96 protein-coding genes, 3 rRNA genes, 1 other RNA gene and 4 pseudogenes (2 of these 104 cut by a window edge) are annotated in these 115,343 nt (G+C 71.5%); 46 read left to right on the top strand and 58 right to left on the bottom strand.

Annotation, left to right across the window (positions count from 1 at the left end; all coding sequences use genetic code 11):
* The 4 genes from SACE_RS08200 to SACE_RS08185 all read left to right on the top strand — a co-directional run.
* A protein-coding gene (locus SACE_RS08200; RefSeq protein WP_009943884.1) for an extracellular solute-binding protein crosses the window boundary here: on the top strand, nt 1-431 show its 3' end. 808 nt of this gene lie to the left of the window's left edge; the window shows 431 of its 1,239 coding nt (coding positions 809-1,239); the start codon falls outside the window, past its left edge; its stop codon occupies nt 429-431.
* 19 nt (nt 432-450) lie between these two features.
* Nucleotides 451-1,419: a carbohydrate ABC transporter permease gene (locus tag SACE_RS08195; RefSeq protein WP_009943885.1), complete on the top strand. Its 969-nt coding sequence runs from the start codon at nt 451-453 to the stop codon at nt 1,417-1,419.
* 2 nt (nt 1,420-1,421) lie between these two features.
* Nucleotides 1,422-2,321 carry a sugar ABC transporter permease gene (locus SACE_RS08190; RefSeq protein ID WP_009943886.1) on the top strand — a complete coding sequence of 300 codons (900 nt, stop codon included), beginning with the start codon at nt 1,422-1,424 and terminating at the stop codon, nt 2,319-2,321.
* A 242-nt stretch (nt 2,322-2,563) separates the two neighbouring features.
* Nucleotides 2,564-3,817: a sialidase family protein gene (locus SACE_RS08185; protein ID WP_009943887.1), complete on the top strand. Its 1,254-nt coding sequence runs from the start codon at nt 2,564-2,566 to the stop codon at nt 3,815-3,817.
* Here SACE_RS08185 and SACE_RS08180 read toward each other — a convergent pair.
* Complete coding sequence (locus SACE_RS08180) at nt 3,733-4,407, bottom strand: hypothetical protein (protein ID WP_193755448.1); 675 nt, start codon at nt 4,405-4,407, stop codon at nt 3,733-3,735. The two genes, SACE_RS08185 and SACE_RS08180, sit on opposite strands and share 85 nt — an antisense overlap.
* 122 nt (nt 4,408-4,529) lie before the next feature.
* On the opposite strand from SACE_RS08180, the gene SACE_RS08175 reads away from it, so the two are divergent.
* The 3 genes from SACE_RS08175 (at nt 4,530) to SACE_RS08165 (ending at nt 7,358) form a co-directional block, all read left to right on the top strand.
* On the top strand, nt 4,530-5,267 hold the full coding sequence (locus SACE_RS08175; RefSeq protein WP_009943889.1) for an SAM-dependent methyltransferase: 738 nt from the start codon (nt 4,530-4,532) through the stop codon (nt 5,265-5,267).
* Nucleotides 5,268-5,463: 196 nt separating this feature from the next.
* The gene (locus SACE_RS08170) at nt 5,464-6,120 is read left to right on the top strand and encodes a response regulator (RefSeq protein ID WP_009943891.1); all 657 of its coding nucleotides are present in this window, start codon (nt 5,464-5,466) and stop codon (nt 6,118-6,120) included.
* The gene (locus SACE_RS08165; RefSeq protein WP_021341407.1) at nt 6,117-7,358 is read left to right on the top strand and encodes a sensor histidine kinase; all 1,242 of its coding nucleotides are present in this window, start codon (nt 6,117-6,119) and stop codon (nt 7,356-7,358) included. Before SACE_RS08170 ends, SACE_RS08165 begins: the two co-directional genes overlap by 4 nt.
* 108 nt (nt 7,359-7,466) lie before the next feature.
* Here SACE_RS08165 and SACE_RS08160 read toward each other — a convergent pair whose 3' ends face one another.
* The 3 genes from SACE_RS08160 to SACE_RS08150 all read right to left on the bottom strand — a co-directional run bounded on the left by SACE_RS08160 (nt 7,467) and on the right by SACE_RS08150 (nt 11,500).
* Nucleotides 7,467-8,933: an alpha-amylase gene (locus tag SACE_RS08160; RefSeq protein WP_011873420.1), complete on the bottom strand. Its 1,467-nt coding sequence runs from the start codon at nt 8,931-8,933 to the stop codon at nt 7,467-7,469.
* 134 nt (nt 8,934-9,067) lie between these two features.
* Nucleotides 9,068-10,471 carry an FAD-binding oxidoreductase gene (locus SACE_RS08155; protein ID WP_009943895.1) on the bottom strand — a complete coding sequence of 468 codons (1,404 nt, stop codon included), beginning with the start codon at nt 10,469-10,471 and terminating at the stop codon, nt 9,068-9,070.
* Nucleotides 10,472-10,570: 99 nt separating this feature from the next.
* A complete protein-coding gene (locus SACE_RS08150; RefSeq protein WP_044547824.1) occupies nt 10,571-11,500 on the bottom strand; it encodes a carbohydrate kinase family protein in 930 nt (309 codons plus the stop codon).
* A 156-nt stretch (nt 11,501-11,656) separates the two neighbouring features.
* Between SACE_RS08150 and SACE_RS08145 the strand changes: the two genes are divergently transcribed.
* Nucleotides 11,657-11,872: an RNA-binding S4 domain-containing protein gene (locus SACE_RS08145; protein ID WP_009943898.1), complete on the top strand. Its 216-nt coding sequence runs from the start codon at nt 11,657-11,659 to the stop codon at nt 11,870-11,872.
* Nucleotides 11,873-12,010: 138 nt separating this feature from the next.
* Here SACE_RS08145 and SACE_RS08140 read toward each other — a convergent pair whose 3' ends face one another.
* Nucleotides 12,011-12,376 carry a HesB/IscA family protein gene (locus SACE_RS08140; RefSeq protein WP_009943899.1) on the bottom strand — a complete coding sequence of 122 codons (366 nt, stop codon included), beginning with the start codon at nt 12,374-12,376 and terminating at the stop codon, nt 12,011-12,013.
* Between the two features lie 208 nt (nt 12,377-12,584).
* On the opposite strand from SACE_RS08140, the gene SACE_RS08135 reads away from it, so the two are divergent.
* From SACE_RS08135 to cobS, 5 genes are all read left to right on the top strand, one after another.
* The gene (locus SACE_RS08135) at nt 12,585-13,220 is read left to right on the top strand and encodes a DUF3043 domain-containing protein (protein WP_009943900.1); all 636 of its coding nucleotides are present in this window, start codon (nt 12,585-12,587) and stop codon (nt 13,218-13,220) included.
* A 66-nt stretch (nt 13,221-13,286) separates the two neighbouring features.
* On the top strand, nt 13,287-14,273 hold the full coding sequence (locus tag SACE_RS08130) for an aldo/keto reductase family protein (RefSeq protein WP_009943902.1): 987 nt from the start codon (nt 13,287-13,289) through the stop codon (nt 14,271-14,273).
* An 81-nt stretch (nt 14,274-14,354) separates the two neighbouring features.
* The gene (gene cobU / locus SACE_RS08125; RefSeq protein WP_009943903.1) at nt 14,355-14,900 is read left to right on the top strand and encodes a bifunctional adenosylcobinamide kinase/adenosylcobinamide-phosphate guanylyltransferase; all 546 of its coding nucleotides are present in this window, start codon (nt 14,355-14,357) and stop codon (nt 14,898-14,900) included.
* Between the two features lie 13 nt (nt 14,901-14,913).
* A complete protein-coding gene (gene cobT, locus SACE_RS08120) occupies nt 14,914-16,050 on the top strand; it encodes a nicotinate-nucleotide--dimethylbenzimidazole phosphoribosyltransferase (RefSeq protein ID WP_197537728.1) in 1,137 nt (378 codons plus the stop codon).
* 110 nt (nt 16,051-16,160) lie between these two features.
* Nucleotides 16,161-16,895 carry an adenosylcobinamide-GDP ribazoletransferase gene (gene cobS / locus SACE_RS08115; protein ID WP_009943907.1) on the top strand — a complete coding sequence of 245 codons (735 nt, stop codon included), beginning with the start codon at nt 16,161-16,163 and terminating at the stop codon, nt 16,893-16,895.
* 22 nt (nt 16,896-16,917) lie between these two features.
* Here cobS and SACE_RS08110 read toward each other — a convergent pair whose 3' ends face one another.
* The 3 genes from SACE_RS08110 to SACE_RS08100 form a co-directional block, all read right to left on the bottom strand.
* Nucleotides 16,918-17,202: a ubiquitin-like small modifier protein 1 gene (locus SACE_RS08110; protein ID WP_009943908.1), complete on the bottom strand. Its 285-nt coding sequence runs from the start codon at nt 17,200-17,202 to the stop codon at nt 16,918-16,920.
* A 100-nt stretch (nt 17,203-17,302) separates the two neighbouring features.
* On the bottom strand, nt 17,303-18,388 hold the full coding sequence (locus tag SACE_RS08105; protein ID WP_009943909.1) for a WD40/YVTN/BNR-like repeat-containing protein: 1,086 nt from the start codon (nt 18,386-18,388) through the stop codon (nt 17,303-17,305).
* Nucleotides 18,389-18,509: 121 nt separating this feature from the next.
* Entirely contained in the window at nt 18,510-19,613 is a 1,104-nt protein-coding gene (locus tag SACE_RS08100; RefSeq protein ID WP_009943910.1) for a branched-chain amino acid aminotransferase, read from the bottom strand.
* 137 nt (nt 19,614-19,750) lie between these two features.
* Here SACE_RS08100 and SACE_RS08095 point away from each other — a divergent pair, with 137 nt between their 5' ends.
* Nucleotides 19,751-20,044 (top strand): hypothetical protein, encoded by a 294-nt coding sequence (locus SACE_RS08095; RefSeq protein WP_009943911.1) that lies wholly within the window; start codon nt 19,751-19,753, stop codon nt 20,042-20,044.
* A 34-nt stretch (nt 20,045-20,078) separates the two neighbouring features.
* Here the strand turns inward: SACE_RS08095 and SACE_RS08090 are convergent, their stop codons facing one another.
* Nucleotides 20,079-20,741 carry a ribonuclease FAU-1 family protein gene (locus SACE_RS08090; RefSeq protein ID WP_009943912.1) on the bottom strand — a complete coding sequence of 221 codons (663 nt, stop codon included), beginning with the start codon at nt 20,739-20,741 and terminating at the stop codon, nt 20,079-20,081.
* Nucleotides 20,742-20,747: 6 nt separating this feature from the next.
* Nucleotides 20,748-21,995, bottom strand: coding sequence for an APC family permease (locus SACE_RS08085; protein ID WP_009943913.1), 1,248 nt, complete (start codon nt 21,993-21,995; stop codon nt 20,748-20,750).
* A gap of 284 nt (nt 21,996-22,279) precedes the next feature.
* Here SACE_RS08085 and SACE_RS08080 point away from each other — a divergent pair, with 284 nt between their 5' ends.
* Entirely contained in the window at nt 22,280-23,770 is a 1,491-nt protein-coding gene (locus tag SACE_RS08080) for a leucyl aminopeptidase (RefSeq protein ID WP_009943914.1), read from the top strand.
* Nucleotides 23,771-23,853: 83 nt separating this feature from the next.
* Nucleotides 23,854-24,339 (top strand): OsmC family protein, encoded by a 486-nt coding sequence (locus tag SACE_RS08075; RefSeq protein ID WP_009943915.1) that lies wholly within the window; start codon nt 23,854-23,856, stop codon nt 24,337-24,339.
* A gap of 13 nt (nt 24,340-24,352) precedes the next feature.
* Here SACE_RS08075 and SACE_RS08070 read toward each other — a convergent pair whose 3' ends face one another.
* Nucleotides 24,353-24,697, bottom strand: a complete 345-nt coding sequence (locus tag SACE_RS08070) for a hypothetical protein (RefSeq protein WP_009943916.1) — start codon at nt 24,695-24,697, stop codon at nt 24,353-24,355.
* 276 nt (nt 24,698-24,973) lie between these two features.
* On the opposite strand from SACE_RS08070, the gene lpdA reads away from it, so the two are divergent.
* The 6 genes from lpdA to SACE_RS08040 all read left to right on the top strand — a co-directional run bounded on the left by lpdA (nt 24,974) and on the right by SACE_RS08040 (nt 31,712).
* Complete coding sequence (gene lpdA / locus SACE_RS08065; protein WP_009943917.1) at nt 24,974-26,344, top strand: dihydrolipoyl dehydrogenase; 1,371 nt, start codon at nt 24,974-24,976, stop codon at nt 26,342-26,344.
* 70 nt (nt 26,345-26,414) lie between these two features.
* Complete coding sequence (gene sucB, locus SACE_RS08060) at nt 26,415-28,244, top strand: 2-oxoglutarate dehydrogenase, E2 component, dihydrolipoamide succinyltransferase (RefSeq protein WP_011873419.1); 1,830 nt, start codon at nt 26,415-26,417, stop codon at nt 28,242-28,244.
* A gap of 114 nt (nt 28,245-28,358) precedes the next feature.
* Nucleotides 28,359-29,261 (top strand): TIGR01777 family oxidoreductase, encoded by a 903-nt coding sequence (locus SACE_RS08055; RefSeq protein ID WP_009943921.1) that lies wholly within the window; start codon nt 28,359-28,361, stop codon nt 29,259-29,261.
* 9 nt (nt 29,262-29,270) lie between these two features.
* Nucleotides 29,271-30,017, top strand: a complete 747-nt coding sequence (lipB, locus tag SACE_RS08050) for a lipoyl(octanoyl) transferase LipB (protein WP_029621442.1) — start codon at nt 29,271-29,273, stop codon at nt 30,015-30,017.
* 67 nt (nt 30,018-30,084) lie between these two features.
* Nucleotides 30,085-31,218: a serine hydrolase gene (locus tag SACE_RS08045; RefSeq protein ID WP_009943924.1), complete on the top strand. Its 1,134-nt coding sequence runs from the start codon at nt 30,085-30,087 to the stop codon at nt 31,216-31,218.
* A gap of 14 nt (nt 31,219-31,232) precedes the next feature.
* Nucleotides 31,233-31,712 (top strand): ArsR/SmtB family transcription factor, encoded by a 480-nt coding sequence (locus tag SACE_RS08040; protein WP_009943926.1) that lies wholly within the window; start codon nt 31,233-31,235, stop codon nt 31,710-31,712.
* Between the two features lie 76 nt (nt 31,713-31,788).
* On the opposite strand, the gene SACE_RS08035 is transcribed toward SACE_RS08040, so the two are convergent.
* Both SACE_RS08035 and SACE_RS08030 read right to left on the bottom strand, forming a co-directional pair.
* Nucleotides 31,789-32,733, bottom strand: a complete 945-nt coding sequence (locus SACE_RS08035; protein ID WP_009943927.1) for an LLM class F420-dependent oxidoreductase — start codon at nt 32,731-32,733, stop codon at nt 31,789-31,791.
* Nucleotides 32,734-32,744: 11 nt separating this feature from the next.
* Nucleotides 32,745-33,362, bottom strand: coding sequence for a TetR/AcrR family transcriptional regulator (locus tag SACE_RS08030; RefSeq protein ID WP_011873417.1), 618 nt, complete (start codon nt 33,360-33,362; stop codon nt 32,745-32,747).
* Nucleotides 33,363-33,475: 113 nt separating this feature from the next.
* Between SACE_RS08030 and SACE_RS08025 the strand changes: the two genes are divergently transcribed.
* Entirely contained in the window at nt 33,476-33,985 is a 510-nt protein-coding gene (locus SACE_RS08025) for a hypothetical protein (RefSeq protein WP_009943930.1), read from the top strand.
* Nucleotides 33,986-34,108: 123 nt separating this feature from the next.
* Here SACE_RS08025 and SACE_RS08020 read toward each other — a convergent pair whose 3' ends face one another.
* Nucleotides 34,109-34,990, bottom strand: coding sequence for a LysR family transcriptional regulator (locus tag SACE_RS08020; RefSeq protein ID WP_009943931.1), 882 nt, complete (start codon nt 34,988-34,990; stop codon nt 34,109-34,111).
* A 96-nt stretch (nt 34,991-35,086) separates the two neighbouring features.
* Here SACE_RS08020 and SACE_RS08015 point away from each other — a divergent pair, with 96 nt between their 5' ends.
* Entirely contained in the window at nt 35,087-35,971 is an 885-nt protein-coding gene (locus tag SACE_RS08015) for a 4-hydroxy-tetrahydrodipicolinate synthase family protein (RefSeq protein WP_009943932.1), read from the top strand.
* Here the strand turns inward: SACE_RS08015 and SACE_RS08010 are convergent.
* On the bottom strand, nt 35,922-36,758 hold the full coding sequence (locus tag SACE_RS08010) for a hypothetical protein (RefSeq protein WP_011873416.1): 837 nt from the start codon (nt 36,756-36,758) through the stop codon (nt 35,922-35,924). The two genes, SACE_RS08015 and SACE_RS08010, sit on opposite strands and share 50 nt — an antisense overlap.
* An 82-nt stretch (nt 36,759-36,840) precedes the next feature.
* On the opposite strand from SACE_RS08010, the gene SACE_RS08005 reads away from it, so the two are divergent.
* The 3 genes from SACE_RS08005 (at nt 36,841) to SACE_RS07995 (ending at nt 39,677) form a co-directional block, all read left to right on the top strand.
* Nucleotides 36,841-37,776: an oxidoreductase gene (locus tag SACE_RS08005; protein ID WP_009943934.1), complete on the top strand. Its 936-nt coding sequence runs from the start codon at nt 36,841-36,843 to the stop codon at nt 37,774-37,776.
* A 66-nt stretch (nt 37,777-37,842) separates the two neighbouring features.
* A complete protein-coding gene (lipA, locus tag SACE_RS08000; protein WP_009943936.1) occupies nt 37,843-38,844 on the top strand; it encodes a lipoyl synthase in 1,002 nt (333 codons plus the stop codon).
* A gap of 101 nt (nt 38,845-38,945) precedes the next feature.
* Nucleotides 38,946-39,677, top strand: coding sequence for a DUF4191 domain-containing protein (locus SACE_RS07995; protein ID WP_009943937.1), 732 nt, complete (start codon nt 38,946-38,948; stop codon nt 39,675-39,677).
* A 59-nt stretch (nt 39,678-39,736) separates the two neighbouring features.
* Here SACE_RS07995 and SACE_RS07990 read toward each other — a convergent pair whose 3' ends face one another.
* Nucleotides 39,737-40,195 (bottom strand): RDD family protein, encoded by a 459-nt coding sequence (locus SACE_RS07990; protein WP_029621443.1) that lies wholly within the window; start codon nt 40,193-40,195, stop codon nt 39,737-39,739.
* Nucleotides 40,196-40,393: 198 nt separating this feature from the next.
* Between SACE_RS07990 and glnA (SACE_RS07985) the strand changes: the two genes are divergently transcribed.
* The gene (glnA, locus tag SACE_RS07985) at nt 40,394-41,818 is read left to right on the top strand and encodes a type I glutamate--ammonia ligase (protein WP_009943939.1); all 1,425 of its coding nucleotides are present in this window, start codon (nt 40,394-40,396) and stop codon (nt 41,816-41,818) included.
* Nucleotides 41,819-42,014: 196 nt separating this feature from the next.
* Here glnA (SACE_RS07985) and SACE_RS07980 read toward each other — a convergent pair whose 3' ends face one another.
* The 4 genes from SACE_RS07980 to SACE_RS07965 form a co-directional block, all read right to left on the bottom strand.
* Complete coding sequence (locus tag SACE_RS07980; RefSeq protein ID WP_009943940.1) at nt 42,015-42,881, bottom strand: SMP-30/gluconolactonase/LRE family protein; 867 nt, start codon at nt 42,879-42,881, stop codon at nt 42,015-42,017.
* Nucleotides 42,882-43,591: 710 nt separating this feature from the next.
* On the bottom strand, nt 43,592-44,089 hold the full coding sequence (locus SACE_RS07975; protein WP_011873414.1) for a GNAT family N-acetyltransferase: 498 nt from the start codon (nt 44,087-44,089) through the stop codon (nt 43,592-43,594).
* Nucleotides 44,090-44,149: 60 nt separating this feature from the next.
* The gene (locus SACE_RS07970; protein ID WP_009943943.1) at nt 44,150-47,212 is read right to left on the bottom strand and encodes a bifunctional [glutamine synthetase] adenylyltransferase/[glutamine synthetase]-adenylyl-L-tyrosine phosphorylase; all 3,063 of its coding nucleotides are present in this window, start codon (nt 47,210-47,212) and stop codon (nt 44,150-44,152) included.
* A gap of 66 nt (nt 47,213-47,278) precedes the next feature.
* A complete protein-coding gene (locus tag SACE_RS07965; protein ID WP_011873413.1) occupies nt 47,279-48,031 on the bottom strand; it encodes a type 1 glutamine amidotransferase in 753 nt (250 codons plus the stop codon).
* Between the two features lie 314 nt (nt 48,032-48,345).
* Here SACE_RS07965 and SACE_RS07960 point away from each other — a divergent pair.
* Nucleotides 48,346-49,212: pseudogene (locus SACE_RS07960) on the top strand (transposase); the annotation flags it as partial.
* 40 nt (nt 49,213-49,252) lie between these two features.
* Here SACE_RS07960 and SACE_RS07955 read toward each other — a convergent pair.
* A complete protein-coding gene (locus SACE_RS07955) occupies nt 49,253-50,632 on the bottom strand; it encodes an IS256-like element ISSer2 family transposase (RefSeq protein ID WP_011873411.1) in 1,380 nt (459 codons plus the stop codon).
* 56 nt (nt 50,633-50,688) lie between these two features.
* On the opposite strand from SACE_RS07955, the pseudogene SACE_RS07950 reads away from it, so the two are divergent.
* Nucleotides 50,689-51,111 (top strand): annotated as a pseudogene (locus SACE_RS07950) (transposase); the annotation flags it as partial.
* A gap of 188 nt (nt 51,112-51,299) precedes the next feature.
* On the opposite strand, the gene rrf reads toward SACE_RS07950, so the two are convergent.
* The 7 genes from rrf to SACE_RS07915 all read right to left on the bottom strand — a co-directional run bounded on the left by rrf (nt 51,300) and on the right by SACE_RS07915 (nt 65,502).
* Nucleotides 51,300-51,416: ribosomal RNA gene (gene rrf, locus SACE_RS07945) — 5S ribosomal RNA — on the bottom strand.
* A gap of 127 nt (nt 51,417-51,543) precedes the next feature.
* Nucleotides 51,544-54,618, bottom strand: a 23S ribosomal RNA gene (locus SACE_RS07940).
* Between the two features lie 237 nt (nt 54,619-54,855).
* Nucleotides 54,856-56,378, bottom strand: a 16S ribosomal RNA gene (locus SACE_RS07935).
* The 16S, 23S and 5S rRNA genes sit together here, the layout of an rRNA operon.
* 634 nt (nt 56,379-57,012) lie before the next feature.
* Complete coding sequence (locus SACE_RS07930; protein WP_009950155.1) at nt 57,013-60,711, bottom strand: FkbM family methyltransferase; 3,699 nt, start codon at nt 60,709-60,711, stop codon at nt 57,013-57,015.
* 82 nt (nt 60,712-60,793) lie between these two features.
* Nucleotides 60,794-62,137 carry a type I glutamate--ammonia ligase gene (gene glnA, locus SACE_RS07925; protein ID WP_009950156.1) on the bottom strand — a complete coding sequence of 448 codons (1,344 nt, stop codon included), beginning with the start codon at nt 62,135-62,137 and terminating at the stop codon, nt 60,794-60,796.
* Between the two features lie 61 nt (nt 62,138-62,198).
* Nucleotides 62,199-63,809, bottom strand: coding sequence for an SLC13 family permease (locus SACE_RS07920; RefSeq protein WP_009950157.1), 1,611 nt, complete (start codon nt 63,807-63,809; stop codon nt 62,199-62,201).
* Between the two features lie 109 nt (nt 63,810-63,918).
* On the bottom strand, nt 63,919-65,502 hold the full coding sequence (locus SACE_RS07915) for an alpha/beta hydrolase (protein WP_009950158.1): 1,584 nt from the start codon (nt 65,500-65,502) through the stop codon (nt 63,919-63,921).
* A 105-nt stretch (nt 65,503-65,607) separates the two neighbouring features.
* Here SACE_RS07915 and SACE_RS07910 point away from each other — a divergent pair, with 105 nt between their 5' ends.
* The 3 genes from SACE_RS07910 to SACE_RS07900 are packed head-to-tail and all read left to right on the top strand — an operon-like array spanning nt 65,608 to nt 71,188.
* Nucleotides 65,608-67,389 (top strand): NAD+ synthase, encoded by a 1,782-nt coding sequence (locus tag SACE_RS07910; RefSeq protein WP_029622058.1) that lies wholly within the window; start codon nt 65,608-65,610, stop codon nt 67,387-67,389.
* Nucleotides 67,390-67,398: 9 nt separating this feature from the next.
* Nucleotides 67,399-70,383 (top strand): DEAD/DEAH box helicase, encoded by a 2,985-nt coding sequence (locus tag SACE_RS07905; RefSeq protein WP_009950160.1) that lies wholly within the window; start codon nt 67,399-67,401, stop codon nt 70,381-70,383.
* On the top strand, nt 70,376-71,188 hold the full coding sequence (locus tag SACE_RS07900) for an SWIM zinc finger family protein (protein ID WP_009950162.1): 813 nt from the start codon (nt 70,376-70,378) through the stop codon (nt 71,186-71,188). The genes SACE_RS07905 and SACE_RS07900 overlap by 8 nt, the downstream gene beginning before the upstream one ends.
* Nucleotides 71,189-71,239: 51 nt before the next feature.
* Here the strand turns inward: SACE_RS07900 and SACE_RS36185 are convergent.
* A pseudogene (locus tag SACE_RS36185) lies at nt 71,240-71,725 on the bottom strand (carboxymuconolactone decarboxylase family protein); the annotation flags it as partial.
* Nucleotides 71,726-71,854: 129 nt separating this feature from the next.
* On the opposite strand from SACE_RS36185, the gene SACE_RS07890 reads away from it, so the two are divergent.
* The 4 genes from SACE_RS07890 (at nt 71,855) to panB (ending at nt 75,410) form a co-directional block, all read left to right on the top strand.
* Nucleotides 71,855-72,331 carry a MarR family winged helix-turn-helix transcriptional regulator gene (locus SACE_RS07890; protein ID WP_009950165.1) on the top strand — a complete coding sequence of 159 codons (477 nt, stop codon included), beginning with the start codon at nt 71,855-71,857 and terminating at the stop codon, nt 72,329-72,331.
* A 228-nt stretch (nt 72,332-72,559) separates the two neighbouring features.
* Nucleotides 72,560-73,462, top strand: coding sequence for an SDR family NAD(P)-dependent oxidoreductase (locus SACE_RS07885; RefSeq protein ID WP_009950166.1), 903 nt, complete (start codon nt 72,560-72,562; stop codon nt 73,460-73,462).
* A 91-nt stretch (nt 73,463-73,553) separates the two neighbouring features.
* Entirely contained in the window at nt 73,554-74,369 is an 816-nt protein-coding gene (locus SACE_RS07880; RefSeq protein ID WP_009950169.1) for a transporter substrate-binding domain-containing protein, read from the top strand.
* 159 nt (nt 74,370-74,528) lie between these two features.
* The gene (gene panB, locus SACE_RS07875; RefSeq protein ID WP_009950170.1) at nt 74,529-75,410 is read left to right on the top strand and encodes a 3-methyl-2-oxobutanoate hydroxymethyltransferase; all 882 of its coding nucleotides are present in this window, start codon (nt 74,529-74,531) and stop codon (nt 75,408-75,410) included.
* A 45-nt stretch (nt 75,411-75,455) separates the two neighbouring features.
* Here the strand turns inward: panB and SACE_RS07870 are convergent, their stop codons facing one another.
* The 24 genes and pseudogenes from SACE_RS07870 to SACE_RS07760 form a co-directional block, all read right to left on the bottom strand.
* Nucleotides 75,456-76,424 (bottom strand): glutathione S-transferase family protein, encoded by a 969-nt coding sequence (locus SACE_RS07870; RefSeq protein WP_009950171.1) that lies wholly within the window; start codon nt 76,422-76,424, stop codon nt 75,456-75,458.
* A 145-nt stretch (nt 76,425-76,569) separates the two neighbouring features.
* On the bottom strand, nt 76,570-76,974 hold the full coding sequence (locus tag SACE_RS07865; protein WP_011873407.1) for a DUF4326 domain-containing protein: 405 nt from the start codon (nt 76,972-76,974) through the stop codon (nt 76,570-76,572).
* Nucleotides 76,975-77,030: 56 nt separating this feature from the next.
* Entirely contained in the window at nt 77,031-77,696 is a 666-nt protein-coding gene (gene npdG / locus SACE_RS07860; protein ID WP_009950173.1) for an NADPH-dependent F420 reductase, read from the bottom strand.
* Nucleotides 77,697-77,783: 87 nt separating this feature from the next.
* Nucleotides 77,784-79,256, bottom strand: a complete 1,473-nt coding sequence (locus tag SACE_RS07855; RefSeq protein WP_009950174.1) for an RNB domain-containing ribonuclease — start codon at nt 79,254-79,256, stop codon at nt 77,784-77,786.
* Nucleotides 79,257-79,262: 6 nt separating this feature from the next.
* Nucleotides 79,263-79,448, bottom strand: a complete 186-nt coding sequence (locus SACE_RS07850) for a hypothetical protein (RefSeq protein ID WP_031334487.1) — start codon at nt 79,446-79,448, stop codon at nt 79,263-79,265.
* 82 nt (nt 79,449-79,530) lie between these two features.
* Nucleotides 79,531-79,986, bottom strand: a complete 456-nt coding sequence (locus tag SACE_RS07845; RefSeq protein ID WP_009950177.1) for a hypothetical protein — start codon at nt 79,984-79,986, stop codon at nt 79,531-79,533.
* A 356-nt stretch (nt 79,987-80,342) separates the two neighbouring features.
* Nucleotides 80,343-81,302 (bottom strand): annotated as a pseudogene (locus SACE_RS07840) (C40 family peptidase); the annotation flags it as partial.
* A gap of 1 nt (nt 81,303) precedes the next feature.
* Nucleotides 81,304-81,885, bottom strand: coding sequence for a hypothetical protein (locus tag SACE_RS07835; RefSeq protein ID WP_009950180.1), 582 nt, complete (start codon nt 81,883-81,885; stop codon nt 81,304-81,306).
* Between the two features lie 34 nt (nt 81,886-81,919).
* Nucleotides 81,920-83,887 carry a hypothetical protein gene (locus SACE_RS07830; protein WP_044547196.1) on the bottom strand — a complete coding sequence of 656 codons (1,968 nt, stop codon included), beginning with the start codon at nt 83,885-83,887 and terminating at the stop codon, nt 81,920-81,922.
* Nucleotides 83,884-86,706 carry an ATP-binding protein gene (locus SACE_RS07825; protein ID WP_009948135.1) on the bottom strand — a complete coding sequence of 941 codons (2,823 nt, stop codon included), beginning with the start codon at nt 86,704-86,706 and terminating at the stop codon, nt 83,884-83,886. Before SACE_RS07825 ends, SACE_RS07830 begins: the two co-directional genes overlap by 4 nt.
* Nucleotides 86,707-86,755: 49 nt before the next feature.
* The gene (locus SACE_RS07820) at nt 86,756-87,262 is read right to left on the bottom strand and encodes a hypothetical protein (protein WP_009948136.1); all 507 of its coding nucleotides are present in this window, start codon (nt 87,260-87,262) and stop codon (nt 86,756-86,758) included.
* A gap of 6 nt (nt 87,263-87,268) precedes the next feature.
* Nucleotides 87,269-87,556, bottom strand: coding sequence for a hypothetical protein (locus SACE_RS07815; protein WP_011873405.1), 288 nt, complete (start codon nt 87,554-87,556; stop codon nt 87,269-87,271).
* 993 nt (nt 87,557-88,549) lie between these two features.
* Nucleotides 88,550-88,956, bottom strand: an RNA gene (gene rnpB / locus SACE_RS35905) — RNase P RNA component class A.
* Between the two features lie 30 nt (nt 88,957-88,986).
* The gene (locus SACE_RS07810; protein ID WP_029621800.1) at nt 88,987-89,958 is read right to left on the bottom strand and encodes an N-acetylglucosamine kinase; all 972 of its coding nucleotides are present in this window, start codon (nt 89,956-89,958) and stop codon (nt 88,987-88,989) included.
* A complete protein-coding gene (locus SACE_RS07805; RefSeq protein WP_009948139.1) occupies nt 89,955-91,205 on the bottom strand; it encodes a 6-phospho-beta-glucosidase in 1,251 nt (416 codons plus the stop codon). Before SACE_RS07805 ends, SACE_RS07810 begins: the two co-directional genes overlap by 4 nt.
* Nucleotides 91,206-91,212: 7 nt before the next feature.
* Nucleotides 91,213-92,043, bottom strand: coding sequence for a carbohydrate ABC transporter permease (locus tag SACE_RS07800; protein ID WP_009948140.1), 831 nt, complete (start codon nt 92,041-92,043; stop codon nt 91,213-91,215).
* A complete protein-coding gene (locus SACE_RS07795) occupies nt 92,040-92,981 on the bottom strand; it encodes a carbohydrate ABC transporter permease (RefSeq protein ID WP_231849945.1) in 942 nt (313 codons plus the stop codon). The genes SACE_RS07800 and SACE_RS07795 overlap by 4 nt, the downstream gene beginning before the upstream one ends.
* 1 nt (nt 92,982) lies before the next feature.
* Nucleotides 92,983-94,308, bottom strand: a complete 1,326-nt coding sequence (locus tag SACE_RS07790) for an extracellular solute-binding protein (protein ID WP_009948143.1) — start codon at nt 94,306-94,308, stop codon at nt 92,983-92,985.
* Between the two features lie 16 nt (nt 94,309-94,324).
* Complete coding sequence (locus SACE_RS07785) at nt 94,325-95,551, bottom strand: ROK family transcriptional regulator (RefSeq protein ID WP_009948144.1); 1,227 nt, start codon at nt 95,549-95,551, stop codon at nt 94,325-94,327.
* A gap of 188 nt (nt 95,552-95,739) precedes the next feature.
* Entirely contained in the window at nt 95,740-96,840 is a 1,101-nt protein-coding gene (locus tag SACE_RS07780) for a bifunctional RNase H/acid phosphatase (protein WP_009948145.1), read from the bottom strand.
* Nucleotides 96,837-97,571 (bottom strand): zinc ribbon domain-containing protein, encoded by a 735-nt coding sequence (locus SACE_RS07775; protein ID WP_009948147.1) that lies wholly within the window; start codon nt 97,569-97,571, stop codon nt 96,837-96,839. Before SACE_RS07775 ends, SACE_RS07780 begins: the two co-directional genes overlap by 4 nt.
* Nucleotides 97,568-98,428 carry a Nif3-like dinuclear metal center hexameric protein gene (locus SACE_RS07770; RefSeq protein WP_011873404.1) on the bottom strand — a complete coding sequence of 287 codons (861 nt, stop codon included), beginning with the start codon at nt 98,426-98,428 and terminating at the stop codon, nt 97,568-97,570. The genes SACE_RS07775 and SACE_RS07770 overlap by 4 nt, the downstream gene beginning before the upstream one ends.
* An 18-nt stretch (nt 98,429-98,446) precedes the next feature.
* A complete protein-coding gene (gene cobC / locus SACE_RS07765) occupies nt 98,447-99,499 on the bottom strand; it encodes an Rv2231c family histidinol phosphate aminotransferase CobC (RefSeq protein WP_009948150.1) in 1,053 nt (350 codons plus the stop codon).
* A gap of 10 nt (nt 99,500-99,509) precedes the next feature.
* On the bottom strand, nt 99,510-99,926 hold the full coding sequence (locus SACE_RS07760) for a DUF4190 domain-containing protein (RefSeq protein ID WP_009948151.1): 417 nt from the start codon (nt 99,924-99,926) through the stop codon (nt 99,510-99,512).
* 276 nt (nt 99,927-100,202) lie between these two features.
* Between SACE_RS07760 and SACE_RS07755 the strand changes: the two genes are divergently transcribed.
* From SACE_RS07755 to SACE_RS07745, 3 genes are read left to right on the top strand one after another with little or no spacing between them, the layout of a single operon-like run.
* Nucleotides 100,203-100,661 (top strand): low molecular weight protein-tyrosine-phosphatase, encoded by a 459-nt coding sequence (locus tag SACE_RS07755; RefSeq protein ID WP_011873403.1) that lies wholly within the window; start codon nt 100,203-100,205, stop codon nt 100,659-100,661.
* A gap of 29 nt (nt 100,662-100,690) precedes the next feature.
* Nucleotides 100,691-101,548, top strand: coding sequence for a fructosamine kinase family protein (locus SACE_RS07750; RefSeq protein WP_009948153.1), 858 nt, complete (start codon nt 100,691-100,693; stop codon nt 101,546-101,548).
* 52 nt (nt 101,549-101,600) lie between these two features.
* Nucleotides 101,601-102,500 (top strand): SURF1 family cytochrome oxidase biogenesis protein, encoded by a 900-nt coding sequence (locus tag SACE_RS07745; protein ID WP_009948154.1) that lies wholly within the window; start codon nt 101,601-101,603, stop codon nt 102,498-102,500.
* A gap of 16 nt (nt 102,501-102,516) precedes the next feature.
* On the opposite strand, the gene SACE_RS07740 is transcribed toward SACE_RS07745, so the two are convergent.
* Entirely contained in the window at nt 102,517-103,113 is a 597-nt protein-coding gene (locus SACE_RS07740; RefSeq protein WP_231849944.1) for a TetR/AcrR family transcriptional regulator, read from the bottom strand.
* A 31-nt stretch (nt 103,114-103,144) separates the two neighbouring features.
* Here SACE_RS07740 and SACE_RS07735 point away from each other — a divergent pair, with 31 nt between their 5' ends.
* Nucleotides 103,145-103,483, top strand: a complete 339-nt coding sequence (locus tag SACE_RS07735) for a hypothetical protein (RefSeq protein WP_143538091.1) — start codon at nt 103,145-103,147, stop codon at nt 103,481-103,483.
* A 91-nt stretch (nt 103,484-103,574) separates the two neighbouring features.
* Here SACE_RS07735 and SACE_RS07730 read toward each other — a convergent pair whose 3' ends face one another.
* On the bottom strand, nt 103,575-104,528 hold the full coding sequence (locus SACE_RS07730) for a cobalamin biosynthesis protein (RefSeq protein ID WP_011873401.1): 954 nt from the start codon (nt 104,526-104,528) through the stop codon (nt 103,575-103,577).
* 127 nt (nt 104,529-104,655) lie between these two features.
* Between SACE_RS07730 and SACE_RS07725 the strand changes: the two genes are divergently transcribed.
* The 4 genes from SACE_RS07725 to SACE_RS07710 are packed head-to-tail and all read left to right on the top strand — an operon-like array spanning nt 104,656 to nt 112,868.
* Nucleotides 104,656-106,326, top strand: a complete 1,671-nt coding sequence (locus SACE_RS07725; protein ID WP_009948158.1) for a TIGR02677 family protein — start codon at nt 104,656-104,658, stop codon at nt 106,324-106,326.
* Nucleotides 106,323-107,534: a TIGR02678 family protein gene (locus tag SACE_RS07720; RefSeq protein WP_009948159.1), complete on the top strand. Its 1,212-nt coding sequence runs from the start codon at nt 106,323-106,325 to the stop codon at nt 107,532-107,534. The genes SACE_RS07725 and SACE_RS07720 overlap by 4 nt, the downstream gene beginning before the upstream one ends.
* A complete protein-coding gene (locus SACE_RS07715) occupies nt 107,531-111,625 on the top strand; it encodes a TIGR02680 family protein (RefSeq protein ID WP_021341508.1) in 4,095 nt (1,364 codons plus the stop codon). Before SACE_RS07720 ends, SACE_RS07715 begins: the two co-directional genes overlap by 4 nt.
* Nucleotides 111,618-112,868, top strand: coding sequence for a TIGR02679 family protein (locus tag SACE_RS07710; protein ID WP_009948163.1), 1,251 nt, complete (start codon nt 111,618-111,620; stop codon nt 112,866-112,868). Before SACE_RS07715 ends, SACE_RS07710 begins: the two co-directional genes overlap by 8 nt.
* Nucleotides 112,869-113,040: 172 nt before the next feature.
* On the opposite strand, the gene SACE_RS07705 is transcribed toward SACE_RS07710, so the two are convergent.
* Nucleotides 113,041-113,529, bottom strand: a complete 489-nt coding sequence (locus SACE_RS07705; RefSeq protein ID WP_231849943.1) for a GNAT family N-acetyltransferase — start codon at nt 113,527-113,529, stop codon at nt 113,041-113,043.
* 117 nt (nt 113,530-113,646) lie between these two features.
* Nucleotides 113,647-113,808, bottom strand: coding sequence for a hypothetical protein (locus tag SACE_RS38260; protein WP_009948165.1), 162 nt, complete (start codon nt 113,806-113,808; stop codon nt 113,647-113,649).
* Nucleotides 113,809-114,217: 409 nt separating this feature from the next.
* Between SACE_RS38260 and SACE_RS07700 the strand changes: the two genes are divergently transcribed.
* Entirely contained in the window at nt 114,218-114,766 is a 549-nt protein-coding gene (locus SACE_RS07700) for a VOC family protein (RefSeq protein WP_009948166.1), read from the top strand.
* Here the strand turns inward: SACE_RS07700 and SACE_RS07695 are convergent.
* Nucleotides 114,747-115,343, bottom strand: the 3' portion of a protein-coding gene (locus SACE_RS07695) for a saccharopine dehydrogenase family protein (protein ID WP_009948169.1). 453 nt of this gene lie beyond the right edge of the window; 597 of the gene's 1,050 nt are visible here — the last part of the coding sequence; the start codon falls outside the window, past its right edge; it ends in the stop codon at nt 114,747-114,749. The genes SACE_RS07700 and SACE_RS07695 overlap by 20 nt on opposite strands.

The raw sequence follows: 115,343 nt of genomic DNA, 5'->3' as shown, positions 1-115,343 counted from the left end.
CGGAGTTCGCCGACCCGGCCAACCTCGGCATCGCCCAGGTCCCCGGCTCGGCCACGCCCTCCCCCGTCGGCGGCCACGACTACGTCATCCGGCAGGGCAGCGACGCGAGCGAGGCGGCGACGAAGTTCGTCGAGTGCATGAGCAGCACGCCGAACCAGATCGCCGTCGCCGAGAGGCTCGGGCTGCTGCCGACCCGGCGCTCGGCCTACGACTCCCCCGCGGTGACCGGCAACCGGATGGTGGCCGCGTTCAAGCCGATGGTCGACAGCGCCCACTCCCGGGCGTGGATCCCGGAGGGCGCCGAGCTGCTCGACCCGCTGCAGACCGCCTTCGCAGACATCCTGGCCGGCCGCGAGGACACCAGGACCACGCTGGACGGGACGGCGAAGCTCTACAAGGACACCGTTGTCCCCGACTACGCCAAGCGCTGAGCGCCGACGGGAGGCAGCGATGACCCTCACCGCCGAGAAACCCGTCGTGCGCGCCGGGAAACCCGGGCGCGTGCGGGCGTTCCTCGGGCGCTTCTGGTTCGTCTACGCGATGGTCCTGCCCGTCGTGGTCGTGCTCGGGGTGCTCGTGGTGTTCCCGCTGTTGCAGGGCCTGTACTTCAGCTTCACCGACATCAACGACAACAACATCGCCAACCCCGTGCTGGACCGACCGGCACGCTACGAGATCACCGGGCTGGAGAACTACTTCCACGTGCTCTCCGGCGACGCGTCCTACGGCGCGTTCTGGGCGACGCTGACGCGGACGCTGATCTGGACGTTCGCGTGCGTGTTCTTCCACTACACGATCGGGCTCGCGCTGGCGGTGCTGCTGAACCGGCCGATGCGCTTTCGCACCCTGTACCGGATTCTGCTCATCCTGCCGTGGGCGGTGCCGGTGTTCATCAGCGCGTTCGCCTGGAAGTACCTGTTCAACTCCGAGTACGGGCTGATCAACTGGGCGCTGGAGGCGGTGGGGCTGCCCGGCCAGGTGTGGCTTGGCCAGTCGGACCTGGCGCTGGTGTCGGTCGTCGTGGTCAACGTCTGGCTGGGCGTGCCGTTCATGATGGTGGCGCTGCTGGGCGGGCTGCAGGCCATCCCGGCCGACCTCTACGAGGCGGCCGAGGTGGACGGTGCGACGCCGTGGCAGCGGTTCGTGCACGTGACGCTGCCGGGACTGCGCGCGGTGTCGTCGAGCGTGGTGCTGCTCGGCGTGATCTGGACTTTCAACATGTTCCCGGTGATCTACCTGATGACCGGGAACAACCCGCACACCCGGATCCTGGTCACCTACGCCTTCGAGCGGTTCTTCTCCGGCGCGACCCGCGACTTCGCCATCGCCTCCACCTACGGCGTGCTGATCCTGTCCGTGCTGCTGGTGTTCGCCACCGTCTACCGCCGCGCGATGCGCGGGCAGGGGGAGGTGCTGTAGAGATGTCCATCGACGCGGCTTCGCTGCGGGCGGCGGCGCCGGCCGCACGCCGTCCTTCCCACCGCACCCGGCGATCGGCGGTCTCCAGCGTCGCGCTGCACTCGGCGCTGGTCTTCGCCTCGCTCGTCGCGGTGTTCCCGGTGTTCTGGGTGCTGGTGGTCTCGTTCAAGCCGAACGCCAAGGCGATCGAGTCGACGCCGACGCTGTTCAACGAGTCCAGTCTGGACAACTACGCCGACGTGCTGTCGGGCTCCAAAGGCGCTTTCCTGAGCTGGTTCGGCAACTCCGTGCTCATCGCCGCGCTGACGACCGTGCTCGGCGTGCTCATGGCGGCCACCACCGCCTACGCGGCCAGCCGGTTCCGGTTCCCCGGCAGGCACTGGCTGCTGCTGTCGTTCCTGGTGGTGCAGATGTTCCCGTTCGCGGTGCTGATCGTGCCGCTCTACAACATCCTGCTCCACCTGGGACTGCAGGGCAGCGTGCTCGGGCTGGTGCTGGTCTACTGCAGCACCGCGATCCCGTTCGCCACGTTCATGCTCAAGGGCTACTTCGACTCGATCCCCACCGACATCGACGAGGCGGGCCGGGTCGACGGGCTCTCACCGTTCGGGGTTTTCTGGCGGCTGGTGCTGCCGCTGGCCAGGCCCGGGCTCGCGGTGACCGCGTTCTACTCGTTCATCGTCGCGTGGGGCGAGGTCGCATTCGCCTCCGCGCTGCTGTCGGCCGACGACCGCTCCAAGACCCTCGCCGTGGGGTTGCAGGTCTTCGTGCAGCAGAACCGCACCGAGTGGGGCCACCTGGCCGCGGCGTCGGTGCTGGTGGCCGTGCCCGCGGTGCTGGTGTTCTACCTCGTGCAGCGCTTCCTGGTCAGCGGCCTGTCCGCGGGCAGCGTGAAGGGCTGAGGGGTGCGGTGTCCCCGCCCGGCGGGGACACCGCACCTTGACGCCATTGCACTTTCCAGCGGCACGCGTTGCTCTGCCCGCGCCAGTCCGTTCTGAATTTTCAAATCTGTTCATTCGGCGGTTCTTTTCCAACTCGCGTGGCAGGATGCTACTGATCTTGTCCATCACCGCGAGCTGCCGGCGCACCGGAGCGCACGGCCGAGAGGACAGACATGGACTTGCGACACAGGTGGAGGGAAGGCGTGCGGACCGCGGCGGCGGTGCTGGCGGCGGCGGCCCTGGGCTCCGCGTGCGCCGGCGCACCCGCGGCGGCACCGGAGGAGCCGAAGGGAGCCGGGAACGCCGCTTCCCCCGTCTTCGCCAAGGCGGAAGGCGGCGGTGCCGCGATCGCGGGCACGACGATCTTCCGCAAGGGCGAGGGCGGCTACAACTGCTTCCGCATCCCCGCGATCGTGCGCACCCAGGACCGCAGCACGCTGCTGGCCTTCGCCGAGGGCCGCAACAACAACTGCGACGACACCGGCGACATCGACGTCGTGCTCAAGCGCTCCACCGACGACGGCCGCACCTGGGGCGGGCTGGAGCCGGTCAGCGACGGCGCGGGCGACACCCGCGGCAACCCGGTCCCGGTCGTCGACCGCGGCACCGGCCGGATCTCGCTGCTGACCACGCACAACCCCGGCCCGGAGTGCAACCCGGGCACCAAGTGCACGCGCACCCCGTACCTGCAGCACAGCACCGATCCCAAGGGCACGGGGTGGACCGCGCCGAAGGCGCAGCCCCAGCTCAAGAAGGCCGACTGGAGCACCTGGTACGCCACCGGCCCCGGGCACGGCCTCCAGCTCACCCGGCCCGGCGACCACCAGAACCGGATGCTGGCGGGTATCAACTTCGGCGGTGGTGGCGGCCTGAAGGGCGCGGGCCTGGTCCACAGCGACGACGGCGGCACCACCTGGCAGCTCGGCGCGCTCGACGACCGCACCGGCGAGAAGATCACCCCGCAGGAGCTGAGCCTGCTGGAGACCGTCGACGGCCGCGTCTACACCGCCGCCCGCAACCAGGACAACAGCGGCACCGAGACGCCCACCGGCAACCGCGCCGACGCCGTCAGCACCGACGCCGGGGCGAGCTTCAGCCAGGACTTCGCGGTCGTGCCCGAGCTGAAGGGCCCCGTGGTGCAGGGCTCGGTCGTGCGCCTGCGCGCGAAGACCGCCGGTGACCCGAACAACCTCGTGCTGTTCTCCGGGCCGTACAACACCGACCCGGCCATGGACCACCGGCGGCACACGATGCGCATCCGGACCTCCTCCGACGAGGGCGCGACCTGGCAGGAGGGCGGCACCGTCATCGACGCGACGTGGGCGGCCTACTCCGACCTGGTCAACCTGGGCGGCGGCTGGGCCGGGCTGCTCTACGAGGCGGGCTCGCCCGCCTCCGAGGACGCGCACGAGACGATCCGGTACGCGCGGTTCAACGAGTCCGACCTCGCCCGCTGAGGCTCCGGCCCGCCGCACTCCGCGACGGCGGCCACGGTCCAGTAGACCGGCTCCGGAGCACATGCGGCGGGCAGCGAGTCCATCCACTCCAGCACCTCGCACGCCTGCCGGTGCGTGTCGAGCAGGCCGAACCGGTTCGGCCGCACGCCGAGCTCGTCGGCGGCCTCGGCCTCGTAGCCGTGGCAGAGCCAGGAGTGCAGGTGGCTGAGGTTCCACTCGACGCCGATCACCTCGAACCCGCGCAGCCGCGCGTCGGCGGGCATCGCGGCACCGCGGACGAGCAGCTCCAGGCAGTCCGGCGCCTGATGGCCGTAGCGCCGGCCTCGCGTCTGGACGAAGTCCGCGGTGATCTCCTCGACGAGTCCGGCGGCGTGTTCGGCCTCGAAACCCACCGCGAGCACGCCGGTGCCGCGCCGCTGGGCAGCGGACCGGTCGGTGTGCCAGGCCGCCTCCGGCCCGGGCTCGGCGCGCGCGATGCACCCGCTCGCCGTGACCAGCCACCGCGGCAGCACCTCGGCGTTCTGCCACCGCGTGCGCACCGCGCGGGCGGCCGCGACGTAGCCCCCGAGCACGAGTCTCCCTTCGTTCATCCGGTGGAGTATTGGCCGTCGCGACGGCGCTGACCAGTGAATTCCGAGCCGGCGAAATCCGGTGGCACCCGCCGCCTCCGGCGCGGGAAGATGCCTTCTCCGCCCGGATCCCAGGAGGCGCGATGACAACGCCGCCCTTCGACACCGAGGACCTGTTCGACGAGGACTACCTGCACTTCGCGGCGCGGCCGCTGGAGGAGACGAGCGACGCCGCGGCCGGTCTCGTCGAGCGGCTGCTGGAACTGCGGCCCGGGGAGCGGGTGCTGGACCTGGCCTGCGGGCACGGCCGGATCGCCAACCGGCTCGCCGCGCGCGGGTTGGAGGTGTCGGGGCTGGACATCACGCCGGTGTTCCTGGACCGCGCCAGGCAGGACGCCCACGAACGCGGCGTCGAGGTCGACTACGTCCGGGGCGACATGCGCGAGCTGCCGTGGACCGGCCACTTCGACGCGATCGTCAACTGGTTCACCGCGTTCGGCTACTTCGACGACGCGGGCAACCGGCGGGTCCTCGACCAGGCCCGCCAAGCCCTGCGACCGGGTGGCCGGCTGCTGCTGGAGCTGAACAACCAGGCACACGTCCTGCGCGCCTTCCAGCAGGCCATCGTCCACGAGGCCGACGGTGACCTGCTCGTCGACCGGCACCGGCTCGACCCGCTCACCAGCCGCAACATCGTCGAGCGGACCATCGTCCGGGCTGGACGCGTGCGGCGGTTCCACTACTTCACCCGCATGTTCGCCTTTCCTGAGCTCCGGGACTGGCTGCTGGCCGCGGGCTTCGACGAGGTCGAAGGGTTCGGCGAGGACGGTGGGCCGCTGACCGCCGACAGCCGCCGGATGCTCGTCCTCGCGCGCCGTTGAGGCCGTGCGCACGGCTCGTCGTGTGTCCACTGTGGTCCAGGTGTGGACGCGTACGAGATCGACCGCGCCCGGCCCTCCGAACCGGTCAGCGTCGGTGCGCGAGCACCGGCTCGAGAACGCTCTACTACAACCGCATGACCAGCGACGACGAAAGTCGTGGTTCGAATCGGCGTGCTCGCGGAAGTAGTGTGTCGGCGTGACGCGGATACTCCTGGCCGAGGACGAGCAGATCGTGCGCGCGGGGCTGCGCAAGATCCTGGAGAGCGCAGGCGACCTCACCGTCATCGCCGAGGCAGGGGACGGCGCCGAGGCCGTGACCGGGGTCCGGCGGCACGCGCCGGACGTGGTGGTCATGGACATCCAGATGCCCAGGCTCGACGGGCTGGCCGCGACCCGGCAGATCACCTCCCTGCCCGCGCCCCCGAAGATCCTGATCCTCACCATGTTCGACTTCGACGCGAACGTGTACTCGGCGATCGAGGCGGGCGCGTCGGGTTTCCTGCTCAAGGACGCCCGGCCGGAGGAGCTGATCAACGCGATCCGGGTGATCGCCGACGGCGACGCGATGCTCTCGCCGTCGGTCACCCGGCGGCTGCTCTCGCACTTCGCAGACCGCAACTCCCCCCGCGGCCCGACGGCCGTGCGCGGGCTCGACGAGCTGACACCGCGCGAGCGCCAGATCCTCTCGCTGGTCGGCGGCGGGCTGTCCAACGCCTCGATCGCCAAGACGCTGGGCGCCACCGAGTCCACGGTGAAGGGCCACGTCAGCCGCCTGCTGATGAAGCTGGACTGCGAGAACCGCGTGCAGCTCGCGCTCATCGCCCACAACGCCGGCATCGCGAGCGAGCAGTGAGCCGCCCGCACCCTCCGCGGCGGGTCCTGTGGTGGCCGAGGAGGCGCAGCGTCGTCTTCGACGTGCTGGTCGTGCTCGGCGTGACCGCGCTGGTGCTGTGGGTGGCCACCGACATCATCGAGTACCGCAGCCCCGAGCTGCGGACTTTCGCGGTGAGCACGGTGCCGGTCGCCACGCTGACCCTGATCGTGCGCAGGCGCTGGCCGATCGTGCCGGTCGTCGCGGCGGTCGGCGTGATCCTGATCGGCTACGACATCTTCCTGATCACCGTCGCGCTGTACTCGCTGGCCCGCTACGGCAGGTCGGAGCGCAGGCTGATCGCGGTCTCGGTGGCGGTCGCCGCGCTGATCGTGGTCAGCGACTACTACAACCCGATCGACATCACCCAGGTCTACGACGGCGACGAGGACTCGCCCGCCGTCCCGTGGGTCATCGTCGTGCCGTTCTCACTGGTGGCGGTGCCGGTGCTGCTCGGCGTCTACCTCAAGGCCCGCAACCGGCTGCTGGAGGAGCTGCAGGAGCGGGCCGACCGGCTGGAGCGGGAGCAGCACCTGCTGGCCGCGCAGGCCCTGGCCGAGGAGCGCTCGCGGATCGCCAGGGAGATGCACGACGTGGTGGCCCACCAGGTCGGCCTGGCCGTGATCTACAGCGGGGCGCTGGAGGTCAGCACCGACACCGAGCCGGCGGAGACCGCGCGGCTGGCCAGGCAGGTCGGTGACGCCAACCGGCAGGCGCTGCGGGAGCTGCGCGAGGTGATCGGCGTGCTGCGGCTGGCGGGCGGCAAGCCGGAGGACCCGCTGGCACCGCAACCCACTCTCGGCGAACTCCCCGAGCTGGTGTCGGAGTCCCTGGCGGCGGGGCTGCCGGTGCGGCTGCGCGTCGAGGGACCGGAGGTCCGGCTGCCGGGCAACGTGCAGCGCACGATCTACCGGATAGTGCAGGAGTCGCTGTCCAATGTGCACAAGCACGCCGGGATGGTCGAGACCGAGGTTCTGCTCCGCTACGAGGCGGAGTTCGTCACCGTGCGGGTCCACAACGCTCCCCCGCTGCGCCCGGTGGAGGTGGAGGTGCCCAGCGGCGGCCACGGCCTGATCGGCATGCGCGAGCGGATCTCGCTGGTGCAGGGCGTTTTCGAGGCCGGACGGCGACCCGACGGCAGCTTCCAGGTCCACGCCCGCATCCCGGTCACCCCCACCGCGGCGACCGACGACGCCGGCACCGAACGCGCGCCTGGCTGACCGCGCACGAGGCGCGCGTCCGGCTTCGGTTCCCGGCATCGATCAGTCGGGATCACGCAACTTCCAGTGCACCGCCCACCCCGGGGGCAGGCGACCCGTCGCGCCGACTCAGCCGACCTTGGCGCCGGCGTGCAGTGCCAGGCCCGATCCGGCGGCGACGGTGGCTGTGAAATTGCCGTCCCCTCCGACCTCGACGGTCCCACCGGTGCACCGGCCGTCGGCGACCTCGCCTGTCATCACGTCGCAGTAGGTGCCCGCGGGAAGCGACGACTGGAAGGTCTGGGAGAGCTGCCCGCCCTCGGTGTTGAACACCGCGAACCCGGCGTCGCCGCGCCCGAAGGCGATCTGGCCGCCGCCGTTGTCCCACCAGTTCGTCAGTCCGGTACCGGTGACGGCCTTGTGGAACCCGGCCATGCCGCTGATGACGGGCCGCCGGTGCTCGCACACCCACCGCTGGTCCTCGCAGCTCGCCGGGCTGGTCACCCCGCCGTCCCCGGCGGGCGGGCCCTGGTCGGGGTTGTCGAAGGCGAAGCTCGAGATCAGCTGCGGAGTGCCGTAGGGGTAGGCGAGCTCGAAACCGACCGCCAGGTCGTAGCGCTGCCCGTCCTTGTAGGTCAGCGTCGGGGAGCTGCGCTGCGTGTCGTGGTTGTCGATGAACACCACGGCCTGCTCGCTCGGCAGCGACATCTGGTCGGGCAGGTTCGCCAGCTGCGCCAGCGATCCGTCCCGGAAGGCGTTGCTGACCTTGCCGTGGTAGGCGAACTCGGTGACGTCGCCGTTGCCGGTGTACTCCGACGCCGGGGTCGTCTGGTCGGCGATCACCTCCTGGAACACGTACGGATCACCGTCGAGGGCACCGAAGACGGCGCCGACGTCCTCCGGCGGCATGTGCTTGACGCCGTCGACGCGGAACCCGGACACGCCCATGCCGACCAACCCGTTGAGGAAGCCGATCTGGGCGTTGCGGACCTTCTCGCTCTCGGTCTTGAGGTCCGCCAGTCCCACGAGCTCGCAGTTGCGCACCTCCCACTTGTCGTTGTAGTTGGTGATGTCCCGCCTGCAGTCGTGGAAGTCCCCGTCCTCGAACAGACCGGGATAGCGGTACTTCTCGTAGACGGTCCCGCCGCTGCCCGGACCGCTGCCCGCCGAGCCGCTGCCGCTCATGTGGTTGACGACCGCGTCGACGTAGACCTCGACACCGGATTCCTTGCAGGTGCGCACCATCGCGGCGAACTGCTCGCCACCACCGCGCCTGCTCTGCAGCCCGTAGCTCACCGGCTGGTAGTCCTGGTACCACGGGTAGCCCTTGTCGGCGAGCTGCACGTGCTCCTGCGGCGGCGACACCTGCACCGCGCCGAATCCCTTGGGCCCCAGGTGGTTCCTGCACTCCTGGGCGACCGAGTCCCACGGCCACTGGAACATCTGGACGATCGGCCCCGCCACCGGGGCGGTGGCCGGCGCCGTCGCGGGCGATCCGGGAGCCGCATCGGCGGCCGGGCCGGGAACCGCGGCCGCGGCGGGCACCAGGGACGCGCCGGCGAACGCCGTCGCCAGCACGAGTACCGGCAATCGCATGACAACCTCCTTCATCGGGGTTGTCATGCATCACATTTTCTTGCGTCTGTTAAGTCAATCGGCCATATGAACCACAGGTGAACTGCGGAAACCTTTGCAAAACTTTTCAAAACTTCAGCAAGGTAGCAGGACTCTCAGCCGGAGAGCCCCACCGGTCGCGCGGGCCGGACGTTGTGCCAGCGGTGGAAGATGTTGTCCGGGTCGTACTGCGCCTTGACCCTGGTCAGCGCCTGGTAGTTCTCCTCGCCGAAGCCCGCTACCACACGTCGTTCGCCCTCGTCGCCGATGAAGTTCAGATACGTCGCACCGGTGGAGTAGGGCCGCATGCCCTCCCGCACCGCGTGCGCCCAGTGCCTCGCCCGTCCGTCGTCAGCGGAGTCCTCCCACAGGCCCAGCGGATGTACCACCCACGGCGCGGACCGGTTGGACATCGGCCACACGCCCTCACCCCGCGCGACCGCACCGCCCCACGGGAGAAGCACGTGCTGCGACGGCGACGGGATCACCATCTCGTGCGCGAGGTCGCAGAAGAGCTGGACCGCCTGGTCCGGCATCCCGTGCAGGTACTCCGCAGACCAGTAGTTGCGGTAGCCGGGCGGGTCGTCGAGCATGCACTGCAGCTCCGCGTACGGCAGCTCCATGATCAGCGAGCCCGCCGGGCGAAGTGCGAGCAGGTCGGCGATCTGCTCGCGCAGATCGGTTTCCGGTCCCATGCACGTGATCAGCACCGCGCACGCCAGCGAGCCGACCAGCCGCTCCGGCACGAAGTCCTCCTGCGGCGCGGTCAGGTAGATCACTCCACCGCCGAGCTCCTCGGGCCCCTCCGTCATCAGTTCCCGGAACGCGCGCACGACCTCCGGCCCGTCTTCGGGCGCCCACAGCAGAAGCGCGGCCGAGAACTCCGGAAGCGGGTGCAGGCGGAAGGTGAGCGAGGTCGCCACCCCGAAGTTGCCGCCACCGCCGTGCAACGCCCAGAACAGGTCCGGGTTGTTGTGCTCGCTGGCGGTCACCGGGCTGCCGTCGGCGATGATCAGGTCCACCGACAGCAGGTTGTCGCACGACAGCCCGAGTTTCCGCTCCAGCCAGCCGGAACCGCCACCCAGCGCGAGCCCCGCGACGCCGGTGGTCGACACTCGCCCGCCGGTCGTTGCCAGCCCGTGCGGTTGTGTCGCCCGGTCCACGTCGCGCCACAGCGCACCGCCGCCGACGGTGACCGTCCGCGCGTCCGGGTCGACGGCGACCTCGTCCATCGGCCGCATGTCCAGCACGATCCCGTCGGCGCTCAGACTGGCGCCCGCGACGCTGTGGCCACCGCTGCGCACCGCCAGCTCCAACGCGTTGCGCTGCGCGAAGGCGACCCCGATGGCCACCTCCTCCGGGGTCCTGCACTGCGCGATCAGCTTCGGCTCCACCTCGATCGCGGAGTTGAACAGCTCCCGCGCACCTTCGTACCCGGCGTCCTCCCTGCCGAAGACCGCGCCGCTCATCCTCCCCCGCAGTTCTCTGACCAGTGCCTGGTCCCAGGACGCATCGCTCATCGAGTTCTCCTCCCCGGGAACGCGACCTCCTGGCGCGCAGAAAGCCACAGCTCACCCTGGTCATCGGGGCGCCGCCGCGGACAGAGGATTTCGCCCTGATCAGCAGCCCAGCAGCGGGGCGACCTCGGCCGCGGCGGAGTCGGAGTAGGCGGCGGCGAAGCGATCCAGCGCGCGGCCGTGGTCGAGGCTCCACTCCTGGGTGCCGGTGACCTCCAGGACGTGCACGGCGACGAGCGAACCGAGCTGCGCCGACCGCTCCAGGGAGAGCCCCGCGGCGACACCGGTCAGGAAGCCGGCGCGGAACCCGTCGCCGACACCGGTCGGGTCGGCTTTCGCCCGCTCCGGCACCGCGGGCACGTGCAGCCTGCACTCCCGGTCGACGATCTCGACGCCGTCCGCGCCGAGCGTGGTGGCCCGCACACCCACCCGCTGCCGGACCTGCTCCTGCGACCAGCCGGTCTTGTGCAGTAGCAGACCCCACTCGTAGGAGTTGCAGAACAGGTAGTCCGCACCTTCCACCACCCGCCGGACGTCCTCCCCGCCGAGCCGCGCGAGCTGCTGCGAGGGATCGGCTGCGAAGCGGTAGCCGCGCTGCCTGCACTCCTCGGTGTGGCGCACCATCGCCAGCGGGTCGTTCGGGCCGATCAGCACCAGCTCCGCGCCGGTCGCGCGCACCACCGGCGCCAGCTCGATGTTGCGGGCCTCGCTCATCGCCCCGGCGTAGAAGGACGCGATCTGGTTGAGCTCCTCGTCGGTGGTGCACACGAACCGCGCGGTGTGCGCGAACTCCGAGACGTGCACGCCGGAGCAGTCCACGCCGTGGCGCTCCAGCCAGGAGCGGTAGTCGGCGAAGTCGTCACCCACCGCCCCGACCAGCACCGGGCGAGCGCCGAGCACGCCCATCGCGAAGGCGATGTTGGCCCCCGCCCCGCCCCGGCGCACCACCAGGTCGTCGACCAGGAAGCTCAGCGACACCTGGGCGAGGTTGCCGGCCACGAGCTGCTCGCCGAAACGGCCGGGGAAGTGCATCAGGTGGTCGGTGGCGATGCTGCCGGTCACCACCGTGGGTGCACTGAGCGTGACGGACACAGCGGAACTCCTGCCGTTCGCGTGCCGGGCCGGACACGCAGCGTACCGCCGACGGTGCGTGCGGACCCGCTGACGAACCGGGCACACAATGGGGGCATGCGCGAAGTGGAGATCCGGGACGGCTCGATCCGCCTCGGCCAGCTGTTGAAGCTAGCGGGCGTGGCCGAGCACGGCGCCGACGCCAAGGCCCTGCTGGAGGAGGGCGAGGTGCGGGTGAACGACGCCGTCGAGACCCGCAGGGGAAGGCAGGTCGGCCCCGGCGACCTGGTCTCGCTGGGCGAGGACGTGATCCAGGTGGTCGGGGAGGAGTGAGCCGGGACCACCCCGCGCCTCGAACGCGAGAGGCCGACCGGACCTGCTCCGGTCCGGTCGGCCTGGTTGTGTCGGTGGCCGGTGGCCCCTCGGCGCGACGGGGCGTGCGCCCGCGCGCTCAGCGACCTGCCGGTTGACTCAGTGGAAGGAGTCGCCGCAGGCGCAGGAGCCGCCCGCGTTCGGGTTGTCGATCGTGAAGCCCTGCTTCTCGATGGTGTCGACGAAGTCGATGGTCGCGCCCTCGACGTAGGGAGCGCTCATCCGGTCGACGACCACGCCGAGGCCCTCGAAGTCGCGCCGGGCGTCACCGTCGAGGGTGCGCTCGTCGAAGAAGAGCTGGTAGCGCAGGCCCGCGCAACCACCGGGCTGGACGGCGATGCGCAGGTGCATGTCGTCACGGCCCTCCTGCTCGAGCAGGGCCTTGGCCTTCTTGGCCGCCGAGTCGGTCAGGGTGACCCCGTGGGCGGGTGCCTCGGTGTCGATCGTGGTGTCCTGGGCGGTCATGACTCTCCCTAGAGGTCTCGCTCATCCGATTCCGGCGTGGCGTGCAACGCCCCTCCGGTACCGGGCTATTCCCACGGGCGGTCCCGAGGGTGAATCCGGGTCCCTCCCATGGTGTCACAGGTCGCCGCGGAGCTGCTGTGATGTGGGTTGTTCGCGGTCGGAGCCGGTCTGGTGCGAGCGCGGTGGAGCCGTCGAATACCCTGGACGTGTGAGGTTCCTTCGCCGCAACAGTGCCGAGCAGACCGCCACCACCGAGTCCGAGGACGCGTCTGCCCAGGTCACGGAGGAGCACGGCGCCCGCACTCCCGGCAAGGGGCGGCCCACTCCCAAGCGCCGCGAAGCCGAGGGCAAGCGGCGCGGCCCGGTCCCGCCGCCGCCGAAGACGCAGCGCGAGGCGATGAAGCGTGCCCGCGGCAGCAAGGAGGAGCGCCGCAAGGCCGCCGCCGAGCGCCGCAAGCGGATGATGGAGGGTGACGACCGTTACCTGATGCCGCGCGACCGCGGCCCGGTCCGCGCCTACGTCCGCGACATCGTCGACACCCGCAGGCACCTCATGGGGCTGTTCATGCCGCTGGTGCTGGTGGTGTTCGCGACGACGCTGGTGCAGAACCTGGTCGTCCAGCAGTACGCGACGCTGGCGTGCCTGGTGCTGCTGCTGACCATGGCCTTCGAGGGCACCGTGCTCGGCAGGCAGGTCAACCGGCGGGTGCGGGCGAAGTTCCCCGACGCCAAGGACCGCCCGTTCTCGCTCGGCTGGTACGCCTTCACCCGCGCGATGCAGATCCGCAAGCTGCGGATGCCGCGCCCGCGCTACACGCCGAAGGACGCGGCCAAGCTCGGCTGATCCGGACCACCACGGCCTCTCCGTCGCTGGTTTTCGATCAAGAGCACGACGGCTTAGGGTCGGGGCATGGAGTTCCGTCGCCTCGGCCACAGCGGCCTGACCATCAGCGAGATCGCCTACGGCAACTGGCTCACCCACGGCTCCCAGGTCGAGGAGGACCGGGCCAAGCAGTGCGTCCAGGCCGCCCTCGACGCGGGCATCACGACCTTCGACACCGCCGACGTCTACGCCCAGACCAGGGCGGAGTCGGTGCTCGGCCGGGCGCTGTCCGGGGTGCGCCGGGAGAGCCTGGAGATCTTCACCAAGGTCTTCTTCCCCACCGGTGAGGGCCAGAACGACCGCGGCCTGGGGCGCAAGCACATCATGGAGTCCTGCGAGGCGTCGCTGCGCAGGCTCCAGACCGACTACGTCGACCTCTACCAGGCGCACCGCTACGACCACACCGTGCCGCTGGAAGAGACCATGACCGCCTTCGCCGACCTCGTCCGGCAGGGCAAGGCGCTCTACATCGGCGTCTCGGAGTGGACCGCCGAGCAGATCACCCGCGGCGCCGCGCTGGCGCGCGAGCTGTCGGTGCCGCTGATCTCCAACCAGCCGCAGTACTCGATGCTGTGGCGGGTCATCGAACCGCAGGTCGTCCCGGCCTGCGAGCGCGAGGGCATGGGCCAGATCGTGTGGTCGCCGATCGCGCAGGGCGTGCTCACCGGCAAGTACCTGCCGGGCGAGCAGCCGCCGGAGGGCTCGCGGGCCACCGACGCGTCGGGCGGTGCCGACTTCATCTCGCGCTGGATGCGCGACGACGTCCTCAAGGCGGTGCAGGAGCTCAAGCCGGTGGCCGCCGACCTCGGGCTCTCGATGGCGCAGCTCGCGGTGGCGTGGGTGCTGCAGAACCCGAACGTCTCCGCCGCGATCATCGGCGCTTCCCGCCCCGAGCAGGTCACCGACAACGTCGGCGCCGCCGGGGTGAAGCTCGACGACGACGTGCTGGACCGCATCGACACCGTCCTCGGCGACCTGGTCACCTCCGACCCGAGCCTGACCGCCTCGCACTGACGCGGTGCGCGGCGCCGCCGCGCGTGCCCTCGGGTAGCGTCGGGCCGGCATCACCCGGAGGGATCACGGCGGAGGTCGGAGTTGGCACACCGGACGCTGGTGCTGGGCGGCGCCCGGTCGGGCAAGTCGGCGCACGCCGAGGGCCTGCTCGCCGAGACCGATCCCGTCACCTACGTCGCGACCTCGCGCCGCGATCCCTCCGACCGGGAGTGGACCGAGCGGATCGCCGAACACGTCGCCCGGCGCCCGGACACCTGGCGCACGGTCGAGGCCGGTGATCCCGGCGAGCTGCGCCGGGTGCTCGCCGAGCCCCCGGACGGCTCGCCGCTGCTGGTCGACGACCTTGCCACCTGGCTGACCGGTGTGCTCGACGACGCCGGGGCGTGGGATCGCGACCCGGACGCGCTGCGCCGGGTGTCGGCGGACGCCGACGCGCTGGTCGGCGCCGTCCGGACCTGCCGGGCGCGGCTGGTGCTGGTCTCGGCCGAGGTCGGGTTGGGCATCGTGCCCGCCACCAGGTCTGGAAGACTTTTCCGCGACGAGCTCGGCGCGCTCAACGCCCGGCTGGCCGAGGTGTGCGACGAGGTCGTCCTGCTCGTGGCCGGCCTCCCGCTGCGCCTGCGCTGAGCGCTCGAGCCGCATGAACCTTGAACACGGAGGTAACCGCTTGTCCACCGCGTCCGAGACGTCCTCGATCGAGTTCCCGGCGGTGCCCGAGCCCGACGAGCAGGTCAAGCGGCAGGCGATCGCCCGCCAGGAGCAGCTGACCAAGCCCGCGGGTGCCCTGGGCAGGCTGGAGGAGGTCGGGGTCTGGGTCGCCGCCAGGCAGGGCGTCTGCCCGCCGCGGCCGTTCGCCCGGCCCCGCGTGGTGGTCTTCGCGGGCGACCACGGGGTGGCCGCGCACGGCGTGTCGGCCTACCCCAGCGAGGTCACCGGCCAGATGGTGCGCAACTTCCTCGACGGCGGCGCGGCGGTCAACGTGCTCGCCACGACCGCCGGGGCGAGCGTGCGGGTCGTGGACATGGCCGTCGACGCCGAGACCCCGGCGGTCGTCAGCGCCCGCAAGGTGCGCCGCGGCTCCGGCTCGATCGACCGCGAGGACGCCCTCGCCCCCGAGCAGGTGCACGCGGCGGTCACCGCGGGCCGCGCGATCGCCGACGAGGAGGTCGACTCCGGGGCGGACCTGCTCATCGCGGGCGACATGGGCATCGGCAACACCACCCCGGCGGCGGTGCTCATCGCCGCGCTGACCGCCACCGAGCCGGTCGCCGTGGTCGGCCGCGGCACCGGCATCGACGACCAGGCGTGGATGCGCAAGACCGCGGCGATCCGCGATGCGCTGCGCCGCGCCCGCAAGGTCCTCGACGACCCGGTCGCGTTGCTGCGGACATCCGCAGGCGCCGACATCGCCGCGCTGAGCGGTTTCCTCGCCCAGGCCGCGATCCGCCGCACGCCGGTGCTGCTCGACGGCGTCGTGGTCGGTGCCGCCGCCATGGTGGCCGAGGAGCTCGCTCCCGGGGCGCGGCAGTGGTGGCTGGCCTCGCACCGCTCGGCCGAGCCCGGCGGCACCCTGGTGCTCGAGCACCTCGACCTCGCACCGCTGCTCGACCTGGGCATGCGGCTCGGTGAGGGCTCCGGTGCACTGACAGCGTTGCCGCTGGTCACCGCAGCGGTGCGGGTGCTCGGCGAGATGGCCACCTTCGCCGAGGCGGGCGTGGGCGGCCCGACCGAGGCCGAGGCCACCGGACCGGCCGGGGTCGGCGGACCACAGGCGTGAGTCGCGAGCGCCGCTGATCTCGCCGGCGGGATCCGCCGCCTCCCGCGCGTGCGGTGCTCGCCGGAACGCGAACCCCGCGAGCCCCTTCGAGCACTGGAGGCACAACCACCGTGGACGGACTTCGCCTGGCGATGTCGTGGCTCAGCGTCGCGCCCGTGCGGGCCGGCCGGGTGGACGCCCGCGCCTGCCGCCAGGCGATCGCCCTGGCGCCGCTGGTCGGGGCGCTTGTCGGCGGGGTCGCCGCCGCGGTGCTGTGGGTGCTGGGCGCGCTGGGCGCACCGCCCCTGCTGGCCGGGTTGCTGGCGGTCGCGGCCCTGGTGCTGGTGACCAGGGGCATGCACGTCGACGGGCTGGCCGACACCGTCGACGGTCTCGGCTGCTACGGCCCGCCCGAGCGCGCCCTCGCCGTCATGCGCGACGGCGGAGCCGGGCCGTTCGCGGTGGTCGCGCTCGTGCTGGTGCTCGGCGTGCAGGCGGTGTCGCTCGGTGAGCTCGCCGCGGCCGGCGACTGGGCGACCGTCGTGGTCGCCTGCGCCGCCGGCCGCGCGGGGTTCGCGCTGTGCTGCCGAACCGGGGTGCCCGCCGCGCGCCCGGAGGGCATGGGCGCCCTGGTCGCGGGCTCGCAACCGGTCTGGGCCGTCGCGGTGTGGTGGCTGCTGCTGCTCGTAGCGGCTGGTATCAGCCACTGGTGGACCGGTCCGGTCGCGGTCGCGGCGGCGCTGGCCGCTCTCCTGGTGTTCACCCACCACGTGCGGCGCAGGTTCGGCGGCATCACCGGCGACGTCCTCGGCGCGGCCTCCGAGATCGGCACCACCACCGTCCTGGCGATCTGCGCGATCGCCTGACCGCCACCCACCGCGCCCCCGGCTACCCGCCCGCCACGGACGGGATCACCCGGACCTCCGCGCCCTCGGCCAGCTCCGTCTCGGCACCGTCGAGGCCGCGGCACTCCTCCCCGTCCAGGTAGAAGTTGACGTAGCGCCGCAGCGTGCGGCTCTCGTCGCGCAGCCTGCGCTCCAGCGCCGGATGGCGCCGGCCCAGCACGTCGAGCACTCCGCCGAGCGTCGACCCGGCCGCGACGTCCAGCTCGACCTGCGGGGCCCCGCCCGCGCTCGGCCGCAGGACGGCGGGCAGCACCACCGTGACACGCATCAGGTCTCCTTGGGATCGGTCGGCAACGGATCCGGCCTTCGGCCGGATGGCGCTTCGCGCCACTTGAAGCCCCATCGGGGGCTTCAAGCCACCCTGAGCTTCAAATACGTGCAGCCCGGACCGACATGACGTCCGGGAGGTGCTGGGCGACCAGGTGCCAGGTGTCTCCCTCGTCGGGGCTGGCGTAGACCTCGCCGGAGCGGGAGCCGAAGTAGATGCCCGCAGGGTCGGCGTCGTCGGTCCACATCGCGTCGCGCATCACCGCCGACCAGAAGCGGTCCGGAAGCCCGTCCGACAGGGCCGTCCACGACTGCCCGGCGTCCTCGCTGCGGTACACCCGGCACTGCCCGTCCGGCGGGAAGCGGCGCATGTCCGCCGAGAGCGGGAAGCCGTAGACCACGTCCGGCCGGTGCGGGTGGGTGACGATCGGGAAGCCGAAGTCGCTGGGCAGGCCGTCGGCGATCGACTGCCACGTCGCGGCGCCGTCGTCGCTGCGGTAGACGCCGAAGTGGTTCTGCAGGAAGAAGCGATCGGGGTTGGCCGGGTGCTGGGCGATCTTGTGGACGCACTGGCCGAACTCCGGGTACGGGTCCGGCAGGAACTTCGCCGAGACGCCGGTGTTGCTCGGGTTCCAGCTCTTGCCGCCGTCCTCGGTCCGGTAGACGCCGCCGGTCGACATCGCCACCGCGATCCGCTGGTGGTCGACCGGGTGCGGGATCACCGTGTGCACCGCCTGCCCGCCGCCCCCGGGCCACCACTGCTCCCGGTGCGGGTGGTCCCAGAGGCCGCGGACCAGCTCGTAGGTCCGCCCGCCGTCCTCGGAGCGGAACAGCGCGGACGGCTCGGTGCCCGCGTAGACGACCTCCGGGCTGTCGGCGGGGCCGGGTGCGATCTGCCACACCCGCTCCAGCGCGCCGCCGGTGTCCTCCGGGAAGGCGATCGGCGCCTCCTCCGGCTCCTGCCAGCTCGCGCCGAGATCCTCGCTGACCACCACGCTGGGGCCGAAATGCGTGCTGGACGCCCCGACCAGGATGCGCGGCGCGCGCCGGGTGTCGACGGCGACGGCGAAGATCTCGGCCATCGGCAGGTGCGGTCCGGTGACCTCCCAGCCGGCGCGGCCGTCGCGGCTGGTCGCCAGCCACAGCCCCTTCCTGGTGCCGATCGCGAGAACGACCTGCTCGGCCATGGTTCCTCCCGTGGTGTGACGCGCGTCTCAACGGGAAGCTACCTCCGAACCCCGACAAGGGCACCGGAAACGACGACGGCGCCCCCGCCGGGAAGCGGGGGCGCCGTCGTGTCGCCGGTGGTCAGACCAGCTTGGTCATCCACCCGTGGGTGTCTTCGACCGTGCCGTGCTGGATGCCGGTCAGCTTCTCGCGCAGGGCCATCGTCACCGTGCCGGGCCGGCCGTCGGCGATGGTGAACTCGGCGTCCTCGGACTTGACGTGGCCGACGGGGGTGATCACCGCGGCCGTGCCGCAGGCGAAGACCTCGGTCAGCTCACCGGAGGCGGCCTTCTTCTCCCACTCGTCGGTGGTGATGCGCCGTTCCTCGACCTGCATCCCGAGCTCCTCGCCGAGCCGCAGCAGCGACGAGCGGGTGATGCCCGGCAGCAGGCTGCCGGTCAGCGCCGGGGTCACCAGCCTGGCGTCGGAACCCGAGCCGAACACGAAGAACAGGTTCATGCCGCCCATCTCCTCGACGGCCCTGCGCTCCACCGCGTCCAGCCAGACCACCTGGTCGCAGCCCTTGGCCACGGCCTGCGCCTGGGCGACGAAGGAAGCCGCGTAGTTGCCCGCGAACTTCGCCGCGCCGGTGCCGCCGGGAGCCGCCCGCACGTACTCGTGGCCCAGCCACACCGTGACCGGCTTGATCCCGCCTGCGAAGTAGGAACCGGCGGGCGAGGCGATCACCGAGTACAGGTAGGAGTTGGCCGGCCGGTTGACGCCCAGGCTGGCCTCGGTGGAGATCATGAACGGCCGCAGGTACAGCGAGCTCTCGTGCTCGGTGGGAACCCAGCCGCGGTCCGCTCCCACCAGCTCGCGCAGGGAGTCCACGAACAGCTCCTCCGGCAGCTCCGGCATGGCGATGCGCTGCGCCGAGCGCTGGAACCGCCGCGCGTTGGCGTCCGGCCGGAAGGCCGCGACCGAACCGTCGGGCTGCTCGTAGGCCTTGAGGCCCTCGAAGATCGCCTGCGCGTAGTGCAGGACGGTGGTGGCTGGGTCGAGCTCCAGCGAGTGGTACGGCTCGAGCCGGGCGTCGTGCCAGCCCTGCTCGGCGCTCCACCGGATTGTCACCATGTGGTCGGTGAAGTACTGGCCGAAACCCGGATTCGCCAACACCTCCGCCCGGCGTTGGTCCGAGGCCGGATTCGGGTTGGTGTTGCGGGTGAACGACAGCGCTTCAGTCATGCGCGTACCGTATCGCGACGCTTCGAGCAGTGGAAACCCGATCTACGGAAGTTGGGCTTCCGAGTTTTCGACGTCGTTGTTCCGTCGTTGTTCCGCGAGACGGCCACCATCCGGACGGCGCCTTCTATGATGTGGCCATGACCGACGCCCAGAACCTTCCCGCGGCCGGCCCGACGACCGTCTCGCAGGACATGCTGGCCGCGACGCTGGCCGCGCTGATGCCGCTGGGCGGAGGCTTCCTGATCCTCTGGGGCTATGCCTGGCTGGACATCTTCGGCGCGATCGTCGGCGCCGCCCTGGCCGGCGGCTGGGCGTTCTGGTGGCGCAACAAGCACCGGACGTTCTTCCCGAAGGACCTGCGGGGCGGTTCCGTCGGAGGCGTCGCGGTGCTCGTCGCGCTCTTCGGCCTGTTCTTCTTCCTCGCGCTCTAGGGCCGCGGCCACCACCCGCGAGCGCGAGTCCGGATCACGGGTCGACCAGCAGTGACTCCGGGAGCGATGGCAGGGTCCAGCCCGGGTCCGGCCGCGCGTCGCAGTAGGTGCCGTCGAACGGGAAGTCCCCTGCCTTGGCCAGCGCGATCATGCGCTCGCCCTCGGCCCTGATCCTGGTGATGAACGAGCGGTCGAATCGCCCGGCCGCCAACGCGGCGTCGACCTCGTGCTCGTCCTTCCACTGCCAGTGGCCGTCCGGGAACACCTCGACGTCGAGCACCCCGTCGACCCTGCTGACGCCGGTGGCGTCCCGGCCCAGCGGCATCTCCAGGTTCACGTACCAGTTGCGGAAGGTGCCGTCGGGCTCGAAGAACCACCACACCGACGACCACTCGTTCTCGAAGACCATCCGCAGCGTGGGCGTGCCCCGCCAGATCGAGCGGGCCGGGACGCGGACGCCGCCGAACCGCTCGGCCATCGGCAGGTCGCGCGGGTTGCGACCGTCCGGCGAGGTGGTGACCCGGATGGACGTGCCGGGCAGCACCCAGCACAGCAGGGTCTCGCCGTCGTCGGCGAGCACCCGCGCCGGGTGCACGGTGCCCATCGAGCCGTCGAGCCTTAAGAACCGGTAGAGGACTTCCTGGCCGTAGTTCCACGCGGGCAGGCTCCGCTGCCCCACTCCGCTCATGTCGAGCATGCCGCCTCAGCTCCATCGTCGGGAGAAGGCACCCGTCGTGACGGGCCCCACAATGACGACTGCAAGGGTCGCAAGCAAAGCGGGCACCGGCATACTCATGGCAAGCACGACTGCGAGACCCATACCAAGGCATGCCGCCCGCATGGGCCAAGCGCGTTCCTCCGCCAGGAGCAGTCGCGCTCCGGCGTTCGCGAACGCGTAGTGGACGAGGACGCTGCAGGCCGCGAACGCCATCGCCGGGATCGGGTCGACGAACTGCGCCACCGCGGCCGCGGCCGCTCCCACCAGCAGATCCAGCGGATATGGCGTCCCGGACCGCGCGCGGCGGCCGAGCGCGGCGGGCAGATCGCCGTCGCGGACGAGCGCCAGTCCGGTCGAGCGGGCGATCTCCAGCGCGGCGAGCAGGACCGGCAGCAGCGCCACCGCGACGCCGACCGCGACCACCGGCCGCAGGTCCGACGCGGCCGCCGCGCCCAGAACGTCGATCACCGGAACGGGCGACAACGCGAGCCGGGCCGGACCGAGCTGGTAGAGCAGTCCGGCCGACAGCAGCCCGAGCAGCGCGGTGGTTACGGCCAGCGAGACGGTCACGCCGCGGCGGACCACCCGCCAGTCGAACCGGTCGCGTTGCTCGGCGGGCGCGGTCAGCCGCTCGAAGCCGAGGAAAGCGAAGAACAGCACTCCCGCCGCACCGGTGATGCCGACCGCGCTGTCGGGCCCGGGAGGCGAGGACGGCTGCGCGGGCACGGGGGCGATGCCGAAGCAGACGGCGACGACGACGGCCACCACCGCGAAGGTCAGCAGCAGCCAGAGCCAGGCCGCGCGCCCCCTGATCCGCAGGCCGGCGGTCGCGGCGAGCACCGCGAGCAGGACCGCCACCGCGGCCGCCCCGCCGGATGAGGAGGGCACCAGCAGGTCACCGATCACCCCGGCGATCGCCGCCATCGCGGCGACCTGACCGGCGATGTGGGTCGTGGCGCCGATCCGCGCGGGCACCAGGCCCACCCGTGAGCGGGTGCAGGTGTAGGCCGCGCCCGGTCCCCGGTAGGCCGCCGACTGGTAGGCGGTGGAGACCGCGCAGCAGGTGGCCGCCAGGGCCGCGACCGGCAGTCCGAACAGCGACCACGGGCCCGCCGCGGCGAACGCGGGGGCCAGGCCGACGAACAGGCCGACGCCGAGCATGGCGCCCAGCGCCTGCGGGATCGCGCTGGTCCCGGCCTCGAGACGTCGGGGCAACTCCAGCTCTTGGGCCACGAGACCACCCTTACAGAGGATGCCGCCCTGGGCAGCCGCCTGTCGGCTGATGCGCCGGACGGCCCAACCAGGATAGAACCGACAGGATGCCATCCTGGCTAAGGCGCGGGGCCACCAGAGGCCCGCGGTGGCACCGCCGGCCCGCGCCGCCGGATCCGCGGCGCTGTCGTGTCTGCGCCAAGCGCCACGCCTGGACGGCTTGATCCACCCGGGCCGTTCTAGAGTGCGGACAGGACCGCGCTCCGGCGGCCCGCTTCAACCCCGTAGGCCCGGAGGATACGCACGTGACGACACCCAAACTCGCCCTCACCGACGGCGCGGTGGCCAAGCTGACGGTCGAAGCGCTGATCATCGGCACCGTGGCCGGACCGGACGGCGTCGAGCTCGCGCCCGGCTCCGAGCAGGTCGCGGCCGCCTTCGACGGCGACCTCGCGAAGGTGCTGGCTTCCCTGGGTGCGACCGGCAAGGCCGACGAGGTGGTCAAGCTCCCCGCGGGCGGCAAGCTGCGCGCGGAGGTCCTGGTCGCGGCCGGCCTCGGCAAGCCGGCCGACGACGGGCCCTCGGCCGAGTCCGTCCGGCGCGGCTCCGGCGCCGCCGCCCGTGCGCTGACCGGTGTCTCGCACGCCGCCACCACCCTGTCCGCCGTGGACCTGTCGGCGGCCGTGCAGGGCACGGTGCTGGGCGCCTACGCCTTCAGCCGCTACAAGTCGCAGCCCGGCGACGAGCCGGTGTCCAAGGTGGACCTCGTGGTGGCCGACGCCAAGGACGACGCGACCAGGGCGACGCTCAAGGGCGCCACCGCCATCGCCGAGGCCGTCAGCACCGCCCGCGACCTGATCAACACCCCGCCGAACGACCTGTACCCGGCCTCCTTCGCCGACCGGGCGAGCGAGCTCGGCCGCGGCGCGGGCCTGGAGGTCGAGGTGCTCGACGACAACGCGCTGCGCAAGCAGGGCTATGGCGGCATCCTCGGCGTCGGCAGCGGCTCGTCCCGGCCGCCGCGGCTGGTGCGGTTGCGCCACAAGGGACCGAAGGGCGCCAAGAAGGTCGCGCTGATCGGCAAGGGCATCACCTTCGACACCGGCGGCATCTCGCTCAAGCCCGGCGCCAACATGGACGAGATGACCTCGGACATGTCGGGCGCGGCCGCGGTGATCGCGACGATGGTGCTGGCGGCCAGGCTCAACTACCCGATCGACATCACCGCCACCGTGCCGATGGCCGAGAACATGCCGTCGGGCACCGCCTACCGCCCCGGCGACGTGCTGACCATGTACGGCGGCAAGACGGTCGAGGTCCTCAACACCGACGCCGAGGGCAGGCTCATCCTGGCCGACGCCATCGTGCGCGCCTGCGAGGACGAGCCGGACTACCTCGTCGAGACCTCCACACTGACCGGCGCGCAGGTCGTCGCGCTGGGCAAGCGGACCCCCGGCGTGATGGGCACCGACGAGTTCCGCGACCGGGTCGCCGAGCTCTCCCAGGCCGTCGGCGAGGGCGCCTGGGCGATGCCGATGCCCGAGGAGCTGCGCGGCGACCTCGACTCGCGGCTGGCCGACCTGGCCAACATCACCGGCCACCGCTGGGGCGGCATGCTCGCGGCCGGGCTGTTCCTGCGGGAGTTCGTCGCCGAGGGCGTGCCGTGGGCCCACATCGACATCGCGGGCCCGGCGTACAACTCCGGCTCGCCGTGGGGGTACACCGCCAAGGGCGGCACGGGCGTCCCGGTCCGCACCCTCGCCGCGGTGCTGGCCGACATCGCCGACCACGACTGATCCGGTGAACGGGCGGTGCCGCGGCGTGATCCATGCCTCAAACGGATCAACACGGCACCGCCCCCGGATGCCAGGATGGCGGGGTGACTGACACCGAGCCGGGCAAGCACGGCTACCAGGTCGACGTGGTGTGGACCGGCAACACCGGGCAGGGCACCACCTCCTACCGCAGCTACCGGCGCACCCACGAGGTGCGCGCGGACGGCAAGGGCGTCATCGACGCCTCGGCCGACCCGGTCTTCCGCGGCGACGCCGACCGCTACAACCCCGAGGAGCTGCTGGTCGCGTCGCTGGCGCAGTGCCACATGCTCTGGTACCTGCACCTGGCCGCCGACTGCGGCGTCGTGGTGATCGGCTACCACGACCGGGCGCGCGGGACGCTCGCGGAGAACGCCGACGGTTCCGGCCAGTTCGAGGAGGTCGTGCTCGCCCCGGAGGTCACCGTCGCCGACCGCGCCAGCGTCGACGTCGCCGAGGCCCTGCACGAGCGCGCGCACGAGCTCTGCTACATCGCCAAGTCCGTGACCTTCCCGGTGCACCACGAGCCCAGCACCCGCGTCGCGAACTGAGAACCCGGCGCGCTCAGTCCTCCAGCGCCCTGCGCCGCTCGCGGTCGCGCACGATCCGCTGCCTCGCCTGGTAGTCGCGCATGCGCTGCGGGTAGCCCACCTTGGACACCTCGTAGCACGGCATCGACAGCTTGCGGGCGAAGCGGTGCGCGGCGTCCGGGCCGGCGACCCGGCGGCGGGTCCACTCCCCGTCGTGGGCGACGAGCACCAGCGTCGTCTCGGTCACCGCGGTGCGCGGCTCGATGTAGGCCTCCACCCCGCGCCGCCGTGCAGCCCATTCCCGCAGGTGATCGGTGTCCTGGGAACTCGCCGAGCGCGCCGGGCGCCGTCTGCGGCGAAGCCGGTCGAACAGGCCCACGCCGACCCACCTTCCACTCGGGTCCCGCCCCGGCCGGCCGCACCACCGGCTCCCCGGGCGGGGAGGACCGCGACGAGATGTTCTCTGCATCGATGATGCCACCGGCTGTGTCCGGCAGGTGCGGTTTTAGTGCGTGTGATCTCGGTCGAAGGGCCCGGAATAGGGCGAGCCCACGTCGCGTCGGTACACAGTGTGGTGACAAGATGGCCCCGAAGCGCCTGACCTGTGCGTGCCGGGCGCCAACGCGAGTCAACGATGCCTGTCGAGGAGTGCGAAGTGACCGACACGTCCGCCGATCTGGTCATTCTCGGCGGCGGCTCGGGCGGCTACGCCTGCGCTTTCCGCGCGGCCGAGCTCGGCCTGTCCGTCGTCCTTATCGAAAAGGACAAGCTCGGTGGGACCTGCCTGCACCGCGGGTGCATCCCCACCAAGGCGCTGCTGCACGCAGCGGAGGTCGCCGACTCCGCCCGCGACGGCGACCAGTTCGGTGTGAAGACCTCGCTCGAGGGCATCGACATCGCAGGCGTCAACTCCTACAAGGACGGTGTCGTCAGCAAGCTCTACAAGGGCGTCCAGGGTCTGTTCAAGGCCCACAAGATCACCGTCGTCGAGGGTGCGGGCACCCTGGTCGACGCCAAGACCGTCGAGGTCGACGGCACCCGCTACACCGGCCGCAACGTCGTGCTCGCCACAGGCTCGTACTCCAAGTCGCTGCCGGGGCTGGAGCTGGGCGGCCGGGTCATCGCCAGCGAGCAGGCCCTGAACCTGGACTTCGTGCCGGAGAAGGTCGTGGTGCTCGGCGGTGGCGTGATCGGCGTGGAGTTCGCCAGCGTCTGGCGCTCCTTCGGCGCCGAGGTCACCATCGTCGAGGCCCTGCCGCACCTGGTGCCCAACGAGGACGAGTTCATCTCCAAGCGCCTGGAGCGCGAGTTCCGCAAGCGCGGCATCAAGTTCAAGACCGGCGTCAAGTTCACCGGTGCCCAGCAGAGCGCCGAGGGGGTCTCGGTCAGCCTGGAGAACGGCGACCAGTACGACGCCGACCTGCTGCTGGTGGCCGTCGGCCGCGGCCCCAACACCGCCGCCCTCGGCTTCGAGGAGGCCGGGGTGACCATGGAGCGCGGCTTCGTGCGCACCGACGACCGCCTGCGCACCAGCGTCGACGGCGTCTACGCGGTCGGCGACATCGTGCCCGGCCTGCAGCTCGCGCACCGCGGCTTCCAGCAGGGCATCTTCGTGGCCGAGGAGATCGCGGGGCTCAACCCGCAGGCGATCGACGAGTCGGGCATCCCGCGGGTCACCTACAGCCACCCCGAGGTCGCCTCGGTCGGCCTGACCGAGGCCGCGGCCAAGGAGCAGTACGGATCGGTCGAGACCTTCAACTACGACTTGGCCGGCAACGGCAAGAGCCAGATCCTCAAGACCTCCGGTGCGGTGAAGCTGGTCCGGGCCACCGACGGCCCGGTGGTGGGACTGCACATGGTCGGCGACCGCGTCGGTGAGCTCATCGGTGAGGCCCAGCTCATCTACAACTGGGAGGCCCTGCCCGAGGACGTCGCACCGCTGGTGCACGCACACCCGACTCAGACCGAAGCGCTCGGCGAGGCCCACCTCGCCCTGGCCGGCAAGCCGCTGCACGTGCACGGCTGACGTCTGAAATCCCGGCCGACCAGACGAGTCAGCCAAGCACCCCGCCACACAACGAGGAGACAGCGAACAGATGGCCTTCTCCGTCCAGATGCCGGCACTCGGCGAGAGCGTCACCGAGGGAACGATCACCAGGTGGCTCAAGCAGGAGGGCGACACCGTCGAGGTCGACGAACCCCTGCTGGAGGTCTCCACCGACAAGGTCGACACCGAGATCCCCTCCCCGGCCGCCGGTGTGCTCCAGCGCATCGTCGCCCAGGAGGACGACACCATCGAGATCGGCGGCGAGCTCGCCGTGATCGGTGAGTCGGGCGAGTCCGGCGGCGGCGAGTCCGCCCCCGCGGAGCAGCCCCAGCAGGCCGAGCCGCAGCAGCCCGAGCCCCAGCAGGCCGAGGCCGCGCAGCCGGAGCCCGAGCAGCAGCCCGCCCCGGCCCAGCAGGAGGCCCCGGCGCAGAGCTCCGGTGCCGCCCAGTCCGGTTCGGCGCAGGGCACCGAGGTGCCGATGCCCGCGCTGGGCGAGAGCGTCACCGAGGGAACGATCACCAGGTGGCTCAAGCAGGTCGGCGACACCGTCGAGGTCGACGAACCCCTGCTGGAGGTCTCCACCGACAAGGTCGACACCGAGATCCCCTCCCCGGTGGCCGGGACCCTGCTGGAGATCTCCGCCGGTGAGGACGACACCGTCGAGGTCGGCGCCAAGCTGGCCGTGGTCGGTGAGCAGGGCGCCGCGCCGTCGGCCCCGGCCGCGCCGCCGGAGGAGCAGACCGCCCCGCAGCAGGCCGCGCCACAGCAGGCCGCGCCACAGCAGTCGGCCCCGGCCGAGCAGCAGGCACCGGCTCAGCAGCAGGCTCCGGCCCAGCCCGCTCCGCAGCCCGTGCAGGAGCAGCCCCAGCAGGCCGCCCCGGCGCAGCCCGCCCAGCCGTCGGCTCCGGCCGAGGCCCCCTCGGGCGCCGCGCCGTACGTGACGCCGCTGGTGCGCAAGCTGGCCAACGAGCACGGCATCGACCTGTCCAAGATCAAGGGCAGCGGTGTCGGCGGCCGGATCCGCAAGCAGGACGTGCAGGCCGCCGTCGACGCCGCCAAGGCCGAGCAGGAGGCGCCCGCCGCGGCTCCGTCGGCTCCGTCCCGGCCCGGCCCGGCGGCCGCCCAGGCCGTGGAGCCCTCGGAAGAGGCCAAGGCGCTGCGCGGCACCACCCAGAAGATGACGCGGCTGCGCCAGCTTCTGGCCCGCCGCATGGTCGAGTCGCTGCAGACCGCCGCCCAGCTCACCACGGTGGTCGAGGTCGACGTCACCAGAATCGCCCGCCTGCGCGACCGCGCCAAGCAGAACTTCGAGGCGGCCGAAGGCGTCAAGCTCTCCTTCCTGCCCTTCTTCGCCAAGGCCGCGGCCGAGGCGCTGAAGCTGCACCCGAAGCTCAACGCTTCGGTGGACGAGGAGAACAAGGAGGTCACCTACCACGCCGCCGAGCACCTGGCGATCGCGGTCGACACCGAGCGCGGCCTGGTCTCGCCGGTGATCCACGACGCGGGTGACCTCAACCTCGGCGGGCTGGCCCGCAAGATCGCCGACCTGGCGGCGCGCACCCGCAACAACAAGATCAAGCCGGACGAGCTCAGCGGCGGCACGTTCACGCTGACCAACACCGGCAGCCGGGGCGCGCTGTTCGACACGCCGATCCTGAACCCGCCGCAGGTGGGCATGCTGGGCACCGGCACCGTGGTGAAGCGGCCGGTCGTGGTCACCGACGAGAACGGCGGCGACACGATCGCCATTCGCTCGATGGTGTACCTCGTGCTGTCCTACGACCACCGCCTGGTCGACGGCGCGGACGCGGCCCGGTTCCTGGCCACCCTCAAGCAGCGGCTCGAGGAAGGCGCCTTCGAGGCCGACCTGGGCCTCTGAGACGGCCGACGGCAGCGGGGCCGCCCACCGATCCGGTGGGCGGCCCCGTTTCCTTTGCGGTGGCAGGTGGGCTCCAGCGTCGCGCCGCGGAGGGCGGTGCGAGACGATCAGCGCATGCGCGTGGTTATCGCCGGCTCGTCCGGGTTGATCGGCACCAGCCTGGTCCCCGCACTCCGGCAGGCTAGGCACGAGGTGGTGCGGCTGGTGCGCCGCAGACCGGAGGCGCCCGACGAACGCGGCTGGGACCCGCCCGCGGGCCGGCTCGACGAGGACGCGCTGGAGGGCGCCGACGCGGTGGTCAACCTCTGCGGCGCGGGCATCGGGGACCGCCGGTGGACCCCGGAGCGCAAGCGCGTGCTGCTGGACTCCCGGCTGCGTCCGACCTCCGTGCTGGCCGAGGCGGTCGCGCAGCGCGGGGTCGCGACGCTGGTCAACGCCTCGGCGGTCGGCTTCTACGGCAACACCGGGCAGCGCCCGGTCACCGAGTCCGAGCCACCCGGTGACGGGTTCCTCGCCGACCTGGTGCGCCAGTGGGAGGCCGCGACCGCGCCCGCCTCCGACGCGGGCGCGCGCGTGGTGCTGGCCCGCAGCGGCCCGGTGCTCTCCCCCGCGGGCGGGCTGCTCGGCAGGCTCCGGCCGCTGTTCTCGTTCCTGCTCGGGGGGCGTTTCGGCGACGGCGAGCAGTACCTGCCGTGGATCTCGCTGGACGACGAGGTCGCGGCACTGCGCTTCGTCCTGGAACAGCCGCAGATCTCCGGTCCGGTGAACCTGACCGGGCCCACCCCGGTGCGCAACGCCGAGTTCGCGCGGGCGCTGGGCGAGGCGGTCGGGCGTCCGGCGCCGTGGGTGGTGCCGGGGTTCGTGCTGCGTGCGGCCGTCGGTGAGCTGGCCGACGACGTGCTGGGCGGGCAACGGGCGGTGCCCTCGGTGCTGGAGGGACACGGCTTCCGGTTCCAGCACCCCACGGTCCGGGCGGCCCTGGCGGCGGCTGTGCCCTCGGCTGCGGGCCGGGCGTAGCCTGGCCCGGTGACTCGTGCCGAGATTTCGTGTCGCGCCTCGTCAGACCCCGTCGAGGTGCGCGAGTTGGGAACCATCGACTACCTGTCCGCGTGGGACCTCCAGCGCGAGCTGGCCAACGGCCGCGCCGAGGGCGCGAACCCGGACACCCTGCTGATGCTGGAGCACCCGTCGGTGTACACGGCGGGCAAGCGCACCGCGCCGGAGGACCGGCCGCAGGACGGGACACCGGTCATCGACGTCGACCGCGGCGGCAAGATCACCTGGCACGGGCCGGGCCAGATCGTCGGCTACCCGATCCTGCAGCTGTGCGACCCGATCGACGTCGTCGACTACGTCCGTCGCCTCGAGGAGGCGATGATCGGAGTCTGCGAGCAGCTCGGCGTCCGCACCGGCCGGGTCGAGGGCCGCAGCGGCGTGTGGCTGCCCGCGGGCGACGGCCGCCCGGAGCGCAAGATCGCCGCGATCGGCATCCGGGTGCAGAAGGGCATCACGATGCACGGCCTGGAGCTGAACTGCAATCCCGACATGAAGCACTGGGATCGGATCATCCCCTGCGGCATCCGGGACGCCGGGACCACGTCGCTGTCGCTGGAGCTCGGCAGGGAGGTCACCGTCGCCGAGGTGCTGCCGCTGCTCACCAAGGCCGTGCTCGACGCCGTCGACGGCGTGCTGCCGGTGACCGACCGCAACATCGAGCGCGAGCAGCCCGCCGTGGCGGGCGCGACCCTGGCGCTGGACCCCTCGCTGCGCTGACCCGCCTGCACAACCGAACTCCACTCCTCTAGTATTCCGGAATTACGGACTACTAGAGGAGTGGAACATGCCCGCACCCCGGCGCACCCTGTCCCGCCGCAGCGTGCTCACCGCCGCCGCGGCCGCCGTCCCCGCGCTCGCGCTCGCACCGCACGCCCTCGGCCAGCCGGCGGCACCGCCCGACCTCTCCACCCCCGACGGGTGGCTGAGCTGGATCTCCACCCACCGCGACGGGTTCGCGATCGTCCTCGACGACGGTCTCGGCGCCCGGCTCTCGCACCGGCCGCGGCAGGCGCGGCCGCTGGCTTCGGCGGTCAAGGTCATCCACCTCGCCGCCTACGCCACCGCCGTCGCGGAGGGTCGGCTGGACCCGGACGAGCAGATCCGCGTCGGCGACTGGGAACGCTTCTACGTCCCGACCGACGGCGGCGGTCACATCGCGTCCCTGGGCGAGCTGGGCATCCCCACCGACCCCACCGGGCTCTACGCCGCCGACCCGAACCGGCTGGTCACGCTCGAGCAGATGATGACCTGCATGATCAAGTTCAGCGACAGCGCGGCACCGGACTTCCTGCGCGTGCGCCTCGGCGAGGGCGCGCTGCGCCGGGCGGCCCGCGACGGCGGCTGGCCCGACCCGGACCTGCGCTCGCTGTGCGCGGAGTACCTGTTCCTCCTGCTGCCGGAGCACGCTCCTCCGCAGGGCGCGCCCGTCCCGGCGCGGCGGCGCATCGGCTACCGGCTCGAACGCCGCTTCAGCTCCGACGCCGCCTTCCGGCAGATGGTCAAGGACCGGATCCTGCACAACCCGCTTCCCCCGGAGGACGTCCAGAACGCCTGGGCCGCGGCGACCGCGGGCGGCGCGGCGTCGTCGCTGTTCGGCATCCACCGCTCGATCGCGACCGGCGCGTTCCCGAACCGGCGCGCCGCCGGCATCGCGCAGCGGATCCTCGAACTGCCGCTGAAGGACCACCTGCCGCCGGGCCTGGCCGGCATCGGCATGAAGGGCGGCAGCCTCCCCGGCAGCCTGACCTGCGGCCTGTCGGTGCGGCGCGCCGACGGAACCGTAGGGGCCGGAGCGCTGCTCGCGCACGGCGACATCAGCCTGGAGCAGATCACCAAGGGCGACCCGGGCGTGGTGCTGCTGCTGGCGCTGACCGATCCGGCTTGGCGGGACCGCCTCGCACGGGCCCTGCGCGGCTGAGGCAAGCTCGGGGCGTGAGCACGCCATCGGACGACGACCTGCACACCCGCGTCCTCGACCTCGAACGCCGCGTCGCGGCGCTCGAGGGGGTCGAACGGGCGAACGCGGTGGAGCCCAGCGGGGGCTCGGTGGAGTACCGGGGCCGGCTCGCCGAGCCGGTCGAGCTGGAGTGGACGATCCACGTCGACCCGGCCCGGGTGATGCAGCTCGACGACGGCCCCCGCGCCGACGTCCTCGCCGCCCTCGGCCATCCGGCGCGGGCGGCGGTGGTGCGGCTGCTGGCCGGCGAGGGACCGCAGAACGCGGCGGCGCTGCAGGCCGCCGCCGGGCTGGGCTCCACCGGGCAGCTCTACCACCACCTCAAGAGCCTCACCTCGTGCGGACTGGTCGAGCAGGACAAGCGCGGTTCGTACCGCCTGCGCGCGCAGGCGACCATCCCCGCGCTCGTCCTGCTCACCGCGGCCTCCGACGTGGCGGGCCAGCTGCGGCCCTGAGGGCAGCGGCGGCGTCAGCCGCTCGCGGTGCGGGACCCGGCCCGCGCCGCTACGCGAACCGCTGCCGCAACATCGCCTAGAGCTGCGGGGCGACGGCCGAGGCGACCAGCTCCAGGTGGTCGAGGTCCGAGAGGTCGAGGACCTGGAGGTAGAGCCGGGTGATGCCGGTGCGCTCGCGCCAGGTCCCGATCTTGTCCACGATCTCGTCCGGCGTGCCGGCGAGCCCGTTGGCGCGCAGTTCGGGCACCTCGCGGCCGATGGCCTCGGCGCGCCGGGCGATCTCGGCCTCGTCCTTGCCCACGCACAGCACCAGCGCCGCGGACCGCACGATCTCGCCGGGGTCCCGGCCGATCGCGGAGCAGGCCGCCGAGACTCGCTCGTACTGCGTGACCGCGGTGTCGAGGTCGACGAAGGGCAGGTTGAACTCGTCGGCGAACCGCGCGGCCAGCTCCGGGGTCCGCTTCTTGCCGGTGCCGCCGATCAGCACCGGCGGACGCGGGCTCTGCACCGGCTTGGGCAGCGCGGGCGAGTCGGCGAGGGTGTAGTAGCTGCCCTCGAAACCGAAGGTCTCCCCAGGCGGGGTCGCCCACAGCCCGGTGATGATCTGCAGCTGCTCGGCGTAGCGGTCGAAGCGCTCCTTCAGCGAGGGGAACGGGATGCCGTAGGCGGTGTGCTCGTCGCCGTACCAGCCGCTGCCCAGACCCAGCTCGACGCGGCCGCCCGACATCTGGTCGACCTGGGCCACCGAGATGGCCAGCGGTCCGGGCAGCCGGAAGGTGCCCGCGGTCATCAGCGTGCCCAGCCGCAGCCGCGAGGTCTCGCGGGCCAGGCCCGCCAGCGTCACCCACGCGTCGGTCGGGCCGGGCTCGCCGGTCACCGACCCCATCTTGAGGTAGTGGTCGGAGCGGAAGAACGCGTCGTAGCCCGCCGCTTCGGCGGTCCGCGCCACCCGCAGCAGATCGTCGTAGGTCGCCCCCTGCTGGGGCTCGGTGAAGACTCTGAGCTTGAATTCCTCGGTCACGTCGCCCGAGGCTATCCCGCCGCCGCGGTGCCGGAGGTGCGCAGGCCCGCCATGACCCGCTCCATGCACCGGCCGACCTCCTCGCTGGTGGTCCTGGGTTCCGGCGAGCCGGCGATGGTGGTCGCGCCCGCCGACATCGCGCCGTAGACCACCCGCGTCAGCGCCTCCAGCGGCAGCGGCTCGATCTCGCCCTGCTCGATGAGCTGCCCGACGACGAGGCGGACCATGCCGTAGGTGCTGCGCTCCTCGGCCTCCCGCCAGCACTCCCACCCCATGACCGCCGGGCCCTGCTGCACGACGATCCGCTGGTAGGAGGGCTCCAGGCAGACCTCCAGGAACCCGCTCAGCCCGGCGAGCATCCGCGTCCAGGGGTCCCCGGCGTCGGCGATCATCGACGAGATGCGCTCGGTGACCCGGCGCTCCACCTCCTCGAAAGCGGCCTCGAACAGCGCCTGCTTGCCGCCGAAGTGGTGGTAGAGCGCTCCCTTGGTGACGCGCGCCGCCCTGGCGATCTCGTCCAGGGAGGTACCGGCGTAGCCGCGCTCGGTGAACAGCTCGACGGCCGAATCCACCAGTGCCCGGCGGGTGGTCTCGGAGTACTCCACCCGCCGCGATCGAGCTGTATCCATACTCACAACCATAAGACATACCGACGGTACGTCCGCGTGGTAGCTTCGAAGGCACATACTCCCGGTATGTCGCACACCAGAGGTACGCCACGAGGCCACCCGGAGGACGCACCATGAGTTGGCACGACTTCTACCGGCGGCAGAGCGCGATCCAGGCGGTTCTCGACCACGCCACCGCCCACCCCTCCGACGAGCTCGCCCTCGAGGCCGTGCCGCAGGCGAGCGAGGTGTTCGCCACCACCGGGGAACTGCTCCGCGCGCTGCACTACAAGTGGACGCAGTTGCTCACCGGCCGGATCGGGATCGCGCTGGCCGACGCCGACGCGGACCCGCGCGTGGACCGGGTCCAGGCTGTGACCACCGCCTGGCGCCGCACCGCGGCCGGGAACCCGGACCTGCGCGCGGTGCTGGACCGCCACGCCGGCGCCCCGGCGCTGCGCCCGGCCCTGGAGCGCGAACAGCGGATGCTGGCCCTGGCCTCCGGTCTCGCCGAGCACTCCGAGCCAGACGAGGAGATCTCCCGCGTCGGCGCCGCGTTCCTGAGCCTGATGCGCGGAACGCCGAAGCACACCGAGCGCAGCACCTGCGCGCTGCGGCTGCGCAAGCTCATCCCGAGCAGCTGAGACGCCGACAGGCGTCAACGCGGGAGCTGCGCGCCGCCACCCGCATCCATCCGGTCGAGGCGCTGGCACCGTTCCGGCCGTCCGCCACCGCCTCGCTGGTCGCCGACATCGCCCCGCACGAGGTCAGCGGACCACCGACCGCATGGCCCGTACGAACGCCGACACCGCGGGATGCCGGTCGGCTCCCCGCCGGTAGCTGATCCGCGTCCTGCGGTGCATCGGCAGCTCGGTGAGCGCGACTCCCGGCGGCGGGTCCACCACCGCGAGCTGCGGGACGATCGCCACGCCCTGCTCCATCGCCACGAAACCGAGCACGGCGGCGAAGTCGTCGATGTGGTGGCGGATCCGGGGTGCGAACCCGGCGGACTGGCAGGCCCGCACCGCCATCCGGTGGCAGAGCATGCCGGGCGGGGCGGTGATCCACGGCGCGTCGCGCCAGCGGGCGATCGGGTCGTCGCCGTCGACGCCGCGCCATCCGCTCGGCGCCGCCAGGTGCAGGCACTCCTCCAGCAGCGGCTCGCCGTCCAGGCCCGGGGCGGGCTCGGGCGGCACGAAGTCGTAGTCGTGCACCAGTGCCACGTCGAGCTCGGAGCCGCGCAGAGCGCCCGCGACCTCGGCTGGGTCGATCTGGTCGACCATCGGCTCCAGGCGCGGGTGGTCGCGCGCCAGGACGGCCAGCCCCGCGGCCAGCGTCCGGGCCGCGGAGGGGAAGGTGCCGATCCGCAGCGGCCCGGCCAGCCCGTCGCGGGCCCCGGCCAGGTCGGCCGCCGCCCGTTCCAGCACCTCCAGCACGGCCTCGGTGTGCACCACCAGGTCGCGTCCGCTCTGGGTGAGCACGACCCGGCGCCCGGAGCGTTCGAGCAGCGCGACGCCCGCCTCCCGCTCCAGGATGGTGAGCTGCTGGGACACCGCCGACGGGGAGAAGGACAGCGCGTCGGCGACCGCGGCGATGGTGCCGCGGTGGGCGAGTTCGCGCAGCAGGCGCAGGCGCCGCACGTCGAGCATCGGCTCAGCCTAGTGACCCGAGCATCGGCTCAGCTTAATGATCTGTGCACGAATGCGAACTGGACCCGCACAGCGGCCGTGCGCGAATGTCATGGCATGGAGCTGGCAGGCATCTACGTACCCCTGGTCACGCCTTTCACCACCGGCGGAGACGTCGCCTACGACGCACTCGAGGCGCTCGCGCACTCGGTGCTGGACGCGGGGGCGGCCGGTGTGGTGGCGCTGGGCACGACGGGCGAGCCCGCGACGCTCGACGAGTCCGAACGCGCGCGCGTCGTGGCGGTCTGCGCCCGCGCGTGCCGGGAACGGGACGTCGCGCTGATCGTCGGCGCGGGCACCAACGACACGCGCCGCACCGCCGAGGCGCTTCGCGCGCTCGACGCCCACGCCGCGCTGGTCACGGTCCCCTACTTCACCCGCCCGTCCGAGGCGGGCGTGGTCGCCCACTTCAGGCACGTCGCGCAGTCCGGCGGCGTCCCGCTGATCGTTTACAACATCCCTTACCGGACGGCGCAGCCGCTGAGCGCGGCGTGCCTGCGCGAGCTGGCCGCGCTGCCGGGCGTCGTGGGGGTCAAGCAGTCCGCCGGATGCGTCGACCAGTGCACGGTCGACCTGCTCGCCGACACCCCGCCCGGCCTGGCGGTGCTGGCCGGCGACGACGCGTTCGCCCCCGCGCTGCTCGCGCTCGGCGCCCACGGCGGCATCCTCGCCTCCGCCCACCTGCACACCGCGGCCTTCGTCGAGCTGGACGCGGCATGGCGCCGCGGCGACGCCCATCGCGCCCGCGCGCTGGGCGACTCCCTCGCGCCGCTGGCCAAGGCGCTGTTCGCCGAACCGAACCCGACCGTGCTCAAGGGCGTCCTGCACGCGCAGGGACGCATCCCGACGCCCGACGTCCGGCTCCCGCTGCTCCCGGCGAGCGCGGCGGCCGTCACCGCAGCGGTGCGAGCTGCCGAAGCTGTTCCGGACGCCGTCGGTTGAGCCGCAGCCCCTCCGCCAGCTGCCGCCGCGCACGCACCGACGGCAGGAAGCCGTGGACCTGCTGCCGCGTCTCGACCGTGCCGCGGTGAACCACCTCGATCGGCCAGGCCAGCGCACGCACCAACCGCAGCAGCACGACGACGGGCAGGATCGCGGCCTGGACCACCAGCTCCAGCACCGCGCCGCCCAGGCACAGCACGAACAGCAGCACGAACGGGATGGCGATGATCGCCGAGACCGGGTCGTCGCCGAGTCCGCCGGGCAGCACGTCGAGCGAGTCGGCGATCGAGAGCCGTCGCCGCCACAGGAACCAGCGCCGCCGCGCGTGGGGGCTCAGCCGCCGCAGGACCAGTTCCCAGTCCCGCGCGCTGATCTCGACCGAAGCGAACTCCGCGCCTTCGGCCGCGACCAGCCGGGCGGCGCCGTCATCGCCCGGCGCGCCGCCGCGCCGCAGATGCGCCGCGAGCGCCCTGCGCAGGCTCCGCGCCGAGCGCGCGCCCGCTACCCGGAAGGTGCCGGCCCGGCATCCGTGGTTGCGCAGGTCGACCCACCACGACCCCAGCCCCAGGGCACGCCCCACCAGCACGAACGGCAACAGCGCCCACAGCACCAGCAGTTCGAGGAGGCAGGCGAGCAGCAGGGGCGGCAACAGCACGAACCACAACGTCCGGGCGAGCACCGACAGCGGCCCCTCGACCATCCTCGGCCACCGGTCGCCTGCGATGCCCAGCCGCGCCAGCCGCCGCCACGGCAGCCACCGCACCCGGACCGACCACGAATCCGACACGGCGGTGCAGTATGCGCCCGGACACACCCGAGATTTCGGTTAACCCCTTTCACTGATCACCCGGACCGGGTAAGGATGGCCCATGGCCAAGTGGACCGCCGCCGACATCCCGGACCAGTCCGGACGCATCGCGCTCATCACCGGCGCCAACTCGGGCCTGGGCCTGCACAGCGCCCGCGCCCTGGCCGCCAGGGGAGCGAAGGTGCTGCTCGCCTGCCGCAGCCCCGAGCGCGGCCGCGCCGCGCTCGCCCAGGTCGCCGCCGTCGCCGAGACCGAACCGGAGCTGGTCGAGCTCGACCTCGCCGACCTCGCCTCGGTCCGCAAGGCCGCCGCCGACGTCCGCGACCGCACCGGCGACGCCCTGGACGTGCTGATGAACAACGCGGGCGTCATGGCCACGCCCAGGCGCTCGACCCGCGACGGCTTCGAGCTGCAGATCGGCACCAACCACCTCGGGCACGCCGCACTCACCTGGCTGCTGATGCCCGCGCTGCGCGAGCGCGCGGGCGCCCGCGTCGTGACCGTCTCCAGCCTCGCCCACAGCTTCGGCACCGTCGACGTCGACGACCTCGACCACACCCGCCGCCGCTACTCCCCCATCCGCGCCTACGGCCAGGCCAAGCTCGCCAACCTGATGTTCGCCCTCGAACTGGACCGGCGGCTGCGCCACCACGGCATGGACGTCCTCAGCGTCGCCGCGCACCCGGGCATGAGCCGGACCGAGCTGCCCCAGAACTCCGCGCGGCTGCGTTCGGCGCCGGCGGTGGTCACCAAGGCCGTCGCGCTCGGCAGCTCGCTGATCACCCAGCCGGTTTCGCAGGGAATCCTGCCGCAGCTGCACGCCGCCGCCGCGCCGGACGTGCGCGGCGGCCAGTACTTCGGGCCGGACGGCTTCCGCGAGGTCCGGGGCCATCCCGCACCGGCGAAGATGACCCGCGCGGCCCGCGACGAGCACACCGCCCGGCGGCTGTGGAACGCCACCTCCGAGCTGACCGGCGTGGAACCCGACCCGAGCTGATCCGGTACAGGCGGTGACCGTTCTCACGCTTTCGGCGCGCTCCGCGCGGAGGCGTAGCCTGTCAGCGTGACTGCGGCGCCTGAGGGGCGGAAGCTGTTGCGTCTTGAGGTGCGCAACAGCCAGACGCCTATCGAGAAGAAGCCATCGTGGATCAAGACCCGCGCTCGGATGGGACCCGAGTACCAGGAGCTCAAGGGCCTGGTGAAGCGGGAGGGACTGCACACCGTCTGCGAGGAGGCGGGCTGTCCGAACATCTTCGAGTGCTGGGAGGACCGCGAGGCCACCTTCCTCATCGGAGGTGACCAGTGCACCCGCCGCTGCGACTTCTGCCAGATCGACACCGGCAAGCCCGCCGAGCTCGACGTGGAGGAGCCGCGCCGGGTCGCCGAGTCGGTGCAGGCGATGGGCCTGCGCTACTCCACGGTCACCGGTGTCGCGCGCGACGACCTCGAGGACGGCGGCGCCTGGCTGTACGCCGAGACGGTCCGCCAGATCCACCAGCTCAACCCCGGCACCGGCGTCGAGCTGCTCATCCCGGACTTCAACGCCGACCCCGGCCAGCTCGCCGAGGTCTTCGGCTCCCGGCCCGAGGTGCTGGCCCACAACGTCGAGACCGTGCCGCGGATCTTCAAGCGCATCCGCCCCGCGTTCCGCTACGAGCGGTCGCTGGAGGTCATCACCCGGGCCCGCGAGGACGGCCTGGTGACCAAGTCCAACCTCATCCTGGGCATGGGCGAGACGCCCGAGGAGGTCACCGAGGCGCTGCGCGACCTGCGCGAGGCCGGCACCGACATCATCACCATCACCCAGTACCTGCGGCCCAGCCCGCGCCACCACCCCGTGGAGCGTTGGGTCAAGCCGGAGGAGTTCGTCGAGCACACCCGCACCGCCGAGGAGCTCGGCTTCCCCGGTGTGATGGCCGGGCCGCTCGTGCGCTCCAGCTACCGCGCCGGCCGCCTGTACGCCAAGGCCACCGAGCACCGCGGCATGCCGCTGCCGGACAACCTCGCGCACCTGGCCAAGGCCGGCACCGCCGCGCAGGAAGCCAGCAGCCTGCTGTCCCGCTGACCAGCGACGGGGCCGTGACCGCGACCGTCACGGCCTCGGTCCGGGACCGCTGCGGCGACCGTAGCTGCACCGCCCGCGGGCGCCGCCGTATCCTGAGAACCATGGCCAAGCAGGACAAGGCCGCCGGGAAAGAGGCGGCCAAGCAACGACGCAAGGCATCCCGGGGCCGCGTCAAGCAGATCTTCGAGGCGTTCAAGATGCAGCGCCGGGAGGACAAGCTCCTCCTGCCGCTGATGATCGGCGCGTTCCTCGGCGTATCCGTCGTGGTGTTCCTGCTCGGCCTGATCTGGGGCCTGCAGTGGGTGTTCCTGCCCGTGGGCCTGGCCCTGGGCCTGCTCGCCGCGACGATCGTCTTCGGCCGCCGGGTGCAGTCCAACGTCTACCGCAAGGCCGAGGGCCAGCCCGGTGCCGCCGGGTGGGCGCTGGAGAACCTGCGCGGCAAGTGGAACCTGTCGCAGGCCGTCGCCGGCACCACGCAGCTCGACGCCGTGCACCGCGTCATCGGCAAGCCCGGCATCGTGCTGGTCGGCGAGGGCGCGCCGAGCCGGCTCAAGCCGCTCATCCAGCAGGAGAAGAAGCGCATCGCCCGGCTGGTCGGCGACACCCCGATCTACGAGGTCCTGGTGGGCACCGAGGAGGGCCAGGTGCCGCTGCGCAAGCTCCAGACGCACATGATGAAGCTGCCGCGCAACATCAACGCCGGCCAGATCGACGCCCTGGAGAACCGGCTCGCGGCGCTGGCCAGCCGCGGCAACGCGATGCCCAAGGGCCCCATGCCGCAGGGCGCGAAGATGCGCAACGTCCAGCGGGCGATGCGCCGCTCGTCGAAGTAGCGACCCGACCGCCGAAGGCGCCCCGCCGGATCCGGCGGGGCGCCTTCGTGTTGCCGGGGTCAGCGGTTGAGGACGACGGTGCCGGTGAGGCGGTCGTGCCAGGCGCGGCCGTCGAAGTTCCAGATGGCCGCCGGGATGAGCAGGAACGTCAGCGCGGCCCGGACCACCGCGCGCCACGGGCCGACCATCGCGCCGCCGTCCAGGCGCGCGACCCAGATGCGCAGCAGGACCATGCCGGGGGTCGCGCCGAAGAGGGTCACCGGTAGGACCGTGATGACGAACCAGGCGAGCACGCTCCAGTTGCCCGGCGGCGCCGGGGCCGTGAAAGCCCAGGACACCAGCGACGCGAGCGCGATGTCGACCAGGAAGGCCGCGAGCCGCCTGCCGGGCCCGGCCACCGACCCGGATCCGCTCCGCGGAATTCCCAGCCGCTCACCGCGCCACCGGGGTCGGTCGTCGTTATCGTTGTTGCCGGAGGCCTGTGCGCCGTCCAACCACGAACCGGTCAATCTACCCACGTCATCCAGGGTACGGCCTGACGCGGTTGGCGCCGGTGGCCCCGACCCGGGTACCGGCTCCACCCGTTCGGGCGCTCGTTAACGCCCGCGAAACACAAGGGTGACGACCGGGCAACACCGCTGACATACCGTCGCAGTCGAGCCGGCGGGCAGCTCCTCGTCGGTGAGCTGTACGAGTGCGTGAAGGAGCCACCGAGGGTGTTCAAGAATCCAGACGAGGTCCTGCGCTTCATCTCCGAAGAGGACGTGAAGTTCGTCGATGTCCGGTTCTGCGACCTGCCGGGCGTCATGCAGCACTTCACGGTGCCCGCCGCGTCTTTCGACCAGGACGCCTTCACCGAGGGGCTCGCTTTCGACGGCTCGTCGGTCCGGGGGTTCCAGTCGATCCACGAGTCGGACATGCTGCTGCTGCCCGACCCCTACACCGCCAGGATCGACCCGTTCCGCGCCGAGAAGACGCTGATCCTCAACTTCTTCGTGCACGACCCGTTCACGTTGGAGCCCTACAGCCGGGACCCGCGCAACATCGCCCGCAAGGCCGAGCAGTACCTGGCCGAGTCCGGCATCGCCGACACCGCCTTCTTCGGCGCCGAGGCCGAGTTCTACATCTTCGACTCGGTCCGGTTCGGTGAGGCCGCCAACAAGTCCTTCGCCGAGGTCGACTCGATCGAGGGCTGGTGGAACACCGGCCGCGACGAGGAGGGCGGCAACCGGGGCTACAAGACCCGGATGAAGGGCGGCTACTTCCCGGTCTCGCCCTACGACCACTTCGCGGACCTGCGCGACCAGATGGTCCAGCAGCTGATCGCCTCCGGCTTCACCGTCGAGCGCGCCCACCACGAGGTCGGCACCGGCGGCCAGGCCGAGATCAACTACAAGTTCAACACGATGCTGCACGCGGCTGACGACCTCCAGCTGTTCAAGTACATCATCAAGAACACCGCGTGGCAGAACGGCAAGACCGCGACGTTCATGCCGAAGCCGCTGCTGGGCGACAACGGTTCGGGCATGCACGCCCACCAGTCGCTGTGGCAGGACGGCAACCCGCTGTTCCACGACGAGTCCGGCTACGCGGGCCTCTCGGACACCGCGCGCTACTACATCGGCGGCATCCTGCACCACGCCCCGAGCCTGCTGGCCTTCACCAACCCGACGGTGAACTCCTACCACCGCCTGGTGCCGGGCTTCGAGGCCCCGGTGAACCTGGTCTACTCGCAGCGCAACCGCTCCGCGTGCATGCGGATCCCGATCACCGGCTCGAACCCGAAGGCCAAGCGCGTCGAGTTCCGCTGCCCGGACCCGTCGGGCAACCCGTACCTGGCGTTCGCCGCGATGCTGATGGCCGGTCTGGACGGCATCAAGAACAAGATGGAGCCGGCCGAGCCGATCGACAAGGACCTCTACGAGCTGCCGCCCGAGGAGGCCAAGAACGTCCCGCAGGTGCCGGACAGCCTGGCCAAGGTCATCGACCGGCTGGAGACCGACCACGACTACCTGCTCGAGGGTGGCGTGTTCACCGAGGACCTGATCGAGACCTGGATCAACCTCAAGCGGGAGAACGAGATCGACCCGATCCGCCTGCGTCCGCACCCGCACGAGTTCGCGCTGTACTTCGACGTGTGATCGACTGACGCGCACGGCAGGGCCGGTGGCACCTCTGGTGCCACCGGCCCTCGTCTTTTCCCGCCCCGCAGGCGAATCCAGGGCGTCCACAATGGACTGATCGGGTCCCGACAGCGGGACACCCACCGGGCCCACTCCCCGCCAGGCAGAGGCTCCGGAGCGCGCTACAAGGCCTCTGCGAGCCTTCCAGACGGCACTACAAGCCGTTCCAGGGCGCCAGCGACAGCCCCGACGTCCCCGGCCGGAACCGGAACAGCGCGCCCGCGTAGGGGTCGGCGACCAGCGCGCGCTCGTCGTAGCCGAAACACGCGGAGGTCACGTACATCTCGTCCAGGCGCGGACCGCCGAAGGCGATGCTGGTGATCCTCCTGGTGGGTGCCCACAGCACCGTCTCGAGGTCCCCGCTGGGCGCGTATCGGTGGATGCGGCCCGACCAGTGCATCGCCACCCACACCCCGCCCTCGGCGTCCACGGCGATGCCGTCGGGCCTGCCCTCGCTGTCCGAGCAGACGACCCACCGCCGCCCGTTCCTGGCGCGCCCGCGTTCGGGGTCGTAGTCGTAGACCCAGATCGTCCTCGGCGCGGTGTCGACCAGGTACATCCGCGAGCCGTCCGGGCTCCACGCCACGCCGTTGGCCGCCGTCAGCCCGTCCACGATCGGCCGGGCCCGGCCGCCGTCGAGCAGGTACAGCGCACTGCGCTGCGGGTCGTGGGCGTGGGTGAACGTGCCGGCCACGAACCGGCCCGCGGGATCGCACGCCCCGTCGTTCATCCGGTCGCCGCTGTGCACGGCCGTGACCGGGTCCAGCGCCGCCCGCCCCGGATAGAGCCGGGCGAACCCGCGGTCGGCGGCCGCGATGAGCTGGCCGCTGCGGGTCGCGGCGAGCGCGGTCACCACCCCGGGCAGGACCCGCACCTCGTCGATGCCGGATTCCCGGTGGTAGGTGTGCAATTCCCGCCGCAGGATGTCCACCCAGTAAACACAATTGAGGGTCGGCATCCACAACGGACCTTCCCCGCAGAGCGCCTGGCGGTGGACGAGCAGTTCGAAGTTCTCCGACACCGTGCACTCCCGTTCGGATCGCGCATTGGTCAAGCACGGATGAGCCCTTCAGGGCAGGCTACCCGCGCAGCAGCCACGCCGTGAGCGGCCGAACGGGCCACGAATCACGGGGATCGGGTTTTCGTGCGATCCACCGAATCCGTTGGGAAGCGGTGGAATTCAGCTTTCAGCTGATCCCCTTGCCGTCGAATTCTCCTGCGACGCCCGCGATGTCGGACTCATCGACCGCCGGTCGTCCGCGACGCGGTCGGCCGTACGGCCCATCGCCGCCGCTGCCGCGCTGATCAAAGCTCCGGCATGTCCGGCTGCGCCGATCAGTCGAACGCCCGGCACACGTGGAAACCACTGCGCCGGTCAGCCCAGTACCGCGTTGCCAACCAGCGAATTCGCCCACCGCCTCGCACTGCTCCGAACGAGGCGGCAGCCCGAGCCATGGCGGGCGCTCCGGCGCGGCTTTCCGGCAATAGCGCCGGAATCGTCCTCCCGTGCCGGATGCGAAACCGCGGGCGGCGATGACACGCCGACCTCGATCGGACCAGCCGGTTCGCGATTCGATTCCGGAACGCACACGGATCGACTCTGCCATTCGCGTGATACCAACGCTCACGTCATATACCAATTGCGGTAATGCCGCCAGGAAAGAGACTTCCGCGCACTGGTCGACCAAGAACTTGCGCGATGCTTCCGCGCACGTGCAGCGAGTCGTACCGCTACGCCAGTTCCCGGACGAAGCACACCCGGTCCTGGCCGAGCCCGTCGTAATCGCCCTGCACCGGCAGCCCGTCGACCTCGTGGTCACCGGGAACGAGGGAAAACCCCATCCGGCGGTGGAAACCGACCGAGCCGGTGTTGACCGGCGAGGTGACGCACTTGACCGTCGTGCAACCGGCCTGCCGCGCGATGTCGAAGAAAGCCTCGTAGAGACGCCGCGCCACACCACCGCGACGCCGCGCGGGATCGACTCCGACGAAGTGGACGTAGGCCTGCTCCGGGTGGTCCTGGGACACGAAACCCACCAGGAATCCCAGGAATCCGCCGTCGCGCTCGATCACGAAGCTCGTGCCCGCGAAGTGCTGCAGGAACAGCCTGGGCACCAGCATGGACAGTTCACGCGCGGCCTGCGGACTGCGCGAGTCCGACCACCAGGTGCCGATGGCCTCGACGATCCGCGCGTGATCGTCCTCTTCAGCCCGTCGAATTCGGTCCACCACAAAGCCAGCCTACGTCGGACGCGGCACCGCTCGCCATCGTCCATCCACAGTGGACTATCAGTTCTCGTAGAAGACGTGCTCCACGACCGTGCGCGCGTGCCGGGTCACCCGCAGGTAGTCGTCGACGACCTCACCGGTGTCGACCCCCGCCGGATATCCCAGCGCGGCGGCCACCGCGACCAGCTCGCGGGTCTGCTTGGGAAGCTGGTCCCCGGACTTGCCCCGCACCAGCATCACCGCGTTGCGGGCGCGCATCGCCAGCGTCCACGCCTCGGTCAGCTCGTCGGCCTGCTCCTGCTCCAGGAGACCCAGCCGCGCCGCGGCGGCCAGTCCGTCGACGGTCGAGGTGGTCCGCAGTTCCTCGTGCTCGTGACCGAAGCGCAGTTGCAGCAACTGCAACGTCCACTCGACGTCGGCCAGGCCGCCGCGCCCGAGCTTGGTGTGCGTCGCCGGGTCCGCGCCCCTGGGCAGCCGCTCGGAGTCGACCCGCGCCTTGATCCGGCGGATCTCGCGGATCTTCACCTCGTCGAGGCCGCCTTCCGGGTAGCGCATCGGGTCGATGGCGCGGCAGAAGCGCTCGCCCAGGTCCAGGTCGCCCGCGACCGGACGCGCCCGCAGCAGCGCCTGTGCCTCCCACACCTCGGACCACCGCCGGTAGTAGTTCAGGTAGGAGTCCAGCGTCCGGACCACCGGCCCCCGCTTGCCTTCCGGACGCAGGTCGATGTCGACCTCCAGCGGCGGGTCCTGGCTCGGAGAGCCCAGCAGCCGCCGCACCTGCTCCACGACCGCGGTGGAGAACTTGACCGCGGTGGTGTCGTCGGCGTCGTCGACCGGCTCGCACACGAACAGCACGTCGGCGTCGGAGCCGTAACCCAGCTCCGCCCCGCCGAGCCTGCCCATGCCGATGACGGCGATGCGCGCCGGCACCGAATCCCACTCCTGCCGGGCACCCACCGAACGCACCGAGACGTCCAGCGCCGCCTCCAGCACGGCCACCCACACGCTCGACAGCGCCCGGAACACCGACGTCGGCTCCATCAGCCCCAGCAGGTCCGCGCACGCGATGCGCAGCAGCTCGTGACGCCGCAGCGAACGCGCGGCGGCCACCGCCCGCTCCGGCTCCGAGTACCGCCCGACCGCGCTGCGCAACGACTGCGCGACCTCGCCGGGATCCCGCTCCGCGAGAGCCGGTGTGTCCGACAGTAGCCGCAGCACCTCCGGCGCGCGCACCAGCAGTTCCGGCACCAGCTTGGACATCCCGAGCAGCAGCGCCAGCCGCTCCGCGACCACGCCCTCGTCCCGCAGCAGCCGCAGGTACCAGGGCGTTTCGGCCAGCGCCTCCGATACCTTCCGGTAGGCCAGCAGCCCGCCGTCGGGGTCCGGGGTGTTGGCCAGCAGGTCCAGCAGCATCGGCAGCAGCGCGCCCTGGATGCTCGCCCGACGCGACATCCCCGACGTCAGGGCCTCTATGTGCCGCAGCGCCCCCTCCGGCGAGGAGTAGCCGAGCGCCGCCAGCCGCTCCACCGCGGCACCGGTGGTCAGCCGCAGCGCCTCCGTCGGCACCTTGGCCACCGCCTCCAGCAGCGGCCGGTAGAACAGCTTCTCGTGCAGCCGCCGGACCCGGTTGCTGTGCCTGCGGAACTCCGCGACCAGCACCGAGCCCGCGCTGCTCCGGCCGCTGGAGCGCAGCCCGGCCGACCGCGCCAGGAAGTGCAGCTCCTCGGCCTCTTCGGTCGCGGGGAAAAGGTGGGTGCGACGCAGCCTGCGCAGCTGCAACCGGTGCTCCAGGCCCCGCAGGAAGCGGTAGGAGTCCATGAGGTCGGCGGCATCGGACCGCGCCACGTACCCGCCCTCGCCCAGGGCGCGCAGTGCGTCCACGGTGGTCGGGGTGCGCAGCGTGTCGTCGCCGCGTCCGTGCACCATCTGCAGCAGTTGCACGGCGAACTCAACGTCGCGCAGTCCGCCGCGCCCCAGCTTCAGCTCCCGGTCCGAGAGCTCAGCCGGCACGTGGTCCTCGACCCTGCGCCGCATCGACTGCACGTCGGAGACGAACCCCTCGCGCTCCGACGCCGTCCACACCAGCGGCTGGACGGCCTCCAGGTACCGCTGCCCCAGATCGACGTCGCCCGCCACCGGGCGGGCCTTGAGCAGCGCCTGGAACTCCCACGTGCGGGCCCAACGGCGGTAGTAGTTCAGGTGGCCGTCGAGCGTGCGCACCAGCGCGCCCGCCTTGCCCTCGGGCCGCAGCGCGGCGTCGACCTCGAAGAACGAGGCGCCTGCGATGCGCATCATCATGCTCGCCAGCCGCGTGGCCCCCGCGACGTCCTTCTCGTCGTCGGCGACGAAGACGACGTCGACGTCGCTGACGTAGTTCAGCTCGTGGCCGCCGCACTTGCCCATGGCGATCACCGCCAGCCGCGCCGGCTCCTCGGTCAGGTCGACACCGGTGTGCGCGAGCTCGGCCACCGCCACCGACAGCGCTGCCCGCAGCGCGGCAACCGCCACGTCCGACAGCAGCGCGGCGATGTCCTCGTAGGCCATCGCCGGCAGCTCCGGCTCCACCACGCTCGCCAGGTCGGCCGCGGCGACGTCGAGCAGCAGCGCTCGGTAGGCGGCGCGCAACGCGCTCACCGCGTCCTGGCCGCGCAGGCCCGCCACCGGACCGTCCGCCGTGCCCGGCGGACCGCTGCCGTCCCCGGCTTCGACCGCTTCCAGCAGCACAGCGGTGTACTCGTCGAGCGACTTGAGCGGCGAGCCGTCGTCCGAACGCAACCGCCGCCAGTGGTCGGGGCGGGCCACCAGGTGGTCCACCAACGCCCTCGAGGCCCCGAGGACTCCGACCAGCCGTCCGCGCAGCCCGAAGTCGGTGGTGAGGTCCTCGGAGAGCTCGTCCCACTCGTCGCCCACGGCTTCGCGCAGGCGGTCGACAGAGTGCAGCGCGAGTTCGGGGTCAGCCGCCCTCGACAGGGCAGCCAGTACCGGCTCGGCGGCGCTGGTCGGGCCCGAGTCCGTCCACCATCCGGCGGCGCGCAGTTGCCCTTCCGCACGTGCCGCGTCGCTGAACCCGTAGCGGGCAGGCGAGGGCACCGAGCCTGAACGAGCCGAACCGCTGTTGGCCATGGGTCGAACCGTAGTCCTACCCGACCCCGTCGCCGAAGCGACCCGACGACGTGATCACGGACGTGATCACACCAGCGGGAGGTGCCTGCTCACGGGACGGTCCGCGGGCGGGGTGGCGGCCAGCTCGACGAAGCGCTCGGCGACCGGCCGCCACGTCTCCGCCAGGTCTTCGTGGAAGGCGTCGAGGTAGTCGGGCTCCAGCTGCCCCGGCCGCACGACCTCGGCGATCTCGGGCATGCTGCGCTCCCACTCGAGCACGACCTCGGTGGTGGTCTCGATGTGGAACTGCAGCCCGTACGCGTAGTCGCCGACCCGGAAGATCTGGTTCTCGCACTTCGGCGACGAAGCCAGCAGCCGCGCCGAAGGCGGCAGCGGGCTCACCTCGTCACCGTGGAACTGGAACACGTCGGGCGTCAGCGGCAGCGGACCGACCAGCGGATCCTCCATCGCGACGTCCCGCTTCGCGACGAGCAGCGTGCCGGCCTCCGGCCCCTTGCGCGCCGCCCGCACCTGACCTCCGGTGGCCGCGGCCAGCAGATGGGCGCCGAGGCAGATGGCCAGCACCGGCAGCTTCTCCGCCACGGCCCGGCTGAGCAGCCGCCGAACATCGGCCAGCCACGGATGGTCGGCATCGTCGTAGGCGCTCATCTCCCCACCCAGAACGACGAGCGCATCGAAACCGGTCAGTTCGTCGGGCACCCCCTGCTCGGCAGGCACGACCACCTCGAGCTGCGCTCCCGCACCGGTGAGCCAGTCCCCCAACGTCCCCACCGGATCGAGCGCCGACGGCTGCACCACGAGAATCCGAACACCACCCATGGCCCGGAGCCTACGCGCTCCCCCACCACCCCCGACCAGGCCACATCACCAACCGCGAAGCACCACCAGCACACCGCACGCCCTCGTACGACCGGCCCGCCGGCTCCCGCCCACAACCACCCCTGCACACCAGCACCAACCAAAAACGCGGCTGCCACTCGGGCAACCCCCACCCCACACCGTGCAGCACACACAAAAAAGGCTCTCCGCACTGATGTGTGGGTGGGTTTGCCCAGGTAGTAGAGGGGCACGTCGTTGCTGGGTCTAGGTTTCTGAGCTGTTGAGGAACAGAAACTGGATAGACGGAGAACGACGTGCCCGGTGTCAGGGTATGGGGTCGGCTGCTGGGTGTGCACGCAGCGGTGGTCGAGACGGTGGGGTTCGATGAGGCCGAGCAGGTCGTGGTGGTCGGGGTGCGGGTTCGGCGGCGGGATCGTGACCGGTGCGGGGTGTGCTCGCGGCGGTGCCCGCGCTATGACGCTGGCCGGGGACGGCGGCGGTGGCGTGCCCTGGATCTGGGAACCGTGCGGGCGTTCGTGGAGGCCGATGCGCCGCGGGTGCGATGTCACGAGCATGGTGTCGTGGTGGCCGCGGTGCCCTGGGCCCGGCATGGCGCCGGGCACACCCGCGCCTTCGATGACACCGTGACGTGGCTGGCGACCACCACGTCGAGGACGACGGTCCGGCAGCTGATGCGGATCGCCTGGCCGACCGTCGGTTCGATCATCAGCCGGGTTCGGGCCGATATCGACGCCCAGGTAGATCGGCTGGCGGGGTTGCGTCGGATCGGGATCGACGAGATCAGCTACAAGAAGAACCATCGCTACCTCACCGTGGTGGTGGATCACGACACTGGCCGGCTGGTGTGGGCAGCGGCGGGTAACGACAAACCCACGCTGGCCACCTTCTTTGATGCGCTCGGACCCGATCGGTGTGCGCAGATCACCCATGTGTCCGCGGACGCGGCCGCATGGATCGCCCGCACCGTGCAGCAGTACTGCCCGGACGCGATCCGCTGCGCTGACCCGTTTCACGTCGTCAAGTGGGCCACCGACGCGCTGGATGCGGTGCGGCGTCAGGCTTGGAACACCGCGCGCCGTCAACCCGGTGGCAGCAGCAGGGACCGGCGCGGCCGGCGGGCGTCGGCCGGGGCCGCGCAAGGTATGAAACGGGCGCGGTGGGGAGCCTGTCAAGTGGTTTGTGTATAGGACTTTGGGTGGGTCAGTTGAGGTAGGGGTCGAGGCGGTCGGGGAAGTGCAGGGCGAGTGCGCCGAGGGCTTGTTTCCAGCCGTGGACGGTGGCGCCTTCGACCAGGCGTGCGGGGGCGTTGCGCTGGTGGGTGGGTAGTCCGCGTTGTTTGTCGCGTTGTCGGGCGCGTTTGTCTTCGATGTCGCGGATGGCCAGCCACAACAGCTTGATCACCGCGTCGTCGGAGGGGAAGTGCCCGCGGTTTTTGATGATCTTGCGGAGTTGGTAGTTCAGTGACTCGATCGAGTTCGTGGTGTAGATGATCTTGCGGACTTCGGGCGGGAACTCCAGGAACGGGATGAACCGTTCCCACGCGTTTTCCCAGGTCCGCACGGCGGCCGGATACTTGCGGCCGAGGTCGGACTCGGCGAACTCCAGCAGGGCGGTCTCGGCGGCCTGGGCGGTGGGCGCGGTGTAGATCGGTTTCAACGCCGCAGCGACCTTCTTGCGGTCCTGATACGAGACGAACCGCATCGCCGCCCGGATCAGATGCACCGTGCAGGTCTGCACCGTCGAGGACGGCCAGGTCGCCTCGATCGCCTCCGGCAACCCGGGCAGGCCGTCGCAGCAGACGATCAGGACGTCTTTGACGCCGCGGTTGCGCAGCTCGGCACACACCCCGGCCCAGAACTTCGCCCCTTCGGAGGCCTGGATCCAGATCCCGAGGACGTGTTTGACGCCGTCGAGATCGACACCGACGGCGATGTGGGCGGAGCGGTTGCGGACCTGGTGGCCGTCACGCACCTTCACCACCAGGGCATCCAGGTAGATGATCGGGTAGATCTCTTCCAGCGGCCTCGACTGCCAGGCCGTGACCTCCTCGAGCACCGTGTCGGTGATCTTGGAGATCGTCTCGTGGGAGAGCTCGGTGCCGTAGGTGCGCTGCAGGTGGTGCTGGATGTCGCGGACGGTCATCCCGCCCGCGTACAGCGAGATGATGATCTCGTCCAGGCCGCCGGCCCGCCGCGACCCCTTGGGCACCAGCCGCGGCTCGAACGAGCCCGCCCGGTCGCGGGGCACCTCCAGATCGACCTCGCCGACCTCGGTCGAGATCGTCTTACCGCTGGCACCGTTGCGGGAGTTCGGGCTGCCCCGCCCGGCCGGATCCCCCTTGTCATACCCGAGGTGATCGGCCATCTCGGTCTGCAAACCCCGCTCGAGCACGGCTTTGACCAGCTCGGGCAAAAACCCGCCCTGCCCGGTCAACGCCAGCCCGCCCCGGTCGACGGTGTCCATCACCCCATCGAGCAGGCCTGCCTCGATCATCTCATTGACCGCGTCCCGCGCTGACGAGGGCTGTGCGGCCGTCCCGAACGGATGTCCTTCCTGCTGCTGCGAATCACGCGTGCCCATCGGTGCGTACTCCATCAACTATCGGATCTTGTACACAACCCACCTGACACGCCCCGCGGTGGGCGTTGTGGAAGAACCCTGAAAACCTCACCGATCACCAGCGTCACAAGCTTGCCTGGATCGCCAAGACCGACCCCCGCCTCTACCGCGCCTACCTGCTCAAAGAAGGACTCCGACACGTCTTCGCGGTCGGCGGCCAGGCCGGCAAAGAAGCCTTGCAGCGGTGGCTGTCCTGGGCTACACGCTGCCGGATACCCGAGTTCGTCAAGCTCGCGCGCACCATCCGATTCGAGCTCGCCACCATCCACTCGAGTCTTGACCACGGCCTGTCCAACGCGCTGATCGAATCGACCAACACCAAGATCCGACTACTGACCCGATTGGCCTTCGGATTCAAACACCCACACGCCCTCATCTTCCTCGCACTCCTGGCTCTCGGCGGCTACCGCCCCGAACTACCAGACCGCATCCACACATAGATCAACAGAGCCAAAAAAAAGGGGGCTGCCCGTCCCGGGCAACCCCCACACACGCTCACACACACAACAAAGAGGGGGGAAGATCCACCCGTTCCAGGTGAATCCTCCCCCCCACCACACAGCCACAAGCCCCAAAACAGAATGGTGGGGCCACCCGAAGTCGGGTGACCCCACCATCATCAGTTGATTGTCGGCGGTGTCCTACTCTCCCACACCCTGTCGAGTGCAGTACCATCGGCGCTGGCAGGCTTAGCTTCCGGGTTCGGAAAGGGACCGGGCGTTTCCCCACCGCTATCGCCACCGACAAACCCCACCCCACCACCACCGTGGCAGGAAACCTCAAGGGTCCATCACAAACCATTCAATTATATGCCACAACAACCAACCTGGTTGTTGTTTCAGACACCGTATAGTGGATGCGCAGCAATCTTTGTGAACAAGTCCTCGGCCTATTAGTACCCGTCCACTCCATCCATTACTGGACTTCCATGTCGAGCCTATCAACCCAATCATCTCTTGGGGGCCTTAACCCACAAAGGGGAGGGAGACCTCATCTAGGAACAGGCTTCCCGCTTAGATGCTTTCAGCGGTTATCCCTTCCGAACATAGCCAACCAGCCATGCCCCTGGCGGGACAACTGGCACACCAGAGGTCCGTCCGTCCCGGTCCTCTCGTACTAGGGACAGCCTTCCGCAAGTCTCCTACGCGCGCGGCGGATAGGGACCGAACTGTCTCACGACGTTCTAAACCCAGCTCGCGTGCCGCTTTAATGGGCGAACAGCCCAACCCTTGGGACCAACTCCAGCCCCAGGATGCGACGAGCCGACATCGAGGTGCCAAACCATGCCGTCGATATGGACTCTTGGGCAAGATCAGCCTGTTATCCCCGGGGTACCTTTTATCCGTTGAGCGACACCGCTTCCACCAGCCAGTGCCGGATCACTAGTCCCTGCTTTCGCACCTGCTCGACCCGTCAGTCTCACAGTCAAGCTCCCTTATACACTTACACTCAACACCTGATTGCCAACCAGGCTGAGGGAACCTTTGGGCGCCTCCGTTACCCTTTAGGAGGCAACCGCCCCAGTTAAACTACCCACCAGGCACTGTCCCTGAACCCGATCAGGGCCCGAGGTTGAGATGCCCAGAACGACCAGAGTGGTATTTCAACAACGACTCCACACCCACTAGCGTGAGCGCTTCCCAGTCTCCCACCTATCCTACACAAGCCGAACCAAACACCAATACCAAGCTATAGTAAAGGTCCCGGGGTCTTTCCGTCCTGCCGCGCGAAACGAGCATCTTTACTCGTACTGCAATTTCACCGGGCCTGTGGTCGAGACAGCGGAGAAGTCGTTACGCCATTCGTGCAGGTCGGAACTTACCCGACAAGGAATTTCGCTACCTTAGGATGGTTATAGTTACCACCGCCGTTTACTGGCGCTTAAATTCTCCGCTTCACCCCACAAGGAGGCTAACGGGTCCTCTTAACGTTCCAGCACCGGGCAGGCGTCAGTCCGTATACATCGTCTTACGACTTCGCACGGACCTGTGTTTTTAATAAACAGTCGCTTCTCCCTGGCCTCTGCGGCCACCACCAGCTCCCACCGCACGGGCGTTCACCAGCAGTGGCCCCCCTTCTCCCGAAGTTACGGGGGCATTTTGCCGAATTCCTTAACCACAGTTCACCCGACCGCCTCGGTATACTCTACCTGACCACCTGTGTCGGTTTCGGGTACGGGCCATGCACACACTCGCTAGAGGCTTTTCTCGGCAGCATGGGATCACTCACTTCACCACCACGGCTACGCATCACCCCTCACCCCAATGGTGCGCGGATTTACCTACACACCGGGCTACAGGCTTACACCAGTACTACCACTCACTGGCAGAGCTACCCTCCTGCGTCACCCCATCACTTGACTACCGCGGAATCAGGTCCCATGCACCAACTACGCTCGTCCGAAGACTCACACAGCCAGCGGATGGTTAGTCTCAACCGTTTCACCATGGACGCATGCGCACGGGTACGGGAATATCAACCCGTTATCCATCGACTACGCCTGTCGGCCTCGCCTTAGGCCCCGACTCACCCTGGGCGGACGAACCTGCCCCAGGAACCCTTAGTCATCCGGCGGCAGAGATTCTCACTCTGCACTCGCTACTCATGCCTGCATTCTCACTCCCACACACTCCACACCAACCTTACGGCGGCACTTCACAGCATGCAGGACGCTCCCCTACCCAACACGACCTCAATCGCATTGACACGGCTTCGGCGGTGTACTTCAGCCCCGCTACATTGTCGGCGCAGGACCACTTGACCAGTGAGCTATTACGCACTCTTTCAAGGATGGCTGCTTCTAAGCCAACCTCCTGGTTGTCTCAGCGATCCCACATCCTTTCCCACTAAGCACACACTTAGGGGCCTTAGCCGGTGTTCTGGGCTGTTTCCCTCTCGACGACGAAGCTTCTCCCCCGCCGTCTCACTGCCACGCTTCACCCAAGGCGTATTCGGAGTTTGGCTGACGTCAGTAACCTGATAGGGCCCATCAGCCAACCAGTGCTCTACCCCACCCGGGAAACACGCAACGCTGCACCTAAATGCATTTCGGGGAGAACCAGCTATCACGGAGTTTGATTGGCCTTTCACCCCTACCCACAACTCATCCCCCAGGTTTTCAACCCTGGTGGGTTCGGGCCTCCACACGGTCTTACCCGCGCTTCACCCTGGCCATGGGTAGATCACCCCGCTTCGGGTCTGCACCACGCGACTCAAACGCCCTCTTCAGACTCGCTTTCGCTCCGACTACCCCACACACGGGTTAACCTCGCCACGCAGCAGCAACTCGCAGGCTCATTCTTCAAAAGGCACGCCATCACCCAAAGGCTCTGACGGATTGTAGGCACACGGTTTCAGGAACTCTTTCACTCCCCTCCCGGGGTACTTTTCACCATTCCCTCACGGTACTATCCGCTATCGGTCACCAGGAAGTATTTAGGCTTAGCGAGTGGTCCCGCCAGATTCACAGCGCCCTCCACGGAAACGCTGCTACTCGGGAACACCACCACACGCGGCATATCGGTTTTCGCCTACGGGACTCTCACCCACTCCGGCCAGGCATCCCAACCTGTTCAACTAACCAACACACACACGCTGAAGAGTCAGCAGCCTCCTCCAGCAGCGCCCCACAACACCGCACACGCAACCCCTGCCAGGTATCCCACATGCACGGTTTAGCCTCCTCCGCTTTCGCTCGCCACTACTCACGGAATCACCAGTGTTTTCTCTTCCTACGGGTACTAAGATGTTTCACTTCCCCGCGTTCCCCCCAACACCCTATACATTCAGATGCTGGTAACCCGACATCACTCGGGCTGGGTTTCCCCATTCGGACATCCTCGGATCACAGCTCGGTTGACAACTCCCCGAGGCATATCGCAGCCTCCCACGTCCTTCATCGGCTCCTGGTGCCAAGGCATCCACCATGTGCCCTTTCAAACTTGGCCACAAAGATGCTCGCATCCACTATACAGTTCTCAAACAACAACCAGACGAGCCCACACACAGTGTGTTCCCTCAGGACCCAACAACGTGCCAAACGATCTTCAAGCCTTGAACAACAAGACCAACGGTCAGCGTTTCCACTAATCCTCCGAGCACCCACAGCGCAAGAACACTCGCCTTGCCCACCATGGACACCCCACCAACAGACAACTGTCGATGGACGTGATGCTGCTCCTTAGAAAGGAGGTGATCCAGCCGCACCTTCCGGTACGGCTACCTTGTTACGACTTCGTCCCAATCGCCAGTCCCACCTTCGACCACTCCCCCCCAAAGGGTTGGGCCATGGGCTTCGGGTGTTACCGACTTTCATGACGTGACGGGCGGTGTGTACAAGGCCCGGGAACGTATTCACCGCAGCAATGCTGATCTGCGATTACTAGCGACTCCGACTTCACGGGGTCGAGTTGCAGACCCCGATCCGAACTGAGACCAGCTTTAAGGGATTCGCTCCACCTCACGGCATCGCAACCCTCTGTACCGGCCATTGTAGCATGTGTGAAGCCCTGGACATAAGGGGCATGATGACTTGACGTCATCCCCACCTTCCTCCGAGTTGACCCCGGCAGTCTCCCGCGAGTCCCCACCATTACGTGCTGGCAACACAGGACAAGGGTTGCGCTCGTTGCGGGACTTAACCCAACATCTCACGACACGAGCTGACGACAGCCATGCACCACCTGTACACCAACCACAAGGGAAACCCCATCTCTGAGGCAGTCTAGTGCATGTCAAACCCAGGTAAGGTTCTTCGCGTTGCATCGAATTAATCCACATGCTCCGCCGCTTGTGCGGGCCCCCGTCAATTCCTTTGAGTTTTAGCCTTGCGGCCGTACTCCCCAGGCGGGGCGCTTAATGCGTTAGCTACGGCACAGGAACCGTGGAAACAGTCCCCACACCTAGCGCCCAACGTTTACGGCGTGGACTACCAGGGTATCTAATCCTGTTCGCTCCCCACGCTTTCGCTCCTCAGCGTCAGTATCGGCCCAGAGACCCGCCTTCGCCACCGGTGTTCCTCCTGATATCTGCGCATTTCACCGCTACACCAGGAATTCCAGTCTCCCCTACCGAACTCAAGTCTGCCCGTATCGACCGCAAGCTGAAGGTTAAGCCTCCAGTTTTCACGAACGACGCGACAAACCGCCTACGAGCTCTTTACGCCCAATAAATCCGGACAACGCTCGCACCCTACGTATTACCGCGGCTGCTGGCACGTAGTTAGCCGGTGCTTCTTCTACACCTACCGTCACCCGAAGGCTTCGTCGATGTCGAAAGAGGTTTACAACCCGAAGGCCGTCATCCCCCACGCGGCGTTGCTGCGTCAGGCTTTCGCCCATTGCGCAAGATTCCCCACTGCTGCCTCCCGTAGGAGTCTGGGCCGTGTCTCAGTCCCAGTGTGGCCGGTCACCCTCTCAGGCCGGCTACCCGTCGTCGCCTTGGTAGGCCATCACCCCACCAACAAGCTGATAGGCCGCGGGCTCATCCTGCACCGCCGGAACTTTCCACACACAGACCATGCGGCCATGTGTCCTATCCGGTATTAGACCCAGTTTCCCGGGCTTATCCCAGAGTGCAGGGCAGATTACCCACGTGTTACTCACCCGTTCGCCACTCATCCACACCCGAAGATGCTTCAGCGTTCGACTTGCATGTGTTAAGCACGCCGCCAGCGTTCGTCCTGAGCCAGGATCAAACTCTCCAACAATGACTGTCGAAAACAATCCCAGCAGACACTCAAACAACCCCACAGGGTCGGAGCGCCATACTCAAAGAAACCACCAAACCCCACAAACAACCAGACAAAACGCCGGTCATCCACGAGATTCAGGGGCATAAAATCTACACTAACCTAAATCATCGGCACGCTGTTGAGTTCTCAAAGAACACACCCACACCATCACCCCGACCCCAATTTCAGGCCGCGAAGCTCCGGGGAGCATTTCCTCTCGCTTGTGTCCACCACTCTAGCAGACCCGATTTTCGCCGTTTTCAGGGGGGTCACTTCCGCGTTCCCCGCTCAAACCCGGCCTAAACCTTCGAGCTACTGCATTGAGTTGTGAACGCACCAGGCTGGTTGTCCCTATCCTGGTGACCGCAATACTTTACCTGGTTCGCTTCGCGGGGTCAAGCCCCGCGCGCCCCAAGGTGGTGTGCGCTCCGTTCAGCCTACCAGGCCTCTCGGGCGCTCCCACGGCCACCGTCCCCGCCAGGCTCCTGCGTCCTGTTCCGTCCGGCTGTCGTGCGGCGAAGAGAAAGTTACGCACACTCTCCGTGAATGTCAAATCGCCTGGTCAGCCCATTGACACCACTTCCGCCGGCGGACCACCGACCGACCGGGCTCAGCGGCCCTTGGGGCGCAGCCAGAGCTTCACGGTGCTCGTCGAGGCCGCCGCCTCGATGGCTTCCAGCAGCTCAGCGGCCGGAACCGGCTGCGTGCGGCCGACCGGGACCAGCTCGTAGCCCCAGGTCCCGAACTCCCGCAGCGCCGCCGCCGGGTCGTCACCCAGTCGTCCGATCGCCGCCGGTGTGAACGAGCACACGATCGACGGCCGGTCGCGGCGCAGCAGCCGCACGAGACCGCCGAGCGCGCGGTGCACGCTGCCGCCGACGTCGACGTGGACGACGGAAAGCCGCATGTCGCTCAGCTGCGCGTGGTTCTCCAGCTCCTTGTCGAGGCGGACGCCGCGGACCTTCTCGGCCGGCTGCTCGGCCTCGTCGACCGGCCGGATGGACATGCCGCCCGCCAGCGCCGGTTCGGACGCGAGCTCGCACGCTCCGTCCCAGGCCGCGCCGTCCACGACAACGAGCCGGTTGCCCCACGCCGACGGCACGTTGACCTCGATGTTGTGCCTGAGCAGCTCCTGGCTGCGCCGGCACGGCTCGACCGCGACGACCGCGCCGCTGTTGCCCAGCCTGCTGAGCACGCGCACGGACTGGTAGCCGACGTAGGCGCCGACGTCGACGAAGATCCCGTCCGGTTCGAGCAGCGAGTCGATCAGTGCCGAGGTGTCGGCGTCCCAGGTGGCGTGCGAGGACAGCCACGGCAGCATCAGGCTGTCGTCGGCGGGCAGCCGCAGCAGGCCGGCGTCGCACAGCACAGGTGCGGTGGTGCCGTCGCCTCCGCCGGTGTTGCGCTCGTGCTCGCGCAGCAGGATGCGCTCCAGCACGTCGGTGCGTTGCAGCGCGTGCGCGGCGTCGTGGGAGGCGGTCTTGACCGCCGCCGAGGCGGCCGAGTCGGCGTGCTTGCGCTCGAGGGCGTCGATGCGGTCGAGGGTCCGCTCGACGGCGCTGGTCAGGCTGTCGATGCGCTGGGCGAGGACGTCGCTGGACTCACCGCTGCCCTGGTTCTCCTCCAGCCCGCGCAGCCGCCGGTGCTGGTCGGCCAGGTCGGCCCGGGCGCGGACCATGCCGTCGTCGGTCCCCATGAGCTGGGCGTCGAGCTGGTCCTGGCGCTGGTTGATGCGGGTGAGCTCGGAGCGCAGCGAGTCGATGTCGAGGTCGCCGTCGGCGTCGTACTGGCGGCGCAAAAGCTCTGCCGCGGTCTGCTCGACGCCGTCGACGAGCGAGCGCATGACGTCGCGGATGTGCTCGTCGTAGTGGCTCAGCACCTTGAGCACCGCCTTGCGCAGGGCGGGCGCCATCGAGTTGCGGCTGCCGACCCCGACGTCCGGTGCGCGGTGCAGCGCGTGGCGCGCGACGAGCAGCGGGCGCAGCGGGTCGTCGAACTGGCCATGCCGGTCCTGCGCCCACTTGGTGCGCCAGTTGCGGTACGCGTGCTCCACGCGGTCGCGCAGGCGCTCCCCCGCGTGGGTGGCGTTGTGCCGTTCCAGCAGGTGCTCGCGGGCGCGCAGCCCGAATTCGGCGATCTCTTCCGGGGCTGCGGCCGCCTCGCGCAGCACCTCCGCTGCGGCGTCGACGTCGGGCTCCCCCGCGCCCTGGCACGGGACGAGCCTGGCGCCTTCCTGGCCGAGCAGTTCGGCGACCGCGCCATGGTCGCCCGCGATGACCGGTACGCCGTGCGCGGCGACCTCGAGCAGGCGCAGCGCGTGCCGGTCACCGCTCTCGGCGCGGTGCAGCGACGCCACGCAGTCGGAGGCGGCAAGGAGCGCGCCTCGGTCCAGGTCCTCCTCGACGAGCATCACCCGCGGGTCGCCGGCGGTGGCCAGGCGCAGGCGTTCGGCCGACTCCGGGTGCCTGCTCGCCGAGTCCACGCCGATCAGCAGGCGGACGTCCTCCTGCTCGGGGAACGCCGCGAGGAAGGCGCTGACCAGGCCGAGCACGTTGTCCTGGCGTTCCTCGGAGTGGTCGGCGAACGCACCGATGACGAACTCGTCGGAGAGCCCGTGGCGGGCGCGGGCGCCCTTGCGACCGGGCAGTCCGACCCGGCCGGGGTCGGGCAGCGGCAGCGCGATCACCCGGGCCGTGCGCCCGCCGTTGCGGCGCGCGTCGGCGCGGGCGGTCTCCGACGGCACCCAGACCTCGGCGACCTCGTCGGGCAGCTCCGAGGTCGCGTCGGGCCGGACGTCGATGACGTGGCGGCCCGACGGGACCGGGATGCCCGGCTCGCAGCGCAGCACGACCGGGTAGTACGGGGTGTCGGCGGAGGGCAGGCCCGAGGTGGCGACCGCGGCGCGCACCAGCTCGGCGAGCCTGCCGGAGCCCAGGACCGCGACGCCGAGCTGGTCGACCAGCGCGGCACGGCCACGGTCGGTCCGCCGGTGCACCGCCGCCGCGGGCACCCGGCCGCTGGCCACGCCGACGCCGACGCACCACTCGCGGAACGCTTCGGCGTCGGCGCCGAAGGGGTCGGGGTAGTCACGCCGCAACACCGGGTCGCTCTTCCAGACCGCCGTGGTCCAGCGGGAGGCCCCGGCCGCCTCCTGGTCGTCGTCGGCCGGGGCGTAGGCCCAGTCGAGGAAGGCGGTCGGCGGGTCCGCTTCACCGGGCTGGAACGGGCTGGGCGGCTCCTCGCCGCGCACCCACGCGGCCCGGTACTCCTCGCGCAGCGCCTGCGGCAGGACGATTCCGTCGGGCAGGGCGTCGAACGGGTGCGGTTGCTCCCGGGTGTAGCCGGCCGCGACCAGGGCGTTGCGGTATCCCGCGCACAGCCCGGCCAGCACCGGGTTCTCCGAGAGCAGCACGCGCGGGCGGTCGGCGTAGTCGGCCGAGAGCAGCCACGGCCGCTGCGGCTGGAAACCGTCGAAGTGCACGCTGCGCAGCTCGTGCCCGTCCACCTTGTGCAGGCCGTCGTCGGTGGCGGTCAGCTCGCGCTGGGCGGCGTTCCAGACCGACAGGCCGACGCCCGGATCGCGCACGACCTTGTGGTCCACCAGCGCGGGCGCGCTGTCGAGGAACGAGCCGGAGGCCGAGGGGTCGGCCTGCACCTGGTCGGCCCAGGTGGCCAGCAGGCCCTCCGCGCCGGGGCGGACGGCGAACACGCTCGGGTCGAACGTCCCGGAGCCGGCGAGGTCGGCGGGGCTCGGGCGCAGCCCGTCGAGGTGCAACGGGCGCAGCACCCTGGGCACCAGCGCGACCGGACGGTCCCGGGTCAGGGGCTCCAGCAGGTCGTCGAAGGCGCCGAAGACCTGCACGGTCGGCTCGAAGTACAGCACCGTCGAGCCGGACTCGAGCAGGTGCGCCAGCAGCCGGGGACGCAGCACGGCGCGCAGCTGCTCGGCGGTGCAGGCGACCGCCAGCCTGGCGAAGTCGGCGGCCCGGACACCGATGTCGGCCGGGGACACCACGTCCCGCTCGTCGGTACCGGGGTGGTCCACCAGCAGCAGCACGAACTCCGAGCCGGGGTGGCGCCGCAGGAAGGAGTCCCGCAGCACGCGGGCGGCCGGGAGCTGACCGTGGCAGGCGACCGTGCAGGCGACCAGCGTCCCGGACGCCAGGTCGTCCTCCTCGGGGACCTCCGAGGGCCATTCCGGCTCGGCGAAGGTCTCGGCCTGCTGCTCCAGCACGCCGGACTGAAGGGAGGACTCGGGGCTGCGGCCGCCGGAGGCGACGGGATCGGGGTGCGCCTGCGAATCAGTCACGCGCCGAACCTATCGCCCCGGCGGCCCTGCAGGTACCCGCAGGCCCCATGCGTCACATCCGCCCTGGCCAGTGCCCGGACGCCTACAGCATCGGCATGAGGGTGCGCAGCTCGTAGGGCGTGACGTGGCTGCGGTAGGCGTCCCACTCGTTTCGCTTGTTGCGCAGGAAGAAGTCGAAGACGTGCTCGCCGAGGGTCTCGGCGACCAGGTCCGACGACTCCATCTCGTCCAGCGCCTCGTTGAGGTTCTGCGGCAGGTTCGCGTACCCGGCGGCCTTGCGCTCGCTGTCGGTCAGCGACCACACGTCGTCCTCGGTGGCCGGGGCCAGCTCGTAGCCCTTCTGCACGCCCTGCAGGCCGGCGGCGAGGATCGTCGCGTAGGCGAGGTAGGGGTTGCAGGCCGAGTCGAGGCTGCGCACCTCCACCCGCCGCGACGACGACTTGCCCGGCGAGTACATCGGGACCCGCACCAGCGCGGAGCGGTTGGCGTGCCCCCAGCACACCGCCGTCGGGGCCTCACCGCCGACGACCAGCCGCTTGTAGGAGTTGACCCACTGGTTGGTGACGGCGCTGATCTCGCGGGCGTGCTTGAGGATCCCCGCCACGAACGCGCGCCCGATCTCGGACAGCTCGAAGGGGTCCTCGGGGTGGTAGAAGGCGTTGCGGTCGCCCTCGAAGAGGCTGAAGTGGGTGTGCATGCCCGAGCCGGGCTGCGCGCTGAAGGGCTTCGGCATGAACGACGCCCGCACGCCCTGGGTCAGCGCGACCTCCTTGACGACGTAGCGGAACGTCATCACGTTGTCGGCCATGGTCAGCGCGTCGGCGTAGCGCAGGTCGATCTCCTGCTGGCCGGGGGCGCCCTCGTGGTGGCTGAACTCCACCGAGATGCCCATCGCCTCCAGCGTCTCGATGGCGTTGCGCCGGAAGTGCGGGGCCGCGTCGTGGCTGGCCTGGTCGAAGTAGCCGCCGGAGTCGGCCGCGGTCGGCTCGGTGCCGTCCGTCGGCAGGTCCTTGAGCAGGAAGAACTCGATCTCCGGGTGCACGTAGCAGGTGAAGCCGGCCTCGGTGGCCTTCGACAGCGTGCGGCGCAGCACGTGCCGGGGGTCGGCCCAGCACGGGGAGCCGTCGGGCATCGCGATGTCGCAGAACATGCGGGCCGAGTAGTGCTCGCCGTCGGGCGTCTCCCACGGCAGCACCTGGAAGGTGGCCGGGTCGGGCTTGGCGACCATGTCCGATTCGTAGATCCGGGAGAAACCCTCGATCGCCGAGCCGTCGAACCCGATGCCCTCGGCGAAGGCGCCCTCGAGCTCGGCGGGCGAGATCGCCACCGACTTGAGGATGCCCAGGACGTCGGTGAACCACAGCCGCACGAAGCGGATGTCACGTTCCTCCAGGGTGCGGAGCACGAACTCCTGCTGGCGGTTCATGCCCGCAGCCTAAATGCTGCGGTCGGCGCGGACCGAACCACGCGGTCCGGGACGCCCGGCTTCAGAAGCCGACGGCGGCGACCATGAGCGGCAGCAACAGCGCTATGAGCACCGCGCCCGCGATGTCGAAGACGATGCCGGAGCGGATCATCCGCGTGATGGGGACCGCTCCGGAGCCGTAGACGATGGCGTTCTGCGGGGTCGACACCGGCAGCATGAAGCCGAACGACGCGGCGAAGGTCGCCGCGAGGGCGGGCACGAACGGGCTGATCCCGGCCGCGGCCGCGATCGGGATGATGATCGGCACGACGACCGAGGCCGACGCGGTGTTGGACGTGGTCTCCGAGACCAGCACGGCCAGCGCGATCGCGAACAACGTGATGCCCACCGCGCTGACGAGCCCGAGGGTCCCTGCGACACCGATGCCGATCGTCTGGGCGAGGCGGGTCTCGGCCAGCATGGAGCCGAAGATGATGCCGGTGCCGAACAGCAGCACCGTTCCCCAGTCGATCCGGCTGGCTTCGGTCCAGGTGAGGGTGAACCGGCGCTTGGGCCAGTCGGTCGGCAGCACGAACAGCAGCGCAGCACCGAGCACGGCGACGATGCCCTCGTCGAGGCGTTCGCTGACGGCGTCGTAGGCCGCGGAGTCGTTGCCCGCGACCAGAGCGACGATGCCGGGGGTCACCCACAGCGCGACCGTGATCGTGAAAGCGACCAGGGTGTTCTTCTCCGCCCGGGACAGCCTGCCGAGCTTGACCCGCTCCCCCGCCACGTACTCCTCGACCCCGGAGAGCTTCTTGATCTCCGGGCGGTTGAGCAGCAGGAGCAGCACGGCCAGCACGAGGAACATGGCCAGGCACACCGGGATGGCCATCACCATCCACTGCAGGAACGAGATCCGCTGCCCGGTGGTCTCCTCGATCAGGGCCCGGCCGATGAGGTTCGGCGGCGAGCCGATCGGGGTCAGCAGCCCGCCGACGCTGGCGCCGTAGGCGAGCATCAGCATCAGCGCGACGCCGACGCGCAACCGCAGCGGGTCGAACGGCGCGCCCTCGGGAGTCTCGCGCCGGACCAGCTCGGCGATCACGGCGAGGATGCCGACGGCGGTGGGCAGCAGCATCGCGACGGTCGCGGTGTTCGAGACCACCGACGACAGCAGGCACGTGATGACGCCGAACGCCACGATGACCCGCGCGGCGCTGCGTCCCACGCCGGGCAGCGACAGCAGCGCGAAGGCGAACCGCCGCGCCAGACCGTGCCGCAGCATCGCCTGGGCGAGGATGAACGCGCCGATGAAGGTGAAGACCGTCGACGAGCCGAAGGGCGCGAGCACGTCGTCGGGCGGCATCACGCCGAGCATCACGATCGCGGCCACGCCGATCAGCCCGCCCACCGGGATCGGCACCGGCTCGCACACCCACAGCACGACGACGCCGAGCAGCACGGCGGCGAGCCGGTGCTGCGGCACGTCCAGGCCGGTCGGCAGGAGCAGGAAGACGATCGTGACCAGCGGCGCCAGGACGAACCCGACCGTGCGGCGAGCGCGTTCGAAGCGTTCCTCCGCCGGGGACAGCACCTGCTCGCCGAGTCCGCGGTAAGTGCCGCCGGACAGGAGCACGGAGGTCACGCTCTGCTCGGCGCGGGGGCGGCCCGTCTCGTCGGAGTTGCCCATGCCAACCGAGAATAGTCGTTTGTGATTCACATCACTAGGTGCTTCGGGGTGCCGTTGCACCGACGCCGGACGGTCCCGTTCGGGAGCCGTCCGGCGTCGTCGTACGCGCTCACTTCGTGCAGCGGGTTCCTTCAGCGGGGAGCTGGAGGTCGACCAGGTAGCGGGTCGTCGCGTCGTCGACGCAGGAAACGCCCTGCAGGAACACCGTGTGCTGGGTGCCCTCGTAGGTCAGCAGGCCCGCGTGCAGCGCCGAGGCCAGCTCCACCCCGGCCTGGTACGGCGTGGCCGGGTCGCCGGTGGTGGAGATGACCAGCGTCCGCGGCAGGCCGTCGACCTGCGGCTGCGCCGACTCGCCGGTGACCGGCACCGGCCAGAACGAGCAGACGTCGCGGGCCCCGCTTGCCCCGCGGCCGTCGTCGAGGAACGGGGCCGCCTCGCGGTAGCGCCGGTCCGCTTCCGCAGTGGCGGCCTGGTCGGTGGTGCGCTCGTCGTCGACGCAGTGCACCGCGTCGAAGGCGTCCATGGTGCTGGCGTAGGTCCCGTCGGGGTTGCGGCCGTAGTAGTTGTCGGCCAGCGCCATGAGCACGTTGCCGCGTCCCTGCCGCAGCTCGACCAGAGCGGTGTTGAGCTGCTCCCACAGCGACGACGTGTAGAGGGCCTGGATCGTGGCCATCGTGGCGTCGGAGTAGGAGAGCTCGCGGCCGGGGCCGGCCGCGAGGGGATCGTCCACCAGCGGCCTGGTCAGGTCCTGGTAGGACTTGACCGCCTTCGCCGGGTCGGCCCCCACCGCGCAGTTCTGCTGCTGCGCGCACCACGCGGCGAAGTCGTTGAACGCCTTCTGGAAACCCGCGCCTTGGGCGACCAGCGACTCGGTGGCGTTCTGCGTCGGGTCGATGGCGCCGTCGAGCACCATCGCGCGGACGTTGCGCGGGAAATCCTCGGCGTACTCCGAGCCGATCCGGGTGCCGTAGGAGTAGCCGAGGTAGGTCAGCTTCTCGTCGCCGAGGGCCGAGCGCAGCACGTCCATGTCCTTGACGACGTCGCGTGTGCCGACGTTGGCCAGCATCTGGTTCCCGGTGCGCTCGCCGCACCGCGAGGCGTAGACCTGGGACTCCCGCTCGCTCTCGGCGGTGCCCGCCGCCGAGGTGTCGGCGTCGGAGTCAAGCCGCTCGGCGTCGCGCTCCTGGCCGGTCAGGCAGCGCACCACCGGCTCGGACGCGCCGATGCCGCGCGGGTCGAAGCCGACCAGGTCGAAGCGCTGCCCGAGCTCGGTGCCCGTGATCGACGACGCCAGCGACGCCGCGGTGCTCATGCCGGACGCGCCCGGCCCGCCCGGATTCATGACCAGCGAGCCGATGCGCTGCGACGGGTCGCTCGCGGGTTTGCGCAGCAGTCCGAGGGTGATCGTGGCGCCCTGCGGGGCGGCGTAGTCCATCGGCACTTCGAGCCGGGCGCACTCGATGGTGCTGTCCTGGTAGGTCGCACGGTCGCTGCTGGTCCGGGCGTAGTCGGCGCAGGGCCCCCACGAGAGGGTCTGGCCGTAGTAGCGCTCCAACCCGGGCGGGACCGGACCGACCGGCCCCTTGCGTTCGGTGTGCGGCTGCAACGGTGCCGAGTCGGGTTGCGTCGGACTGCACGCGACGACTCCGCCCAGCAAGACGAGTGCCCCGATCACGGTCAGTAGGCGTGTCACCAGTGGATCGTTACATGCCGGACGCCGCGGCATGAACACGGGCGGCGCTACGACATGCGCACGGGCGGCGGCACCGAGCCCGTCGACGTGCGCGAAGATGGGGTCATGCCGCAGTTGCGCATCGCTCTCGCACAGGTCAACGCCAGCGTCGGCGACATCGCCGGCAACAGCTCGATGGTCCTGGACTGGACCCGCGAAGCCGTCCAGCAGGGCGCCCACCTGGTGGCGTTCCCGGAGACGGTACTGGCGGGCTACCCGGTCGAGGACCTCGCGCTGCGCAAGTCCTTCGCCGCGGCCAACCGCGCCGAGGTGGAGTCGCTGGCGCAGCGCCTCCAGCAGGCCGGTTGCGGCGACGCCCTGGTCGTGGTCGGCCACCTCGACCGCGACGACGAGGGCGTCCGCAACTCCGCGTCGCTGCTCTACGACGGCCGGGTGGTGGCGACCTACGACAAGCACCACCTGCCCAACTACGGCGTCTTCGACGAGGCCCGCTACTTCGCGCCCGGTTTCGACCTGCCGATCGTGCGGCTGCACGGGCTCGACGTGGGCGTGGTCATCTGCGAGGACATCTGGCAGAACGGCGGGCCGGTCTCGGCGCTCGGCGAGGTCGGCGTGGACCTGGTTGTCTGCATCAACAGCTCGCCCTACGAGCGCGCCAAGGACGACCAGCGCACGCCGCTGGTGGCCGGGCGGGCCGCCGAGGCCGGGGCGCCGATGGCCTACGTCAACATGGTCGGCGGGCAGGACGAGCTGGTCTTCGACGGCGACTCGATGGTGGTCGGCACCGACGGGCAGGTGCTGGCGCGGGCGCCGCAGTTCACCGAGCACCTCCTGGTCCTGGACATGGACCTGACCGCGGGCGGCCACACCGCGACGACGGTCCCCGAGCCGGAGGTGCCCGCCGAGGGCGGGATGCAGTTCGTGCCCGCCTCCCGGTTCCTCCGGCCCGCCTTCGACATCACCCGCACGGTGCTGCAGGCCGACCCGCTGCCGGGCTACGAGCCGCTGCCCGCCCAGCCGCTGCCCGAGCCGCTGTCCGACGAGGCCGAGGTGTGGGCCGCGCTGGTCACCGGGCTGCGCGACTACGTGCAGAAGAACGGGTTCCGTTCGGTGACGTTCGGCTTCTCCGGCGGCATCGACTCGGCGGTGTGCGCGGCGCTGTGCGCCGACGCGATCGGCGCGGACTCGCTGTACGGGGTCTCGATGCCGTCGCACTACTCCTCCGAGCACTCCCGCTCCGACGCCGCCGACCTGGCCCGCAGGCTCGGCTGCCACTTCGACGTGCAGCCGATCGGCGACATGGTGGACGTGTTCGTGAGCCGGCTGGAGCTGAGCGGACTGGCCGAGGAGAACGTCCAGGCACGCTGCCGGGGCGTCACGCTGATGGCGCTGTCCAACCAGCACGGGCACCTGGTGCTGGCGCCCGGCAACAAGACCGAGCTGGCCGTCGGCTACTCGACGATCTACGGCGACGCGGTCGGCGGGTTCGCGCCGATCAAGGACGTGCCCAAGACGCTGGTGTGGAAGCTGGCCCAGTGGCGCAACGCCGAGGCCGAGAAGCGCGGCGAGGTGCCGCCGATCCCGGAGAACTCGATCAGCAAGCCCCCGTCGGCGGAGCTGCGCCCGGACCAGGTCGACACCGACTCGCTGCCGCCGTACGAGATCCTCGACGTGGTGCTCGACGGCTACGTCGAGGGCGACCGCGGCTACGCCGACCTGGTCGGCGAGGGCTTCGACGCCGCGCTGGTCGAGCGGATCATCCAGCTGGTGGACCGCGCCGAGTACAAGCGCAGGCAGTACCCGCCGGGCACCAAGATCACCCTCAAGGCCTTCGGCCGGGACCGGCGGCTGCCGGTGACCAACCGCTGGCGCGAAGTACGTCCGTAGCGGTCCGCCGTGCTGGTAGTCCACGGGGTGCCCACGGCGTCGGGCGGGCTGGCGCTGTGGGCCGAGGATTCGGAGCTGCCGCCCCGGCTGCCCGGTCGCCGCGGCAGGCGTCCGGTCGCGCACCCCTTCGCGTCACCGGGTGAAGCGCTGGCGGAGCGGTTCGGCACGCAGGGCGCCGAGGTCTCCCGGATGACCTTGCTCCTGCCGTCCTACGCCTCGGCGCCCGAGGCGTCCCCGGAGCTGGTCCGCGACCCGCTCGCGGCGGGTCCGGCGCCGCGCGGACGGTTGCGGCTGCTGCCGTGGACGGTTCCGGTGCTGGTCGTCGGCTCGACGCTGCCGGAGCTGGAGGGCTGCCGGACCGGGGCCTCGCTGCACTACCTCACCAGGCTGGCCGACCTCGCCGGCGAGCTGGTCGCGCACGGCCAGGTGCTGCCGTCGCTGGTCCAGGACCCGGACGGACCGGCCGCGCGGTGGCGTCCCGCCCGGTCGGGCACCTACTCGGCCCGCTTCGCCGCGCTGCGCGACGCGATGCCGCCGGTCTGCCGCAGCGAGCAGGTCGCACCGTCGGAGGGCCGGGCTCCGGCGGAGGTGCTGGCCACCACGCTGGACGCGCTGGTCGACGCCATCGCGCGCGAACGACTCGGCGGTGTCGAGCTCGATGGCGGTGGTGGCGCGGTGTCGGCGTGGTTGGGCGCTCTGACCGGCGAGGCCCGGTTCGAGGCCGACCACGCCGAGCTCGGGGAGCTGGCCGATCACCTGGCGGGCTGGCACGCGGGCGGCCCGCACGAGAGCCCGGTGCGCACGTGCTTCCGGCTGCGGTCGCCGGACCAGGGCACGCCCGCCGACGACGACTGGCGGCTCGAGTTCCTGCTCCAGGCCACCGAAGACCCGAGCGTTCTGGTCAGCGCCGAGGAGGTGTGGCGCGACCACGGAAGCGTGCTGCGGCGCTGGGTCTCCGAGCCCGAGGAGCTGCTGCTCGCCGACCTCGGCCGGGCCAGCAGGCTCTACCCCGGCCTCGACGAGGCGCTGCGCGAGGCGCATCCGGCCGGAATCCGCCTCGACGTGGACGGCGCCTACGACTTCCTCACCCACTCGGCGCTGCTGGACCAGGCCGGCTACGGCGTGCTGCTGCCGTCGTGGTGGGGACGCACGCACGAGCTGGGCCTCAAGCTCACCGCCGGCGGTCGCGGCACCAGCGGCGTCGTCGCGAAGGAGGACGGGTTCGGCCTGGACGCGCTGGTCGACTACCGCTGGGACCTCGCGCTCGGCGGCGAACGGCTCACCGAGGCCGAGCTCAGCGACCTCGCGGCGGCGAAGGTCCCGCTGGTGCGGGTCCGCGGGCAGTGGGTGCAGGTCGACCAGAAGCGGCTGGCGGCGGGGCTGGCTTTCCTCAAGCGCGCCGGTTCGGGGCAGATGACGGCCGGGGACGTGCTGGCCCAGGCCGCCCTGCACCCCGACGACACCGCGCACCCGATGCCGGTGACCGGGGTGAGCGCCGACGGCTGGCTCGGCGACCTGCTGTCCGGCCAGGTCGAACGCCACCTGGAGCCGATCGACCCGGGTCCTGCGTTCACCGCGACCCTGCGCCCCTACCAGCGGCGCGGCCTGGCCTGGCTGGCGTTCCTGGACCGGCTCGGCCTCGGCGCGTGCCTGGCCGACGACATGGGGCTGGGCAAGACGGTGCAGCTGCTGGCGCTGGAGTCGCTGGCGCGGCGCGGGCCGACGCTGCTGATCTGCCCGATGTCGCTGGTGGGCAACTGGCAGCGCGAGGCCGCCAGGTTCGCTCCCGGGCTGTCGGTGCACGTCCACCACGGCGCCGACCGGCTCACCGGGGCCGATCTCGTGGAGACCGCCGCCGAGCACGACCTCGTCATCACCACCTACGCCCTGGCCACCCGGGATGCCGAGACCCTCGGTGAGGTCGGCTGGGACCGGGTGGTGCTCGACGAGGCGCAGAACATCAAGAACAGCGCCTCGCGCCAGTCCCGGGTGATCCGCGCGCTGCCCGCCCGGCACCGGGTGGCGCTGACCGGTACGCCGGTGGAGAACCGGCTGGCCGAGCTGTGGTCGATCATGGACTTCGCCAACCCCGGCGTGCTCGGGTCGGTGCACACCTTCCGCGCCCGCTTCGCGGTGCCGGTCGAACGCGACGGCGACACCGACGCCGCCGAGCGGCTGCGCCGCGTCACCGGACCGTTCGTGCTGCGCAGGCTCAAGACCGACCCGGCGATCATCGGCGACCTGCCCGAGAAGTTCGAGATGCGCCAACTGTGCAACCTGACCGCCGAACAGGCGTCGCTCTACCAGGCGGTGGTCGACGACATGCTGCGCCGCATCGACGAGAGCGACGGCATGGAGCGCCGCGGACTGGTGCTGGCCACGATGTCCAAGCTCAAGCAGGTCTGCAACCACCCGGCGCAGTTCCTCGGCGACGGTTCGCCGCTGGCCGGGCGGTCCGGGAAGCTCGCGCGGCTGGAGGAGATCCTCGAGGAGGTGCTCGCCGACGGCGACAAGGCGCTGTGCTTCACCCAGTTCGCCGGGTTCGGCGGGATGCTGGTGCCGCACCTGTCGGCCCGCTTCGACACCGAGGTGCTCTACCTGCACGGCGGCACGCCCAAGAAGCAGCGCGACGCGATGGTGGAGCGCTTCCAGTCCGCCGACGGGCCCGCCGTCTTCATGCTGTCGCTCAAGGCGGGCGGCACCGGGCTGACGCTGACCGGCGCCAACCACGTCATCCACCTGGACCGGTGGTGGAACCCGGCGGTCGAGGACCAGGCGACCGACCGCGCGTTCCGGATCGGGCAGCGGCGCGACGTGCAGGTCCGCAAGCTGACCTGCATCGGCACCCTGGAGGAGAAGATCGACCGGATGCTGGAGGACAAGAAGGCCTTGGCCCAGCTCGTCGTCGGCGCCGGGGAGCACTGGCTGACCGAGCTGTCCACCGGGCGGCTGCGCGAGCTGCTGACCCTGTCCGGGGAGGCCGTCGGTGAGTGACTGGCGAGAGTACGGGCCGCCGATCCGCGTCGAGGGCGGGTTGCAGGCGCGCAGCAGGCGCGGCCGCATCGCCCAGACCTGGTGGTCGCAGCGGTTCATCGAGGTGCTGGAGTCCTTCGGCATGGGCGGGCGGCTGCAACGCGGCAAGCGCTACGCCCGCGCCGGGCAGGTGCTGAACCTGTCGGTGTCGACCAGCCTGGTCATCGGACTGGTGCAGGGGTCGCGGGAGACGCCCTACCGGGTGCGCATCGGGATGAAGGCGTTCAGCCCCGCCGAGTGGGCACGCATCGAGGAGGCGCTGGCCGGGCAGGCGCTGTTCGCCGCCAAGCTGCTGGCCGGCGAGATGCCCGCCGGCATCGAGGCCGAGTTCGAACGACTCGGGCTGCGGCTTTTCCCCGACACCATGCGCGAGATGACCATGGACTGCTCCTGCCCGGACTGGGAGATCCCGTGCAAGCACCTGGCCGCCGCCTGCTACCTGCTGGCCGAGTCCTTCGACGAGGACCCGTTCCAGATCCTGGCGTGGCGCGGCCGGGGCCGGGAGGAACTGCTCGACCGGCTCCGGTCGCTGCGAGGCACCGTCGCGGGCGCCGCGCCCGCCGAGCCGCAGGCCCCGCCGCTGGCGGAGTCGCTGGACTCCTTCTGGACCATGCCGCCGGTCTCGACGACCCCGGCGCGGGAGAGCCCGCGCCCGGACGCGCTGCTCGACCAGCTCGGGCCGCTGGCGGTCGAGGGCGTCGACGTCGTGGAACACCTGCGCGAGGCGTACCGGGCGATGGCGTCCGGGCCCGACCAGGAGGCCTAGAGGCCGCGGCCGAGCAGGGTCCTGGACCTGCTGACCGCGGCAGGCCTGCTCGTGCCAGGCGAAGGGTTCGAGCTGCTCGTCCAGCGGCGCCCCGGTCAGGCGGTTGGCCAGCGTCGACATCGTGTAGGCGCCGATGCCCAGCACCACCTCCAGGGCGTTCTGCGCGGTGTAGCCCTGCGCCAGGAAGGCCCGCAGCGAGTCCTCGGGCACTTCTCCCGAGGTCGCGATGACTTCGAGGGTGAAGACGCGGATCGCGTCGAGCCTGCCGTCGCTGAGCGGTCGCTGCTCGCGCAGCGCCGCGACGAGCTCGGCGCCGGCACCGAGCGCGGTCAGCTTGGCGGTGTGCATGGCGACGCAGACGTGGCAGCCGTTGCGGGTCGCGATGGTGAGGACCAGGACCTCGCGGGCGAGCGGGTCCAGGGTCGTCGCCTCGAACATCGCGCTGGTCTTGAGGAAGCCGTCGAGCAGGTGCGGTGAAGCGGCGAGGCGCGCGACGGGAGCGGGCAGGTAGCCCAGCCGCTCGGTGGTCGCCGCCATGGCCCGGCGGGAGGCGGGCGGGGCGGACTCGGGCGTGTGGTCACGAACAGGGACTCGATCACGGCACTCCTCACCGGCGAACGCGCATCAGGGCGCGCATGGAAGTAAACGAGGTTGTCGAGATTGGCAATGGCTGATCCGCACGAAGACGGTCCGGGGTTCGCGCTCCCGCTGCTGCTGTTCGCGGGTTTCCGCACGCTCGTCGACGACCTGCACGCCGAGTTGGCCCGGCAGGGCCATCCGGACGTCCGGCCCGCCCACGGCTTCGCCCTGCAGGCCATCGGCCGCGACGGTGCTACGGCGAGCGAGCTGGGACGGCGGCTGGGCATCTCGAAGCAGGCCGCGGGCAAGACGGTGGAGCGGTTGGAGCGGCTGGGCTACGCCGAGCGCGTCGACGACCCGGCCGACGCCCGGCGCAAGCAGATCCGGCTCACCGCGCGGGGCACCGACGCCCTCGCGCGGTCGGCGGCGATCTTCGAAAAGTTGCGTGCGCGGTGGGCGGAGGAGCTGGGTGCGCAGCGACTGCGCGACGTGGAGGCCGCGCTGCGCACGATGGCGCCTGCCGACTCCTTCCGCCTTGACGCCGCGGGCTGGTTCGACGCCTGAGCCGGCCCCTACCGGCCGACCGGGCCGTCACGGTCTTGCGTGGCAAGGCCCGAGAACAGGCACCAGAAGGCCACACCCGCACGGAATCCGGACGATAACGGCAACCGACGCTCACAAACCGCCAGGTCTGTCACAACATGGTCACCCTCGCCGCGTGCGGCGTGCTGGTCGTGGCCGCGCCGGGTCCGGTGCAGGCATCGTGGAGGCAGCAGGCGGAAGGGAGCGCACATGACCGAGCGGGTCGTCATCACCGGTGCGTCGTCCGGGCTCGGACAGGCCGCGGCCGAAGAGGTCGCCGCGACCGGGCGCCACGTCGTCCTGGCCTGCCGCGACGCCGACCGGGGTGCGGCGGCGGCCGACGAGATCCGCGCGCGGGTGCCCGACGCGAGCCTGGAGGTCCTCGAACTCGACCTCGCCGACCTGGCGTCGGTGCGCGCGGCGGCCAAGGCGCTGCTGGCCGGTCCGCCGCTGGGGGCACTGGTGTGCAACGCGGGTGTGCAGGTCGTCGGCGGGATCCGGCGTTCCCGCGACGGCCACGAGCTGACCTTCGCCACCAACCACCTCGGGCACTTCCTGCTGACGCGGCTGCTGCTCGACCACCTCGCCGAGGCCGGGCGGATCGTGCTGGTCTCCAGCGGCACGCACTACGGCCCGCGCAGGTCCATGGGATTTCCCGCTCCGCACTGGGAAAACCCCAGCGCGCTCGCCGACCCGGAGCTGTCGGTCCTGGACGACTCGCCGCGCTCGGGCCGCATCCGCTACGCGACGTCCAAGCTGGCCAACATCTACACCACCTACGAGCTGAACCGGCGCCGCAACGGCCGGCGGATCACCGTCAACGCCTTCGATCCCGGCCTGATGCCGCAGACCGGGCTCGCCCGCGACTACCCCGACCGCTTCCGGCGCCTCTACGGCCGGATCGCGCCGGTGCTGGTCCGCGCGGTGCCGGGCGTCCGGTCGGTGGCGCGGTCGGCGGCGGATCTGTCCTGGCTGGTCACCGCAGGCGAACCGGGCGTGGTGAGCGGCCTGTACTTCGTCGGCCGCAGACCGCGCAAGACCTCCGACGAGTCCTACGACCGCGTCCGGGCACTCGAACTGTGGGAATTCTCCGAGCGGCTGGTCTCCGAGTAGGCGGCAGGTCCCGCCGCCGATCACGGGCGCTCTGGTCTCCGCGCACCCGAACGGCTATGCATGTGCGCAGAGATCGAAAGGCAGGACCACCATGGACCGCAAGACGCTCGCGCTCGGGCTCGCACTGGCGCTGGTCGCCGTCATCGCCGTCGGCACCACCTGGTTCGCGCTCTCCAGGCCGTCGGCGACCCCGGCGCCGCCGGCTCCGAACCGCCTCGAGCAGGTCGCCCAGCGCGGTGAGCTGCGGGTGTGCAGCACCGGCGACTACCGGCCCTTCACGTACCGAGACGCCTCTGGTGCCTGGAGCGGCATCGACATCGACATGGCGCACGACCTCGCGGCCCGCCTCGGGGTGCGCGCGACCATCGTGCCCACCACGTGGAAGACGCTGATGCGCGACTTCCGGCAGCGGTGCGACATCGCCGTGGGCGGCGTCTCGATCACGCTGGAACGCGCGAAGCAGGCGGCCTTCAGCCGCGCCTACGTCGTCGACGGCAAGACCCCGATCACGCGCTGCGAGAACGCCGAGCGCTTCGGGACGCTGGAGCAGATCGACCAGCCGGGGGTCCGCGCGATCGTCAACCCCGGTGGGACCAACGAGCAGTTCGCCCGCCAGAACCTCAAGCGCGCCACCATCGTCGAGCACCCCGACAACAACACGATCTTCGAGCAGGTGATCGCGGGGCACGCGGATCTGATGATGACCGACGCCGCCGAGACGAAGTGGCAGGCCAAGCAGCACCCCGAGCTTTGCGCGGTCCACCCCGACCAGCCGTTCACGTTCTCGGAGAAGGCCTACCTGCTGCCGCTCGGCGACGTGGTCTTCCAGCAGTGGGTCGACCAGTGGCTCAACCTCGCCCTGCACGACGGCACCTACGCCCGCATCGCCCGCCCCTGGATCGGCTGAACCGGACCGCGCGCCGGCGGACGCCGAAAGCGACACGCACTGTGATGTGGGTCCTCACGGTATGCCGCCGGACCGGATCGCGTGGCACCCTCGCAGCACAACCATCCGAGCAAGCCCAGGGACCCGTGCGGCGGGCCTTGAGGAGAAGGACGGTCAACGATGACTGCTGCCCACGATCGGTCGGAGAACCAGCCGGGACGCCCCGGCGGCGAGACCACCGCCCCCTACGGCTCGGCACCGCGCCGCAGGCGGGTCCGGACCCGGCACCTGCTGGAGCTCAAGCAGCGCGGCGAAGCGTGGCCGATGCTCACCTCCTACGACATGTACACCGCGCGGATCTTCGACGAGGCGGGCATTCCCGTCCTGCTCGTCGGCGACTCCGCGGCCAACAACGTCTACGGCTACGACACGACGGTGCCCGTCACCGTCGAAGAGCTGATCCCGCTGGTCAGGGCGGTCACGCGCGGCGCCCGCAGCGCCTTGGTGGTCGCCGACCTGCCGTTCGGCTCCTACGAGGCGTCTCCGGAGCAGGCGCTGGCGACCGCTGTGCGGTTCATGAAGGAAGGCGGCGCGCACGCGGTCAAGCTCGAGGGCGGACGCCCGTTCGCCAGGCACGTCGAGGCGCTGGTCAACGCCGGCATCCCGGTGATGGGCCACATCGGCTTCACGCCGCAGAGCGAACACACCCTCGGCGGCTACCGGGTGCAGGGGCGCGGCGAGCAGGCCGAGGAGCTCGCCGCCGACGCCCGCGCGCTCCAGGACGCCGGTGCGTTCGCGGTGGTGCTGGAGATGGTGTCGAGCGATTCCGCCAAGCGGGTCACCGCCGAGCTGACCATTCCGACCGTCGGCATCGGCGCCGGGCCGGAGTGCGACGCGCAGGTGCTGGTGTGGACCGACATGGCGGGGATGAACACCGGGCGGACCGCCAGGTTCGTCAAGCGCTACGCGGACCTGGGAGGCACGCTGGCCCGGGCCGCGCAGGAGTTCGCCGACGAGGTGCGCGGGGGCGCCTTCCCCGCCCCGGAGCACAGCTTCGAGTGATCCGGGTGCGTGCCGCTCCGCGCCAGGGGCGGCACGCTCCCCCGGTCAGGGCGCGGTGCCCTCGCCGAAGGCGCTGCCGCCCAGGGCTTCGCGACCGTGCTCGGTGTGCCAGCCCGAGAGGTCCGGACCGGCCGGGACCAGCCCGTTCGGGTTGATGCCCGGATGCGTGCGGTAGTAGTGCCGCTTGATGTGGTCGAAGTCCACGGTGTCGCCGAAACCCGGGGTCTGGAACAGGTCGCGGGCGTATGCCCACAGCACCGGCAGCTCGGTCAGCTTGTGCCGGTTGCACTTGAAGTGGCCGTGGTACACCGCGTCGAAGCGGACCAGCGTGGTGAACAGCCGGATGTCGGCCTCGGTGATCGAGTCGCCGACGAGGTAGCGGCGCTCGCGCAGCCGCTCGGACAGCGCGTCGAGGCGGGCGAACAACGCGTCGAACGCCTCCTCGTAGGCCTCCTGCGACCGCGCGAAACCGCAGCGGTACACACCCTGGTTGACGTCGCGGAACACCCCGGCGTTGACCTCGTCGATCTCGGCGCGCAGGCGCTCGGGGTACAGCTCCGGGGCGCCCGCGCGGTGGTGGCGCCGCCACTGGGTCGACAGGTCGAGCGTGAGCTGCGGGTAGTCGTTGGTCGCCACCTTGCCGGTCGTGGTGTCGATCACCGCGGGCACCGTGAAGCGTCCGTCGAAATCCGGGTCGGTGGCCAGGTACGCCTCGGACAGGAACTCCAGGCCGGTCACCGGGTCGCGGCCCCGCGGGTCGAGGGTGAACCGCCAGCCGCGCTCGTCGCGGATCGGGTCGACGACGCCGAGCGAGATCACGTCCTCCAGCCCCAGCAGCCTGCGCACGATCACCGACCGGTGCGCCCACGGGCAGGCCAGGCTGACGACCAGGCGGTACCTGCCCGGCTCGACGGGGTAGGCCGACGAGCCGTCGGCGGTGATGCGCTCGGTGAACCGGTTCGCCTGGCGCACCCACTCCCCCCTGGCGGTCACCGCATCCTTGGTGGAGGTCATACCGCCAGGCTAGGCCGTGATTCTTCCGGGCCGCTACGACAGCCGGAAAGACTCGGATCCTGTCTTTGATTCTGTGAAGCGGCCAGAGGACGCCTGAGGTTCCGCCACCCACGTCGCAACGCAAGGTGAGTTCGAAGCCAGGCACTCAGTCCGGGTGGGTGGCTCGGCGGGCCAGCACGTCGGCGTGGCATGCCTTGGGCGCGCACCAGCACCCGAGCGCCCGACCGGTCAGCTCGCCCTCCCGGATCCGGCGCAGCAGACCCGGCTGCTCGTCGAGCCACTTCTCGTAGTGGCGCACCATGGCCTCGCGGTCGGTCTTGGCCTCCTTCACGAATGGGCTGGCGAAGTCCGACGCGGGCCACGAGTGCCGCGGACCGGAATGCCCGACGTAGGTCAGCAGCCCCTCCGACAGCAGCCACGGCACCAGGTGCTTGTGCGGGCCGGTCTTGCGGACGTTGACCACGGTCGCCCGGCCGTCGAGGACGGCCGCCCCGCGCTCCCGCTCGTCGTCGCTCCACCGGTCGGCTTCCTCCGGGAGCTGCTCGGCCACGAACACCACCTCCGGCTCCCATGCTGCCCGCGGGCCCGGGCGGCCACAAACCGCCGTCAGATGTCGGTGATGCGCAGACCGGCGTGGGCCCTGTAGCGGCGGTTGACGGCGATGATGTTCGCGGTGAGCGCCTCGACCTGGTGGGCGTTGCGCAGCCGTCCGCCGTAGACGCCGCGAACGCCGGGGATGACGTCGGCGAGCGCGCGGACCACGTCGGTGGCCTCCCGGTCGTCGCCGAGGACCAGGACGTCGAGGTCCACGTGCGGCACGTCGAGGTCGGCCAGCTTGACCGCCGAGACGTGGTGGAACGCCGCGGTGACCCGCGAGTCCGGCAGCAACTGCTCGGCCTGCTGCGCCGCGCTGCCCTCCGGCACATCCAGCGCGTAGGGCCCCTGCTTGTCGAACCCGAGCGGGTTCACGCAGTCGATCACGATCTTGCCCGCCAGCTCCCCGCGCAACGCGGTCAGCGTCTCGGCATGGCCGTCCCAGGGCAGGGCCAGCAGCACGATGTCGGACACCGCCGCCGCGCCGGCGTTGTCCTGACCGGTCACGTCACCACCGGCGATCCCGGCGATCTCGGCCGCCGCCTGCTGAGCGCGCTCGACGCTGCGCGAGCCGATCACGACCTTCAGGCCCGCGTTGGCCCACCGGATCGCCAGTCCCTTGCCCTGCGCCCCGGTGCCCCCGAGCACCCCGACCGTCATCTCGCGCACGTCAGCCACCGCGGGCCCCTTTCCGATCTACGTCGATGCTCTGGTTCCCAACGATCGGCGCGCGCCGGGGAATCCGCTACCGCACCACGATGTGGATCAGATCACTTCGAACGCGACGTCGCGCCGGTCCGCGTCGGCCGCCGTCAGCCGCACCCGTACCTGCTGACCCTCACCGAAGCCGTCGCCCACGCAACGGGCGATGACCGGCGGATCGGCGACGAAAACCTCGCCCTCGACGCCGTTGGCCGCGCGCAGCACGGTCGCCGGGAACTCCTCCCCGACCCGGTCCGCCAGCGCCCAGGCCTGCGCCTGCGCGATGCAGGCCCGCTCGACCTGACCGGCTACCCGGTCGGAACCGCCCATCACCGACGGCAGGTGCGCCAACGCCTCGCGCACCCACTCGGGCACTTCCCGGTCGCTGCTCACCGCCAGGCACACCTCAGCGCTGTAGCGGTCGACCAGCCGCCGCAGCGGGGCCGTGACGTGGGCGTAGGAGGCACCGATCCCCGCGTGGCCGGACTTCGCCGGGGCGCCGTCCCCGAAGGCGGTGTAGCCCGCGCCGCGCAGCAGCCGGGTCGCCGCGACATGCACCGCGAGCGCTTCCGGCCGGATCGGGTCGAGCCCGGCCAGCGCCGCGGCGGGCGGCTTGCCCTCGGGCCACTCCACACCGAGCCGCGCGGCCGAACGCCGCAGCCCCGCCACCGTCTCCGGCTCCGGATCGGGCACCGTGCGCAGCACACCGACACCCGCCGAGATCATCATCTCCGCCGCGCACATGCCGGTGAGCAGCGAAATCTCGGCGTTCCACTCTTCGACGACCAGCCTGGGCCGCAGCACCAGCCGCCAGCCGCCCGCCCCGTCGGACTCCACCTGCTGCTCCGGCAGCCCCAGCTCGATCGCCCCGCGCAGCACCGCTTGCTCCCGCCGTAACCGGCCGACCTCGGGTAGCAACTCGATCGACGGGTGCGCGGTGCCCTGGGCCAGCGTGCGCTGGACGCCGTCGTAGTCGAGCCGGGCGACCGAGCGCACCAGCGCGCGGCGGACGTCGACCCGCGCCGGAACGCCCTCGCGGTCGAGGTCGATCGTCCACAGCACGGCGGGCCGCACCTGGTCCGGCAGCAGGCTCGCCGCACCCTCCGAGAGCAGCGTCGGATGCAGCGGGACGTTGCCGTCGGGCAGGTACAGCGTCTGACCGCGCTTGCGGACCTCGGCGTCCAGCGCCCCACCAGGCGGGACGAAAGCCGCGACGTCGGCGATCGCGTAATGGACCCGGTACCCGCGCGCACGACGCCGCACGAGCACCGCCTGGTCCAGGTCCTTGGCCCCGGGCGGATCCACCGTGACCAGCGGCAGCCCGGTCGCGTCGGCGCGGACCCCGTCGAGGACCGGTTGCGCCACGGTCCGCTCGACCTCGCTCAGCGCGGCCGTCGGGAACTCGACGGGCAGGCCCAGCTCAGCGCGGATGGTGCCGAAGTCGAACTCCCCCGCCCGCGGCCGGGGGACCCGGCCGCGCGGCCGATCGGCGGCGGCAACACCGGTGCCACCCTGTGGTACCTGCGCCGCCGCCACCGGAACTCAGTCCCCCTCGTTCCAGCGCTGATCGGCCTCGTCGGCCGCCTTGGTGCGCTCTTGAGCTATCTCAAGCGCCCGGGACGCGGTCTCCCGGTCCGGATAAGGACCCAAGCGGTCGGCCGCGCGGCATCCCGCCGCCGGCTCGACCTGCTGATGCTTCAGGCAGAAGTACCAACCTCCACGGGCCATGCACCGAGCCTCGCATGCCGCAACGCGCATGTCACGCACCTGAGTCGGTGCAACCCCACCTCACCCGGGAGGAGCAGCGCCGTCACCAAGCAGGTGGGGCGGGCCTCGGCGCGGGCTGGTGACCGCCCGGCTGCTGCCTCGGAATGGGGTCCAGGCAGGACACCAGCACCTGGTGGGTCTCCGGGTCCTCGATCCGGCGGCCGTCGCGCATCCGGTACTCCAGCTCGCCGGAGTCGTCCACCTCGACCGTGCAGCCGACCTCGGCGAGCTGGTCGTCGTCGAGGTCGACCAACCGCTCGTAGCGGGAGGGCACGACCCGGTAGACCGGCCACTGCAGGTGCCCGAAGGCCTGGTGGAACTCGGCCAGCAGGTGGCGCATCTGCTGCTGCCACGGCAGCGGCATCGCCTCGGCCAGGGAACGCGGCAGCGTCACGTAACCGCTGTCGACGCCGTGGTGCGCTCTGGAGAGGTAGTCCCCGAGCGGGGTGCTCGACGCGGGCGGACCGCTCGGCCGCGGAATGGGATCTGGCGTGAACATGGACGTCTGGCCACCTTTCGAAAAGGCCCGTTCCCCTGGTCCGGCGCGCAGGCTCAGGCGCTGCCGGCGAATTCTCACCCGCCGGCGCCCGGTCCGGGTAGCCCCGCGGCGTCGCCCGGCGTGGCCGGGGACTGCTCGCCCGGTGCCGGCGTGTCCGGGCCGCTGGGATCGCCGGCAGGGGGCGCGTCGGAGCCCGGTTCACCGGCACCCGATGCGTCGGAGCCGGGCTCGTCCGTGCCCGGCGCGTTGGGCACCTGGGCGTTGAGGACCGGCGGCGCGTCGCCGCTCGGCTGCTCCGGCACGTCTGCGACCGGCGCCGTCGGCGTGGACGGCTGCGGCGCGGGCTGGTCGGGGGCCGGGCGGACCACCATCGGCAGCAGCTCGCCTCCGTCCCACATCTTGGTGCGCTCGACGTTCTCGCCGGGCTGCGGGGCGTGCAGGATCTCGTTGTCGCCCAGGTACAGCGCCACGTGGTGCACGCTGTCGGGATCCCGCCCGTAACCCCAGAACACCAGGTCACCGGGCTGCGCCTGGGACAGCGGCACCTTCTGCCCGCCCTCGTGGTACTGGGCCTGCGAGTGCTTGGGGATGGTGACCCCCGCGGCCTTCCACGCCATCTGCGTCAGACCCGAGCAGTCGAACGCCGACGGGCCCGCCGCGCCCCACACGTAGGGCTTGCCGATCTGGTCGTCGGCGAAGCTGATGGCCTGCCCCGCCAGCACGCCCGCCGACGGCATGTTCTCGCAGCCGCTGAACCCCTCGACCTGGCCCTCCACGCTCACCAGGTGCGCGGCCATCGGCTCCCACCGGTGGTAGCGCAGCGGGTACGCCGAGCGCTCGACCCGCTGGGCCGCGGTGCCGGGGCGCATCTCCTCCCAGTCCGGGACCGCCAGCAGCACGTCGTAGAACTTGTTGATCGAGTAGTCGATGTCGGTGACCTGCGAGACGCTGCCCCAGCCCATCGAGGGCCGCATCTGGAAGATGCCCAGCGAGTCGCGGTCGCCGTAGTTGACGTTGGTCAGGTTGGACTCGGTCTTGCCCGCCTGGATCGCGATCTGCCACGCGCGCGGCGGCAGGTTGCGCTGCTTGCCGATCTCGATGATCCGCTTGACGATGTCGACCGAGTGGTCGTTCAGCGTGCCGGCGTCCTGCTCACCGCGTCCGGCGCCGTCACCCCACGGCCCCAGGTCGGCGGCGCAGTCCGACCAGCCCTGCCCGCGGCCACCGCTGCCCGCCAGCAGCGCCGTCAGCGCACCCATTCCGACCAGACCTGCGAAACCCGCGAGCAGGACGATCGCCACCACGAGTTTGCGCATGTCAGTCCACCTTGCTGTATTGGGAGACGCGCCATCCCGCCGGAGTCTTGATCACGGTCACGCTCAGATCGCCCGCGTTGGTCGGCAGCCGCACGTCCATCGACGTCCGGCGCGACTCGACAGCGACGGGCGGGCCGGTGACGGCCGTCGACGGCACGTTGGCCGGCTCGACGGACTCCATCACGGGCAGGAACTCGTCGGTGGTGTACTGGCGCAGCCCGTCCAGCCACTGCTGCTTGGCGGTCCCGGGCGGGTGGTTGACCCACGCCCGTCCCCACGCGTCGACCACGGCCAGGCCGGCCGGGTCGGGCGCGGTCGGCGGCGGCGCGGCCTGCGGCACCGAGAACGTCGGCGGCGCGGGCCTGCGCGTGGACGGCGGTAACGGCCGCTCGCTCTGCGCGAGCGGCCTGCCGTCGGCGCCCTCGTAGCGGTTCGGCGGCGGCTCGGGCAGCAGGAACCCGATCAGGACGACCAGCGCCCCCAGCACGACCAGCGCGGTGACGAGGTGCCTGGGCGAGCGCAACGGCCAGCCCCACAGCCTGCGGTACACCGCGGCGCGGCCGCGGTGCGTGCGAATCGGCATCGGCTGCTCCCCTCCTCAGATCCCCTGACCGGACTCAGCCGCCATCGGCCACCTCCAGCCCCCGCGACGGCCGGTAGACGACGTAGACGGGCCGCCCGGCCACCACTTCCATCTCCGCGCGCCGCGGAGCGGGCTGTTCGGCGGGGCCGGGCAGCGCGGCGTTGTCGGTGCGGGACGGGATCAGCACCGGATCTTCCTCATGTCCGTCCCACTTGGCGTCGGCCACCGGGTTGGTGTCGACGACCCGGCTCTGGCCGGCGCCTTCCGGGAGCGCGTAGCTGGCGCGGTAGCCGCCGGGACGGCGGGCTTCGGCGCGCGTCGCGGTCGCCGCGGGCAACGCCCGCGCACCGGGCGCGGCGTCGGCGTCGCCGGGCGGCGCGTCGCGGTCGAGGCGGTGCGCCGTGGCGACGACCGCCGACGGCAGCAGCGCCTCCGGGCGACGCCGGCGCTGCTCGCCGCCGCCGGACTCGTCGTCGGCTCCGCCGCCGCTGCGGATCGTCTCCCAGAAGTCGCCGCCGGACTCGCCGCCGTCCTTGCCGCTCCCGCCGCGACCGCGGAACCGGGAGAAGACGCTGCCCGACATGCGCGGCATCGAGCCGCCGACGCCGCCCACCGACAGCTCGACCATCTGGCCCATCCGCCGGATCGGCTTGCCCACCATCAGGAAGACCAGCGTCACCAGGCTGGCGAGCAGGATCTGCGTCAGCGCCGAGAAACCGCGGGTGGGGTTGAAGACCCAGGTGAGGATCAGGGTGTGCAGCCCGGCCATCGCCGAGATCATCACCACGTTGAGCAGCGCCGCACCCGCGACCCGCCCGACGGCGCGCAGTATCTGGTGGTAGAGCAAGGCCACCAGGCCGATCAGCGGCCCGGCCAGGATCACCACCCGCAGCAGCACCTGCGCGAGCAGGATCGCCGCCTTCGCCAGCAACTGGAACGACGCGAACGCGAATCCCTGCACCATGGCGAGCATCCCGGCACCGGTCCGGCTGCCGTCGATGCCCTGGAAGTAGCCGTAGGCGCTGCCCATCTTGCCCGCGACGTCCTCGAACGCCTGCTTCTTGCCCTCCGGCGAACCGGCGTCCGCGCCGGCGTGGGCTTCCTGCTTCGTCCACGCCTGTGCGGCGAGCAGTTCACGCCCGAGTTGCTGGGCCTGCGGCGCGTCCGGCGACCCGAACTCGCCGCGCAGCCAGTTGTTGTAGACCACCTGGTCGTGCAGGAGGGTCGGCAGCGCGTGCCGCTGGTCCACGCCGACCTCGGTCAGGAACCCGGCCTGCACCGACGACGTCCCCGCGATCACGACCTCGTCGAGGGCGTGGGTGTAGACCAGCGGGGTCAGGTAGGTGGCCGAGGCGAACCACAACCCGGCCAGCGCCCACATGCTCTTCTTGCCGATCGTGGCGAGGTCGCCCTGCCAGATGTAGCGGAAGAGCACTATCGCCAGCAGCAGCGCGACGAGACCGAACCACGGCGTGAACACGCTGTCGTACAGCGCGACCGTCCCGGTGGTGATCACCTCGTCGAGCGGGTCGAGGAAGGTCGGGTTGATCAGCGCGTAGTGCAGGCCGTTCGTGGCCCCGACCATGTTCTTGCCGATGTTGAACAGCTCGTTGCCGAGCCAGGTGTCGACGATCGCGTTGGGGTTGGTCACACCCTGTGGGCCGCAGCCGAGGTCGTAGGTGTGCCAGATCTGCCCTGCGTAGCCGAACTCGTAGTAGACGCTGCCGGGAACGCCGACCGCGCCCATCGGTGCGGGGTCGATGGCGCCGACCATGCCGGAGCCGGGGCGTTCCGGGTTCGGCGCTTCCTTGCAGTCGAAGCCCTGCGCGGTGGCGGGGGCGCCGATCAGGGCCTGGATGCCGACGAGGGCGACGACCACCGCCAGCGCGCCGCGCCTGCGCGGCACCGGCCGGGCCTCACCCGGCGCACGGCTCGATCGTCGCCGCGCCCGGAGGAGCACGGCGGCGATCACCACCCCGGTCACGATCAGCACTGCGGTCACCGGACGTCGTCTCCACCTCGTTCGCCCGGGTTGTGGCCGGGGCGCTCACCGCGTCGCTCGTTGCCGATGCCGACGGTTTCCAGCTCGAACTCGTCGAAGGCGTCGATGTCCTCCGGGTACTCGTCGTCGCCGACGGGTGCCAGGCCCGCCGTCGACGCGTCGGAGTTGGCGACGTTGTCCGAGCCCTTCAGCGCCCGGCGCTCGCCTTCGTCGTCGCCCGCCGGCGTGGTGTCCAGCGCGTCGCGCAGGTGCGCCAGGTGCGGGCCGCTGAAGTCGATGCGGATCTTCTCCACGCCGCCCGCGCCGTCGCCGAAGATGAACTGGCGCGGCGCCCGGTCGCGTTCGGTGCTGTTGCGGGCCGGTCCTGGACGGCGGCCGAGTGCCGCCACGACCTGCTCGTAGCCCGCGCCGACCGGCACCTTCAGCAGCCGCAGGGCGTCGGCCTGGGCCTGCTCGTCGTCGAGGCGCCCGATGAACACCGAGTCCAGCAGCGACACGAAGCCCTGGATGCGCAGGAAGTCGGCGGGGATCTGGCTGGAGAGCAGGACCCGGACGTTCCACTTCCGGGAGTCTCGGGCGAAGCGGTTCATCAGCACGCGACCGGTCGGGACCTCGGAGAGGAAGAACGCCTCGTCGATCCAGACGCCCTTGCGCTCGTTCTTGGGCCGCTCGTAGATGGAACGCTGGGTCAGCCACGCCGCGAGGTTGAGCATCTCGACGCCGAGCGCTTCGGCGTCGGTCCAGTGCTCGCGGCCGACGCCGTCCTTGGGCAGCGTCAGCCCGGCCATGGTCAGCACGGTGAGCCGGTCCTCACGCCGCTCCGAGTAGGGGTCGGCGTCGGCTTCCGGGATGAGCAGCGACATCCGCTCGCGGATCTCGTCGAGGAAGTCGGCGACGACGACGGCGTGCTCGTGGTGCTCGCTGGCGTCGCGCCGCAGCGCCTCGAAGACCATGCCCGGGTGGGCGTCGGGCCTGCCGCCGACCGCGCGGACCGCGCGCAGCAGCACGATCCGGGTCTGCGGCAGCCGGGCGACCTCGTAGGGCAGCAGACCGGTGAGCACGTCGAGCACGAGCCTGCGGCGGGTCGCGGCGGCCAGCGCGCGTTCGCGGCGCCAGCTGCGTTCCGGGTCGTCCTCGTCGACGAAGTGCTCCAGCTCGGGCTCGGCGACCACGCGGTACGGGTTGAGGATGCCGGGCTGGGCGTTGAGCAGGTTGATCGGGCGCGCGTACGGCCTCAGCTCGGGCAGCTCGCACAGCTCGGCCAGCGGACCGGACGGGTCGAGCAGCGTCCAGTGCGCGCCCGAACGCAGCGTCTTGTAGACGATTCCGCCGCCGAGGAAGGACTTGCCGCCACCGAGGCCGGCGACCATGGCGGTCAGACCGGAGGCGTCGCGGACTTCCTGCGCCATCCACGGGTCCCACGCCACCGGGCGCCGGGTCGCGGTGCAGGTCTCGCCGAGCAGGATGCCGCGCCGGTCGCCGACCTCGGCCGTGGCCTGCGGCACCGCGGCCGCGGCCCACACCACCGAACCGCGGCGCAGGTAGGCGGCGTTGGCCAGCGGCTCGCCGGGGATGAACTCGCGGGCCATCGCGTACTGCGCCTCGGGGTGCTCGATGGCCACCTTCGGCTTGTACAGGTCGAGGATCTGCTGGGCCAGGCGCAGCGCGTCGCGCTCGGTCGGGCCCGACACCGCCAGCCGCCACCACGAGCGGACCCGGGTGGCCAGCGCGGTGAAGCCGGAGGTCATCTCGTCGTCGATCTCCAGCACCCGGCCCGCCTGGCGGGCCAGCGAGGTCGGCGGTTCGAGGCCGTGCTCCTCGGTGTAGTGCCGGACCTGTGAGCGCACCTTGTTCATCTGGCGCTGGAGCTCGCCGCCGACGTCCTCGGGGCGCCGCACGTAGATCCGCGCCGACCACTCCACCGGAGCGGGCAGCCGGTCGGAGTGCTGCATCCAGGGGTCGTCGATCTCCGGGATCTGCAGCCCGTGGGTCTGGCCGACCGTCAGCACCGCCACGTGCCGGGTGACACCGGCGTTGGAACCGGTGCGCCCGCGCACCGTCACGGTCGGCGAGTAGGGCTCCTGGTGCATGTCCGAGGCGTCGGTGAACGACGCGAGGTCCTCGGGTTCCCACGCCGCGCCCGGCACGGCGGGCAGGTTGCGCGGGGCGGGGAGTCCCAGCGAGCACGAGCGGTGCATCAGCCAGGAGATCTCCTCCGCGGTCACCGGACGTCCGTCCAGGCCCGCCGAGCCGATCACCTGGTCGAGGTGGTCGATCTCGCTGTCCAGCGCGACGAGCTCGGCGTCGACGGCTTCCGGGAACACGCGGCGCAGCAGCGGCGCGGCGCGCTCGACCGCCCGGTCGACGACGTTGCGGGTCTGCACCTGGACGCCGAGGTAGACCTCCTTCTCCGCCATGGAGCGGCCCATCAGCTGCTGCTGCTCGCCGACCATGTAGTCGTCGAAGCTCAGCGAGCCCGGGGTGTCCGGCAGCGGGTGGCGGGCGTTGTGGACGTGGGCCTCGGCCCACATCCGGATCGGGTACGGCCGGTTGGTGACCCGCAGGTGCAGCCAGCGGCCCTGCAGTTCGGCGTACTGGCCCGCGATCGCGGCGATCAGGTCCTGGCGCTGGGAGTCCGAGCGGAACGACCAGCGCTGCGCCGACAACCGGTACCAGGCGAACACGTCCTGGCCGGTGCGCAGCAGGTGGCCGTCGATGGAGCGCGCGGCGATCGACGGCGTGTAGGTCGGGATCGACGTCTCGTCGCCGAGCCTGCGCTTGCCCTTGGCCCCGCCGCTGGGCTTGCGGGCGGGCCGCACGGACCCGTTCGAACCGACGGCGCGAGGTGGTACCTGATGCGAGCCGCCCTCACGGCCTCGCCGTCGACCGAACACCGCGAACCTCCTTGCTACGCGTCCGCCTGCTGGGCGCCGAGCTCCGGACCGCCGGCTGCCTGGAGCGGTTGACCTGCTGCTTGTTCGTCCGGCCCGCCGCCTTCCTGGGCTGCTTGGGCCGTGGGCGCTGCGCCTTCACCCGGATCCGTGCCGCACTGGCCGCTCCTCCTTGCGTCACCGTCTTCTCCCTGGGGGCGGTGAGTTCCCGCAACCACATCACCATTACCGCACCGAGCGGTCGTTCGTGGGTGATGCGCGAGCAGATGATGCGGGTTATGACGATCGTGATGACCACGCCCCACGCGGTGGAGAAGAAGCTGAAGCCGATGTTCATCCGCCGCTCGACCGCGAGCACGAGCAGGAAGACCACGATGCCGACGCCCCACGCCACGTACCTCGCGCGCCAGGGGAAGGTCGCCTTCGGGGGACCGAGCCAGACCGCGTCGACCCGGTAGACCTCGTCGTCGGTGCGAATCCGCACTGCCGATCACCCGCTGGTGCTGAACAGGCTGGCGATGAACGTGCCGATGTCCACGCCCGATCCGGTGACGGCCAGGCCGATGATCGCCAGCGCGACGATGATGCCGCCGACGCGGCGCATGACGCCGGCGTTGTCACCCTTGCCGCCACCGAGCCACAGCAACAGGAGCGCAACGGCGAGCAGCAGCAACGGCAGCAGGTTGCGCAGGATCCAGTCGCGCAGGTTCCAGGTCCCGATCTCTCCCTGCGCCAGTGTGTGCAGTTGCGCCATTGTTTCCAGCGCCGTGGTGGTCATCTCGTTGCCCCTGCGTTCGCGGAGTGTCGTCGGATCGGTACCTCAGCACGCCGGGTGGGGCCCGGCACGCAGGTACGAGTAGAACATGACATGGTCACCAGCAGTAGTGGTCGCGCGTTCGGGTGTGGCGCGGGGACCGGCCGTGATCACGCGGCGGATAGGCCGTTCGGGCGTGCCGCTTTTGGCCCAGTACCGCGAGAAGAACGGTCACCACCGCTGTTCTCGACTGGAATAACGTGATCGTTCACCCGCTCGCGAGCCCTCTCGTAACGCACCGTGCACAGAACGGTGGGCCAGTGGAATAGCGCACATCGGTCATGATGCACTCGACCGGATCACGCCGACGTGAAGTCGCCGGATTCGGTTGACGGCAAAGGTGATCTTGGCGTCGCACCAAGAGTAGCGGCTGCCCGGTGGCGCGTTCCGCGCCGGGGCGGCCACCGACGGTGATCGCCGCTTCCGGCCTGACCAGCGCGGTTGCCCGGCCACTATGGACGATCCACACCGCGCGTAGGTGCCAGGTGCCGGGACGGCGGCGGAAGTTCCGGACGCGGGCGGGCGACGACTCGGCGCTTCGGGGCGGGGCGTGTACCGCGGCGCTTCCGCCGGAAGCGTTCGACACGCCGACATGTACGCGATTCGGGCGTATGCGGGCGTCCTCGCGGCCTCTTGAACGGGATCCGCGAGACGCGCGCCGCGCCCGGTCCGAGCAGCGCATCCGTCCCGCCGCGAGAAACACCGAACCGCTGCGGGGGTTTCCGGGCACCCTCCGGCGGGAGAAAGCACCGCACCCGCGCGAGCGGCCAACCGCAACCGCCGTGCGTGGCACATCCAGCCGTGCCCAACTGAGACGTGGCACGTCCAGACGTGCCAACTGGCAAGCGCGGCTGCCTTGTACGGGAGTGGCCAGCCGCCGATCACCGTGCGCGACACCGGACCGTCGGCCCTGCCGGTGAGCACTGCCGCAACAAGGCAGCGCGAGAGTGGAAGGCGCGGACGAGTCGGCCTGTAAGCCGGATCCTGTTCGTGGGGGCCTTGCGGCGCTCCCAGTCGGCGGCCATCCATCTCGGCCTGCCGTCGCCGGCAGGCTCCAGCGGCCTACCCGCAGGCATCGGGCGGGCAACCCTCGAACGCCTGCGCAGACACCTGGCGGTGTCCTCTTGGCCTTGCTCCGGGTGGGGTTTACCGAGCCGCCCCGGTCACCCGGGGCGCTGGTGGTCTCTTACACCACCGTTTCACCCTTGCTCGGCCGGAGTGCCTGGGCACTCCGCCGGGCGGTCTGCTTTCTGTGGCACTTTCCCGCGGGTCACCCCGGGTTGCCGTTAGCAACCACCCTGCCCTGTGGAGTCCGGACTTTCCTCGACGGGGACGCACCCCGACGCGGCCGCCCGGCCGACTCATCCGCGCCGTCCAGTCTACCCGCGGCGGCGTCAGCGCCGTCGCGCGAGGCGCTGCTTGGCCTCCGGCGCCGCGCCCAGGCGGTCGAGCCCGAGCAGGCCCGCCCCGACCACCGGCGCCACCTCGGTGAGCCGGACGGTCACCTTCGGCGCGGCCTCGGCGCACCTGCGCTGGATGCCGGGCACGAGGCCGCGCCCGGCGCCCGCGAGCACACCTCCGCCGAGGACGACGACCGCGGGCTCGTCGACCATCCCGAGCCGCCGCAACGCGACCGTGGCGAGCAGCCCGATCTCGTCGGCCTGCCGCTCGACGAGGTCGCGGGCGACCTCGTCGCCGGCCTCGGCGACGGCGAACAGCAGCGGGCACAGGGCGTGCAGCGCGTCGCCGGAGAGCTCGCCGAAGTGCAGCGCCTCGACGACCTCGGCGATGTCGCGCGTCCCGAAGTGCTCGACGACCGCCGGGAGCAGCGCGGTGCGCGGGCCGCGGCCGTCCTCGGCCCGCACCGCCCACCACAGCGCCTCCCGCGCGAGGAAGGCGCCGCCGCCCCAGTCGCCGGAGATCCGGCCCACCGCGGGGAAGCGGGAGACCCGCCCGTCCGGTGCCACGCCGACGCAGTTGATGCCCGCCCCGCACACGACCGCGACGCCGACCCCGTCGAGGGTTCCGGCGCGCAGCAGGGCGAAGGTGTCGTTCTCGACCACGACCGACTCCGACCAGCCGCGCGCGGCGACCGCCTCGCGCAGCTCCTCTTCCTCGCGTGGGAGGTCGGCCCCGGCCAGGCAGGCGGCGGTGTGGGTGGCGAACGGCGGCCCGGTCGGCAGCCCGGCCGCGGCCGCGGCGCCGGTGGCCATCCCGGCCAGCGCGTCCAGGCACGCGGTGATGCCGACCCGCTGGTGCGAGACGCCCGGGCCGCGGACCTCCGCGAGCACGGTGCCGTCGGCGTCCACGAGCAGCACGTCGGTCTTGCTGTTGCCGCCGTCGATGGCGAGCACCGCGGCCCTCATCCGGCCCACGGCAGGTGGACGGCGTTGAGCCGGACCAGCTCGTCGGCGAGGTCCTCGGCCAGGTGGTGGCGGCCGATCAGCGGGTGCGCCAGCAGCGCGGCGGCCACCCGGTCCCGGCCGCCCCTGGTCGCCGCCTCCAGCGCCAGGTGCTCGTAGGCGGTGACGTGGGAGATCAGCCCGGCCAGCGCGGGTTCGACCGGGCGCACGGCCCCTGGCCGGGCTCCGCCGGCGCCGACCTCGGCGTTGGTCTCGATGACCGCGTCGTCGGGCAGGAACGCGAAGGTGCCGTCGTTGCGCACGTTCACCACGTGCTCCTCCACTCCCCCGCCCGAGGTGAGCGCCGAGACCAGCCGTACGGCCGCCTCCGAGTAGTGGGCGCCGCCGCGCAGCATCAGCTCGTCGGGTTTGGCGGTCAGCGACGGGTCGGAGTAGCGCTTGAGCAGGTTCCGCTCGACGTCGCTGACGACCGACGCGCGTGGTGGCGACGACCGCTGCCGCGCCACCACCTCGTCGTGGGTGTAGAAGTACTTCAGGTAGTAGGAGGGCACCGCTCCGAGCCGGCGCAGCAGCGCGGCGGGCAGCTCGACGTGCTTGGCGAGTTCATCGGCTCGCTGCTCGATGAGCCGCGGCAGCACGTCCTGGCCTTCCACCCGCACCCCGCGCACCCACGTCAGGTGGTTGAGCCCGACGTGTTGGAGCCGGACCGACTCCTGGTCGACGTCGAGCAGCCGGGCGAGCCAGCGCTGGAAGGTGATGGCCACGTTGCAAAGGCCGACCGCGGAGTGGCCCTCGAGTTGCAGCGCCCTGGTGACGATGCCGACCGGGTTGGTGAAGTTCACGATCCACGCTTCGGGCGCCACCTCGCGAACCCGCTCGGCGATGTCGAGGACCACCGGTACGGTGCGCAGCGCCTTGGCCAGCCCTCCCGCGCCGGTGGTCTCCTGCCCCACGCACCCGTGCTGCAGCGGGAAGGTCTCGTCGCGGTAGCGGGCCGCCTGGCCGCCGACGCGCAGTTGCAGCAGCACCGCGGACGCGCCGTCGGCGCCGCGCTCGAGGTCCGCGGTCGTGGTCAGCTTCGCCGGGCTGCCCGCGTGCGCCAGCAGTCTGCGGCAGAAGCCGCCGACGACAGCAAGGCGCTGCTCGTCGGGGTCCACGAGCACGATCTCGTCGATCCCGGACCGCTCGCCGATCCCGTCGACCAGTTCCGGGGTGTAGGTGGAGCCGCCACCCACGACCGTCAGCCTCATGCCGTTCCTAGCCCTTCACACCGGTGAACGTGATGCCTCGGACGAATGCGCGTTGTGCCACCAGGAACAGCACGACGACCGGCAGCATCACCAGCACGGTGGCCGCCATCGTGAGGTTCCACTCGACGTGGTGCATGCCGCGGAACGACGCCAGCCCCACCGAGAGCGGCCAGCGGCTCTCGTCCTCGCCGGTGTAGAGCAGGGGGCCGAAGAAGTCGTTCCACGTGTAGAGGAAGCAGAACATCGCCGCCGCCGCGATGCCCGGCCGCGCCATCGGCACCACGACGCGCAGCATCGCGCCGAGCTCGCCGCAACCGTCCACCTTGGCCGCGTCCACGTAGGACTGGGGGATGGTGAGGAAGAACTGGCGCAGCAGGAAGATGCTGAAGGCGTCGCCGAACAGGTGCGGGATGATCAGCGGCCACAGCGAGCCGGTGAGGTCGAAGCGGGCCCACAGGATGTAGAGCGGGACGGCGGTGACCTGCGGCGGCAGCATCATCGCGGCGATCACGAGCAGGAACGCCGCGTTCCTGCCGCGCCAGCGCAGCTTCGACAGCGCGTAGGCGACCGGGACGCTGGAGACCAGCATGAACGCGGTCGCCAGCCCGGAGTAGAGCAGGCTGTTGCCGAGGTAGGAGAGCATCGGCGCCCGGACGAAGACCTCGGCGAAGTTCTCCCAGTGCCAGTCCCGCGGCCACAGCTCGGCGGTCAGCGCCTGCTCGTCGGACATGAACGCGGTCAGCAGCACGAACACCAGCGGCAGCAGGAACATCGCGCCGAGGGCGAGCCCGAGGCTGTGCACCGCGATCCAGTGCAGGGTCCGGTGGTGCCGGTTCACACCGCCTCCCGGACGCCGATGCGCATCCGCCGGATCAGCCAGACGGTGAAACCGAGGGAGAACGCGAAGAGCAGCACCGCCATCGCCGAGGCGTAACCCATGTTGTAGTAGTGGAATCCCTGCTGGTAGAGCCATGCCGGGAAGGTCAGCGTCGAGTTGTCGGGGAAGCCGAGGACCTTGCTGCTGCCGACCACCTCGGCCTGCCCGGAGGCCACCGCGCCGGCGACGACGGCCTGAGTGAAGTACTGCAACGAGAAGATGATCGAGTTCACCACCCCGAACAGCAGCACCGGCGCGATCGAGGGGATGGTGATGTTCCGGAACCGCCGCCACGCGCCCGCTCCGTCCAGCGCCGCCGCCTCGTGCAGCTCGGCGGGTACGTCCAGCAGCGCGGCCAGCAGGATGATCATCAGCTCGCCGCAGCCCCAGAGCGTCAGCAGGGTCAGCGCGGGCTTGGCCCAGGCCGGGTCGTTGAACCACAGCGGCCCGTCGACGCCCAGCGCTCGCAGGAAGCCGTTCACCGGGCCGGTGCCGGGGTTGAACAGGAAGACGAACGCCAGCGTCGCCGCGACCGGCGGGGCGAGCGCGGGCAGGTAGCACAGCGTGCGGACCAGCCCGACGCCTCTGCGCAGCCGCGCGATCACCGACGCGACGCCGAGCGCGAAGACGACCCGCAGCACGGTCAGCACGACCACGAGCCAGGCGGTGTTGGCGGCGGCGATGCGCACGACCGGGTCTCCGGCGAACAGGTACGCGTAGTTGCGCAGCCCGACCCACGCCGGCTCGCCGAGCAGGTCGTAGCTGGTGAAGGAGAAGTACCCGGTGGCCAGCAGCGGATAGGCGAAGAAGGCGGTGAACCCGACGCCCCATGGCGCCATGAACGCCAGCACGCGCAGCCTCCTGGCGACCGGCGAGCGCCCGCGTCCCGGCGCAGCCATCTCAGCGCCCGCCGAGCGACTTGGCGGCGTCGATCTGGGCGTCGAGCTCGCGCAGCGCGGAGCCGAGGTCGGCGACCTGCCCGCTCTGCCACTTGACCCCGAAGTCCTCGGTGGCCTTCATGTAGGCGCTGCCGTTGGGGCTGGCCGGCGAGGGCACCAGCGCGGGCGACTCGAACATGTCCAGGAACGTCTGGTACTGCGGGGAGCGCTCCAGCCGGGGGTCGTGCAACGCCGCCCTGGTGGTGGGCACGTTGTTCAGGCCGTCGGCCAGCTCCACCAGCGCACCGGTGTCGGTGGTCAGGTACTTCACCAGCTCCCACGCGGCTCCGGCCTCGTCCGCGCCGCGCGGCACGCCGACGATGGTGCCGGTCGTCAGGCCGGTCCCGTAGAGCTCGGGCCGGGAGTCGGAGACGGGGAACGGGGCCGTGCCGTAGTTCAGGCCGGGCGCCTGGTGCTCGATGAACCCGGTGCGGTACTCGCCGTCGACGGCCATCGCGATCCGGCCGCGCTGGAAGGCGTTGTCGGCCGAGTACTGCTGACCGAGGCCGGCGGTGAACTGCACGAGCCGGTCCCAGCCGTAGAAGTCCACGAGCTCCTTCTGCCAGCGGAACATCTCCTGCCAGGCCGGGTCGCTGCCGAGGGTGGACCGGCCCTGCTCGTCCGTCCAGCGCGCGCCCCACTGCGGCGCCCAGTTCCACGGGTGGTTGGCCTGCGAGCCCAGCACAGGCAGGAACCCGGCGACCTTGATGGAACCGTCCGGGTTCCACTCGGTGAGCCGCTTGGCCAGCTCGGTCAGCTCCGAGGTGGTGCGCGGCGGGGCCGTCACCCCGGCCCGGGCGAACGCGTCGGCGTTGTAGTACAGCCCGTAGACGTCGGCCAGCAGCGGCATCGCGCAGCGCTTGCCCTGGTACTGGGTGTAGTCCCGCACCGCCTGCGGGATCTGCTCGAGGTCGACGCGGTCGCGCGCGAGGTACGGGCCGAGGTCCTGCCACGCGCCGCTGGAGCAGAACTGGCCGAGGTTGACCGTCTCGGCCGAGATCGCGACGTCGGGCGGGTTGCCGCCGCGGATGGCCTGGGTGATCTTGTCGTCGTCCTGGTTGCCGCGGCTCTCGATCGTGACGCCCGGGTGCTTGGCGCGGAAGCCGTCCAGGACGCGGTTCAGGATGTCCAGCTCCCGGTCGGTGAACTGGCTGGCGACGGTGATCGTCACCTGCTCACCCGGCGCCGGAGCCGGTTGCGGGGCCTGGGAGGTGGTTCCCGCGGTGCAGGAGGCGGCGAGCAGGGCGACCGCGGCCAGGCCGGCACCGATCGTTGCGGACGTGCGCATGTGCTCCTCCTGGAACTCACTCGGCCGAGGCCGGCAACACTCCCGCGGCCGTGGTGGACAGTCCGAAGACCCGCTCGCGGGCCAACCCGATCGCCGCCCTCAGCGCGCCGGCGCGCACCGGGTTTCCGCTGATCCGCGCGGTTTCCACGGGTGTTCGCGGGACGACCAGCTCATGCAGCTGAGCCGCCACGAGCTCGGCCAGCGCGGTCCCTCCGGCCTGGGCGATGCCGGCCGACAGCAGCACGAGTTCGGGGTCCAGGACGCTGACCACGCCGGCCAGGCCGGTGGCGACGCGGCGCGCGTAGTCGGTCAGGAACTCCCGCGCGCCGGGGTCCGAGGCGGCCTTGCGGATCGCGTCCTCGCCGTCGGCGGCTTCCAGTCCGTGCGCGCGGGCGAGCGCCATGATCGCGCCGGGCTCGACGAGCTTGCCGAACCGGCCGCCCCGGCGGTCGGAGCCGGTGTCGCGCCCAGCGCGGTCGGGCACGTGCATCCAGTCGATCTCGCCCGCGCCGCCGGTCGCGCCGCGCAGCAGCGCGCGGTTGACCACCACCGCCGAGCCGACGCCGTCGCCCAGCCACACCAGCACGAAGTCGCGGACGTCGCGGGCGCGTCCCTCGTCCATCTCGACCAGGGCGACCAGGTTGACGTCGTTCTCGACGGTCACCTCGGTGCCGAGCAGCTCGCCCAGCCGCCCGGGCACGTCGAAGCCCTCCCACCCGGGCAGGTGCGGGGCGAAGCCGAGGTGCCCGGTGGCCGGGTCCACCGCACCCTGCGCGCCGACGACCACGTGGGCCAGCTCGTCGGTGCGCAACCCGACCTTCGCGGCGGCCGCGGTGAGCGCGTCGCCGAAGGCCGACAGCACCGCGTCGGTGTCGCCGGAGGGCATCGGCGAGCGGTGCTCGACACGGGAGTCGCCGGTGATGTCGGAGATCACCACGTCCACGTCGTTCGGGGTGACGCTGACGCCCGCGACGTGCGCGAGCGCGCCGTTGACGTACCAGGTCTGGGCCCGCGGTCCCCGGTTGCCGCCGCGCAGCTCGCCTCGGCGGACGACGCCGTCGCCCTCCAGCCGGTTGAGCAGGGTCGCCGTGGCGGGCTTGGACAGGCCGATGACGTCCTCGAGCTCGGCCCGGGTCAGCGGTCCCTCGCGCAGCAGCGCCTCGATCGCCGCGCGGTCGTTGATCTCCCGCAGCAGCCGTGGACTGCCGTCACGGCCCGTCCTCGCACCACGCTCGACGACCACCCGGCTCCCCTATCCGTAAAGTTCCCAGACGGTTTCGGGGACGGTAGTGACGCGGCGGAACCGAAGTCAACGGTGTGGAGGCGGATACACGCCGGACGGCCCACGCAACTGGGCCGCCCGGCGGCGCGGGAGCTGCTGCGAGCGGACACCGGGACGCCTCGCCGGCGGGAGCGGCGCGGCGTCCCGGATCAGGTCCAGTGCGAGATGTCGTTGACCAGCCGGACCGAGGCCAGACCGTCGGGGTAGAACTCCACGATGGACAGCGACGCCAGGTCCAGGTGCAGGCGGTAGAACATCGACGGCCCCACGTCCAGCCCCAGGCGCAGCAGCGCCTTGATCGGCGTCACGTGGCTGACCACGACCACCGTCTGACCCGCGTAGCTCTCGATCAGCTCGTCGCGGGTGTCGGCCACCCGCCGAAAGACGGCGTCCAGGCTCTCGCCGTTGGGCGGGCGCACGCTCGGGTCGCCCAGCCATTCGCGGTGCAGCTCGGGGTACTGCTCGGCGGCCTCGGCGAAGGTCAGGCCCTCCCAGTCGCCGAAGTCGGTCTCCAGCAGGCCGTCGTGGAACAGCAGCTCGCCGCCGGTGGCGTCGACGACCGCCTGCGCGGTCTGGCGGGTCCTGGACAGCGGCGAGGCGATCACCGGGGCCGCTCCCGCGTCGGTGACCACGCCGTCCATCCCGGCCAGCCTGCGCCCGGCGGCCCTCGCCTGGCGTTCCCCGAAGTCGGTCAGCACGACGTCGCCGCGCCCGGAGTAGCGGCGGTCCACCGACATCGCGGTCTGGCCGTGGCGCAGCAGCAGGAACCTGGTGGGCGCGCCGGTCGCGCCGAGCCAGCCCGCGGGCCGCACCCGCGCGGCGGCCGGCTCGCGGCGGATCCCGGCCTGCTCGTCCATCGCCTCGTTGGCCAGCCGGTCCGCGTGCGCGTTGCGGGCGCGCGGCACCCATTCCAGGTCGACCTCGCCGAAGCCCGCGAGCAGCGCCCGGGCCTTCTCGGCGAGCGGCTGGAGGTTGGCGTGCTTGACCTTCCACCGGCCGGCCATCTGCTCGATGACCAGCTTGGAGTCCATCCGGACCTCGATGGCTTCGGCGCCCAGCTCGACCGCGGCCGAGAGCCCCTCGATCAGGCCCCGGTACTCGGCTGCGTTGTTGGTGGCGGTGCCGAGCCCCACCGATCGCTCCGCGAGCACCTCGCCGCTGGTCGCGTCGCGCACCACCGCACCGCAACCAGCCGGACCGGGGTTGCCGCGCGAGCCCCCGTCGGCCTCGATGACGACCCGCAGGCTCACCGAGCGGTCTCCTTGGTGCGCACCAGGATCGCGCCGCACTCCTCGCAGCGCACCACGTCGTCGGCGTCGGCGTCGCGGACCTCGGCCAGCGCCGAGCGGTCGAGCTCGATGCGGCACGCGCCGCAGCGGGTGCCCTGCAGCAGCCCGGCCCCGACGCCCTTCTGCGCGCGGATGCGGTCGTAGAGGACGACCAGGTTCTCCGGCAGGCCCTTGACCATCAGCTCGCGCTCGGCGGTCCGCCTGGCCTCGGCGGTGTCGAGGTCCACCAGCGCCTCGTCCCGCCTGCGCTGGGCGTCGGCGAGCTTCTCCTCGGAGGCCGAGACCTCCTCGCGCGCCCGCGCGACGTCGGTCTCCAGCGCCTCGCGCCGCTCCATGACCTCCAGCAGCTCGTCCTCGAGGATGCCCTGCCTGCGCGCCAGCGTCTGCAGCTCGTGCTGGAGGTCCTCGAGCTGCTTGGAGCTGCCGCCCGCCTCCATCAGCTTGCGGTCCCGGTCCTCGCGGGCCCGCACCTGCTCGATCTCGCCCTCCAGCCGCTTGGCGTCGCGGTCGATGTCGCCGAACGCGGTCTGCGCGGCGACCAGGGAGTCGCGCTTGGCCTGGGCGTCGCGTTCGGCCGTGCCGATCTCCTCGAGCTCGGGCAGCGTGCGCCTGCGGTGGTTCACGCGGTTGAGCTCGGCGTCGCACTCGGCGAGATCGAGCAGCCGTCGCTGGACGGCGGGGTCGGCTTTCACGCCAGCGTCCTCCCTGGGTCGGACACCGCACCAGCGACGTGGGCGGTCCACGGATCGGTGCGGCGAGTCGAGACAAGAACCTCGACAGTATCGGGTAGCGCGGTGGCGACGATGTCGGCCGCCTGCTGGCACCACGGCCACTCGCTCGCCCAGTGCGCGACGTCGACGAGCGCGGGCACCCGCGCTCCCGGCACGTCGCCGCGGGCGATGTGCTCGCCCGCCGGGTGGTGGCGCAGGTCGGCGGTCACGTAGGCGTCCACCCCGGCGGCGGTGGCCGTCTCGAGGCGGGAGTCGCCCGCGCCGCCGCAGACCGCGACCGTGCGGACCGGGCGCTGCGGGTCGCCCGCCCCGCGCACGCCCCACGCCGTGGTCGGCAGCCCGGCTGCGACCCGCTGAACGAAGCGCTCGAACGGCTCGGGCTCGGGCAGCACGCCGATGCGGCCCAGGCCGGTCCTGGCCCCTTCGGAGTGCGGGTCGAGCGGGCCGGTGACGGTCAGCCCGATCGCGGCGGCCAGCGCGTCGGAGACGCCGAGCTCGGCGCTGTCGGCGTTGGTGTGCGCGCAGTACAGGCCGATGCCCGCGCGGATCATCCGGTGCACCAGCCTGCCCTTGGGGTCGTCGGCCGGGACGCCGTGCACGCCGCGCAGCAGCAGCGGGTGGTGCGAGATCAGCAGCTGCGCGCCGAAGTCGGCGGCCTCGTCCACGGTGGCCTCGACGGGGTCGACGCAGAACAGCACGCGCTGGACGATCGCCTGCGGATCGCCGCAGACCAGCCCGACCGCGTCCCAGCTCTCGGCGAGCTCCGGCGGGTAGGCCGCCTCCATCGCCGCGACGACATCCTGAACACGCACCGTCATCCGGTCGCTCCCCTGTCCCTATCCAGCAGTGCCGACGATCTCGCGGAACGCCTCGACGAGCTCGTCGTTGTGCCGCGGGCCGCGCACCGCGACCCGCATGTGGTCCGGGCCCAGGCCCGGGAACGTGTCGCCGCGCCGGACGGCGATGCCCCGCTCCCGCAGCACCGCGCGCACCTTCTCACCGTTGTCCACTTCGAGCAGGAGGAAGGACGCGCGGGCCGGCTGGACGACGCGGACGCCGGGGATCGCGGCCAGGCCGGCGACCAGTTCCGCGCGGTCGCGGTCGAAATCCCGCGCCGCGCGCTCGGACTCGGCGATCGCGTCCGGTTCCAGGCAGGCCCGGACGGCTTCCAGCACCAAGGTACCCAGAGGCCAATGTGGACGGTTCTGGCCGAGCCGGGCCAGCAGCGCCGGTTCGCCGAGGGCGTAGCCGGCGCGCAGTCCCGGCAGCCCCCACATCTTGGTCAGGCTGCGGATGACCAGCAGGCCCGGTTCGGCGCTGCCGGCCAGCGACTCGGGCTCGCCGGGCACGGTGTCGGCGAACGCCTCGTCGACGACAACCACCCGGCCCGGCCGCCGCAGCGCGCGGATGCTCTCCGCCGGGTGCAGCACCGAGGTCGGGTTGGTCGGGTTGCCGAGCACTACGAGGTCGGCCTCCTCGGGCACCGCCTCCGGGCGCAGCCGGTAGCCGTCCTCGGCGTCGAGCACGACGCGGGTCACCTCGACTCCCGCGGTCCGCAGCGCGAGCTCGGGCTCGGTGAAGGACGGGTGCACCAGGGCGGCCAGGCGCGGGCGCAGCGCCGCCAGCAACGAGAAGCCCTCGGCTGCACCGGCCAGCAGGAGCACCTCGTCGCGGTCGCGGCCGTGCCGGGCGGCGACGGCCTCGCGCGCGCTGCGGTCGTCCTCGGCGGACGGGTAGCCGCCGAGCCGGTCCAGCGCCGCGGCCAGCCGGTCGCGCAGCCAGCGCGGGGGCCGGTCCAGGCGCACGTTCACGGCGAAGTCGAGCAGGCCGGGCGCGGCGTCGATGTCACCGTGGTGGCGCAGCAGCTCCTGGTCGTTCCCGCTCGTCATCCCGGGCAGTCTAACTACGCGGTGCGGCCGCGCTCGCGCCCCGTTGATCTCCTCGAAGCACGACCAGCCGGGCGTCGGCCGGTTCCCAGGCGACCGGCCGCACCTGGGAGTACTGCTTCGGGGGCGGCACGCGCGAGACGACCCGCTCGAAGAGCAGGGTCTGCACGACGCAGAGCAGCAGGCCGATCACGCACAGGACTGTGCCGGTGAGGGCCGTCCCGCGGTTGTCGGCCCGGCCCTTGGCCACCCGGAGCAGGCCGAGCACGCCGAAGACCAGGCCCACGAGCACCAGCGGCCAGGCGATGACGCCCACGAACGGGATGAAGGCGAACACCAGCCCGACGGTGCCGAGCACGGCCGAGGTGATGCCGAACCCGTTGCGCGGCACGCTCGGTTCGGCCGCTGCGGAACCGGGTGGAGCGTCCATGGTGGCCTCCCTGTCCGGGCGCTCGTCGCGCGACGTCTGCCCGGGCGCGGGCGCGCCGTCCCGGGCCGATGGCGCGAGCGTGCCCCCGCCCGGCGAGTTCCGCAGCGCCAGACGTGTGGGCACGAGCCCGCTGGGTTCGCGGCCGATGGATTCACGGCCTTCGGCCGGCGATCGGAGTCCGGGCGTGGCGTGAGGCACGGCAGTCCGAGCCCGCGGGCGGCCGTGCACCCGCGCCACGTACCGTCGGCGGGTCAGCCACTTCAGGGAGTAGGACCCTTGCACCTCTCTTTCATCTGCACCGGGAACATCTGCCGTTCGCCGATGGCGGCGCTGGTCTTCCGGGAGCACCTGCGCCGCGCCGGGCTCGACGACCGGGTGACGGTGACCAGCGCGGGCACCGGTCCGTGGCACGTCGGCGAGCCCGCCGACCCGCGCACCGCGAAGGTGCTGGCCGACCACGGCTACCCGGCCGAGCACGTCGCCGCGCAGATCGACGACCGGCACCTGGAGGCCGATCTGCTGCTCGCGATGGACGCCGGGCACCTGCGGGTGGTGCGGGACGCGCTGGGCGATCAGGAGCGGGTGCGTCTGCTGCGCTCGTTCGACCCGGCATCCGACGACCTCGCCGAGGTGCCGGACCCCTACTACGGCGGCGACCGCGGCTTCGAGGACGTGCTGGCGATGATCGAGGCGGCGATGCCCGGTCTGCTGGAATGGGTGCGCGAACGCCTCTGACGACGGCCGGTCCGACGACGGGGAGCGAGATGGTTTCGACCGAACAGGCCCGCGAGGCCGTGTCGCGGATCACCGGGCACGGCATCGAGCGGGTGCGCCAACTCGGCGGCGGCGACGCTTCGGCGGCCTTCGCCGTGCACCTCGACGACGGAAGCGCGGTCTTCGCCAAGACCGCGGAGGAGAGCTCGATCGCCGCCGAGGCCGCGTCGCTGGCGTGGCTGGCCGAGGCAGGCGCGGTGCCGGTGCCCGCCGTGCACGGCCACGACGGCCGCTGGCTGGTCACCGACCACATCGCCGCGGACGGGCCCGGGCCCCGGGCAGCCGAGGACCTCGGCCGGGGCCTGGCCGCCCTGCACGCGGCGGGCGCTCCCGCGCACGGCGCACCGCCTCCCGGCGGTCCCGCCGACGCCTGGATCGGCCTGGCGCCGATGCGCAACGAACCGTGCGCTGACTGGCCGAGCTTCTACGTCACCCACCGCGTCGAGCCTTACGTGCGGATGGCGCGCGACGCCGGCACGCTCTGCGCTCGCGATGCCGAGGTCGTCTCGCGAGCGTGCGACCGGATCGGCGGACTCGGCGGCGCCGACGAGGCCCCGTCCCGCCTGCACGGCGACCTCTGGAGCGGCAACGTGCACTGGGCCGGGCAGGCGTGGCTGATCGACCCGGCCGCGCACGGCGGGCACCGCGAGACCGACCTGGCGATGCTGCACCTGTTCGGCTGCCCCGGCCTGGACCGCGTGGTGGCGGCCTACCAGGAGGTCAGCCCGCTGGCGCCCGGCTGGCGCGACCGCATCGGCGCGCACCAGCTCTTCCCGCTGCTGGTGCACGCGGTGCTGTTCGGCGGCGGCTACGCCGCGCAGGCCGTCGCCGCAGCCCAGCGGGTGTAGGCGCGGCGGGGGCGGGCCGCGAGCCGCCGTGCGGGCCGCTTACCGTAGAGGTGTGCGCCTGAAGTTTCTGCTACGCCCGGGTTGGATCGGACTGATCGGCCTGGTCGTGGTGTTCGCCACGCTCTGCTTCACGCTGCTGGCGCCGTGGCAGTTCAGCCGCAACGACCAGGCTCAGGCGCGCAACAACGCCATCGCCGAGTCCTTCCACGCCCCGCCGAAGCCGATCGGCGAGGTGCTCGCGCCAGGGCAGGCGCCCGACGTGCGCACCGAGTGGGCCCGGGTGACCGTCACCGGCCGCTACCTGCCCGAGGGCGAAACCCTGGCGTGGCAGCGCACGGTGCTCGGCGAGCCCGCGTTCGAGGTGCTGACCCCGTTCCGGCTCGCCGACGGCACGACGCTGCTGGTCGACCGCGGCTTCGTCCGTCCCGTCGACGGCACCCGCGCCCCCGACTACGCGCCGGCCCCGGCGGGCGAGGTCACGCTGACCGCCCGCGTCCGCTCCGACGAGCGCGACAGCGAGAACCGGCCCGCGTTCTCCCACGACGACCACCGCTGGGTCTACGCGGTGAACTCGGCGACGGTCGGCGCGAGCACCGGCCTGGACCTGCGGCCGGGGTACTTCGCGCTGGTCGAGGGCCAGCCCGGGGGGCTCAGCCCGCTTCCGCTGCCGCGCCTGGAGTCGGGTCCGTACTTCTCGTACGCGCTGCAGTGGATCGCCTTCGGCGTGATGGCGATCCTGGCGATCGGCTACCTGATCTACTCCGAGCTGCGTCCGCAGCAGGGCACCGAGGGCGGCGCCAAGCGCAAGCTCTCGGTCGCCGAGGCGATCGCCGAGGAGGAGCGCCGCGAGCGCGAGGAAGCCGCGGCCCGCGAGGAGGCCGCGGCCGGGCGAACCGACGAGGAGCCCGGCACCGCGCGCGAGGAGGAGACCCCCGCACGCGGGAACGCCTAGGACCCCCGTTCACCCCTCACGCCGACGGGCCGCCGACGAGGCGCGCGATGACGCGCCTCAGCTCGGCGCTCTCGACCTCCGCGTCGAATCCCGGGTCGCCGGCCATCAGGTAGGCGGCGTCGACCAGTTTCTGGATCCACCGCGCGAGCCGGTCCGCGGGCAACGCGAGCCGGTAGCCGCCGTCATCGGCCATGCGCCGGAGTAGCCCGGTGAGGACCTCGTGGGTTCGTTCGGTGTCGGTGGTCAGGATCTCGGCGAACTCCGGGTCGCGGTTGGCCTGCAACACCGCCGTGGCCGCGAGCCCAGGCGTGAGCGGGTTGGCCAGCTCGGCGAGCAGGTGGCCGACGAGCAGGTCGAAGCCCTGTTCCGCGTCGGCGCGCAGGACCCGCGGATGCACTTCGGCGTTGCGGGCCAGGTCGTCGCGGAACAGCGCGTGGACGATGTCGCGCTTGGTCGGGAAGTAGTGGAACAGGGTGCCCGAGCCGATGCCCGCGCGGCGGCAGATGCCCGCGGTCGACGTGCCGTCGACGCCGTTGACGGCGAACTCCTCTGCCGCGGCCTGCAGGATCTTCGCCCGCTTGCGGGCGTGCTGCTCGGGATTGACGGTGCGCATCACCGCGAGCATAGATCGCACCAAAACTAGAGTGACCACTCTGCTAATGTGGCGTGGTGTAGCCGCCTGCCACTCGGCGTGGCCGTGGAGCGGCTTCGCCGACCGAGAGGGGGCGGTCGCGGTGACCGGCAAGCAGATCGACGCGGTCCAGGGGGTCGTGGGACTGATCGGCGTCACGATCGGATTGATCCCGCTGGCGCGGTGGGCCTTCACGGGCGAGCACGGCGGACTTTTCGAGTGGTCGCTCGGCAAATGCACGGAGCTGATGGGACTGCTGGTGCCGCTGGCGACCGTCCTCGTGGGCGTCGGCATGATCGCGGCGCTGGAGGGCGTCAAACGCCGCAAGCGCGCGGGCGACCGGGTGGAATGACTACGCAGCGCTCAGCCGAAAGAAGCTGCGCGCCTTGGCACGGCGAGCCACAGCCCGAGCGGCGCCCGCGGCGCAACAGCCGCGGTCGCGGTCAGCGCCGGCGGTCGCGGCGCAGGCCGAACACCAGCGCCGACCCGGCGGCCAGCACGCCGCTGACCACACCGATCACCCGGGACAGCTCGACGCTGCGGGTGACGTCCCCGGCGTCGGCCGTGCGGCCCTCGCCCAGCACCGGGCGCTGCTCGACGACGTGGCCGTAGACGGTCCGCCCGCCCAGCCTGATCTGCAACGCACCGGCGAAGGCGGCCTCGATCTGGCCCGCGTTCGGGCTCGGGTGCGCCGAGGCGTCGCGGCGCCAGGTGCGCCAGGCGCCCGTCGCGGACCCGCCGACGACCGGTGCGCACGCCGAGGTCAGCACCGCCGCCAGCCGCGAGGGCAGCAGGTTCAGCGCGTCGTCGAGCCGGGCCGAGGCCCAGCCGAAGTTCGCGTGGCGCGGCGAGCGGTGGCCGACCATCGCGTCGAGGGTGTTGGCCGCGCGGTAGCCGATCAGCCCGGGCACACCGGCGATGGCGCCCCACACCAGCGGTGCGACCACGGCGTCGGAGGTGTTCTCGGCGACGGACTCGACGGTCGCCCGGGCCAGGCCCTGGCCGTCGAGGTTGGCCGACTCGCGCCCGCAGAGGTTGCCGAGCCTGCGGCGGGCCGCGTCGATCTCGCCCGCGTCAAGGACCCGGGCCATCGCGGTGCCTTCGTCGGCCAGCGACGCGCCGCCCAGCACCGCCCAGGTCGCCACGCCGGTCAGCACGGCCTCCAGGACGGGGCTGCGGCGCGAGACCCGGTGCGCCAGCACGCCGAGCCCGGCGGTGCCGCCGACCAGCAGTCCGGTGTAGACGATGCCCGCGGCCTTGCGGTCCTGGTGCAGCAGCCGCTCCGCGGCGCCGGCGACCCGGCCGAACGCCGCGACGGGGTGGCCGCGGCGGGGGTCTCCGATCGCCGCGTCGGCAGCCAGCCCGAGCAACAGCCCCACCGCACGTCCTGCGCCCACGCTCTGCCCCTCCTGGCGAACCGGTCCGGCCCCAAACGTGAAGAACGCTACCGTTGGGATGTTTCCGCACGGTCACCGCCCGCCACGTGACCGGATGTGTCGGCAGCACCGGTTATCGTGGCGGACCGTGACTGTCCCGGACCACGAAGCCGACGTGCTGCGCGCGGGAGTGGCGACCGCGGGCCCCCTGCCCGCCGATGCCGCCTCGTCCGACGCGGCTCCGGCCGCGCAGTCGGCCGAGGAGGCCGGCGGGGGCGAGCAGCGGCTCCAGCTGTTCGTCTACCTGCAGGCGCCCGAGCACCGCACGTATCTGGCGATCATGCGGTTGTTCACCTCGACGCTGCTGGCCGACCTGTCGGCGGGCGAGGTCGCGGCCGCGCTGGCCGCCGCCGAGCGGGAGGGCCGGGTGGCCGCGGGCGAGTCCGACCTGGACACCGTGATCGACCGGCTCAAGCAGCTGGTCAAGTGGGGCAACCTCGTGGTCGGGCGGCGCGAGACGATCGCGGCCAGCATCGCCGAGTTCCAGCACGGCAGCGTCCGCTACCAGGTCAGCAAGCTCGCGGTGCGCGTGCAGCGCGATGTCGACGCCCTGCTGCACGTGCCGGAGGGCGCCCGCGAGGTGTCCCGCGAGCTGCTGCCCGCGATCGAGCGCGGACTCGGCGAGATCTCGTCGATGCTCTCGGAGGTGCTGGTCGCCGAACGCCGCGCGCCGGAGGCCAAGAGCACCCGCAAGGCCAAGGAGCGGCTCGCCGAACAGGTGACCACCGTGTTCCTGCAGCACGCCGAGCTCGCCGCCACGGTCCGCGACTTCTACGCCTACCTGGGGCAGGTGGTGACCCGTCACCACCTCGCGCCCGACGAGATCTCGGGGTTCCGCAACCTGCTCGTCGAGTACATCCAGATGGTCGTGGAGGACGTGCTGCGCCACACCGGCACGATCGCGGCGTCGCTGGCGGGGCTGGCCGGGGTCCGCTCCGAGCTGCTGCGGCTGCTCGGCCCCGCCGACCAGCTCGGCACCGACGTCGAGCGCGCCCGGGGCCGCACCGCGCCCGACTGGCAGGAGCTCACCGACTGGTTCGTCGATGCTCCCGGCAGGCCGAGCCAGGTCGCGGCGCTGCGGGAGGCGACCGCGCGGGCCATCGGTTCGCTGCTGGCCAGCGTCAAGCGGGCGACCTCCGGTGGCGGCCTGGTGCCCGGCCGCCGCGGCGAGCTGCTGAAGCTCGCGCGGTGGTTCGACGCGGCGGAGGAGAACGACGCGCACCGCATCTACGCGGCGGCCTTCGGCCTGCACTCCTCGCGCCACCTGCTGCCCGCGCCCGACTACGACAGCGACAACCACGACGTGGCGTGGCGCGACGGTCCGGTGCTGGACGTGACCGTGAGCGTGCGCAGCCGGGGCGACCGCGGCGCGCGCGGCCGCACCTCGCGCGTGCTCGACGACCCGATGACCGAGGAGACCCTCCTCGCCCAGGCTCGCGAGGCCGACCAGCGCCGCAGCGCGGCGGTGTCGGAGCTGGCCGGGGCCGGTGCCGAGCTGGCGGCCACGACGCTTTCCACCGACGCGCTGGGCGTGCTGTGCGAGCTGCTGACGCTGGCGATGGCGCAGCGCGAGGGCTCCGACGACCCCGGCACCGCGCTCGACCCGGTGCACCGGCTGCGGGTCACCGTCCGCCCGGAACCGGGCCACCGCACCGAGATCCGCAGCACCTCGGGCACGTTGACGCTGCAGGACGCGGTGCTCGACGTCCGCGGTGACGGCGCGATCCCGGGTACCGAGGAGGAGGCGACCGCCCGATGAACGCCGTGCGCACCTTCGAGGACCTGCCCGACATCGACGCCGCCAACGTCGTGCGCTGCGCGCGGGTGCTGCTGCGCCGCCCGCTGCTGCGGCCAGGGGCGCCCGACGGCGACCTGCTGCCGATGATCTACCGGCAGCGCGCCGTCCTCCAGGAGGTTTTCTCCTCGCTGCTGGGCTACCGGCTGGTCGTGGAGCGCCGGTTCGCCCGGCTCTACAAGTCCGGGCCCGGCGACGACGCCACGCGCGGCGAGTCCTCGCTGTCCCCGCGCGGTTACGCCTACCTGGCGCTGACGCTGGCCGCGCTGACCGGCATCGGCCGCCAGGTGCTGCTGTCGCGCCTGGTCAGCGACGTGCGCGCGGCGGCGTCGGAGGCCGGCATCGCGGTGGTCGACGACCCGGCCGACCGCCGGGCGCTGACCGCGGCGCTGCGCCACCTGGTCGCCCTCGGCGTGATCACCGAGACCGAGGGCACGGTGGCGGCCACCGACGCCGCGGCCGAGGCGCTGATCACCATCGACACCGACCTGCTCGGCCAGCTCGTCGCGGGTCCGCTCGCCGAGGCCGACAGCCCGCGGGCGCTGGTGTCGACGGCGGCCGAGCCGGGTCCGCGCAGCGTCGAGCATGCGGTGCGGCGCCGGTTGGTCGAGGATCCGGTGGTGCTCTACCGCGACCTGCCCGACGCGCAGGCCGAATGGCTGCTCAAGCACCTCGGGACCGAGTCCAAGCTGCTGGAGCGGTTCTTCGGCCTGGTCACCGAGTCGCGCGCGGAAGGCCTGGTGGTGACCGACCCCGAGGACTACCTCACCGACGTGGTCTTCCCCGGGCCGGGCACGGTCGCGCGCATCGCGCTGCTGGCGCTGCCGGAGCTGCTGGAGCGCGCCGAGCCGCGCGAGTCCGACGGCAGGCACCCGGTGGCGGAGGCCGACCTCGCCGAGGTCTGCGCGGAGCTGGTCGAGTCCTACCCCGCCGCGTGGTCGCGGCAGGCGACCGAGGACCAGGACGACCTGGTCCGCTCGGTGCGCGCGCTGCTGGGGCGGCTCGGCCTGCTGCACCGCGAAGGCGAGCAGTGGCTGCTCAGCCCCGCCGCCCACCGCTGGCTGCCGCAACCCGACGCCACCCCGGCACCGGGCCGGGAACCCGAGCCGCCTGCCGCCGCACCCGCGGGCTGGTCGCTGTTCGACGACATGGAAGAGGAAGGTCAACGGTGAGCACGGAAATGGAGCTGCCGAACAGGTGGCGGCTGCACCGCGGCGGCATCGTCAACATCTGGCAGTACGCCGAGCACACCTTCGACCTCTCCGGCGGGCGGGCGATCTTCCAGGGCACCAACGGCTCGGGCAAGTCCCGCACCCTGGAGCTGCTGCTGCCGCTGTGCCTGGACGGCGACCTGCGCCAGCTCGGGTCGAAGGGCTTCGACACGGTCAGCATCCGCAGGCTGATGCTCGACGAGTACCCGGGCGGGCCCAACCGCATCGGCTACGCCTGGATCGAGCTGCGCCGCGACGCCCCCGGCGGCGGTGAGGAGTTCCTGACCTGCGGCGTCGGCGTCAAGGCGTCGAAGACCTCGCAGGCCATCAGCGACTCGTGGCGGTTCGTCACCGGCAGGCGGGTCGGGGTCAACCTGCAGCTTGTCGGGTCCGACCGGGTGCCGGTCGGACCGGCCCAGCTTCGCGAGATGCTCGGTGCCGACTGCGTGCTCGACGACCACGCCTTCCGCGCCAAGATCGCCGCCACCGTCTACGGCATGCCCGCAGCCCGCTACGGCGACCTGCTGCACCTGCAACGCACGCTGCGCAACCCCGACGTCGGGCTCAAGGTCCTGGAAGGCCAGCTCGAGCAGATCCTCTCCGACGCGCTGCCGCCGCTGGACCCGTCGCTGATCGAGCGGCTGGCGACCTCCTTCGACGACCTCGAGTCGATCCGGGAGAACATCGTCCGCCTCAGCAGCGCGGACAAGGCGCTGAGCGCGTTCCTGACGACCTACTCCGGCTACGCGCTGGGCTCGCTGCGCGAGCGGGCCGAGGCGATGCGCTCGGCGCGGACGCGGCTGCGGTCGCTGCGCGACGAGCTGGCGAAGCTGGAGAAGCAGGTCGCGGCCAAGCGCGGCGACCGCGAGTCCGCACAGCGCACCGTAACCGAGCTGGAGCAGCGCGAGGGCGAGCTGGAGTCCGGCATCGACGCGCTGCGCTCGCACCCGGCCTACTCGGAGCTGCAGAACCTGCGCGACCGCGAGCGGCTGGTCGAAAGCGCCCGCTCGGCGGCGGTGACGGCGCTGGACACCGCGAGCAAGCACCGCGCGCAGGAGGAGCGGTCGGTGGAGTCGGTGCTGGGAATGCTGCGCCGGCTGGCGGGCGACGCGGACGCCGCCGAGCAGGCCGCGCAGCGCGCCACCCAGCAGCTCACGACCGCCGGGCTCGACGGCGGGCTCGTCCCGCGCCCGCCCGCGGTCCCCACCGCCCAGGCCCGCACCTCGCCGGACCAGGTGCGTACCGCACCGGACTCCGACGCCGAACCCGCGACCATCGACCGCCACATCGCACCGGAGGTCGACGCCGACGCGCTGGCGGCCGCCATGCGCGAGGCCGCGTCCCGCACCGGCGACGCCGCGAGCGTCGCCACGGAGCGTTCGGCACTGACGCTGGCACTGCACCAGCAGGCCGTGGAGCTGGACGCCCAGCAGGACAAGGTCGCCGAGCTCCAGCGCCTGGCGCGCCAGGCCCAGCTCACCGCGACCGAGGCCGCGGGCCGGCGCAACCAGGCCCAGCAGCAGCTCTCCGACGCCGCCGCGGTCTGGGTCGAGCAGGCGCAGCGCTGGGGTGCCGGGTGGCCGGTGCCCACCGCGGACGATCCGGTACCCGCGCCGCCGCGCGACCGGGAGCTGGTGGCCGACCGGTCGGCGACCCGCGACGCGCGCGAGCGGACGCGGCGCTGGGCGCGGCCGAAGCTGCACGAGGCGCGCGGCCAGGTGACCGAGGTCGAGCAGGAGCTCGCCGAGCTGCGCGAGCGCACGCGCGGGTGGGAGCAGGAGCTCGCCGAGCTGCGCGCCGGCCACGAGCGGACGCCGCCGCGCCCGGCCTGGGCCGACGCCGAACGCGACGAGAGCAAGGGGCGGCCGTTCTACCGACTCGTGGACTTCTCGCCCTCGCTCAACGACGACGACCGGGCGGGCCTGGAGGCCGCGTTGCAGGCCAGCGGCCTGCTCAACGCCTGGGTGTCGCTGGACGGCAGCGTCGTCGGCCTGGCCGAACTGCTCGCCGCACCGGAAAAGCCGGCCGGGTCCGCCACCCTGGCCGACCTGCTCACCCCGGCCGCCGAGCCGGACTGCCCCGTGCCGGGCGAGCACGTCGCCGACCTGCTGGCCTCGGTCGCGACCGACGGCAGCGCGGGCCTGTCGGTGTCGGCCGACGGCACCTGGCGTGCGGGTGTGCTCTCCGGGGCGTGGAGCAAGGACACCGCCGAGTACGTCGGCGCCGGGGCCCGCGAGTCGGCCCGCGCCCGCCGCATCGCGGAGCTGGAGGACGAGCTCTCCCAGCTGCGCGGGCGGATCGCCGACGCCGAGCGCCGCCACCGCGACGCCGGCGAGCACACCTCGCGGCTGGAGCAGTACCTGGAGTCCTACCCCGACGACAGCGACCTGCTCACCGCGCACGCCAAGCTCGCCACCGCCCTGGAAAGCGCCCAGGACGCCGAGCACCGCGCCGCGCAGCTGCGCGAACAGCACGAGCAGGCCGACCAGCGGTGGCAGGCCGCGCACGCCGAGCTCGTCCGTTCGGCGGGCGAGGCCGACCTCCCCGCCGACACCCGGGCGCTCGACGCCGCCCACCGCGCCGCGTCGGAGGCCCGCAACGGCATCGACGCGCTGCGCGAGGCGATCGAGGCGCGGTGCCTGCCGACCCTGGCCGACCTTCGCGAGGTCTCGCTGCACCACGACGTGGCGGTCGCCGACCGGATGGAGGCCGAGTCGCAGGCCGAGCGCCGCTGCGCCGACTACGGCGAGCAGGCCGCCGGGCTCGCCGAGCTGACCTCCGCGGTCGGCGGGGAGGCGCAGCAGATCGCCGACAAGGTGGGCGACCTGGAGCGGGAGCGCGCGGAGCTGCGCAGCGAACTGCCGCAGGCGCGGGAGCGGATCAGCTCCCTGCGGGAGTCCTCGGCTAGGCTGGAGACGCAGCTGGAGAACAAGCAGTCCCAGCTCGCGGGCCGGGAGCAGGAGGAAGCATCCACCACCGAGGCTTTCGGCACGGCGCTGCGGATCCCGGGGCTGTGGGCGGCCGCCGCGGTGTCCGACGAGCTCCCGCCGGAACTCGACGACGCAGCGGCGCTGCTGGTGGAAAGCGACCGCAAGGGAGCATCGGAAACCACGGTGCTCAACCGCTTCCAGGCCCTCCAGCAGTCGCTGAGCGGCAACTACGACATCAGCGCCGGGGAGCAGAACGGGCTGCTCACGGTCACCGTCACCGGTGAGGAGGGCCCGCAGCCGGTCGCCGACGCGGCGCGGCGGGTCAGCGAGCGCCTCGGCGAGCAGCGCGGCTACCTCAACGAGCGGTACCAGTCGATCTTCGCCGACTACCTCATCCGCGACCTGGCCGAACGGCTGCGCGGGCAGATCACCGTCGCCGAGGACCTGTGCAAGCGGATGAACGAGGTGCTCGACGGCGCCCGCTCCAGCCAGGGCGTGCACGTGCAGCTCGAATGGCAGCCGTCGGCGGCGCTGGGCGACGACATCCGGCAGACGATCGAGCTGGTGCGCACGCCGTTCGCCGACCGCAGCGACGACCAGGACGCGCTGCTGCGCCGGGTGTTCACCGACCTGATCGAGTCCGAGCGCGACAGCACCTCCGGCGGCTACGCCGAGATCCTGTCCCGGGCGCTGGACTACCGGTCGTGGTTCGCCTTCACCGTCCGGGTCCGCGACACCGGCCCCGAGGGCAAGCCCCGGGTGCGGCGCCTGCGCCAGCTCTCGTCGGGTGAGACGCGGCTGATCTCCTACGTGACGCTGTTCGCCGCCGCGGCGGCCTTCTACGACGCGGTCAGCGTCTCGGCCGGTGGCGGCGGGCCGCTGCGGCTGGTCCTGCTGGACGAGGCGTTCGAGCGGCTCGACGACCCGACGATCGCGCGGATGCTGGGACTGCTGGTCGACCTGGACATGGACTGGCTGATCACCTGGCCGAGCGGCTGGGGCGTCTCGCCGAAGATCCCGAAGATGCACATCTACGACGTGCTGCGACCGCGCAGCGGGCACGGGATCGCCTGCACCCACACCACGTGGGACGGCCGGGGTCTGGAGCGGGCGGATGGCTGACACCGACGACGTCCGCGCGAGGTGGGACGTGGAACCGTTGCGCGGGTTGTGGGAGAAGGCCCGCGAGGTCCTGGAGTCGCCGGAGCAGCCGTCGACCTTCCGGCTCGAACTGCCCGACGAGGAGACGCAGACCGCGGTCGGCGAACTGCTCGGCCGCCCGATGCTGGGCTACGGCACCCGGATCAAGGTGTCCACTCTGGACGAGCGGGTCCGCGGGGCCGGTCTCGGAGTCGGGCTGGCGGAGGTGCTGGAAATCCTGCACGGCAGGCCGGTGTCCCGCACGTCCTCGATGTCCTCCACTTCCTCGGTCGCGGACGAGCCGCGTGCCGCGGTGCGCGCGGCGCTGGCCGAGCACTCGCTGGGCGACGCGCCGTGGGCCGACGAGTGGGCCCGGTGGCTCCACCAGTACGGGCGCGTGCCCGAGGACGAACTCGACGTCGTCGTGCGGCGTGCCGCCGCCGTGCTGGCTGAGCTGGCGCTCGACCGCGCCCCCGTCGCGTGGACGTCCCGCGCGGACCTGGCAGCCCGCACCGGTGACGCGCACGGGCTCGACAGCGGCACGACGCTGAGCCGCGTCGTCCTGCGGGCCGCCGCGCTCGCCCACGACGTCGCGGCACCCGGCAACGAGCACGAGCGCCGCGCGCTGTGGGAACGCTGCGGCGTCGCCCTCGACGGCGTCTCGGCGACGGTGCTGTGCTGGTCGCTGCCGCTCACCGGCGCCGACGACTGGTCGCGTTCGGTGCTCCGGCGCACGGCGGCGGGTCTGCCGTCGCACCTCACCCACCTCGACCTCCAGGCGGCGCCCGCCCGGCTCGTCGAGCCCGGCACGACCCTCACGGTGTGCGAGAACCCCCGCGTCCTGGAGGCCGCGCTGCGGGACGACATCGGGCACCCGCTCGTCTGCCTGTCCGGCCAGCCGACGACGGCCGGGCTCGAACTGCTGCGCCGCCTCGCCGACGACGGAGCGGTCCTGCGCTACCACGGCGACTTCGACTGGCCGGGCGTGGGAGTTGCGGGGGCCCTGCGGACCCAACTCGGCGTCGAGCCGTGGCGCATGACGGCGGCCGACTACCGCCGGGCACTCGACGACGCGGCCCGCGACCGCATCGACCTGCCTTCCCTCATCGGGGCGCCGGTGGAAACCCCGTGGGACCCGGCCCTGGCGGACCTCATGGCCACGTCCGGGCGCGCGGTGGAGGAGGAAACCCTGCTTCCGGCCCTCCTGGCGGTCCTTCGCCGGTAGGCGTCGGCGGCGTCTGCTTCGAGGGATCGCGCCGGACGGTCGGCACCGCCTCCGTCAGGTAGCGCAGTCGGGGACACCTCGTCATGTTGGCGCCGTCGGGGACACCGCTGCCAGGTGATGCCCTCGGGGACGCCGCCGTTCAGGTACCACCGGAGGCAGGGCCCTGCCTCCCTCAGAACCGCTGGTACATCACGTGGAGGCCGACATATCCGTGCTGCGGGTGGTTGAACGCCTCAGGGAGGGTCGCGGCGATCTCCATCCCGAGCGAACGCCACAACGCCACGGCGCGGGTGTTCGTCTCGACCACCGCGTTGAACTGCATGGCGCGGAACCCGTCCGCCTTCGCCTGGTCCAGGACGTGGCGTCCCAGCGCACGGCCCGCGCCACGACCGGCGTACCCCGGCGCGACCATGAAGCTCGCCGTGGCGACGTGCGATGCGGGACCTTCGTGGTTCGGCCCCGACACGGCGGTCCCGACCACTTTCCCGTCGTCGTCGACCGCGACGACCGTCCGGCCGGGCGGTGCGGGGAACCAACGCTGCCGCGCCCGCGCCTCGTCGATGTCGCGATCCCACGAGAACGTCTCCCCGGCAGCGGCGATCTCACGCATGAACGGCCAGATGGCGGCCCAGTCACCCTCGGAGGCATCGCGGATCAGCATGCCGCCCAGCTTCATGCGCCCCCGCACCCGCGCGCAACCGCTTTGCCCGCAGCCGAACCGCCTCCTCCGGTCTGCTTCCCGCCCTCGCCGCACGCGGTCCCCCACTGAGCCCGTTCCTCACTGGAAGAGGTTGCGCAGGAAGGCGATCAGCGACTGCGCCACGCCCTGCAACCACAACATGGCGTTCTCCACCGCCCCGGCCGACCCCTGCGGGTCGGAGATGACGAAGTACAGCGCCACCCCGATCGCGGCGAGCGTGACGACCTTCTTGGTGTCCACGGTTCCACTCCCTCCATCTCCGGTCCCGTCCGGACGGGTCGAGCCGCCGCCCGCTGACGGACACCGGCCCAGACCGGTCTCCGCCGAACGGTCCCCGTGATGCTGCAGGACGACTAGCGCTCCGTGTTGGCAACTCGCCGAATCCCCGTACCAACGGGCGAAATCCACCACGCCTCGCCTAACGCCCGCATACCCGGAGTCACGACCTTTTGGTTATTCACACTTCCGAAGTCGCGCACGCCCAGCGCCCCAGAGGTTCCCAACCGCCCCCGTCGGACAGCCCTCCCCCGTCTAGCCAAGCCAAGTACCCGACCCGCCGCCCGGAAGCTGCCCGCCGCGCACTCTCCGAGTTCCCTCTCCACTCCCCTTCCGCCAGCGGAGTCGGCCGATCGCTCGTAGTTTCTCCGTCATGGTCTCCGTGGAGTTCTCCGCAGACGATGCCGAGGGCCTCGCGCGCTGGTGGGCCGCTGCCCTGGGCTGGCGCGCCGAGGACGCGATCGTCTGGCCCGACGGACCGGGTGTCGCGATGCGCTTCATCTCTCCGGCCACGCCGAAGACCAGCAAGAACGGCATCCACCTCGACCTGCGCAGCGAGGACCACCACGACCAGCGCAAGACCGTCGAGCGCCTGTTCAACGCGGGCGCGGGGTTCGCCGACATCGGTCAGGGCGACGCCGTCCCGTGGGTCGTGATGTCCGATCCGGAGGGCAACGAGCTGTGCGTGCTCGAACCTCGCGAGGTCTACCACGACACCGGGCCGCTGGCGGCGATCGTGATCGACTGCGCCGACCCGCACGCGCAGGTGGGGATCTGGTCGTCGGTCACAGGGCAGCCGGTGACCCACGACGAGGACGGCTACGCCGGTCTCCAGTTGAAGAGCGGCCCGTACCTGGAGTTCCTGCAGAGCCCCACCGGCCCCGAGGGCCGGTTGCGGCTGCTCACCGGGCCGGTTCGATGACCTTGGTGGCGTGCAGCCTGCGCACGAAGTCCGCGCCGAAGGCGGTGGAAGGCGTGTGCGCACCCGCCTCGACCTCGCCGGCCTGCAGACCGCTGATCACGCGCAGCACGGAGTCCGCGGTGAAGTCGTAGGTGTTCGGGGTGATCAGCGCCGCCGAGGCGCTGCGTCCGGAGGCGTCGGTCGCCTCGGCGAACACCTCGCTCCAGCTACCGGCTCGCCTGCGGGGGCCGGGACCGCTGACGAACGTGTCGATCGCGGCCTTGCCGAGTCGCTGCACGATCGGCAGACCGAGAATCCGCTGCCCCAGACCGGACCACTTGCCCGCCTTGTCCAGTCCGGGCAGGTGGGCGAAGGTCGTGATGTTCGGGATGCCGGTGCTGCGGTAAGCGCTGCTCACATCGCCCCACGGCAGCGACGTCACGCGCCGCTGAGCGGATGGGAAGGGCACCTCGCGGCTGCGCCATCCCATCGGCACGGTGCGGATCTCCCCGTCGATGCGGGCCTTGCCGCCCATCGCGGCGCCTTCGAGCGCGCTCTTCAGCGTGCCGCGGCTGATACCGCCGCCCGCCTGGAACGC

This window comes from Saccharopolyspora erythraea NRRL 2338 (assembly GCF_000062885.1).
Lineage (GTDB): Bacteria > Actinomycetota > Actinomycetes > Mycobacteriales > Pseudonocardiaceae > Saccharopolyspora_D > Saccharopolyspora_D erythraea.
The sequence above is the reverse complement of the archived record's forward strand: the minus strand, read 5'-3'. Positions and strand labels throughout refer to the sequence as shown.

Bases quoted from the DNA above. Each gene is read 5' to 3' on its own strand.
- SACE_RS08195 (WP_009943885.1), top strand. From the start codon at position 451: ATGACCCTCACCGCCGAGAAACCCGTCGTGCGCGCCGGGAAACCCGGG.
- SACE_RS08190 (WP_009943886.1), top strand. From the start codon at position 1,422: ATGTCCATCGACGCGGCTTCGCTGCGGGCGGCGGCGCCGGCCGCACGC.
- SACE_RS08180 (WP_193755448.1), bottom strand. From the start codon at position 4,407: ATGAACGAAGGGAGACTCGTGCTCGGGGGCTACGTCGCGGCCGCCCGC.
- SACE_RS08175 (WP_009943889.1), top strand. From the start codon at position 4,530: ATGACAACGCCGCCCTTCGACACCGAGGACCTGTTCGACGAGGACTAC.
- SACE_RS08160 (WP_011873420.1), bottom strand. From the start codon at position 8,933: ATGCGATTGCCGGTACTCGTGCTGGCGACGGCGTTCGCCGGCGCGTCC.
- SACE_RS08155 (WP_009943895.1), bottom strand. From the start codon at position 10,471: ATGAGCGATGCGTCCTGGGACCAGGCACTGGTCAGAGAACTGCGGGGG.
- SACE_RS08150 (WP_044547824.1), bottom strand. From the start codon at position 11,500: ATGCACTTCCCCGGCCGTTTCGGCGAGCAGCTCGTGGCCGGCAACCTC.
- SACE_RS08145 (WP_009943898.1), top strand. From the start codon at position 11,657: ATGCGCGAAGTGGAGATCCGGGACGGCTCGATCCGCCTCGGCCAGCTG.
- SACE_RS08140 (WP_009943899.1), bottom strand. From the start codon at position 12,376: ATGACCGCCCAGGACACCACGATCGACACCGAGGCACCCGCCCACGGG.
- SACE_RS08130 (WP_009943902.1), top strand. From the start codon at position 13,287: ATGGAGTTCCGTCGCCTCGGCCACAGCGGCCTGACCATCAGCGAGATC.
- cobT (WP_197537728.1), top strand. From the start codon at position 14,914: ATGAACCTTGAACACGGAGGTAACCGCTTGTCCACCGCGTCCGAGACG.
- SACE_RS08110 (WP_009943908.1), bottom strand. From the start codon at position 17,202: ATGCGTGTCACGGTGGTGCTGCCCGCCGTCCTGCGGCCGAGCGCGGGC.
- SACE_RS08105 (WP_009943909.1), bottom strand. From the start codon at position 18,388: ATGGCCGAGCAGGTCGTTCTCGCGATCGGCACCAGGAAGGGGCTGTGG.
- SACE_RS08100 (WP_009943910.1), bottom strand. From the start codon at position 19,613: ATGACTGAAGCGCTGTCGTTCACCCGCAACACCAACCCGAATCCGGCC.
- SACE_RS08095 (WP_009943911.1), top strand. From the start codon at position 19,751: ATGACCGACGCCCAGAACCTTCCCGCGGCCGGCCCGACGACCGTCTCG.
- SACE_RS08090 (WP_009943912.1), bottom strand. From the start codon at position 20,741: ATGCTCGACATGAGCGGAGTGGGGCAGCGGAGCCTGCCCGCGTGGAAC.
- sucB (WP_011873419.1), top strand. From the start codon at position 26,415: ATGGCCTTCTCCGTCCAGATGCCGGCACTCGGCGAGAGCGTCACCGAG.
- SACE_RS08055 (WP_009943921.1), top strand. From the start codon at position 28,359: ATGCGCGTGGTTATCGCCGGCTCGTCCGGGTTGATCGGCACCAGCCTG.
- SACE_RS08045 (WP_009943924.1), top strand. From the start codon at position 30,085: ATGCCCGCACCCCGGCGCACCCTGTCCCGCCGCAGCGTGCTCACCGCC.
- SACE_RS08030 (WP_011873417.1), bottom strand. From the start codon at position 33,362: ATGGATACAGCTCGATCGCGGCGGGTGGAGTACTCCGAGACCACCCGC.
- SACE_RS08025 (WP_009943930.1), top strand. From the start codon at position 33,476: ATGAGTTGGCACGACTTCTACCGGCGGCAGAGCGCGATCCAGGCGGTT.
- SACE_RS08020 (WP_009943931.1), bottom strand. From the start codon at position 34,990: ATGCTCGACGTGCGGCGCCTGCGCCTGCTGCGCGAACTCGCCCACCGC.
- SACE_RS08015 (WP_009943932.1), top strand. From the start codon at position 35,087: ATGGAGCTGGCAGGCATCTACGTACCCCTGGTCACGCCTTTCACCACC.
- SACE_RS08005 (WP_009943934.1), top strand. From the start codon at position 36,841: ATGGCCAAGTGGACCGCCGCCGACATCCCGGACCAGTCCGGACGCATC.
- SACE_RS07995 (WP_009943937.1), top strand. From the start codon at position 38,946: ATGGCCAAGCAGGACAAGGCCGCCGGGAAAGAGGCGGCCAAGCAACGA.
- SACE_RS07970 (WP_009943943.1), bottom strand. From the start codon at position 47,212: ATGGCCAACAGCGGTTCGGCTCGTTCAGGCTCGGTGCCCTCGCCTGCC.
- SACE_RS07965 (WP_011873413.1), bottom strand. From the start codon at position 48,031: ATGGGTGGTGTTCGGATTCTCGTGGTGCAGCCGTCGGCGCTCGATCCG.
- SACE_RS07955 (WP_011873411.1), bottom strand. From the start codon at position 50,632: ATGGGCACGCGTGATTCGCAGCAGCAGGAAGGACATCCGTTCGGGACG.
- glnA (WP_009950156.1), bottom strand. From the start codon at position 62,137: ATGAACCGCCAGCAGGAGTTCGTGCTCCGCACCCTGGAGGAACGTGAC.
- SACE_RS07920 (WP_009950157.1), bottom strand. From the start codon at position 63,809: ATGGGCAACTCCGACGAGACGGGCCGCCCCCGCGCCGAGCAGAGCGTG.
- SACE_RS07910 (WP_029622058.1), top strand. From the start codon at position 65,608: ATGCCGCAGTTGCGCATCGCTCTCGCACAGGTCAACGCCAGCGTCGGC.
- SACE_RS07890 (WP_009950165.1), top strand. From the start codon at position 71,855: ATGGCTGATCCGCACGAAGACGGTCCGGGGTTCGCGCTCCCGCTGCTG.
- SACE_RS07885 (WP_009950166.1), top strand. From the start codon at position 72,560: ATGACCGAGCGGGTCGTCATCACCGGTGCGTCGTCCGGGCTCGGACAG.
- SACE_RS07880 (WP_009950169.1), top strand. From the start codon at position 73,554: ATGGACCGCAAGACGCTCGCGCTCGGGCTCGCACTGGCGCTGGTCGCC.
- panB (WP_009950170.1), top strand. From the start codon at position 74,529: ATGACTGCTGCCCACGATCGGTCGGAGAACCAGCCGGGACGCCCCGGC.
- SACE_RS07870 (WP_009950171.1), bottom strand. From the start codon at position 76,424: ATGACCTCCACCAAGGATGCGGTGACCGCCAGGGGGGAGTGGGTGCGC.
- SACE_RS07850 (WP_031334487.1), bottom strand. From the start codon at position 79,448: ATGGCCCGTGGAGGTTGGTACTTCTGCCTGAAGCATCAGCAGGTCGAG.
- SACE_RS07845 (WP_009950177.1), bottom strand. From the start codon at position 79,986: ATGTTCACGCCAGATCCCATTCCGCGGCCGAGCGGTCCGCCCGCGTCG.
- SACE_RS07835 (WP_009950180.1), bottom strand. From the start codon at position 81,885: ATGCCGATTCGCACGCACCGCGGCCGCGCCGCGGTGTACCGCAGGCTG.
- SACE_RS07815 (WP_011873405.1), bottom strand. From the start codon at position 87,556: ATGACCACCACGGCGCTGGAAACAATGGCGCAACTGCACACACTGGCG.
- SACE_RS07810 (WP_029621800.1), bottom strand. From the start codon at position 89,958: ATGAGGGCCGCGGTGCTCGCCATCGACGGCGGCAACAGCAAGACCGAC.
- SACE_RS07805 (WP_009948139.1), bottom strand. From the start codon at position 91,205: ATGAGGCTGACGGTCGTGGGTGGCGGCTCCACCTACACCCCGGAACTG.
- SACE_RS07795 (WP_231849945.1), bottom strand. From the start codon at position 92,981: ATGGCTGCGCCGGGACGCGGGCGCTCGCCGGTCGCCAGGAGGCTGCGC.
- SACE_RS07790 (WP_009948143.1), bottom strand. From the start codon at position 94,308: ATGCGCACGTCCGCAACGATCGGTGCCGGCCTGGCCGCGGTCGCCCTG.
- SACE_RS07770 (WP_011873404.1), bottom strand. From the start codon at position 98,428: ATGACGGTGCGTGTTCAGGATGTCGTCGCGGCGATGGAGGCGGCCTAC.
- cobC (WP_009948150.1), bottom strand. From the start codon at position 99,499: ATGACGAGCGGGAACGACCAGGAGCTGCTGCGCCACCACGGTGACATC.
- SACE_RS07760 (WP_009948151.1), bottom strand. From the start codon at position 99,926: ATGGACGCTCCACCCGGTTCCGCAGCGGCCGAACCGAGCGTGCCGCGC.
- SACE_RS07750 (WP_009948153.1), top strand. From the start codon at position 100,691: ATGGTTTCGACCGAACAGGCCCGCGAGGCCGTGTCGCGGATCACCGGG.
- SACE_RS07740 (WP_231849944.1), bottom strand. From the start codon at position 103,113: ATGCGCACCGTCAATCCCGAGCAGCACGCCCGCAAGCGGGCGAAGATC.
- SACE_RS07720 (WP_009948159.1), top strand. From the start codon at position 106,323: ATGAACGCCGTGCGCACCTTCGAGGACCTGCCCGACATCGACGCCGCC.
- SACE_RS07710 (WP_009948163.1), top strand. From the start codon at position 111,618: ATGGCTGACACCGACGACGTCCGCGCGAGGTGGGACGTGGAACCGTTG.
- SACE_RS07705 (WP_231849943.1), bottom strand. From the start codon at position 113,529: ATGCTGATCCGCGATGCCTCCGAGGGTGACTGGGCCGCCATCTGGCCG.
- SACE_RS07700 (WP_009948166.1), top strand. From the start codon at position 114,218: ATGGTCTCCGTGGAGTTCTCCGCAGACGATGCCGAGGGCCTCGCGCGC.